The organism is Lysobacter rhizosphaerae (genome assembly GCF_054779795.1).
This window is the reverse complement of record NZ_BAAGXO010000001.1, coordinates 1-113,112: the sequence shown is the minus strand read 5'-3', so window position 1 is coordinate 113,112 and position 113,112 is coordinate 1. Positions and strand designations below refer to the sequence as shown.

At 66.7% G+C, this 113,112-nt stretch carries 101 protein-coding genes, 3 tRNA genes, 1 other RNA gene, 1 pseudogene and 1 riboswitch (1 of these 107 only partly in view); of the genes and pseudogenes, 34 read left to right on the top strand and 72 right to left on the bottom strand.

What is annotated here, in order from left to right:
• Positions 1–398: the 5' end (the start) of a cystathionine gamma-synthase gene (locus ACYVGE_RS00530; protein WP_460726089.1), read on the bottom strand. 781 nt of this gene lie to the left of the window's left edge; the window shows 398 of its 1,179 coding nt (coding positions 1–398); it begins with the start codon at positions 396–398; its stop codon lies off the left edge, out of view.
• Positions 399–455: 57 nt separating this feature from the next.
• Between ACYVGE_RS00530 and ACYVGE_RS00525 the strand changes: the two genes are divergently transcribed.
• The gene (locus ACYVGE_RS00525) at positions 456–1,469 is read left to right on the top strand and encodes a hypothetical protein (protein ID WP_460726087.1); all 1,014 of its coding nucleotides are present in this window, start codon (positions 456–458) and stop codon (positions 1,467–1,469) included.
• Positions 1,470–1,487: 18 nt separating this feature from the next.
• On the opposite strand, the gene ACYVGE_RS00520 is transcribed toward ACYVGE_RS00525, so the two are convergent.
• The 4 genes from ACYVGE_RS00520 to ACYVGE_RS00505 all read right to left on the bottom strand — a co-directional run bounded on the left by ACYVGE_RS00520 (position 1,488) and on the right by ACYVGE_RS00505 (position 5,824).
• On the bottom strand, positions 1,488–2,429 hold the full coding sequence (locus ACYVGE_RS00520; RefSeq protein ID WP_460726085.1) for a 2OG-Fe(II) oxygenase family protein: 942 nt from the start codon (positions 2,427–2,429) through the stop codon (positions 1,488–1,490).
• A complete protein-coding gene (locus ACYVGE_RS00515; RefSeq protein ID WP_460726083.1) occupies positions 2,429–3,805 on the bottom strand; it encodes a pyridoxal-phosphate dependent enzyme in 1,377 nt (458 codons plus the stop codon). The genes ACYVGE_RS00520 and ACYVGE_RS00515 overlap by 1 nt, the downstream gene beginning before the upstream one ends.
• Positions 3,806–4,044: 239 nt before the next feature.
• On the bottom strand, positions 4,045–4,263 hold the full coding sequence (locus ACYVGE_RS00510; RefSeq protein ID WP_460726081.1) for a YdcH family protein: 219 nt from the start codon (positions 4,261–4,263) through the stop codon (positions 4,045–4,047).
• A 343-nt stretch (positions 4,264–4,606) separates the two neighbouring features.
• Positions 4,607–5,824, bottom strand: a complete 1,218-nt coding sequence (locus ACYVGE_RS00505; RefSeq protein ID WP_460726079.1) for a DUF4398 domain-containing protein — start codon at positions 5,822–5,824, stop codon at positions 4,607–4,609.
• Positions 5,825–5,930: 106 nt separating this feature from the next.
• On the opposite strand from ACYVGE_RS00505, the gene ACYVGE_RS00500 reads away from it, so the two are divergent.
• Positions 5,931–7,037: a PilT/PilU family type 4a pilus ATPase gene (locus ACYVGE_RS00500; protein WP_460726077.1), complete on the top strand. Its 1,107-nt coding sequence runs from the start codon at positions 5,931–5,933 to the stop codon at positions 7,035–7,037.
• 91 nt (positions 7,038–7,128) lie between these two features.
• On the opposite strand, the gene maiA is transcribed toward ACYVGE_RS00500, so the two are convergent.
• The 5 genes from maiA to rplM all read right to left on the bottom strand — a co-directional run bounded on the left by maiA (position 7,129) and on the right by rplM (position 10,002).
• The gene (maiA, locus tag ACYVGE_RS00495; RefSeq protein WP_460727248.1) at positions 7,129–7,788 is read right to left on the bottom strand and encodes a maleylacetoacetate isomerase; all 660 of its coding nucleotides are present in this window, start codon (positions 7,786–7,788) and stop codon (positions 7,129–7,131) included.
• A gap of 119 nt (positions 7,789–7,907) precedes the next feature.
• The gene (locus tag ACYVGE_RS00490; protein WP_460726075.1) at positions 7,908–8,894 is read right to left on the bottom strand and encodes a fumarylacetoacetate hydrolase family protein; all 987 of its coding nucleotides are present in this window, start codon (positions 8,892–8,894) and stop codon (positions 7,908–7,910) included.
• Positions 8,895–9,053: 159 nt separating this feature from the next.
• Positions 9,054–9,128: transfer RNA gene (locus ACYVGE_RS00485), tRNA-Gln, on the bottom strand.
• Positions 9,129–9,169: 41 nt separating this feature from the next.
• Positions 9,170–9,562, bottom strand: coding sequence for a 30S ribosomal protein S9 (rpsI, locus tag ACYVGE_RS00480; protein WP_310056038.1), 393 nt, complete (start codon positions 9,560–9,562; stop codon positions 9,170–9,172).
• Between the two features lie 11 nt (positions 9,563–9,573).
• On the bottom strand, positions 9,574–10,002 hold the full coding sequence (gene rplM, locus ACYVGE_RS00475) for a 50S ribosomal protein L13 (protein WP_310056037.1): 429 nt from the start codon (positions 10,000–10,002) through the stop codon (positions 9,574–9,576).
• A 165-nt stretch (positions 10,003–10,167) separates the two neighbouring features.
• Here rplM and ACYVGE_RS00470 point away from each other — a divergent pair, with 165 nt between their 5' ends.
• Positions 10,168–11,322 (top strand): (Fe-S)-binding protein, encoded by a 1,155-nt coding sequence (locus ACYVGE_RS00470; RefSeq protein ID WP_460726072.1) that lies wholly within the window; start codon positions 10,168–10,170, stop codon positions 11,320–11,322.
• 22 nt (positions 11,323–11,344) lie between these two features.
• Positions 11,345–11,986 carry a 2-polyprenyl-3-methyl-6-methoxy-1,4-benzoquinone monooxygenase gene (gene coq7, locus ACYVGE_RS00465; RefSeq protein ID WP_310056034.1) on the top strand — a complete coding sequence of 214 codons (642 nt, stop codon included), beginning with the start codon at positions 11,345–11,347 and terminating at the stop codon, positions 11,984–11,986.
• Between the two features lie 950 nt (positions 11,987–12,936).
• Here coq7 and speD read toward each other — a convergent pair.
• A complete protein-coding gene (gene speD, locus ACYVGE_RS00460; protein ID WP_187712885.1) occupies positions 12,937–13,728 on the bottom strand; it encodes an adenosylmethionine decarboxylase in 792 nt (263 codons plus the stop codon).
• 282 nt (positions 13,729–14,010) lie between these two features.
• Between speD and crp the strand changes: the two genes are divergently transcribed.
• The 3 genes from crp to ACYVGE_RS00445 are packed head-to-tail and all read left to right on the top strand — an operon-like array spanning position 14,011 to position 15,506.
• Positions 14,011–14,646: a cAMP-activated global transcriptional regulator CRP gene (gene crp / locus ACYVGE_RS00455; RefSeq protein ID WP_310056308.1), complete on the top strand. Its 636-nt coding sequence runs from the start codon at positions 14,011–14,013 to the stop codon at positions 14,644–14,646.
• A gap of 2 nt (positions 14,647–14,648) precedes the next feature.
• The gene (locus ACYVGE_RS00450) at positions 14,649–15,110 is read left to right on the top strand and encodes a GNAT family N-acetyltransferase (RefSeq protein ID WP_310056029.1); all 462 of its coding nucleotides are present in this window, start codon (positions 14,649–14,651) and stop codon (positions 15,108–15,110) included.
• A 24-nt stretch (positions 15,111–15,134) separates the two neighbouring features.
• Positions 15,135–15,506 carry a TFIIB-type zinc ribbon-containing protein gene (locus ACYVGE_RS00445; RefSeq protein ID WP_460726069.1) on the top strand — a complete coding sequence of 124 codons (372 nt, stop codon included), beginning with the start codon at positions 15,135–15,137 and terminating at the stop codon, positions 15,504–15,506.
• 33 nt (positions 15,507–15,539) lie between these two features.
• Here the strand turns inward: ACYVGE_RS00445 and ACYVGE_RS00440 are convergent, their stop codons facing one another.
• The 15 genes and pseudogenes from ACYVGE_RS00440 to ACYVGE_RS00370 form a co-directional block, all read right to left on the bottom strand.
• Positions 15,540–16,274, bottom strand: coding sequence for a haloacid dehalogenase-like hydrolase (locus ACYVGE_RS00440; protein WP_460726067.1), 735 nt, complete (start codon positions 16,272–16,274; stop codon positions 15,540–15,542).
• Complete coding sequence (gene trpC / locus ACYVGE_RS00435; protein WP_460726065.1) at positions 16,271–17,062, bottom strand: indole-3-glycerol phosphate synthase TrpC; 792 nt, start codon at positions 17,060–17,062, stop codon at positions 16,271–16,273. The genes ACYVGE_RS00440 and trpC overlap by 4 nt, the downstream gene beginning before the upstream one ends.
• A 111-nt stretch (positions 17,063–17,173) precedes the next feature.
• A complete protein-coding gene (locus ACYVGE_RS00430; RefSeq protein ID WP_460726063.1) occupies positions 17,174–17,515 on the bottom strand; it encodes an antibiotic biosynthesis monooxygenase family protein in 342 nt (113 codons plus the stop codon).
• Positions 17,512–18,552, bottom strand: a complete 1,041-nt coding sequence (gene trpD / locus ACYVGE_RS00425) for an anthranilate phosphoribosyltransferase (protein ID WP_460726061.1) — start codon at positions 18,550–18,552, stop codon at positions 17,512–17,514. The genes ACYVGE_RS00430 and trpD overlap by 4 nt, the downstream gene beginning before the upstream one ends.
• Before the next feature lie 74 nt (positions 18,553–18,626).
• Entirely contained in the window at positions 18,627–19,205 is a 579-nt protein-coding gene (locus tag ACYVGE_RS00420) for an anthranilate synthase component II (protein WP_460726059.1), read from the bottom strand.
• A gap of 86 nt (positions 19,206–19,291) precedes the next feature.
• Positions 19,292–20,692, bottom strand: a complete 1,401-nt coding sequence (locus tag ACYVGE_RS00415; protein ID WP_460726057.1) for a sensor histidine kinase — start codon at positions 20,690–20,692, stop codon at positions 19,292–19,294.
• Positions 20,689–21,366: a winged helix-turn-helix domain-containing protein gene (locus ACYVGE_RS00410; protein ID WP_457095334.1), complete on the bottom strand. Its 678-nt coding sequence runs from the start codon at positions 21,364–21,366 to the stop codon at positions 20,689–20,691. The genes ACYVGE_RS00415 and ACYVGE_RS00410 overlap by 4 nt, the downstream gene beginning before the upstream one ends.
• A 100-nt stretch (positions 21,367–21,466) precedes the next feature.
• Positions 21,467–21,688: a hypothetical protein gene (locus ACYVGE_RS00405; RefSeq protein ID WP_460726053.1), complete on the bottom strand. Its 222-nt coding sequence runs from the start codon at positions 21,686–21,688 to the stop codon at positions 21,467–21,469.
• Positions 21,689–21,881: 193 nt separating this feature from the next.
• Positions 21,882–23,144: an MFS transporter gene (locus tag ACYVGE_RS00400; RefSeq protein ID WP_460726051.1), complete on the bottom strand. Its 1,263-nt coding sequence runs from the start codon at positions 23,142–23,144 to the stop codon at positions 21,882–21,884.
• 10 nt (positions 23,145–23,154) lie between these two features.
• The gene (locus tag ACYVGE_RS00395; RefSeq protein WP_460726049.1) at positions 23,155–24,435 is read right to left on the bottom strand and encodes an MFS transporter; all 1,281 of its coding nucleotides are present in this window, start codon (positions 24,433–24,435) and stop codon (positions 23,155–23,157) included.
• Between the two features lie 66 nt (positions 24,436–24,501).
• A pseudogene (gene guaD, locus ACYVGE_RS00390) lies at positions 24,502–25,422 on the bottom strand (guanine deaminase); the annotation flags it as partial.
• A 57-nt stretch (positions 25,423–25,479) separates the two neighbouring features.
• Positions 25,480–26,181, bottom strand: coding sequence for a hypothetical protein (locus ACYVGE_RS00385; protein ID WP_460726047.1), 702 nt, complete (start codon positions 26,179–26,181; stop codon positions 25,480–25,482).
• A 185-nt stretch (positions 26,182–26,366) separates the two neighbouring features.
• Positions 26,367–27,860: an anthranilate synthase component I gene (trpE, locus tag ACYVGE_RS00380; RefSeq protein WP_460726045.1), complete on the bottom strand. Its 1,494-nt coding sequence runs from the start codon at positions 27,858–27,860 to the stop codon at positions 26,367–26,369.
• Positions 27,861–28,091: 231 nt separating this feature from the next.
• On the bottom strand, positions 28,092–28,763 hold the full coding sequence (rpe, locus tag ACYVGE_RS00375) for a ribulose-phosphate 3-epimerase (RefSeq protein WP_460726043.1): 672 nt from the start codon (positions 28,761–28,763) through the stop codon (positions 28,092–28,094).
• Between the two features lie 7 nt (positions 28,764–28,770).
• A complete protein-coding gene (locus tag ACYVGE_RS00370) occupies positions 28,771–29,103 on the bottom strand; it encodes a J domain-containing protein (RefSeq protein ID WP_310055990.1) in 333 nt (110 codons plus the stop codon).
• A gap of 250 nt (positions 29,104–29,353) precedes the next feature.
• On the opposite strand from ACYVGE_RS00370, the gene ACYVGE_RS00365 reads away from it, so the two are divergent.
• The 3 genes from ACYVGE_RS00365 (at position 29,354) to ACYVGE_RS00355 (ending at position 31,832) form a co-directional block, all read left to right on the top strand.
• Positions 29,354–30,301: a phosphoribosylaminoimidazolesuccinocarboxamide synthase gene (locus ACYVGE_RS00365; RefSeq protein WP_457095329.1), complete on the top strand. Its 948-nt coding sequence runs from the start codon at positions 29,354–29,356 to the stop codon at positions 30,299–30,301.
• A gap of 131 nt (positions 30,302–30,432) precedes the next feature.
• Complete coding sequence (locus ACYVGE_RS00360; protein WP_460726040.1) at positions 30,433–30,912, top strand: Mpo1 family 2-hydroxy fatty acid dioxygenase; 480 nt, start codon at positions 30,433–30,435, stop codon at positions 30,910–30,912.
• Between the two features lie 32 nt (positions 30,913–30,944).
• Positions 30,945–31,832, top strand: a complete 888-nt coding sequence (locus ACYVGE_RS00355) for a DMT family transporter (RefSeq protein WP_460726038.1) — start codon at positions 30,945–30,947, stop codon at positions 31,830–31,832.
• Positions 31,833–31,838: 6 nt separating this feature from the next.
• Here the strand turns inward: ACYVGE_RS00355 and ACYVGE_RS00350 are convergent, their stop codons facing one another.
• From ACYVGE_RS00350 to hppD, 6 genes are all read right to left on the bottom strand, one after another.
• On the bottom strand, positions 31,839–32,717 hold the full coding sequence (locus tag ACYVGE_RS00350) for an NAD-dependent epimerase/dehydratase family protein (RefSeq protein WP_460726036.1): 879 nt from the start codon (positions 32,715–32,717) through the stop codon (positions 31,839–31,841).
• Entirely contained in the window at positions 32,714–33,946 is a 1,233-nt protein-coding gene (gene nhaA, locus ACYVGE_RS00345; RefSeq protein WP_460726034.1) for a Na+/H+ antiporter NhaA, read from the bottom strand. Before nhaA ends, ACYVGE_RS00350 begins: the two co-directional genes overlap by 4 nt.
• Before the next feature lie 3 nt (positions 33,947–33,949).
• Complete coding sequence (locus ACYVGE_RS00340) at positions 33,950–34,978, bottom strand: sodium:calcium antiporter (RefSeq protein ID WP_460726032.1); 1,029 nt, start codon at positions 34,976–34,978, stop codon at positions 33,950–33,952.
• A gap of 72 nt (positions 34,979–35,050) precedes the next feature.
• On the bottom strand, positions 35,051–35,692 hold the full coding sequence (locus tag ACYVGE_RS00335) for a hypothetical protein (RefSeq protein WP_460726030.1): 642 nt from the start codon (positions 35,690–35,692) through the stop codon (positions 35,051–35,053).
• 88 nt (positions 35,693–35,780) lie between these two features.
• Positions 35,781–37,079 carry a homogentisate 1,2-dioxygenase gene (gene hmgA, locus ACYVGE_RS00330; RefSeq protein ID WP_460726028.1) on the bottom strand — a complete coding sequence of 433 codons (1,299 nt, stop codon included), beginning with the start codon at positions 37,077–37,079 and terminating at the stop codon, positions 35,781–35,783.
• A gap of 31 nt (positions 37,080–37,110) precedes the next feature.
• Positions 37,111–38,217, bottom strand: coding sequence for a 4-hydroxyphenylpyruvate dioxygenase (gene hppD / locus ACYVGE_RS00325; protein WP_460726026.1), 1,107 nt, complete (start codon positions 38,215–38,217; stop codon positions 37,111–37,113).
• 71 nt (positions 38,218–38,288) lie between these two features.
• Here hppD and ACYVGE_RS00320 point away from each other — a divergent pair, with 71 nt between their 5' ends.
• Positions 38,289–38,819, top strand: a complete 531-nt coding sequence (locus ACYVGE_RS00320; RefSeq protein ID WP_460726024.1) for a MarR family winged helix-turn-helix transcriptional regulator — start codon at positions 38,289–38,291, stop codon at positions 38,817–38,819.
• Between the two features lie 12 nt (positions 38,820–38,831).
• Complete coding sequence (locus ACYVGE_RS00315; protein ID WP_460726022.1) at positions 38,832–40,124, top strand: aspartyl/asparaginyl beta-hydroxylase domain-containing protein; 1,293 nt, start codon at positions 38,832–38,834, stop codon at positions 40,122–40,124.
• A gap of 74 nt (positions 40,125–40,198) precedes the next feature.
• On the opposite strand, the gene ACYVGE_RS00310 is transcribed toward ACYVGE_RS00315, so the two are convergent.
• From ACYVGE_RS00310 to ACYVGE_RS00300, 3 genes are all read right to left on the bottom strand, one after another.
• A complete protein-coding gene (locus ACYVGE_RS00310; RefSeq protein WP_460726020.1) occupies positions 40,199–41,743 on the bottom strand; it encodes a peptide MFS transporter in 1,545 nt (514 codons plus the stop codon).
• A gap of 128 nt (positions 41,744–41,871) precedes the next feature.
• Positions 41,872–42,306, bottom strand: coding sequence for an NUDIX domain-containing protein (locus ACYVGE_RS00305; RefSeq protein WP_460726018.1), 435 nt, complete (start codon positions 42,304–42,306; stop codon positions 41,872–41,874).
• Positions 42,307–42,328: 22 nt separating this feature from the next.
• Complete coding sequence (locus tag ACYVGE_RS00300; RefSeq protein ID WP_460726016.1) at positions 42,329–43,222, bottom strand: tryptophan 2,3-dioxygenase; 894 nt, start codon at positions 43,220–43,222, stop codon at positions 42,329–42,331.
• A gap of 181 nt (positions 43,223–43,403) precedes the next feature.
• On the opposite strand from ACYVGE_RS00300, the gene ACYVGE_RS00295 reads away from it, so the two are divergent.
• The 5 genes from ACYVGE_RS00295 (at position 43,404) to ACYVGE_RS00275 (ending at position 51,184) form a co-directional block, all read left to right on the top strand.
• The gene (locus ACYVGE_RS00295; RefSeq protein WP_460726015.1) at positions 43,404–47,066 is read left to right on the top strand and encodes a Calx-beta domain-containing protein; all 3,663 of its coding nucleotides are present in this window, start codon (positions 43,404–43,406) and stop codon (positions 47,064–47,066) included.
• Positions 47,067–47,217: 151 nt separating this feature from the next.
• Entirely contained in the window at positions 47,218–48,309 is a 1,092-nt protein-coding gene (gene pdhA / locus ACYVGE_RS00290; RefSeq protein ID WP_460726013.1) for a pyruvate dehydrogenase (acetyl-transferring) E1 component subunit alpha, read from the top strand.
• 14 nt (positions 48,310–48,323) lie between these two features.
• Complete coding sequence (locus ACYVGE_RS00285) at positions 48,324–49,334, top strand: alpha-ketoacid dehydrogenase subunit beta (RefSeq protein WP_310056300.1); 1,011 nt, start codon at positions 48,324–48,326, stop codon at positions 49,332–49,334.
• A gap of 57 nt (positions 49,335–49,391) precedes the next feature.
• Positions 49,392–50,738 carry a dihydrolipoamide acetyltransferase family protein gene (locus ACYVGE_RS00280; RefSeq protein ID WP_460726011.1) on the top strand — a complete coding sequence of 449 codons (1,347 nt, stop codon included), beginning with the start codon at positions 49,392–49,394 and terminating at the stop codon, positions 50,736–50,738.
• Between the two features lie 59 nt (positions 50,739–50,797).
• Complete coding sequence (locus ACYVGE_RS00275) at positions 50,798–51,184, top strand: VOC family protein (protein WP_460726009.1); 387 nt, start codon at positions 50,798–50,800, stop codon at positions 51,182–51,184.
• Positions 51,185–51,229: 45 nt separating this feature from the next.
• Here the strand turns inward: ACYVGE_RS00275 and ACYVGE_RS00270 are convergent, their stop codons facing one another.
• Both ACYVGE_RS00270 and ACYVGE_RS00265 read right to left on the bottom strand, forming a co-directional pair.
• The gene (locus tag ACYVGE_RS00270; RefSeq protein WP_460726007.1) at positions 51,230–52,339 is read right to left on the bottom strand and encodes a GGDEF domain-containing protein; all 1,110 of its coding nucleotides are present in this window, start codon (positions 52,337–52,339) and stop codon (positions 51,230–51,232) included.
• An 84-nt stretch (positions 52,340–52,423) separates the two neighbouring features.
• Positions 52,424–53,746 (bottom strand): tryptophan--tRNA ligase, encoded by a 1,323-nt coding sequence (locus ACYVGE_RS00265; protein WP_460726005.1) that lies wholly within the window; start codon positions 53,744–53,746, stop codon positions 52,424–52,426.
• A 136-nt stretch (positions 53,747–53,882) separates the two neighbouring features.
• Between ACYVGE_RS00265 and ACYVGE_RS00260 the strand changes: the two genes are divergently transcribed.
• On the top strand, positions 53,883–54,695 hold the full coding sequence (locus ACYVGE_RS00260) for a hypothetical protein (RefSeq protein WP_460726003.1): 813 nt from the start codon (positions 53,883–53,885) through the stop codon (positions 54,693–54,695).
• Positions 54,696–54,873: 178 nt separating this feature from the next.
• Here the strand turns inward: ACYVGE_RS00260 and ACYVGE_RS00255 are convergent, their stop codons facing one another.
• The 4 genes from ACYVGE_RS00255 to ACYVGE_RS00240 all read right to left on the bottom strand — a co-directional run bounded on the left by ACYVGE_RS00255 (position 54,874) and on the right by ACYVGE_RS00240 (position 56,522).
• Entirely contained in the window at positions 54,874–55,020 is a 147-nt protein-coding gene (locus ACYVGE_RS00255) for an entericidin A/B family lipoprotein (RefSeq protein WP_460726001.1), read from the bottom strand.
• 226 nt (positions 55,021–55,246) lie between these two features.
• Complete coding sequence (locus tag ACYVGE_RS00250) at positions 55,247–55,381, bottom strand: entericidin A/B family lipoprotein (RefSeq protein ID WP_310055933.1); 135 nt, start codon at positions 55,379–55,381, stop codon at positions 55,247–55,249.
• Between the two features lie 118 nt (positions 55,382–55,499).
• Positions 55,500–56,423, bottom strand: coding sequence for an arginase (gene rocF / locus ACYVGE_RS00245; RefSeq protein WP_460725998.1), 924 nt, complete (start codon positions 56,421–56,423; stop codon positions 55,500–55,502).
• 14 nt (positions 56,424–56,437) lie between these two features.
• A tRNA-Arg gene (locus ACYVGE_RS00240) sits at positions 56,438–56,522 on the bottom strand.
• 425 nt (positions 56,523–56,947) lie between these two features.
• Here ACYVGE_RS00240 and ACYVGE_RS00235 point away from each other — a divergent pair.
• Both ACYVGE_RS00235 and ACYVGE_RS00230 read left to right on the top strand, forming a co-directional pair.
• The gene (locus tag ACYVGE_RS00235) at positions 56,948–57,154 is read left to right on the top strand and encodes a hypothetical protein (RefSeq protein WP_460725996.1); all 207 of its coding nucleotides are present in this window, start codon (positions 56,948–56,950) and stop codon (positions 57,152–57,154) included.
• Positions 57,155–57,205: 51 nt separating this feature from the next.
• On the top strand, positions 57,206–57,433 hold the full coding sequence (locus ACYVGE_RS00230; protein ID WP_460725994.1) for a hypothetical protein: 228 nt from the start codon (positions 57,206–57,208) through the stop codon (positions 57,431–57,433).
• A gap of 136 nt (positions 57,434–57,569) precedes the next feature.
• On the opposite strand, the gene ACYVGE_RS00225 is transcribed toward ACYVGE_RS00230, so the two are convergent.
• The 4 genes from ACYVGE_RS00225 to birA form a co-directional block, all read right to left on the bottom strand.
• A tRNA-Thr gene (locus tag ACYVGE_RS00225) sits at positions 57,570–57,645 on the bottom strand.
• Positions 57,646–57,705: 60 nt separating this feature from the next.
• Positions 57,706–58,422 carry an SPOR domain-containing protein gene (locus ACYVGE_RS00220; protein ID WP_460725992.1) on the bottom strand — a complete coding sequence of 239 codons (717 nt, stop codon included), beginning with the start codon at positions 58,420–58,422 and terminating at the stop codon, positions 57,706–57,708.
• A 23-nt stretch (positions 58,423–58,445) separates the two neighbouring features.
• Positions 58,446–59,186 carry a type III pantothenate kinase gene (locus ACYVGE_RS00215; protein ID WP_460725990.1) on the bottom strand — a complete coding sequence of 247 codons (741 nt, stop codon included), beginning with the start codon at positions 59,184–59,186 and terminating at the stop codon, positions 58,446–58,448.
• Complete coding sequence (birA, locus tag ACYVGE_RS00210; protein ID WP_460725988.1) at positions 59,183–60,178, bottom strand: bifunctional biotin--[acetyl-CoA-carboxylase] ligase/biotin operon repressor BirA; 996 nt, start codon at positions 60,176–60,178, stop codon at positions 59,183–59,185. Before birA ends, ACYVGE_RS00215 begins: the two co-directional genes overlap by 4 nt.
• Positions 60,179–60,314: 136 nt before the next feature.
• On the opposite strand from birA, the gene ACYVGE_RS00205 reads away from it, so the two are divergent.
• Both ACYVGE_RS00205 and ACYVGE_RS00200 read left to right on the top strand, forming a co-directional pair.
• A complete protein-coding gene (locus ACYVGE_RS00205; protein ID WP_460725986.1) occupies positions 60,315–60,584 on the top strand; it encodes a hypothetical protein in 270 nt (89 codons plus the stop codon).
• Between the two features lie 23 nt (positions 60,585–60,607).
• Positions 60,608–61,351 carry a M90 family metallopeptidase gene (locus ACYVGE_RS00200; protein WP_460725984.1) on the top strand — a complete coding sequence of 248 codons (744 nt, stop codon included), beginning with the start codon at positions 60,608–60,610 and terminating at the stop codon, positions 61,349–61,351.
• A gap of 40 nt (positions 61,352–61,391) precedes the next feature.
• Here ACYVGE_RS00200 and ACYVGE_RS00195 read toward each other — a convergent pair whose 3' ends face one another.
• The 16 genes from ACYVGE_RS00195 to ACYVGE_RS00120 all read right to left on the bottom strand — a co-directional run bounded on the left by ACYVGE_RS00195 (position 61,392) and on the right by ACYVGE_RS00120 (position 89,018).
• Positions 61,392–62,789 carry an ATP-binding protein gene (locus ACYVGE_RS00195; protein ID WP_460725982.1) on the bottom strand — a complete coding sequence of 466 codons (1,398 nt, stop codon included), beginning with the start codon at positions 62,787–62,789 and terminating at the stop codon, positions 61,392–61,394.
• Between the two features lie 159 nt (positions 62,790–62,948).
• On the bottom strand, positions 62,949–63,632 hold the full coding sequence (locus ACYVGE_RS00190) for a response regulator transcription factor (protein ID WP_460725980.1): 684 nt from the start codon (positions 63,630–63,632) through the stop codon (positions 62,949–62,951).
• Positions 63,633–63,809: 177 nt separating this feature from the next.
• Positions 63,810–64,211, bottom strand: coding sequence for a PepSY domain-containing protein (locus ACYVGE_RS00185; RefSeq protein WP_460725978.1), 402 nt, complete (start codon positions 64,209–64,211; stop codon positions 63,810–63,812).
• Between the two features lie 144 nt (positions 64,212–64,355).
• Positions 64,356–65,267: an arginine deiminase-related protein gene (locus ACYVGE_RS00180; protein WP_460725976.1), complete on the bottom strand. Its 912-nt coding sequence runs from the start codon at positions 65,265–65,267 to the stop codon at positions 64,356–64,358.
• On the bottom strand, positions 65,264–66,313 hold the full coding sequence (gene dusA, locus ACYVGE_RS00175) for a tRNA dihydrouridine(20/20a) synthase DusA (RefSeq protein ID WP_460725974.1): 1,050 nt from the start codon (positions 66,311–66,313) through the stop codon (positions 65,264–65,266). The genes ACYVGE_RS00180 and dusA overlap by 4 nt, the downstream gene beginning before the upstream one ends.
• Positions 66,314–66,444: 131 nt before the next feature.
• Positions 66,445–71,529, bottom strand: a complete 5,085-nt coding sequence (locus ACYVGE_RS00170) for an OmpA family protein (RefSeq protein ID WP_460725972.1) — start codon at positions 71,527–71,529, stop codon at positions 66,445–66,447.
• Positions 71,530–71,555: 26 nt separating this feature from the next.
• On the bottom strand, positions 71,556–79,028 hold the full coding sequence (locus tag ACYVGE_RS00165) for an isopeptide-forming domain-containing fimbrial protein (protein ID WP_460725970.1): 7,473 nt from the start codon (positions 79,026–79,028) through the stop codon (positions 71,556–71,558).
• Positions 79,029–79,101: 73 nt separating this feature from the next.
• Positions 79,102–79,193: riboswitch (cyclic di-GMP riboswitch) on the bottom strand.
• 41 nt (positions 79,194–79,234) lie between these two features.
• Positions 79,235–80,629: an AgmX/PglI C-terminal domain-containing protein gene (locus tag ACYVGE_RS00160; protein ID WP_460725968.1), complete on the bottom strand. Its 1,395-nt coding sequence runs from the start codon at positions 80,627–80,629 to the stop codon at positions 79,235–79,237.
• 10 nt (positions 80,630–80,639) lie between these two features.
• The gene (locus ACYVGE_RS00155; protein WP_460725966.1) at positions 80,640–81,149 is read right to left on the bottom strand and encodes an ExbD/TolR family protein; all 510 of its coding nucleotides are present in this window, start codon (positions 81,147–81,149) and stop codon (positions 80,640–80,642) included.
• On the bottom strand, positions 81,146–81,652 hold the full coding sequence (locus ACYVGE_RS00150) for an ExbD/TolR family protein (RefSeq protein ID WP_460725964.1): 507 nt from the start codon (positions 81,650–81,652) through the stop codon (positions 81,146–81,148). The genes ACYVGE_RS00155 and ACYVGE_RS00150 overlap by 4 nt, the downstream gene beginning before the upstream one ends.
• Before the next feature lie 25 nt (positions 81,653–81,677).
• Positions 81,678–82,361 carry a MotA/TolQ/ExbB proton channel family protein gene (locus ACYVGE_RS00145; RefSeq protein WP_460725962.1) on the bottom strand — a complete coding sequence of 228 codons (684 nt, stop codon included), beginning with the start codon at positions 82,359–82,361 and terminating at the stop codon, positions 81,678–81,680.
• 58 nt (positions 82,362–82,419) lie between these two features.
• Positions 82,420–82,773 carry a hypothetical protein gene (locus tag ACYVGE_RS00140; RefSeq protein WP_460725960.1) on the bottom strand — a complete coding sequence of 118 codons (354 nt, stop codon included), beginning with the start codon at positions 82,771–82,773 and terminating at the stop codon, positions 82,420–82,422.
• Positions 82,773–83,414 (bottom strand): tetratricopeptide repeat protein, encoded by a 642-nt coding sequence (locus ACYVGE_RS00135; protein WP_460725958.1) that lies wholly within the window; start codon positions 83,412–83,414, stop codon positions 82,773–82,775. The genes ACYVGE_RS00140 and ACYVGE_RS00135 overlap by 1 nt, the downstream gene beginning before the upstream one ends.
• A complete protein-coding gene (locus ACYVGE_RS00130; protein ID WP_460725956.1) occupies positions 83,404–86,556 on the bottom strand; it encodes a tetratricopeptide repeat protein in 3,153 nt (1,050 codons plus the stop codon). Before ACYVGE_RS00130 ends, ACYVGE_RS00135 begins: the two co-directional genes overlap by 11 nt.
• Positions 86,553–88,496, bottom strand: a complete 1,944-nt coding sequence (locus ACYVGE_RS00125) for a tetratricopeptide repeat protein (protein ID WP_460725954.1) — start codon at positions 88,494–88,496, stop codon at positions 86,553–86,555. The genes ACYVGE_RS00130 and ACYVGE_RS00125 overlap by 4 nt, the downstream gene beginning before the upstream one ends.
• Positions 88,497–88,502: 6 nt before the next feature.
• Positions 88,503–89,018 (bottom strand): hypothetical protein, encoded by a 516-nt coding sequence (locus ACYVGE_RS00120; RefSeq protein WP_460725952.1) that lies wholly within the window; start codon positions 89,016–89,018, stop codon positions 88,503–88,505.
• A 299-nt stretch (positions 89,019–89,317) separates the two neighbouring features.
• Here ACYVGE_RS00120 and ACYVGE_RS00115 point away from each other — a divergent pair, with 299 nt between their 5' ends.
• From ACYVGE_RS00115 to ACYVGE_RS00105, 3 genes are all read left to right on the top strand, one after another.
• Entirely contained in the window at positions 89,318–89,569 is a 252-nt protein-coding gene (locus tag ACYVGE_RS00115; RefSeq protein ID WP_460725950.1) for a hypothetical protein, read from the top strand.
• A 446-nt stretch (positions 89,570–90,015) separates the two neighbouring features.
• Positions 90,016–92,856: a galactose oxidase-like domain-containing protein gene (locus tag ACYVGE_RS00110; protein ID WP_460725948.1), complete on the top strand. Its 2,841-nt coding sequence runs from the start codon at positions 90,016–90,018 to the stop codon at positions 92,854–92,856.
• Positions 92,857–93,108: 252 nt separating this feature from the next.
• Entirely contained in the window at positions 93,109–96,489 is a 3,381-nt protein-coding gene (locus ACYVGE_RS00105) for a galactose oxidase-like domain-containing protein (protein WP_460725946.1), read from the top strand.
• A gap of 14 nt (positions 96,490–96,503) precedes the next feature.
• Here ACYVGE_RS00105 and ACYVGE_RS00100 read toward each other — a convergent pair whose 3' ends face one another.
• The 8 genes from ACYVGE_RS00100 to ACYVGE_RS00065 all read right to left on the bottom strand — a co-directional run bounded on the left by ACYVGE_RS00100 (position 96,504) and on the right by ACYVGE_RS00065 (position 101,133).
• On the bottom strand, positions 96,504–97,007 hold the full coding sequence (locus tag ACYVGE_RS00100; protein WP_460725944.1) for a GNAT family N-acetyltransferase: 504 nt from the start codon (positions 97,005–97,007) through the stop codon (positions 96,504–96,506).
• 50 nt (positions 97,008–97,057) lie between these two features.
• Positions 97,058–97,474: a GFA family protein gene (locus ACYVGE_RS00095; RefSeq protein WP_460725942.1), complete on the bottom strand. Its 417-nt coding sequence runs from the start codon at positions 97,472–97,474 to the stop codon at positions 97,058–97,060.
• A gap of 17 nt (positions 97,475–97,491) precedes the next feature.
• Positions 97,492–98,160: a hypothetical protein gene (locus ACYVGE_RS00090; RefSeq protein ID WP_460725940.1), complete on the bottom strand. Its 669-nt coding sequence runs from the start codon at positions 98,158–98,160 to the stop codon at positions 97,492–97,494.
• Between the two features lie 43 nt (positions 98,161–98,203).
• Positions 98,204–98,638: a hypothetical protein gene (locus ACYVGE_RS00085; protein ID WP_460725938.1), complete on the bottom strand. Its 435-nt coding sequence runs from the start codon at positions 98,636–98,638 to the stop codon at positions 98,204–98,206.
• A gap of 143 nt (positions 98,639–98,781) precedes the next feature.
• Entirely contained in the window at positions 98,782–99,267 is a 486-nt protein-coding gene (locus tag ACYVGE_RS00080) for a hypothetical protein (protein ID WP_460725936.1), read from the bottom strand.
• 101 nt (positions 99,268–99,368) lie between these two features.
• Positions 99,369–100,118: an HAD family hydrolase gene (locus ACYVGE_RS00075; protein WP_460725934.1), complete on the bottom strand. Its 750-nt coding sequence runs from the start codon at positions 100,116–100,118 to the stop codon at positions 99,369–99,371.
• Positions 100,119–100,295: 177 nt separating this feature from the next.
• Positions 100,296–100,667 carry an EF-hand domain-containing protein gene (locus ACYVGE_RS00070; RefSeq protein WP_460725932.1) on the bottom strand — a complete coding sequence of 124 codons (372 nt, stop codon included), beginning with the start codon at positions 100,665–100,667 and terminating at the stop codon, positions 100,296–100,298.
• 277 nt (positions 100,668–100,944) lie between these two features.
• On the bottom strand, positions 100,945–101,133 hold the full coding sequence (locus ACYVGE_RS00065; RefSeq protein ID WP_460725930.1) for a CPXCG motif-containing cysteine-rich protein: 189 nt from the start codon (positions 101,131–101,133) through the stop codon (positions 100,945–100,947).
• A 161-nt stretch (positions 101,134–101,294) separates the two neighbouring features.
• Here ACYVGE_RS00065 and ACYVGE_RS00060 point away from each other — a divergent pair, with 161 nt between their 5' ends.
• Entirely contained in the window at positions 101,295–101,795 is a 501-nt protein-coding gene (locus ACYVGE_RS00060) for a hypothetical protein (RefSeq protein WP_460725928.1), read from the top strand.
• A gap of 87 nt (positions 101,796–101,882) precedes the next feature.
• Here ACYVGE_RS00060 and ACYVGE_RS00055 read toward each other — a convergent pair whose 3' ends face one another.
• The 3 genes from ACYVGE_RS00055 to ACYVGE_RS00045 form a co-directional block, all read right to left on the bottom strand.
• Positions 101,883–102,677: a lytic transglycosylase domain-containing protein gene (locus tag ACYVGE_RS00055; RefSeq protein ID WP_460725926.1), complete on the bottom strand. Its 795-nt coding sequence runs from the start codon at positions 102,675–102,677 to the stop codon at positions 101,883–101,885.
• A 111-nt stretch (positions 102,678–102,788) separates the two neighbouring features.
• Positions 102,789–104,114: an aminopeptidase P N-terminal domain-containing protein gene (locus ACYVGE_RS00050; RefSeq protein ID WP_460725924.1), complete on the bottom strand. Its 1,326-nt coding sequence runs from the start codon at positions 104,112–104,114 to the stop codon at positions 102,789–102,791.
• A gap of 58 nt (positions 104,115–104,172) precedes the next feature.
• Positions 104,173–104,724 (bottom strand): UPF0149 family protein, encoded by a 552-nt coding sequence (locus ACYVGE_RS00045; protein WP_460727246.1) that lies wholly within the window; start codon positions 104,722–104,724, stop codon positions 104,173–104,175.
• Positions 104,725–104,858: 134 nt separating this feature from the next.
• On the opposite strand from ACYVGE_RS00045, the gene ACYVGE_RS00040 reads away from it, so the two are divergent.
• From ACYVGE_RS00040 to ACYVGE_RS00005, 8 genes are all read left to right on the top strand, one after another.
• Positions 104,859–109,382: an EAL domain-containing protein gene (locus ACYVGE_RS00040; RefSeq protein WP_460725922.1), complete on the top strand. Its 4,524-nt coding sequence runs from the start codon at positions 104,859–104,861 to the stop codon at positions 109,380–109,382.
• 47 nt (positions 109,383–109,429) lie between these two features.
• Complete coding sequence (locus ACYVGE_RS00035) at positions 109,430–109,651, top strand: TIGR02449 family protein (protein ID WP_310055866.1); 222 nt, start codon at positions 109,430–109,432, stop codon at positions 109,649–109,651.
• The gene (locus ACYVGE_RS00030) at positions 109,648–109,956 is read left to right on the top strand and encodes a cell division protein ZapA (protein WP_457095272.1); all 309 of its coding nucleotides are present in this window, start codon (positions 109,648–109,650) and stop codon (positions 109,954–109,956) included. Before ACYVGE_RS00035 ends, ACYVGE_RS00030 begins: the two co-directional genes overlap by 4 nt.
• A 100-nt stretch (positions 109,957–110,056) precedes the next feature.
• Positions 110,057–110,245, top strand: a non-coding RNA gene (gene ssrS, locus ACYVGE_RS00025) — 6S RNA.
• A gap of 90 nt (positions 110,246–110,335) precedes the next feature.
• Positions 110,336–110,953, top strand: coding sequence for a 5-formyltetrahydrofolate cyclo-ligase (locus ACYVGE_RS00020; RefSeq protein ID WP_460725919.1), 618 nt, complete (start codon positions 110,336–110,338; stop codon positions 110,951–110,953).
• Between the two features lie 19 nt (positions 110,954–110,972).
• Positions 110,973–111,440: an EVE domain-containing protein gene (locus ACYVGE_RS00015; protein WP_460725917.1), complete on the top strand. Its 468-nt coding sequence runs from the start codon at positions 110,973–110,975 to the stop codon at positions 111,438–111,440.
• Positions 111,441–111,444: 4 nt separating this feature from the next.
• A complete protein-coding gene (gene rpiA / locus ACYVGE_RS00010; protein ID WP_460725915.1) occupies positions 111,445–112,092 on the top strand; it encodes a ribose-5-phosphate isomerase RpiA in 648 nt (215 codons plus the stop codon).
• Positions 112,093–112,100: 8 nt separating this feature from the next.
• Positions 112,101–112,829: a 2OG-Fe dioxygenase family protein gene (locus tag ACYVGE_RS00005; RefSeq protein ID WP_460725913.1), complete on the top strand. Its 729-nt coding sequence runs from the start codon at positions 112,101–112,103 to the stop codon at positions 112,827–112,829.
• Positions 112,830–113,112 lie beyond the last annotated feature (283 nt).

Genomic DNA, 113,112 nt, shown 5'->3' with positions numbered 1-113,112 from the left:
AGGTCGACCCAGCTGAAATCCATGCCTGCGGAACGACGGCGCACGCGTTCGAACAGGCGGTAAGTGCCACCGTAAACATCGTCCATCGCGATGACGTGGCTGCCGCTGTCGAACATCTCCAGCACGGTGGACGTCGCGGCGAGTCCGGACGCGAACGCGTACCCGCGCGTGCCGCCCTCGAGGGCTGCGATGCAGCGCTCGTAGGCGAAGCGGGTCGGGTTGTGGCTGCGCGAATACTCGAACCCCTGGTGCTCACCCGGACTGCTCTGGGCATAGGTCGAGGTGGCATAGATCGGCGGCATGACGGCGCCGGTACTGGGGTCGGGCGACTGCCCGCCGTGGATGGCCAGGGTGCCCAGGCCGGGCTTGTGTCCACCTTCCGAATGTCGGTCACTCATGGATCTGCAGCCTTCCTGTTCCGCTAGCATGAACGGTCCTTGATTCTAGCATCGGACATGAATTCTTCCCGGCGACTGCCGCCCGATTTCAGCGAGAGTGCAGCCTATCCGCTGTATGCGATCGATCCGGCGCAGGACCGCGCGTGGGTACTGCATTTCGAGCGCGAGGACTATGCCCGCGCCAGCTTCCTCGACCAGCGGGCGCTGCGGCACCGGGAAATTTCCGGCTGGACGGTTTCCGGCGCGGAGCTTTCCGCCGCATTGCAACCCGCGGCTTCGCTGGCGCGCCTGCATTGGCTCTTCCACATCGGGCATTGCGGTTCGACGCTGGCCAGCAGGCTGCTTGACCTGGTCCCGGAGACACTGGGACTGCGCGAACCGTTGCCGCTGCTGACCCTTGCGCATGGACGCGGCCAGCCCATGGCAGGTCCATGGTTGTCGGCCACCCGACACCTGCTCGCGCGCGGCTTCACCGGGACGCGTGCGGTGGTCGTCAAGCCGACCAGCGTGGTCACGACCCTCGCCGACCAGCTGCTCCCCGACACCGGTCAGGCTTGCCTGCTATGGGTGGACCTGCAGACCTGGCTCGCCACCATGCTCAGGGACACGGATCTGGTGCAGGGCACGCTGGCGACCGAAGACCTGCGTCTTGCCGGGATCGACACCAGCGAACCGGCCTCCGGACCGGGGGCACGGCTGGCGCGTTTGTGGCTGGCGGAGCAGCTTCGCTGGTCCCGCTTCAAGCAGCGCAGCGAGTTCGCCCCACGCCTGCTCGACCTGGATTTCGCGGGACTCCTGAAGGACCCCGCTGCCGGCACCCGCACGCTCGCGGAACATTTCGGGCTCGTGGCTCCGGAAGACCTGGAGGCACGCATTGCGGCGTCCGGCGTTCTTGGTCGCTATGCAAAGGATGCTTCCCAGCCCTTCGACGAGCACGTGCGCCGGCAAGAGTTGCGGCAGGCGTCGGAGCGCCATGCGGCCGATATCGCCGAGGGCCTGGCGTGGGCCGGCCGGGAACTCAGGCGACAGGAAGCGACCGGACTGGAAGCGAGGCTGCGGCCCGCTGCCTAGCCGCTCAGGACTAGCCGCTCAGGAAAGGAATGTCGTCACCGCGTAGCGGACACCGCGGTCGACCGGGAGCACTTCGTGCAGCAGGCCGCATGAGAACACCAACGCGGTTCCCGTCGCCGGCGAGTAGCGGTGCGGCCCGAACTCGGGATAGCGGAATTCGCCCCCCGCGTAGTCGCCATGGTTGAGGTTGACCGATAGCGCGAACCGCCTGTGGGCGACATCGGGGGTGTCGTTGTCGCGATGGGCGCGAAAGTAACCCGCGCCTGCCTGGTACGAAAGCAGCTTGAAGGAATCGCGCCGGTTCACCTGGAAATTGAAGACCCTGGCGATTTCCGGCAATGCGCGACGCATCACCCGCTCATGCATGCGCGCCTCGAGTGCCGGATCGCGCGGCATGCTTTCGCGCCGTTGCTTGATCGACGGGTCCAGTTGCAGCGTTTGCGCGCCGCCTTCCATCACCAGGACCCGCGAGACTTCGCCACCCGCGCAATCCACTTCGAAATGACGGATCAGTTCCTGGCACAGGTCGCGCTCGAACACATCGGGGATCTGCAATACGGGGGCCGCGTGCAGCGTGCAGTCGGCACCCAGCGCCTCGACCACCTTCGCAGGCAACAGCGCATGGGACGATGGCAGGCGTTGCTCCTGCTGCAGGCGCAGGTTGGCATCGGCCAACCACAGCACGTCGTCTTCGAACAATTCCAGCCAGCGGGCGTCCGCGCCAAGCGAAAGCCATCCCGCGGCCGTGCCGGGAAACGCCTGCGCTCCAACGCACAATGCCGTAATGCCCTCGGGCACTTCCGGCAAGGACGCCGCCACCGTTGCGGACGAGGGCTTCAACAGCCATAGCGGGGCGCCCGCGAATTCGGCGTGCAATGTCCGACCGCCATCGCTGCCGTGCAACCGCACATCGGGTACGCGATCGCCCGGCAGCAGGCGCTCGAGTGGCGCGCCCGCCATCACTGCACCCGGCGGCGCAGGTAATTGAGCAGGTCGATGCGGGTGATCAGGCCGACGAACCGCTCGCCTTCCACCACGATGGCGACATGGCCGCGATCGAAGACCGGCAGCAGTGCTTCGATCGGGGAACGGACATCCAGCTTGTCGAGCTTGCTCACCATCGCCGTCGCCACCGGATCGCGGAAGCGCGACTCGTCGCCGTACACATGCAACAGGACGTCGCTCTCGTCGACGATGCCCACGATGTTGTCGCCCTCCATGACCGGCAACTGGCTCACGTCGTAGAGCTTCATGCGCTGCCAGGCCGTGACCAGCAGGTCGGTCGGGGCGACCACGATCGTGTCGCGCTTGGAGAACGGGCGCGTTATCAGGTCGCGCAGGTCGCCCGTGGGTTCGCGGTCGAGGAAGCCGTTGTCCAGCATCCAGTAGTCGTTGTACATCTTGGAGATGTACTTGTTGCCGGTATCCGGAACCAGCACCACCACTCTCTTCGGCGTCGTCTGCTCGCGGCAGTACTTCAGTGCGGCGGCGAGCAGGGTGCCGGTGGAGGAGCCGCCGAGGATGCCCTCCTTTTCCAGCAATTCGCGCGCCGTGAGGAAACTCTCCTTGTCGGTGATCGCGTAGGCCTTCTTCACCCGGGTGAAGTCGGAGATCTGCGGCAGGAAATCCTCGCCGATGCCTTCCACCATCCAGCTCGCGGACTTGTCGCTGAGCGTGCCGCGATTGATGTATTCCTCGAGGATCGACCCGACAGGATCGGCCAGGATCAGCTCGGTGTGCGGCGACTTCTCGGCGAAGCAGCGCGACAGGCCGGTCATGGTGCCCGAGCTGCCGCAGCCGAAGACGATGGCGTCGAGGCCGCCCACCTGGGCCATCTGCTCCAGGATTTCCGGGCCGGTGCCGAATTCGTGCGCCGCCGGGTTGTCGGGATTGCCGAACTGGTTGATGAAGTACGCACCCGGCGTTTCACGGGCGATGCGCTCCGCCATGTCCTGGTAGTAGTCGGGATGGCCCTTGGCCACGTCCGAACGCGTGAGCACGACCTGCGCGCCCATCGCCTTGAGATTGAAGATTTTCTCGCGGCTCATCTTGTCGGGCACCACGAGGATCAGCTTGTAGCCCTTCTGCTGCGCGACGAGTGCCAGCCCGATGCCGGTATTGCCGGCGGTGCCTTCGACCAGGGTGTCGCCGGGCTTGATCTTCCCCGCCTTCTCCGCAGCTTCGATCATCGACTTGCCGATGCGGTCCTTGATCGAACCGCCAGGGTTCTGCGATTCGAGTTTGAAATAGAGCTCGCACGGGCCGGTGTCGAGGCGGCGGGCTTTCACGATCGGCGTGTTGCCGATCAGTTCGAGTACGGAGGCGTGGATGGGCATGGGAATCCTGCAGCCGCCAACCTGGCGGCAGTCGCCGGATTCTACCGGGCGCCCGCGCCGGGGCGCAGGTGCGGCCGCGCTGTCGTGATGCCCAGCGCGGGCGACGGCGGTCCGACGAGGAAGGCGCCGCCGCCCGCGTTGAGTAGCCGGGGCGATGGTTGCGGCCGATCCTGTGCCGGCCGGCACCGCCGGCGATGTCCTCGTGGACTCGCCGGCCATATTTCAGGTATTCGGGGACGTCAGTGGTGTCCCGCGTCGTACATGCGGACCAGGCGGTCCTTGGCAGCAAGTTTCTCGCGTTTCATCTGACCGAGCGTTGCGTCGTCGACCGGCAACACGCCGAGCTCGGCATCCATCACCTTCTTGTCGAGATCGCGATGGCGCTGATACAGCTGCTTGAATTCGGGATTGGAACGCATCAGCGCGTCGATTTCCTGCTGCGGTTGTTCTTCGAACATGGTGCCTCCTTCAACGATTGCCTGTTGCACGTGGCGTCGAGACCCCGGACGCAAAAACGCCCCGGTCGCGGGACCGAGGCGTTGCGTCGGGTGATAACGGGAGCCGGGGACGACGGATCAGCGGACCGGCTTCACGCAGGCCCGCCGAGACCTCTTTTGTGGCGGCGGTGTCCTGCGAAAGAGGTGCTTGCGTCATGGACCGGGCTCTCGACCAAGCGGCTGTGGAACCGCTCGGATAATTGACGCTACTCCTCCCCACCGGCCTCGGCAAGCGGCCGCGGACGAATGGCGCGGCGCATCCCGCCCTGCCCCGGTCAATCGAATAAATATTTGATATACATCACTATTTTGTCGAAATGACCACTTCGACACGGGGCTTGGATTTGGACGTCGAGCCCACGGCCGCGCGTACCTGCTGGCGCGAAGCCCCCGCCTTGACCAGGGCCTCGCGCACGGCTTCGGCGCGTTGCTGGGCCAATGCGGCCTTCGGGTCCATGCCCTCGATACGCGCCGCGCTGCCACTGGTCGCCTGCAGGTAGGCGGCGAGCGTGCGCACGCTGGAGGCGCCTCGGTCGGTCAGGGTCGCCTTGCCGGCCGCGAACGTGTCGCCGCCCAAGGTAAAGACCTCGCCACGATCGTCCCAGCGCGAAGACGGCAGCTTGCCGCCTGCCACGAGCTCGGCTTCCTCGCGCGCCAGCTTGGCTTCGCGCTCGCGCGCCGCCCTTAGCTTGGCGGCCTGCACGTCGCTGACGCCGGCAATGGCGGCTTCCACGTCCTGCATCGCCAGGTCGCTCTGCGCGGCCTGCTGGCGCAGCCGTTCGGCCTCCTCGGCCTGGATCTGGGCCTGCACGCGCAGGCGCTCGGCCTCGGCCCGGGCGGCCTCGGCATCGCGGCGGCTGGCTTCGACCAGCAACTCGGAACGCTCGCGGTCGAGCTGGTCGATATCGCGACGGCTCGACTCGGTGCGCGCGGTGAGTTCGGCGATCTCCACCCGGCGCAGGGCGAGGTAGTCGGCGGCCTCATGCTTGCGGCGGGGGGCCTTCGCCAGCGCGTCCACCGCCTGCTGCGCCCGCAGGCGCTCGAAGGCCCCGAATGCGGTCAGTTGCGGATCGGCAGCCAGGGCCTGCAGGCGCATCGCGTAGTCGCCCGTCGCGGGCGGCTCGCTGTCGAGCGCGCTGGGGCGCATCCCGCCTTCGTCGATCTGGAGCCGGCTGCGCAGGTCGCCGATTTCGGAACGGCGCTGGACCAGTTCGGTGCGGGTCTGCGCTGCCCGGCTGCGCGCGTAGGCCAGGTCGCCATCCGCGGCCGCCGCCAGGGACAGGGCCAGGGCGTCCTTGTACTTCCGGGCCGTCATGGCCAGTTGCGCCTGTGTCAGCTCGTCGCGTGCCGTCGCCAGCTCCTGCGCCGCGTACTGGTCGCCATCCGCGCTGTCGGCACGGCTGACGGCCTGCTGCGCCGCCGTCAGCTCTGCGTCTGGTGGCTGCGCGGCCCTCGCGGGCAGGGCCGAAGCGAGAACCAGTGCCAGCGAAAGTTTCAGGATTTGTGCGAAGCTTGGGCTCATTGGGGATGCCGTGACTGCCGGGGATGGGTATGGCTTCGGCGCGGCCATTGTCGGAAGCTCGCGCTGTGCTTGCAACGGCGCTATTGATAGTTAAGGGGACGGATACATGGACATCGGCTACTTCCTCAAGCTGATGACGGAAAAGAACGCGTCGGACATGTTCCTGACCACCGGCGCGCCTGTGTATATCAAGGTCGAGGGTAAGTTGTATCCACTCGGCAATACCGGCCTGCCCCCAGGCATGGTCAAGAAGATTGCCTACTCGCTCATGGACGAGGGACAAGTTCCCAACTTCGAGCGTGACCTCGAGCTGAACATGGCGCTGGCACTGGCGGAAGCCGGCCGGTTCCGCGTGAATGTATTCAAGCAGCGCGGCGAAGTCGGCATGGTGATCCGCGCGATCCGCAGCGTGATCCCGTCGATCGAGGAACTCCAGCTGCCGCAGGTGCTGAAGGACATCATCATGGCCCCGCGTGGGCTGGTGCTGATCGTCGGCTCCACCGGTTCCGGCAAGTCGACCACGCTCGCGGCGATGATCGATCATCGCAACACGAGCACCTCGGGCCACATCCTCACCATCGAGGACCCGATCGAATACCTGCACAAGCACAAGAAGTCGATCGTCAACCAGCGTGAGGTCGGCCTCGACACGCATGCCTTCCACAACGCGCTGAAGAACGCGATGCGTGAAGCACCGGACGTCATCCTGATCGGCGAGATCCTGGACGCCACCACGATGGAAGCGGCGATCGCGTTCGCCGAAACCGGCCACTTGTGCCTGGCGACGCTGCACTCCAACAACGCCGACCAGACGCTGGAACGCATCCTCAACTTCTTCCACGAATCCGCGCACAAGAACGTGCTGATGAACCTTGCGTTGAACCTGCGCGCGGTGATCTCGCAGCGACTCGTGGTCGGCAAGGACGGCCGTCGCCTGCCGGCGACCGAAGTCCTGATCAACACGCCGATGATCCGCGACCTCATGCGCCGCGGCCAGGTGCACGAGATCAAGCCGGCGATGGAAGGCTCGTTGCAGGAAGGCATGGAGAGTTTCGACCAGTGCCTGTTCCGCCTCTACAAGGAAGGCCGCATCGAGCGCGAGGAAGCGCTGCGCGCGGCCGATTCGCGCGACGGCCTGGACCTCAAGTTCCGCCTGTCCGAAGGCGGCGACGTGCACGACCCCTACGCGGAAGTCTTCACTCCCGCCGGATAACTGGATATGCAGTGCGGAGCGTCGCTCCCGCTGCATGGGAACCGGCACCCCTCGATCGACAGCTTCGCAAGGCCGCAAATCCGGGTGTCGCCTACACGGGTTTGTCCGGCTGCATTTCCGGGCGCGCCAGGTCGAATGCGGGCAGCTGCAGGCAGGCCTTCTCGATCCGCGCGATGGTAGGGAACTGCGCCACGTCGACGCCGAAGCGACGCGCGTTGTAGACCTGCGGGATCAGGCAGCAGTCGGCAATGGTCGGCGTTTCGCCCTCGCAGTACTGGCCGGTCGAGAGGTGGTCGTTGAGCATCGCCTCGATCGCCCCGAAGCCCTCGCTTATCCAATGGCGCACCCAGACATCGCGTTCGGGCTGCGGCACGTTCCATTCGTGCTCGAAATACTGCAACACGCGCAGGTTGTTGAGCGGATGGATGTCGCAGGCGATCGCCAGTGCGAGCGCGCGAGCGCGCTGGCGCGAGCGCGCCGTAACCGGCAGCAGCGGACGCATGGGCCAGGTCTCATCGAGGTATTCCAGGATGGCCAGCGACTGCCGCAATTGACGGCTGCCATGCTGCAGCACCGGCACGAGCCCCTGGGGGTTGATCCGGCGGTATTCCTCGGTGCGCTGTTCGCCGCCGTCGCGCAGCAGGTGGATGGGCACGATCTCGTAAGGCAGGCCTTTGAGGTTCAAGCCGATCCGCACGCGGTAGGCGGCGCTGGAGCGCCAGTACGAATACAGCCGCAACTGATCGGTGATGCGCGCGTCTTCCACGTCCCCTTCCCCTGTACGTCGGCCCGATGGGTCGCCGGGATGACCAACCTTAGCGGGCGCGGCCGACGGCAGTCATCCTTCCGCCGGCCTGCCAGCGCCGCCGGTCAGGCCGACTGGCGCTCGATGCGTTGCTCGATGGCCCCGAACACGTCACTGCCGTCGCGCGCCTTCATTTCGATGCGCACGACATCGCCGAACTTCATGAAGGGCGTGATCGGCTTGCCCGTTTCCAGCGTTTCCACGGTCCGGCGCTCGGCGAAGCACGAGGCCCCGAGGCTGGTGTCTTCATTGGCCACCGTGCCGGAACCGACGATCGTGCCGGCCGACAGCGGACGCGTCTTGGCCGCATGCGCCACCAATTGGGCGAAATTGAACTGCATGTCGACCCCCGCCTCGGGCGCACCGAACCATTCGCCGTTGATGTGGGTGAGCAGCGGCAGATGCACCTTGCAGTCCTGCCACGCACCGCCAATCTCGTCCGGCGTGACGAAGACCGGCGACAGCGCCGAACGCGGCTTGGACTGCAGGAAGCCGAAGCCCTTGCCGAGCTCGGCAGGAATCAGGTTGCGCAGGCTCACATCATTGACCAGGCCCACCAGCTGGATGTGCGCGGCCGCGACTTCCGGCGTCACTGCCATCGGCACGTCGTCGGTGACGATCACGACTTCGGCTTCGAGATCGATGCCGTAGTCTTCGCTCACGACGCGCACCGGATCGCGCGGGCCATAGAAGCCCGCGCTGACGGCCTGGTACATCAGCGGATCGGTGTAGAAGCTTTCCGGCACCTCCGCGCCACGCGCGCGGCGCACGCGCTCGACGTGGGGCAGATAGGCGCTGCCATCGACGAATTCGTAAGCACGCGGCAGCGGTGCCGCGAGCGCGGCCATGTCGAGGTCGAAGGCGCCCTGGGCGCTGCCTTCGTTCAATGCATCGGACAGCGCATTGAGGCGAGGCGCTGCATTGGACCAGTCCTCCAGCGCGCGCTGCAGGGTGTCGGCGATGCCGGTAGCCTTGACCGCACGCTTGAGGTCGCGCGACACGACAATGAGGGTGCCGTCACGGCCGCCTTCCTTGAGGGAACCGAGCTTCATCTGTGACTCCGGATTTCTGCGCCGCAGCGCGATAGTTGCAATTGTAACTTAGGCGGAAACAGCGTCGCGCGTGAGCTTATGCCGTGCAACGCATGCCGCGAAACCCGCGACGAAATCGCAGCCAACAAAAAACCCGCCTTGCGGCGGGTTCCTTGTGTTTGGCAGCCCCGGATGGATTCGAACCACCGAATGCCTGAGTCAGAGTCAGGTGCCTTACCGCTTGGCGACGGGGCTATGAAGCTGGATCTATGTAACTGGATCTGCAGTTCCGAATATTAGCGCTTCGAGAACTGGGTGGCACGACGTGCCTTGTGCAGACCGACCTTCTTACGCTCGACTTCGCGGGCGTCGCGGGTCATGAAGCCGGCCTTGCGCAGCTCGGACTTCAGCGATTCATCGTACTCCACCAGCGCGCGGGCGATGCCCAGGCGGATCGCACCGGCCTGGCCGGTGATGCCGCCGCCGGCGACGGTGATCGTGACGTCGAACTTGTCGCCCGACTTGGTCAGCTCAAGCGGCTGGCGCACGATCATGCGCGCGGTTTCGCGGCCGAAGAACTCGTCGATCGGACGCTGGTTGATGGTGATCTTGCCGTCGCCCTTGCGCAGGAACACGCGGGCGGTGGAGGACTTGCGACGGCCGGTGCCGTAATTCTGCTGGAGTGCCATGTGTCGTTACCTTAGAAGTCCAGCGGCTGCGGCTGCTGTGCGGTGTGCGGGTGTTCGGCGCCCTTGTAGACCTTGAGCTTGCGGTACATCGCACGGCCCAGCGGATTCTTGGGGAGCATGCCCTTCACGGCGATCTCGATGACGCGCTCCGGATGGCGCTCGAGCGCCTGGCCGAGGGTCTCGGACTTCAGGTTGCCGATGTAGCCGGTGAACCGGTAGTACATCTTGTCCTGCAGCTTGTTGCCGGTCACGGCGATCTTCTCGGCGTTGATCACCACGAGGTAATCGCCGGTGTCGACGTGCGGGGTATAGACGGGCTTGTGCTTGCCACGCAGGCGGCGGGCGAGCTCGGAGGCGAGGCGGCCGAGGGTCTTGCCTTCGGCGTCGACGACGTACCAGTCACGCTGGACGGTCTCGTTCTTGGCGGTAAAAGTCTTCATGACTGCTCTACTTAAGGGGTACCTGGTCGGGCTGATTCAGCGCGGGATCCCGTGGATCGACCGGCGGAACTTCGCCTCGCGTTTGGGCGGAACGAAAAGAAGCGGGATGATAACGGCCCTGCCCGGCCACCGCAAGCCCGGGGAACCCGGTGCTAGCATCCGGCCATGCCTGAGGCCCTCCGTCCCGTCACTGCCGCCTCCCCTGCGGACCGGCTGCTGGCGCTGGCCGACCGCTGCGTCCAGTGCGGCCTGTGCCTGCCGACCTGCCCGACCTACGGCCTGGAGCGTGAAGAAGCCGAATCGCCCCGCGGCCGCATCGCCCTGGCGCGGGCCTGGACGTTGGGCACGATCCCGCCGACCGACACTTCCGACAGCCACCTGGACCACTGCCTGGGTTGCCGCAGCTGTGAAGCGGTATGCCCCGCCGGCGTGGAGTATGGGGAACTGCTGGTCGAGGCGCGCACCCGCCAGCGCGCCAGGCGCGGCGCGGGCTGGCGACAGGCGGCGATGGAATGGCTGGCGGCGCGCCCACGGCTGCTCGGAGCGCTCCTCAGCCTGTACGGCCGGCTATTCCCGGTGCTGCCGAAGTTCCTGCGGCCACTGCCGCGTCCCGGCCGCGTGGCCCGGAAGGCGGCAACGCCCGCGCCTTCGATGCCGCCCGCCGAGCCTGTCTCACTGTTTATCGGATGCATCGCGCGGCCTTATGAAAGCGCCGTGCGCGAAGCCGCCGTGCGCCTGTTCGACGCGGCGGGTGCGCGAACACACGTTCCGGCAGCGCAGACCTGTTGCGGAGCGCTGCATGCGCACGCGGGCTCGCCGAGCCAACACCTGGTTGCGATCAACCGCGCCGCGTTTTCCGGCAGCGGCACCGTGCTCACGCTGGCGAGTGGATGCCATGAAGCGATTGCGCAGGCGCTGTCCGGCGTGGCCGCAACCGTGGACGGCCTGGCGTTCCTGCACCAGCGCACGGGCGCCATCCAGTTCGCCGAATGCAGGGAACGCATCGCCTTGCACCTGCCCTGCACCCAGCGCCACGTCGTCAGGTCGGTGGCGGCGCTGCGTGGCCTGCTCGCCCGCATCCCCGAACTGGAGGTCATCGAATTGACCGCCGGTTACGGCTGCTGCGGCGCTGCCGGCACGCAGATGCTGTTGGACCCCGAGCGCGCTGCCGCCTATCGCTCCCCGCTGCTCGAACAATTCGAACGTAGCGGCGCCACCCGCCTGCTCAGTGCCAACATCGGCTGTCGCCTGCACCTGGCGAACGCGACGGCGAAACCGGTCCAGCACCCGCTGGAATTCCTCGCGGCATGCCTCGCCTGATCCGGGCGCTAAACTGCGACCCATGAATGCACGCGCCTTTACTCCGTTCGACCGCCTGCTGATCGATGCACAGAACGCGCTGGACACCATCTTCGGTGCCCCGCCCGCGCAGCGCGCGAATCCGGCGATCGGCGAGCCCGACGTCGTCCTCGACGATGCCGAACGCCGCCACGCCGCCGGACTGATGCGCATCAACCATGTCGGCGAAGTCTGCGCACAGGCGCTGTATGTCGGCCAGGCTGCAGTGGCGCGGGATGACGCCACCCGCGCGCACCTGCTAGAAGCGGCCCAGGAAGAAACCGACCACCTCGCCTGGTGCGCGCAACGGCTGGATGAACTGGACAGCCGCCCCAGCCTGCTCAACCCGGTGTGGTATGCCGGCAGCTATGCGATCGGAGCGCTGGCCGGCCTGCGCGGCGACGGCTGGAACCTGGGGTTCGTGGTCGAGACCGAGCGCCAAGTCGAGGCCCATCTCGACGAGCACCTGCAGACGTTGCCGCCGGCCGACGGGCGCAGCCGCGCGATCCTGGAAGTCATGAAGGCCGACGAAGCCCGCCATGCCGACAATGCCCAGGCACAGGGTGCGCGTGCCTTGCCGCAGCCGGTGCCCACCTTGATGGCGATGGCGTCGAACCTGATGAAGACGATCGCTTACCGGATCTGAATTCCCGTTTGCCGCTTTTGCTCGTCATCCCGGCGAAAGCCGGGATCCATTTTGTGCTCGTCATCGGCGAAAGCCGGGATCCATTTTGACTTTGACGTTGCCGTTGCTTCCCGCTCTCAAGCGACAGTGCACGCGGTCACCCTGGTCGCGAGAGCAAGCTACAAGAGCAACAGCAAATGGATCCCGGCTTTCGCCGGGATGACGAGCAAAGGCACAGGGGGCGCGCGCCTTGCCACAACCGGTGCCCACCCTGATGGCGATGGCATCGAACCTGATGAAGACGATCGCCTACCGGATCTGAAATTCCCGATTCCCGCTTTTGCTCGTCATCCCGGCGAAAGCCGGGATCCATTTTGACTTTGATGTTGCCGGTGCTTCCCGCTCTCAAGCGACAGTGCACGCGGGTCACCTCGGTCCCGGTCGCAAGCTACAAGAGCAACAGCAAATGGATCCCGGCTTTCGCCGGGATGACGAGCAAAGGCGCAGGGGGCGCGTGCCTTGCCACAGCCGGTGCCCACCCTGATGGCGATGGCATCGAACCTGATGAAGACGATCGCTTACCGGATCTGAATTCCCGTTTGCCGCTTTTGCTCGTCATCCCGGCGAAAGCGAGATCCATTTTGTGCTCGTCATCCCGGCGAAAGCCGGGATCCATTTTGACTTTGACGTTGCCGTTGCTTCCCGCTCTCAAGCGACAGTGCACGCGGTCACCCTGGTCGCGAGAGCAAGCTACAAGAGCAACAGCAAATGGATCCCGGCTTTCGCCGGGATGACGAGCAAGGAATGATCCCGGCTTTCGCCCGGATGACGAGTAAAGGAAGCGCAAAGAGAAGCCCGGCAATGGATCCCGGCTTTCGCCGGGATGACGAGCAGCGAAGGGCGGGTGGTCGGCTACGGCGCAAAGAAAAGGCCGGCAATGCCGGCCTTTTTCTACACATCTCCGCTTCCGGTCAATCGACCAGGTTGCGGCCGTGGTAGAGCTCCTCGATCTCCCGCTTCAGGCGCGCTTCGATCTTCATGCGCTCCTTGAACGACAGGTTCTTGGCCTTCTCCTCGAACAGATAGGTATCGAGGTCGAATTCCTTCAGGTGCATCTTCGTGTGGAAGATGTTTTCCTGGTAGACGTTCACGTCGAGCATCTCGTAGCGCGACTTGATGTTCTTGGCCAGGTAGTCCTGGATCGAGTTGATCTTGTGGTCGATGAAGTGCTTCTTGCCCTTGATGTCGCGGGTGAAGCCGCGCACGCGGTAGTCCATCACCACGATGTCGGACTCCAGGCTCTCGATCAGGTAGTTCAGGGCCTTCAGCGGCGAGATCACGCCGCAGGTGGCGACGTCGATGTCGGCGCGGAAAGTCGCGATGCCGTTGTCCGGGTGGGTCTCCGGATAGGTGTGCACGGTGATGTGCGACTTGTCCATGTGCGCGACCACGGCTTCCGAGATCACGCCCTTGGCGTCGGCCTTGTCGATGACCGGCTGCTCGGAGATCAGGATCGTCACCGAGGCGCCCTGCGGGTCGTAGTCCTGGCGGGCGATGTTGAGGATGTTGGCGCCGATGATGTCGGCCACATCGGTCAGGATCTGGGTCAGGCGGTCGGCGTTGTAGGCCTCGTCGATGTACTCGATGTAGCGCTTGCGCTCGTCCTCGGAGGCGGCGAAGCACACGTCGTAGATGTTGAACGAGAGCGCCTTGGTGAGGTTGTTGAAGCCTTGGAGCTTCAGGCGCGGCAGCGGCTTGACCAATGTCTTGTCCAGGTCGGGCGGCGGGGGGCCGCGCTTGCGAGGGCGCGATTATGCGGCAATCGGAACACGGGGGCCAAACCAGCCACGCGCGCGGCGCCGGAAGGCGGCCGTGGCCGTCCCGGGAACCGGAACTGAGACCCCGGTCGTCATTCCGGTGACCACCAGCGGCAATATCCGGCACTATTTGCCCATGCCCCGGCTTGGCCCTAAGCTCCGCCGGTTCCTAATCAATTCAACTGGTCGATATCCGTGATAGCCCTGCGCAAGACCAACAGCCCGTTGATGCCGGACAGCGCCACCATCGAGCGCTTCCTCGCACACTGCCACCGCCGCCGCTATCCCTCCCGCACCGACGTGTTCCGCCCGGGCGACCCGGCCAACACCATCTACTACCTGATCTCCGGCTCGGTCAGCATCATCACCGAGGAAGACGACGGCCGTGAGCTGGTCCTGGGCTACCTCGGCCCGGGCGAGTTCATTGGCGAACTCGGCCTGTTCGTCGAGAGCGAGCGCCGCGAAGTCGTGTTGCGTACCCGCACCCCGTGCGAGCTGGCCGAGATCGGCCACGAACGCTTCTACGACCTGCTGCTGACCCGCCTGGCCACGGACGCCCCGAAGCTGCTCTACCAGATCGGCGCGCAGATCTCGAAGCGCCTGCTCGACACCAGCCGCAAGGCCGGTCGCCTGGCCTTCCTCGACGTCACCGACCGCATCGTCCGGGCGCTGCACGACCTGTCCCGCGAACCGGAGGCGATGAGCCACCCGCAGGGCACGCAGATCCGGGTGTCGCGCCAGGAGCTTTCGCGCCTGGTCGGCTGCTCGCGCGAGATGGCCGGCCGCGTACTGAAGAAGCTGCAGGCGGACGGCAAGCTGCACGCCCGCGGCAAGACCGTCGTCCTCTACGGCACGCGCGACTAGCAATGGGAAGGCTGGCCGGCTCGTCCACCACGACGGTGCGCATCCGCCCAGCCCAGATCGGCGATGCCAACGACGTCGCCGGCCTGCTCGACGCACTCGGCTACCCCTGCACGCGCGAGGACGCCGCCGAGCGCATCTCGCGCGTCCTGCACGATCCACGGCTGTTCCTCGTGGTCGCCGAGATCGAGGGCGCGGTTTGCGGGTTGATGTCGCTCGACATCCGCTACTCGATCACCCGTGGCGCCGACCTCGGCCGCATCACGGCGCTGGTGGTGTCGGCCAATTGCAGCCGCCAGGGCATCGGCCGCCGGCTGTTGCGCGAAGCCGAGGCCATCGCGCGCCGCGCGCACGTGGCCCGCATCGAGGTCACCAGCAATGTCCGCCGTGAAGCCGCCCATGCGTTCTACCTAGGGTGCGGCTACAGCGAAGGTTCCAGGCATTTCATCAAGTTACTGGGCGACTGAGCACCGCCCGACAGGAAGCGATCCATGCAGTGTCCGAAATGCCACTCGGTGATGGCCCCCGTCATTCACTCGGGTTGCGTCGTGCACCGGTGCACGCAATGCGCCGGCCTGTGGTTCGAGCCGCTCGACCACGAGCGCCTCAAGGATGCCGCCGCGGAGATCGACACCGGCGATGCCGAGGTCGGCGCCCGGTACAACCACATCGACCGCATCGAGTGCCCCCGGTGCGCGCACTGGCAGCTGATCCGCATGGTCGATGCGCAACAGCCGCACATCTGGTTCGAGAGCTGCAAGCACTGCTACGGCCGTTTCTACGATGCGGGCGAGTTCCGCGATTTCGCCGACCACTCCCTGGCCAAGTTCTTCGATGACCTGATGGCCCCCGAACGCGAGTGAGCCGCGGACGGCCACTGCGCGGGCACGACGGCGCTAGCCCGGAATCGCTTCCCCGCCGCGCTTGCGGCAGCCCCAGTTGAGGATCGGCGTACCGGCGGGCAGCACGCGGCGAAACATCTCCACGCGCCCGGGCTTCGGGTTCACCACCACCGGCTTGCGCGCGGCGCGCAGCAGCGGCAGGTCGGCGCTGCTGTCGGAATAGGCGACGGCGACCTCGTCGCGGAAGCCCGCCTCGCGCAACATCGTCATCTTCATCTCGTTGTGGCAGTGGCGCCTCGCGCCGAGGCCGCCCAGGCGCGGGCCCACCTGCGTGCCAACCACGGGCACGTCCTCGTGGGCGACGAAAGCCAGGATTGCGCGCGCCAGTTCCGGCGGCGCTCCGGTCGCGACCACCACGCGGTCGCCCGCTTCGCGATGACGATGCAGGACATCGATACCGATGGGCAGCAGGCGCTCCCTGATCTTCACGGCGTGCGTGGCGACATAGCGGTCGATGAGCGCGTCGAGCTCGCGCGGGCGATGGAAGCCTACGGTTCCCGCCCACACGAATGCGCTGACTCCGAAGCGTCGCGTCGGCAGGAAGGCCACCAGCGGCAGGAACAGCGGCAACATCGGCAAAACCAGCAGTCGCCGCCACCAGCTGCGCCGGATCAGCCACGCGAACAGGTGACTACCGGAATCGCCGTCGTACAGGGTGTGGTCGAAGTCGAAGACGACCAGTGGGGCACCGGCCTGCGCTCTCGGATACTGCCTGCCCTTGATGCTCATGCGGCGAACAGGCGCTTGAGCGCCGCACCCGGATCGGCTTCACGCATGAACGTCTCGCCGATGAGGAAGGCATTCACGCCAGCGGCGCGCATCTTCTTCACGTCGTCACGCAAGGCGATGCCGCTTTCGGTGACGAGGATGCGATCGCGCGGCACCGCATCCTGCAACATCAAGGTTGTGTCGAGCGACACCTCGAATGTGCGCAGGTTGCGGTTGTTCACGCCGATCAATTCGCAATCGGTCTGCAGCGCGCGCTCGAGCTCGTCGACGTCGTGGACCTCGATCAGCACGTCCATGCCCAGCTCGCCGGCAAGATTGGCCAGTTCGACCAGCTGCGCGTCTTCCAGCGCGGCGACGATCAGCAGGATGCAGTCGGCGCCGATCATGCGCGCCTCGTAGACCTGGTAGGGATCGACGATGAAGTCCTTGCGGATCACCGGCAGCCGGCAGGCGCTGCGCGCCTCGCTGAGATACAGGTTGCTGCCCTGGAAGAAATCGACGTCGGTGAGCACCGACAGGCAGGCCGCGCCACCCGCTTCATAGCTGCGCGCGATCTCTGCCGGCCGGAAGTCGGCACGGATCACGCCCTTGGAGGGGCTGGCCTTCTTCACTTCCGCGATCACGGCGGCGTCGCCGGCATCCAGTTTGTTGCGGATCGCCCTGACGAAGCCGCGCGTGGCCGGCTGGTTCAGCGCGCGCGCGCGCAGTTCCGACAACGGACGTATGCGGCTGCGCTGTTCGATCTCCTCGGCTTTGCGGGCGAGGATGGTGGTGAGGATGTCGCTCATGGGGGAAATTGTAGTTTCTTTGCGGCGCCGGCCTGGGGGCTTTGGAACAAGGCGCTGTGGTTTGCCATCGTCAGCCGCCGGCGCGGCATTCATCGATTCGGTAGCCGGTTTCTATCGCGGGCCGGCCGGCTTCCCATACGCGCGCGCGACCTTGGCCACGCGCAGCTCGAAATGTTCGTACCAGTGCTTGCGGCCGTGCGCGCGGGTGGCGGCGTGCTCGGCCTGGTATTTCCAGGCAACGATCGCCGCTTCGCTTTCCCAGTAGGACACGGTGATGCCAAAGCCGTCGGCGCCGCGTACCGATTCCGCGCCGAGGAAGCCCGGCTGCTGCGCGGCCAGTTCCAGCATGCGTTCGGCGGCCGCCGCATAACCGGCCTCGTCGTCGCCGTTGCGCTGCGAGGAGAAGATCACCGCGAAGTACGGTGGCTCGGGGAGTTTGGCGAAACCGTTCATGCCTTGTCCTCGGCGAGTTCCCGCGTGGTGGCGATGAATTGTTCCAGTTTCGCGCGGGCGGCACCGGATGCGATGGCGTCGCGCGCCCTGGCGATGCCGTCGCCGATCGAATCGGCCACGCCCGCCGCATACAGCGCCGCGCCCGCGTTGAGCGCAACGATCTCCAGCGGCAGCCCCGGCTTGTTGCCGAGCGCATCCAGCAGCATCGCCTTCGATTCGACCGCATTGGCCACGCGCAGGTTGCGCGAGGCGGCCATGGCGATGCCGAAATCTTCCGGATGCACTTCGTATTCGCGCACGACGCCGTCGCGCAGCTCGCCCACGAGCGTGGCCGCGCCCAGCGACATCTCGTCCATGCCGTCGCGGCCCCACACCACCAGTGCGCGTTGCGCGCCCAGCTCCTGCAGGACGCGCACCTGGATGCCGACGAGGTCGGGATGGAATACGCCCATCAGGATGCTCGGCGCATTGGCCGGGTTGGTCAGCGGACCCAGGATGTTGAAGATGGTGCGCACGCCCATCTCGCCGCGCACCGGGGCGACGGCCTTCATCGCCGGATGATGCACCGGCGCGAACATGAAGCCGATGCCGCAACGCTCGATGCATTGCGCCACCTGCTCGGGCTGCAGCTCGATGCTTGCGCCGAGGGCTTCCAGCACGTCGGCCGCACCCGACTTCGACGAAACGCTGCGATTGCCGTGCTTGGCCACCCGGGCGCCCGCGGCCGCGGCCACGAACATCGACGCGGTGGAAATGTTGAATGTGTGCGCGCCGTCGCCGCCGGTGCCGACGATGTCGACGAGGTGGGTGCGATCGGCCACCTGGACGGGACGCGCGAATTCGCGCAGCACGGTGGCGGCGCCGGCGATCTCGCCTACGGTTTCCTTCTTTACCCGCAGGCCGGTGAGGATCGCCGCGGTCATCGTCGGCGACACCTCGCCGCGCATGATCTGCCGCATCAGATCGACCATCTCGTCATGGAAGATCTCGCGGTGCTCGATGGTGCGCTGCAGGGCTTCTTGCGGGGTGATGGGCATTGCGGCTTCTGTCTGCAACTGGATTGCGGTGCCGGGTTTGCGGGTGGAATACCCTTCGCCGCCGGAGTGCGGTTCTATCGTTCGAGGAAGTTCTTCAGCAGCGCATGCCCATGCTCGGTCAGGATCGACTCGGGATGGAATTGCACGCCCTCGACCGGATGCTCGCGATGGCGCAGGCCCATGATCTCGTCGAACGAACCGTCGTCATTGTCGGTCCACGCGGTGACCTCGAGGCTGTCGGGCAAGGTGTCGCGCGCGACCACCAGCGAGTGGTACCGCGTGGCTTCATAGGCATCCGGCAATCCGGCGAATACGCCCTGCCCGCCGTGGCGGATGCGCGAGGTCTTGCCGTGCATGATGGTCTTGGCGCGGACCACGTCGCCACCGTAGGCCTGGCCGATGCTCTGGTGGCCGAGGCAGACCCCGAGGATGGGCACGCGTGCGCCGAGTTGCCTGATGACATCCACGGAAACGCCCGCCTCGTTCGGCGTGCAGGGACCGGGGGAAATCACGATGCGCTCGGGCGCCAGTGCCTCGATCTGCGCCACCGACAGCTCGTCGTTGCGCACCACCTTCACCTCGGCGCCCAGCGTCTGCAGGTACTGCACGAGGTTGAAGGTGAAACTGTCGTAGTTGTCGATCATCAACAGCATGGAACGGCCTGCTTCCGGTGCCGCGGCGGGGGCGCGGACGGGCCGGCAGGATATCGCATGCACCTGCCCGGTGCCGGTGGACGGCCTTATGAAACTTCGCTTTGCGGGGCCGCCGATGCGGCCGACGGCAGGATCACGCGCACCCGCAATCCCGGCTCGTGATCCAGCAGCACCACGCGGCCGCCATGCCGTTGCACGATCGCGCGCACCAGGCTCAGGCCCAGCCCACTGCCGGGCGAACCCCGATGGCCTTCCAGGCGCTGGAAACGGTCGAAGACGCGCTCGCGATCGCCTTCCGGGATCCCGGGACCACGATCATCGACCTGCAGCACCACGCCTTCGGTCGTGGCATGCGACGACACCGCGACATCGCTCCCGGCCGGTGCATATTTCACGGCGTTGTCGAGCAGGTTGACCGATGCCTGGAAGAGCTGGTCGCGGTCGCCGTGTACCCATGCGGGACGCAGGTCGGAAAGCAGCCGGATTCCGCGTTCGCCGGCGCTGGGTGTGTACAGCTCCATCGCGTCGGCAACCAGCGCGGACAGGTCGAGCAACGGATCATCCTTCGCGGGGGCCTGTGCTTCGATGCGGGCCAGCCGCAGCAACGCACCGAACGACTGCAGCAACTGGTCGGTTTCGGCGATCGCGCCATCGAGCGCGGCTCCCTGGGCGGTGCCATCGGGCTGCTGGCGGAGACCTTCCAGGCGATTGCGCAGCCGGGTCAGGGGCGTGCGCAGGTCGTGGGCGATGTGGTCGGTGGCATGGCGCACCCCGCCGAGCAGTTCCTCGATGCGGTCGAGCATGCCGTTGAAGCGGCGCGCGAGCCGGTCGAAGGCGTCGCCGCTGTGATCTAGCGGGACCCGCAGCGCGAGCTCGCCGCCGCCCACGCGCTCGGCCGTGGCGTCGAGGCTGCGCAGGCGACGGGACACCCACCGCGACGTGAGCCAGCCGATCAATGCACCGAGCGTGGCGGCGAACACCAGCGCGACCAGCGCCGTGCGCTGCATCAAGGAGAGGAAGCGGTCCTGCGAGCGCAATCGCAACCCAGCCAACAACATATCGCCGCCGGCCAGCGGCTGCAGGTAGGCGACCACGTGCAGCGGGGCATCGTCGCCATCCTGAGAAAGCAGTCGTTCGTCGAACTCGACCCAGCGCGCGCCCCGCCGGTAATGCGGCAACGTGGTGAAGCTGCCCATGAGCAGCTTGCCGCGCGGCGACACCAGTGCGTACACGGCATCGGGGTCTTCCGGCTCCGCCAGGCGGCGCTGCAATTCGTCGAGCAGCGTCTTGCGCCCGTCTTCGCGATACACGTCGAGCAGGCCCGCCGCATCGTTGCGCACCAGTTCGCGCGCGTCCTGCAGCAGCAGGGTCGAAACGGCGTAGTAGACACCGGCCCCGAGCAATACGAACGCGAGCAGGAAGGCGGCCATCACCACCAGCGCAAGTCGCGTGCTGGTGGAAAGCGCATGGTTGTTGCCCGGGGTCATTCGCCCAGCCGGTAACCGGCGCCGCGCACGGTATGCAGCAATGGCCGCGCGAAGCCGTGGTCGATCTTCTGCCGCAGCCGGCTGATGTGCACGTCGATGACGTTGGTCTGCGGATCGAAGTGGTAGTCCCACACCGCCTCGAGCAGCATGGTGCGCGTGACCACGCGATCGGCCTGGCGCATGAGGTATTCGAGCAGGCGGAACTCGCGTGGCTGCAGTTCGATGCGCCGATCGCCGCGGCGCGCCTCGCGGCTGAGCAGGTCGAGTTCGAGGTCGCCCACGCGTAGGCGGGTCGGCTCGCGCTCGTCGCCCGCGCGGCTGCGGCGCACGATGCTGTCGAGGCGCGCGCTCAGCTCGGAATAGGCAAACGGTTTGGCCAGGTAGTCGTCGGCGCCGGCACGCAGGCCCTCGACGCGGTGGTCCACTTCCCCCAGCGCCGTCAGCAGCACCAGCGGCGTGCGATTGCCTGCGCCGCGCAGGGTCTGCAGCACGACCAGGCCATCGAGGCCCGGCAGCATGCGATCGAGCACGATCGCGTCGTAGGTTTCGGTGGTGGCCAGGAACAGGCCCTGCTTGCCGTCCTCGGCATGGTCGAGCACATGGCCGTCCTCGCGCAGGCCCTTGCCTATGAAGGCCGCGGTGTGGGGATCGTCTTCGACCAGCAGGACGCGCATGTCACCTCCCGGATGAAAAAGGATACCCCGCCGAAAACCTTCGACGGGGTATCCCGCCCGCATCCACTTACGGGCGTCGGGGACCGTATCAGCTCTTCGATCAGCTCTTCTTGGCGTCGCTGGCTGCGGGCGCCTTATCGGACTTCACGTCCTTCTTGGCCTTGGCCATGTGCTTGTGCTTGGTGACCGTGGTCTTGGCTGGCGCGGTGGAGTTGGCCGGCGTGGTCGAGGAAGCAGGCGTGGTGCCGGGCGGTGCGGCAAGGGCCGTGCCCGCGAGGGCGCTGAGAGCGGCGGCGAACAGGATCTTGCGGGAGTTGTTCATGGTGGCTCCTGGATGAAGGTCGGATTGCCGGTGGGGCGTATCCCCATCGCAGCGACAGGTTGCGCGCCGGGGCTTCACCGGCGCCTTTCCGCGTCATGAACGATCCGTAATGTTTCCGCCGCGCACTGCATGCGATGCCCGGAATGCGGTCGCGCCTCCCGGCCGCCGCCCCGCGGCGGTCACGGGAGTGGCGCTATCCGGCGGCGGTGCGGGGATAGGTTTCGCGCATCAGCAGCGCAACGACGAATGCGATGCACACGCCCAGGAGGAGTGGCCTGCCTGCAAACTGCACCATCGCCGCGGACGCGGGGGGAATGCCGGCTTCCAGGCCGATGCCGATGCGCATTCCCGGACGGCTGATCATCAGGCCGCCCACGATGAACATCAGGCCGTTGACGACGGCGGCGGATGTGCCGATGTACTTCGGCTCTACGACGTCGGACGCCGTGCTGAAGGCCAGCATGTGGGCCGAGTTTCCGAACCCGAACGCGAAGCAGAGGAAGAAATCGAAGGCGGCGCCCATCGCCGGCCCATACATCAGCAGGGCGAGCGCGCCGATCTGGATCGCGATGCCGACCAGGCTCGGAAGCTTGCGCCGCCGCAACCTGTCCGAGATCCAGGGGGCGACGAAGCAACCCGCGGCCAGTCCCAGCCACAGCATCGACGCGCCCAGGTTGGCGGTGCCGCTCTCCGCTCCGCGCACGATCAGGATCTTGGGTGCCCATACGACGCCCAGCGCCAACATGACGCCGAAGCACAGCGCCCCGAAAATCGCCGCGATCCAGATGTGCGGAATCCTGGCGACCGCTGACAACGAACGCAGCACGTTCACGAGGAACGGCTCCGACCCCGACGCCGGGGGTGGCGCCGGGTCGCGCAGCCACAGGAAGGCGACGAGCAGCAGGAGTACGCCAAACGCGCCCGCGCACCCGAAGAGCACTCGCCACTCGACAGACGAGAGCGCGAAGCTCAGCAGGTTCTGGTTGAAGGCGGAAAAGAGCGACGCGGCGAACTGCACCAGTCCGAACATGAAACTGAACTTCGCCCATCCGAACCAGGTTCCGCCGACATAACCGGCACCGACGAAGCCCGTGCAGGCACCCAGCGCAATGATCAGCTGCGACAGCATCAGCATCCCGAAGTTGCGCGCGGTCGCGAAGACGATGATGCCCACGGTGACGAACACGATCGCGGGTAGCAGGACCTTGCGCGCGCCGAGCCGGTCCAGCAGCGGTCCGCTGAGGAACTGGCATATCGCGAACATCCAGGTGTACGACGCGGCGATGATGCCGACCTGCGCGATGGACAGGCCGACATCGCGTTGTACGTTCGCGTTGACGATCGAATAGCCGGTCTGGAAGCTGAAGTAGTAGATGACGAACGTGACCGCGATCAGCCAGACGCGCCACGCCTGCGCGCCGCCCAGTACCGGTTCGCTGCGAGGCGTGGCGGCCATGGCGACGCCGCTATCGGCCAACGTTGGCGCGCGGATAGGTTTCCTTCATGACCAGCGCGATCACCAGCGCCAGCACGCAGGCGATGATCAACGGCAGGCCTGCGTACTGCGCGAGCGGCAGCGACTTCGGTTCCAGCCCGGCCTCGATGGCCATGCCGATGCGCACGCCCGGGCGGCTGATCAGGATGCCGCCCATGATGAACATCAGGCCGTTGACGACCGCGGCCGAGGTACCGATCTGCCGCGGCTCCACCACGTCGGCGGCGGTACTGAAGGCCAGCATGTGTGCGGAATTGGCGAAGCCGAATACGAAGCACAGGATCATCGCGAGCGCCGTGCCCAGGCTGGAAATGTAGAACAGCCCCAGTATTGCCGCGAGCTGGACCGCGGCGCCGAGGATGATCGGCACCTTGCGGCGGTGGATCATGTCGGACCACAGCGGCACCACCGCGCTGCCCGCGGCCAGGCCCAGCCACAGCAGCGACGCGCCCAGCCCGGCGGCGCGCTCGGGGAGGCCGTGCACCATCAGCAGCTTGGGCGCCCATACCACGCCCAACGACAGCATCACGCCGAAGGACAATGCGCCACCGATCGAGGCGACCCAGACATGGGGAATCCTGGCCACCTCGACCATGCTCTTGATCACCGCAGAGAAGAAGTTGCCCGAGCCCGGGTGGCTTTCCACGGGAGTGGGATTCCGGATGTACATCAGCCCCAGCACGAACAGGACGATGCCGAAGGCCGCGGTCCAGTTGAACAGCGCTCGCCATGTCATCCCGTCCAGGGCCAGGCCGATCAGGTTGACCGAGAAGGCTGAGGTCAGCGCGGCCCCCACCTGCACCAGGCCGAACATGAAGCTGAACTTCGCCATGCCGAACCACTGGCCGCCGATGTAGCCGGCGCCGACGAAGCCCGTGCACGAGCCCATGGCCACGATGACCTGCGACAGCAGCAGCATGCCGTAGCTGCTGGCGTTGGCGAACATGAAGATGCCGATGGTCACCAGGGCAATGGAGATCGGCAGCACCTTGCGCGATCCGAGGCGGTCGAGCAGCGCGCCGCCGAAGAACTGGCAGATGGCGAATGCCCAGGTGTAGACCGCCGCGATGGTGCCGACCTGGGCGATCGTGATCCCGGTGTCCTTCTGCACGTTCGGGTTGACGATCGAATAGCCGGTCTGGAAGCTGAAAAGAAACACCACGAAGGTCACGGCGAGGATCCACACCCACCACGCCATATGACCGCCGAGCACAACGCTGGTCGGGGTTGATGCAGGTTGTTTGGCAGACATGGCGAAACTCCTCGATGAACGGTGGGCCGCGACCCGGCCGCGCTTCAGTGGGTTTTCAGTGGGCTCTCAGTGGGTTCTCTCGTGGCGCAGCTGGCCGGCAACGTAGGTCGCCTGCACGGCACGGTCGTCGCCGAGCGTCATCTGGATGAACAGGGCCTCGTGGATGTCCTCGGCGAATTGCATCCGGTACTCGATGATCGGCGTGGATTTCATGTTCAACACGACGATGTCCGCCTCCATGCCGGGCGCGATGCTCCCGACCTTGTCCTCGATGTACATTGCATGCGCGGTGCCGCGCGTGGCCAGGTAGTAGGCATGGCCCGCGGTGAGCTTCTTGCCGTTGAGCTGCGCGGCCTTGTAGGCCTCGTTCAACGTGAGCAGGATCGAGAACGATGTGCCCGCGCCAAGGTCGGTGCCCAGGCCCACGCGCACCGGCCGCGCCTTGTCGGCCGCGCGGAACACGTCGAGGTAGCCGCTGCCGAGGAAGAAGTTGGACGTCGGGCAATGCGAGATCGCCGAGCCGGTGCGGTGCATCGTGTGCATCTCGTCGTCGGTCAAGTGGATGCCGTGGCCGAACACCGCACGCGGCCGGCACAGCTTGTGGTGGTCGTAGACGTCGAGATACCCCTTGCGGTCGGGGAACAGGCTCTTTACCCAGGCGACTTCGTCCACGTTCTCCGACACGTGGGTCTGCATGTGGCAATCCGGGAACTCGTCCCACAGGTCGCCCGCCGACTGCAGCTGGTCCGGGGTGCTGGTCGGCGCGAAGCGCGGCGTGATGCAGTACATCAGGCGTCCGCGGCCGTGCCATTTCCGGATCAGCGCCTTGCTGTCGTCGTAACCGGACTGGGTGGTATCGAGCAGATAGTCGGGCGCATTGCGGTTCATCAGCACCTTGCCGGCGGCGATGCGCATGCCCAGGCGCTCCGCCTCCTCGAACAGGGCGTCGACCGATTGCGGGAACACGGTGCAGTAGATGCAGCTGGTGGTCGTTCCGGGAGCGGATTGGACGTAGCCGCCGCGCCGGCGCGTAACGCGGTCGCCCTAGCCCACGCTGCCGCCTCGGCGCAGTGGCACCGGCGCCGTGGCGATGCGGCTCTTGAGCTCCGCCAGTTCGCCCGGCAGCACCACCAGGTAATGGATCAGTTGCTCGGCGAGTTCGAGCAGGTTTTCGGCGGTGACCTTGTCGATCGCGGCTTCGTCCTCGAACTGCCGGCCGAACGCGCCATCGGGCGCCATCAGATGCGAGATGTCCTGCAACGGCCGGGTCAGGTCGATATCGCGCGGCAGGGTCTCGAGCTGGCGTGGCAGCGGCAGGTCGCGCTTCTCCGCGGGCAGCAGGCGCGCGCACAGGCCTTCGAGCAGGTGTCGCACCGTCAGCGCGGTGGGGCCCCATTCGGCGTGGTTGTAGAGCTTCACGGCCGAGTCGTAGGTGCGTGCCAGCGGTCCGGACAAGGCGTGCAGATGCTGCGTGCCCGTCATGCAATCGCGTCCACCCGGCGCCGGATAGGTGAAGAGCGTTTCCGGTTTGCAGTTGTTGTAGTCGTCGATCAGCTGCACCAGCAGGACCGGGCGTCCGCAGCGGGTGCAGGTCATTTCCGTGGCCACGATCTGGCCGCCATGTTCCTGCCAGGGCCGCGCCTCGAACATCGCCTTTGTATTGCAGCCCGGGCAGATCAGTTCGATCGCGCGGGCAAAACCGTTGGCAAACCGGGCCTGGACGCTGGTGTCGGGAATCTGATGCATGGCGCACTCCCTCAAGTCACGCAATTTGGCATGGGCGTTATTTCGACCGGATGTTCCCCTGCTCGCGCAGTGAATCGTTCCTCTTGTGAACAAAACGTTGAGGCATGCGCGGACCGGCCGGACAGGACGACAAACGGACGAACGGCAGGGGGCGACATGACAGGCGCGCGGCCTGTCGGGGGCCGTCAGAGCCCGCGCGCGGCCTCGGCGACGGCGCGGAACAGGGCGCGGCCCTTGCTCATGGTCTCCTCCCACTCCTTCGCCGGGTCGGAGTCGTAGACGATCCCGGCGCCGGCCTGCACGTGCAGGCGGCCGTCCTGGATGACGGCCGTGCGGATCGCGATCGCGGTGTCGGCATCGCCGTGCCAGCCGATGTAGCCGACCGCTCCGGAATAGACGTTGCGGCGGATCGGTTCAAGCTCGCGGATCACTTCCAGCGCGCGGATCTTGGGTGCGCCACTGACGGTGCCGGCGGGGAATGTCGCGCGCAGCACGTCGGCGTAGCTCAGGCCCGCCTTCAGCGTGCCGGTGACTTCGCTGACGATATGCATGACGTGGCTGTAGCGCTCGATCACGAACTGCTCGCCCACTTCCACCGTGCCCGGCTCGCTGACGCGGCCGACATCGTTGCGGCCCAGGTCGATCAGCATCAGGTGCTCGGCGCGTTCCTTCGGATCGGCCAGCAGTTCGGCTTCCAGCGCCTGGTCCTGTTCGACCGTGGTGCCACGCGGGCGCGTGCCGGCGATCGGACGCACGGTGATCTCGTCGCCCACCAGGCGCACGAGGATTTCCGGCGAAGAACCGACGACCTGGGTGCCGCCCACATCGAGGAAGTACATGTACGGCGAAGGATTCAACGCCCGCAGCGCGCGATAGACATCGACCGGACGCGCCTTGAACGGCACGCTCAGGCGCTGGCTCAGCACGACCTGGAAGATGTCGCCGGCGCGGATCAGCTCCTTCGATTTCTCCACCGCATCGATGAAGCCTTCGCGGGTGAAGCCGGAGACGAAATCCTCTTCCTCCAGGCCGTTGGGATCGCGTGTTTCCGGATAACCCTGGCCGCCCTGGCGCAGGCGGTGGGTCAATTCATCGAGCCGGCGCTGCGCACGCGCGAAGGCACGTTCCTCGCGCGGGTCGGCGTGGACGATCAGGTAGAGACGGCCCTTGAGATTGTCGAATACCGCCAGTTCCTCGCTGAGCATCAGCAGGATGTCGGGCGTACCCAGTTCGTCGAGCTTGTGCGATCCGTCCCGCTGCGGCGCGGCCAGGCGCGGCTCGATGTACTGCACGCACTCGAAACCGAACCAGCCGACCAGGCCGCCGGTGAAGCCCGGCAGGCCTTCGATCTTCGGCACCGAATGCGCGGTGCGCAGGCGCTCGACTTCGGTGAACGGATCCTCGACGACACGGCTTTCGACCAGCTCACCGTCTTCGGTCACGAACAGAGTGTGGCCGGCGAAGGCATATACGCGGCGCGCCGGCAGGCCGATTATCGAGTAGCGGCCGAAGCGCTCGCCGCCTTCGACGGATTCGAACAGATAGGTATGCGGACCGTCGGCGAGCTTCAGGTACACCGACAGCGGTGTGTCGAGATCGGAGAAGACCTCGCGCACGACGGGAATGCGGGTATGGCCGGCATCGGCGAGCTGGCGGAACTGGTCGGCGTCAAGCTGCATGCGGGGCAAACGCGGATCGCGCGGAAGGCGGCGGGGCAGTATGCCACCTGCGGTGCAGGCCCCCGACCGGCGCGAGTGCCCCAGGCATAGAAGAATTCATCACATGGATGTCATCTTCCGCCGGGAAAATAGGAGGCCATTCCCAGGGACGACGGGCGGAGGCGGGATTGCCTCCAATCTTCAACGGCAGGCCGGCAACGGCCTGCCGTTTTCATTCACGGAGTTGCGCGCTCAGCGCACGCCGGCGACCGCTGCCTTCATCCGGCCGATCACGTCGGCGTAGTCGGGTGCGTTGAAGATCGCCGATCCGGCGACGAAGGTGTCCGCGCCTGCGGCCGCGATCTCGGCGATGTTGTCCGCCTTCACGCCGCCATCGATCTCGAGCCGGATTGGCTTGCCGCTGCGGTCGATCATCGCGCGCACGCGGCGCAGCTTGTCCAACGCCGAGGGAATGAAGGACTGGCCGCCGAAACCCGGGTTCACCGACATCAGCAGGACCAGGTCGAGCTCCTCGAGCACGTAATCGAGCACTTCCACCGGCGTTGCCGGGTTCAGCACCAGGCCCGCCTGGCAACCCGACGCCTTGATCAGCTGCACCGTGCGATGCACGTGCGCGCTGGCTTCGGGATGGAAGCTGATCAGCGAGGCGCCGGCCTTGGCGAAGTCGGGAACGATGCGGTCGACCGGCTGCACCATCAGGTGCACGTCGATCGGCGCGGTCACGCCGTGTTTGCGCAGCGCCTCGCACACCATCGGGCCGATGGTGAGGTTGGGCACGTAGTGGTTGTCCATCACGTCGAAGTGCACCCAGTCGGCGCCGGCCTTGAGCACGTGGTCGACCTCTTCGCCGAGTCTGGCGAAGTTGGCGGAGAGGATGGACGGGGCGATCACGGTCGATTGCATGGCGTGCTTACTTCCTGCGCAGGGTCTGGATGCGGTCGTAGGCGGCGTTGATCTCGCGGGCCTTGGCCTCGGCCTGGCGGCGCAGCTCTTCCGCGGCGCCGGCCATGCGGTCGGGGTGGTACTGCGAGATCAGGCGGCGGTAGGCCAGGTCGATTTCGGCATCGCTGGCCTCGTCGGTCAGGCCGAGCACGGCGTAGGGGTTGTCGCGGCGCAGCCTGAACCAGTCGGTGTCGAAGGCATGCCCGATCAACAGGCCGATCAGGGCCCCCAGCAGCGGGTTGAACCGCAGCAGCTCGGCACCGGCGATGAAACCCAGCAATTTGCCGTACCAGCGTTTCATCGGGGCGCGTGCGGCGACGGGAGCGCCGTTTGAAAGGGGCTGGCAGTTTACGGCACACCCAACTTGTCCGGCGGTCGCAGCCCGGCCCGGCGCAGCGCGCCGGGCGTTCGTCAGGCCGCGCGGCATGCCGTGCAAGCGGCCTGGGCTCACCCTGCAAGCCCCGCCCGACCGGCGTACACTTCCCGGCCCTGTCGCGCCCGCCCGCGCGATGCGCAGGCAGGCATGAGCCATTGCGGCTGCTTTGCTGAGGATGTCTGCCTTGCCCACGACTGTGTCCCGTCCCTTCCTGCTGGAATCGGATCTGCCCGGCCTGACGCTGCGCCACCGCGGCAAGGTCCGCGACGTGTTCGACCTGCCCGGTGACCGCCTGCCGGCCGGCCACCCCGGCGATCACCTGCTGATGGTCGCGACCGACCGCCTCAGTGCGTTCGACGTGGTGCTGCCCGACCCGATTCCGGGCAAGGGCGAGATGCTCTGCCAGATCAGCAATTTCTGGTTCGGCCAGACCGAACACATCCTGCCCAACCATCTCACCGGCATCGCGGTGGAATCCGTGTTGCCGCCAGGCGTGGACGCTTCGCTGTACGCGAAGCGCTCGGTGGTGACCAAGCGACTGAAGCCGGTGCCGGTGGAATGCATCGCGCGCGGCTTCGTGATCGGCAGCGGCTGGAAGGACTACCAGCGCACCGGCCGCATCAGCGGCATCGCCCTGCCCGACGGCCTGCGCCAGGCCGAGCAATTGGCCGAACCGATCTTCACCCCGTCGACCAAGGCTGCGGTCGGCGACCACGACGAGAACATCGATTTCGACACGGTCGTGCACACGATCGGCGCCGCGCTCGCCGAACAGGTGCGCGACGCGACGCTGCGCCTGTACACCTTCGCGCGCAACTACGCCGCGCAGCGCGGCATCCTGCTGGCCGATACCAAGTTCGAGTTCGGCACCGATGCCGACGGCCGCCTGTACGTGATGGACGAGATGCTGACGCCGGATTCCTCGCGCTACTGGCCGGCCGACGAATACCAGGTCGGCACCAGCCCGCCGAGCTACGACAAGCAGATCGTGCGCGACTACCTGGAGACACTGGACTGGGACAAGCGCCCGCCAGGTCCGAAGCTGCCGCAGGAAGTGATCGACCGCACGCGCGCGCGCTATGCCGAGGCGCTGCAGAAGCTGGCGGGAATTTCGGTCGATTGAAGCCGCCGTCGACTGATCGATGCGAGCCGGACCAAACGGTCCGGCCTCGCCGCGCGCGGCCGCGTGATGCGGCCGGCTGACAGCGCACATCCCCCGGCGTACAGTCGTTCGCATCCACAGGGGACTTTTCAATGAACGCGACCACCGACCGCCCGATCGACCGCTGGTTCGCCAGCTACTCCGGCGACCACCGCAACGAAACCAACCAGCTCATCCACGTGGTGTGCGTCCCCGCGATCCTGTGGAGCGTGGTCGCGCTGCTGTGGTGCCTGCCCGTGCCGACCGGTCTGTTCGTGCCGGGCGCGTGGGCAGTACTCGCGATGTTCGCGGCCTGGATGTTCTATTACCGCGCATCGCGCCCGCTGGGCTTCGGCATGCTGGCCACGTTCGTGCTGATGGGTTTTTTCACCCGCTGGCTGTACGACAACCTCGGCCAGATCGGTCTGCTGCGCGTGGCGATTGTGGTCTTCATCGTCGCCTGGATCGGCCAGTTCATCGGACACAAGATCGAGGGCAAGAAGCCCAGCTTCCTCACCGACCTCACCTACCTGCTGATCGGGCCCGCGTGGGTGCTGGCGAAGCTGTACCGCAAGCTCGGCTGGCGTTATTGAGGTTGTCGTACGCGCCTTCGCCCTCGCCGGCCATGCCCGCCCGCGACATCGCCCTCATCCTGCTGGTCTGCGTCGCCTGGGCCCTCAATTTCCTGATCTCCGCGCTGGCGCTGCGCGAGATCCCGCCGTTCCTGTTCACCGCGGTGCGCTTCGCCCTGCTGGCATTGCCGCTGGCGTTTTTCCTCAAGCGCCCGGCACCAGGTCAATGGCCGCGGCTGGTCGCGGTCGCGCTGTGCGTGGGCGTTGTGCATTTCGGCCTGAGCTTCAGCGCGCTCAAGCTCGCCGGTGACCTGTCGTCGCCGGCGATCGTGATGCAGAGCTACGTGCCGATGACCGCGCTGCTGGCGTGGTGGGTGCTCGGCGAGCGCTTCGCCTGGCGCACCGGCGTGGCGATCGCGGTGAGCTTCGCCGGCGTGCTGGTGCTCGGCTTCGACCCGCTGGTGCTGGACCAGCCGATGTCCCTGCTGTTGATGCTGGTCTCGGCCGCGTTCCTCGCCATCGGCACGGTGCTGATGAAGGGCCTGCGCGGACTGGATGTCTTCAGCCAGCAAGGCTGGATGGCCCTTTTCAGCGTGCTGCCCCTGCTGGCGATCAGCGTGGCGGTCGAACCCGGCGCGCTGGCGCAATTGCCGCAAGTGAGTTGGGTCGCGTGGACAGGTGCGCTCTACGCCGCGTTTGTTTCCTCACTGCTCGGCCACGGCCTCTATTACGTGCTGGTGCAGCGGCATCCGGTGGCGCAGGTGACGCCGTGGCTGTTGCTGGTACCGGTGCTCGCGGTGGCGCTGGGCATCGCGTTCTGGGGCGACCGCCCGGGACCGCGGCTGTGGCTGGGCGGCGCGATGGTGCTGGGCGGCGTGCTGATCATCGCGCTGCGGGCGATCGCGAAATCACGCGTGATTCCGGCCAGCGAGACCCCGTAACCGCGCTCAGACGATTTCCTCGATCTCCTCGCGCGCCTCGAACATCCGCGCCGTAGGCCGGAACGCGCGCGGTGCGTAGCCGAAGTCGCGACGTGCCGGCGTGTCGTCGAATACCAGGTCCGTGCGCATGCGCCGCACCGCGGCTTCGCCCAATCCGGTGCCGCCGGCGAGTTTCGCGGCCGCCAGGGCGAGATTGAACAGCGGCGACGGCAGTTCCACCAGCGACGGCGGCGGTTCGAGCACGGCGAGCACGCGTTGCACCATCTCGCGATACGGCAAGGTCTCGCCCCCGGGCAACGCATAGGTCTGCCCGTGCGCCGCGGCGGTGCCGAGCACCGCGAATGCCGCGGCGGCCAGGTCATCGACGTGCACCGGCTGGCGGCGTCCGGTGGCATTGCGGGGCAACGGAAAGCGTCCCCAGCGCTGCGCCAGGCGCGCGATGCGCGACAGCGTGGCATCGCGCCCGGCGCCGTAGATCAGGGTCGGCCGCAACAGCGTCGCCTGCGCCGAACGCAATGCGGCCGCGGCCAGCACGCCTTCTTCGCCCGCGCGCAGGCGCTGGGCGACATCGCGCTCGCGCGGATCGGCCGAGCCGCGCTTCACGTCCACGCTGGTGGAGCCGAAGGCGACGATGCGATCGCATTCGATGCTGGCGGCGCCATACCACTGGGCAAAGGCATCAAGCGGTCCGCAGCTGACGATCGCGTCCACCCGCGCCGGCAATGCCGGCAGCGCGCTGAGATCCCCGCGCAACCACGCCAGCCCCGCGCGCTCGTGCTGCGGCTGCCGCGACAGCGCGGTGATGCGCCAACCCTCGCGCAGCAACCTGCGCAACAACGGCCGCCCGATCTGGCCGCTGCCTCCGAACACCAGCGCGTGCTTCATTGATCTCCCACTCGTTCTGGCAGCACCGCGCGCAACCACGCGAACCCCAGCACCGCCGCCAATACCGACGCCCCCAGGATGCCCAGCACCGACTCGTCGTAACGCAGGCGGTCGTTGTAGGCCAGCGAGGCGATGAACAGGCTCATGGTGAAACCGATGCCGCACAGCGCACCCAGGCCGAGCATCGCGCGCAGGTCCATGCCCTTGGGAAACCGTGCCCAACCCATCGTGCGCATCAACAGCGCGGCGCCGACGATGCCGATCGGCTTGCCCAGCACCAGGCCCAGTGCGATGCCCAGCGGCAACGCCGCCAGCGCGTCCTTCACCTGCAATCCGCCCAGCACGAGGCCGGCGTTGGCAAAGGCGAAGACCGGCAGGATCGCGTAGGCCACCCACGGATGCAGCGCGTATTCCAGCGTCTCCAGCGGCGAATGCTCGACCTCATCCGGAATCGCGTTGCGCTTGTCGACATGCGGAATCATCAACCCGGTCGCCACGCCCGCGAGCGTCGCGTGCACGCCCGACTTCAGCACGCACACCCACAGCACCGCGCCCAGCAGCAGGTAAGGCCACAGCGCGGTGACCTTGAAGCGGTTGAGCAGCGTCATCGCCACCAGCACCAGGGCCGCGAGCCCGAGGGCGGCAAACGACATTCCGTGCGAATAGAACACGGCGATGATCAGGATCGCGATCAGGTCGTCGACGACTGCAATCGTCGAAAGCAGCAGCTTCATGCCGACCGGCACGCGCGAACCCAGCAGCGCCAGCACGCCCAATGCGAAGGCGATGTCCGTCGCCGCCGGCACCGCCCAACCGCGCATGGCCGGCGCGTCGCCGTGGTTGAGCGCGGTGAACAACAGCGAGGGCACGAGCACGCCGGCAGTGGCGCAGACCAGCGGCAGGATCAGCTGCTCCCGCCCCGCCAGCTGGCCAGTGAGACTTTCGCGTTTGATTTCCAGCGCCACCAGCAGGAAGAACACGGCCATCAGGCCATCGTTGATCCACAGCAGTAACGGCTTGGCGATGGCCGCATCGCCGAAACCCACCTTGAGATTGAAGCTGCGGAACGCTTCATAGCTGTCTTGCAGCGGCGAATTCGCCGCGACCAGCGCGAGCGCCGCCGCGGCGATCAGGGTGATGCCGCCCGCCGCTTCCAGGCGGAAGAATTCGACCAGCGCAAGCAGGGCGCGCGGCAGACGACGCGCGGTGGCGGAATCCGGGCGACTCATTGCCTAGCCCGACTTGCCTGCCAGCAACAACTCGAACGCGATCCATACCCCATACGCGACCAGCAGCATCGCGCCCTCGCCCCTGGATACGCGCATTTCGCCGCTGAGCACCGGGTACAGCATCAGTGCGAACGCCAGCGCGGCCAGCAGCTCGTAGCCCAGCGGCAGGGCGAAATGGCCCGGCGCCATTACCGTCATCGGCAACGCCAGCGCCCCGAAGGCGGCCATGCCGCCGACCACCACGAGGATGTTGAAGACACTGGCGCCGATCACATGGCCCATGACCATGTTGCCGTGGCCGCGCCGTGCCGCGGCGATCGCCGCCGCCACTTCCGGCAGTGCGGTACCGATCGCCACCGGCAGCAGGCCGGTCAACACCGGCGACAGGCCAAGGCCCTGGCCGATCACGGCGGCGCCGGAGTCGGACAGGTCCAAACCGAACAGCTTCATGCCGGCGCCGCCGACGATCAGTTTCGACCCGATCCACACCAGGGCGGTGCCCAGGACGAAGCGCACCAGGTTCTGGCCGAGCATGGTGCTGGTCTGCCCGAACTCGCTGATCTCTTCGCGCACGTTCGCCGCTTCCTGGCGGGTGCGCGCCAGGGCGAAGAAAAACACCGCGACGAAGGCCAACAGCAGCAGGCAGCCTTCGACCCGCGACAAGGTGCCATCCGCGCCCAGTGCGAGTACCGCGATCGTGCCCAGCACCAGCACCAGCTGCAGCGGGCGCAGCGCGCGCCAGCGCACCAGCAGCGGGGCCGCGAGCGCGGCGGCACCGAGGGTGAGACCGATGTTGGCGACATTGCTGCCGACGGCATTGCCCAGCGCGAGTTCGCCCTGGCCGTGGTGGATCGCCACGAGGTTCACCGCCAGCTCCGGCAGCGAGGTGGCGAAGGCAACCAGCACCAGGCCGGTGGTGAACGGCGTGAGTCCCAACCGCTGCGCCAGTCCCGCGGCGCCCTTGACGATCGAATCGCCGCCCAGCGCCAACAGCACCAGACCTAATAAGAACAAGCCGATGGCTGTCAGCATTGCCTTGCCTCCCGAAAGGTTGCGGCGATCTTACGGGCTTTGGCGTGAGCAGGTCATCGCGCCGGTGCGCGCTCAGCCACAGCCTTCCACGTAGTCGACCTGCGGTGGCGTGCCCAGCCTCCACGCGATGACCTTGCCCGACGCGTCGGTTTCGAACACCAGCACCGCGCCGCTCGCGGCGTCGGTGTGGCGCAGGTACTTCGCGCCTTCGACGTACTTGTGCGGTTGCTCGACCAGGTCGGTGTAGTGCTGGCCGATCTCGGCGGCGCTCATGCCCACCCGTCCGCCGCCCGGCGCGACGATGTCGGCGACAGCCACGTCTAGGCGCGAGAAGCGCTGGTTCTCGATCATGAAGCCGATGCGGTGGCTGCCCTTCTGCTGCGGCTCGGGATACAGGTAGTAGCAACCCTGGGGATCACCGGGGCCTCCGGCCATGTCCTTGCCCCAGGCCATGCGCACTTCCTCGGCCGTCGCACCGAACTTGGCCGGACCGAATCCGCTGTAGCCGATCGCGCCACTGGCGGGCATCGGCCCCGATGTCGCGGCGGGTGCTGGCATTGGTTGCGGTTGCGGCGGCGGAGCGGAGTCCGTGGCCGGCGGCACCGCCGGTTTCGCGGCGGCGGCGTCATGCGGGCGCTCCGTCCTATCGGAGGAGCAGGCGGCAAGCGCCAGCGCGATCACCAGCAACATGGGCCACATGGGGGTTTGCGTCATCGTCGTCCTCGTTCGCACAGCGCAGATGCGCGGCAGTGTCGCCAGCGTCCGTTAACCGGATGCGAAGCCCGCCCCGCGGGCGTGACGGTTACGTGGATGCGAAGTGCTTCTGCAACCCTGCCCAGCAGGCCTGGTAGTCGCGCTGCCGATGCGCTGCTTCGATGGCCTGCTGCGTCGGACGGATCACCGCGCGCGTCTCGAACATGAAGGCCATCGTGTCGCGGATGACGTCGGGCCCGGACAGGTCGGCCGCACTCGCCTTCTCGAACGTCGCCGCGTCGGGTCCGTGGCCGGTCATCGAGTTGTGCAGCGAACAGCCGCCGGGAGCGAAGCCCTCGGCCTTGGCGTCGTACACGCCGTGGATGAGGCCCATGAACTCGCTGGCGATGTTGCGGTGGAACCACGGCGGCCGGAACGTGTCCTGCGCCACCAGCCAGCGCGGCGGGAAGATCACGAAGTCCATGTTGCTGGTGCCCGGCGTGTCGCTGGGCGAATGCAGCACCAGGAAGATCGACGGATCGGGATGGTCGAAGCTGATCGAGCCGATCGTGTTGAAGTGGCGCAGGTCGTACTTGTACGGCGCGTAGTTGCCGTGCCACCCGACCACGTCGAGCGGCGAATGGTTGATCGGCGCACGCCACAGGTGGCCCTGGAACTTGGCGATCAGTTCGAACTCGCCTTCCGCTTCCTCGTACGCCGCGTTCGGCGTGAGGAAGTCGCGCGGGTTGGCCAGGCCATTGGAGCCGATCGGGCCCAGGTCGGGCAGGCGCAGGATCGCGCCGAAGTTCTCGCACACGTAGCCGCGTGCCTCTCCATCGGGCAGTTCGACGCGGAAGCGGATGCCGCGCGGGATCACCGCGATTTCGTTCGGCTCGACATCGAGCACGCCGAGTTCGGTGGCGATATGCAGGCGGCCCTGCTGCGGCACGATCAGCAGTTCGCCGTCGGCGTCGTAGAAGAAGCGGTCCTGCATCGACTTGTTCGCCGCGTACAGGTGGATGCCGACGCCGCTCTGCGCACCGGGCGAGCCGTTGCCGGCCATGGTGAACAGCCCATCGACGAAATCGACCGGCGCCCGCGGCAGCGGCAACGGGCTCCAGCGCAGCTGGTCGGGCGTGACCGGACCGTGGCCGAAGTCGTTGTGGAAGTGCGAATGCAGGTACGGCGCGAACGCGCCATGCATCGCCGCCGGGCGGATGCGGTACAGCCAGCTGCGATGGTTGGCATGGCGCGGCGCGGTGAACGCGGTGCCGCTCACCTGCTCCGCGTACAGCCCATGCGCGACGCGCTGCGGCGAATTGCGTCCGACCGGCAGCGTGCCGGCGACCGCCTCGGTCGCGAATTCGTTGCCAAAACCGGATTGGTAGCCGTTGCCTGCGATCGTCATCGCCGCTGGTCCTTGTCGCCGAGGATTGGGGTTACAGCACGCCGCGCTTCATCTGGTCGCGTTCGATGCTCTCGAACAGCGCCTGGAAGTTGCCTTCGCCGAAGCCTTCATTGCCCTTGCGCTGGATGATCTCGAAGAAGATCGGCCCGATCGCGTTCTGGGTGAAGATCTGCAGCAGCTTGCGCTGCTTGGTCTCGGCGTCCGCGTCGATCAGGATCTTGTTCTTCGCCAGGCGCGCGACGTCCTCGCCATGGTTGGGCACGCGCTGGTCGATCACCTCGAAGTAGGTATCCGGCGTATCGAGGAACTCGACGCCCTGCGCGCGCATCGCTTCCACCGTCGCGTAGATGTCGTCGGTGAAGCAGGCGATGTGCTGGATGCCCTCGCCCTTGTAGGCATCGAGATATTCGTTGATCTGCGACTTCGGATCGCTGGATTCGTTGAGCGGGATGCGCACGACGCCGTCCGGTGCGGTCATCGCCTTCGATACCAGGCCGGTCTTGGCACCCTTGATGTCGAAGTAGCGGATCTCGCGGAAGTTGAAGAGACGCTCGTAGTAATCCGACCACTTCTGCATGTTGCCGAAGTAGAGGTTGTGGGTCAGGTGGTCGATGAAGGTCAGGCCGAAGCCCTTCGGATCCTGCTCGGCGCCCTGCACCGGCAGGTAGTCCTCTTCATACATATTGCCCTTGTCGCCGTAGCGATCGATCAGGTACAGCATGCAGTCGCCAATGCCCTTCACCACCGGGGCGTCGACGGCCTTGCTGGCGGCCTTGTCGGTGATGGCTTCGCCACCGTTGTTGACGACGGTGTCGAACACGACGCCGGCCGGCTTCTGGAAACGGATCGCGAAGCCGCAGGCGCTGGGCCCGTGCTTGGCGGCGAAGTCGGCAGCGAAGCTGTCGGGATCCTCGTTGACGAGGAAGTTGACGCCGCCCTGGCGGTACACCGTGATCGGCCGCGACTTGTGGTGCATCACCGCGGTGAAGCCCATCTTGCGCAGGTAGTCGTGCAGCAGTTCGCCCTGGCCGGCGGGCGCGGCGAATTCGACGAATTCGAAGCCGTTGATGCCGAGCGGATTCTCGAAAGTGGTGACCTGCATGCCCAGGTTCGGGCCGGACGTGGTCTGGGCGTTCATGCGGAGACTCCTGTTAACGTGGGGCGCACCATTGCCCGCAACCGCGGGCAGGGGTAAAACTATAGTTTCATATGAAACCAACAACAAGCCACGATAGCACCGCTGCGCCGGGGCCGGGCGACCCTTCGTCTGCCCAGACCAGTGCGGAACACGCCCAATGGGAACTCGACCGGTTCCTGCCCTACCGCCTCAGCGTCCTGTCCAATCGTGTCAGCCAGACCATTGCCAGCGCGTATGCGCGGCGTTTCGGCCTGGGCGTGACCGAATGGCGGGTGATCGCGGTACTCGGTCGTTACCCCGGGCTGTCGGCGAACGGCGTCGCGGCGCGCACGGCGATGGACAAGGTGGCGGTGAGCCGCACCGTCGCACGGCTGCTCGAACGCGGCCTGCTCCAGCGCGACACCCACGACGACGATCGTCGCCGTTCGGTGCTGGAATTGAGCCCGGACGGTTACGGGATCTACGACGAAGTCGTGCCGGTGGCGCTGGATTACGAGCGGCGCCTGCTGGAGCCACTGGATGCGGATGAGCGCGCGCAACTGGACCGGCTACTGGTGAAGCTTTCCACCGGACTGGCTGGCCTGGCGGAATCCAAGGACTGACCGGTGCACCCGATGTCCACTCCCAATACGCTGCGCGATCCGCTGCCCGATCTGTTGCGTGCACGCCGTTTCGATGAAGCCGAAGCCTTGTGCCGCGCGCGCCTGGAGGCAGATCCGGCCGACCTTGCCGCGGCCCATTTCCTGCTCCCGCACCTGGCCCGGAAGGGAGATGCGGAACAGGCCCGCGCCCTCGCTCTGCGCGGGGTGCAGGCCAGCGGTGGCAACCGCGATCTGCAGTTGATGCTGGGGCAGGCCTGCGAACAACTCGGCGACCTCGAGGCCGCCCGCACCGCCTACACCGCGGCCGCAGCCGCGGACGCGGACGACTGGGTGGCGCCGCTGCTGCTGGCCGACAACCTCGAGCGCCTGGGCGAAGCGACCCCGGCGCTCACGGCACGCGTGCAGGCCCTGTCCCGCGCAGAGCGCGATGGCGCCCTGCTGCCACAGACGCCGATGCCACAGGTGATGCAGGCCCGCCTGCAACGGGCCTTCGTCGCCGTGCAGCGCGCGCGTGGCGCGGAACTGGATGCGGCGTTGGCCCCGTTCTCTGCGGCAGCGCGCGTGCGCGCCGCCACGGACGCGCTCCTGGGCCGTCGCGCGCGCGCGACCTCGCATCCGCTGCAGCAACCGACCTTGCTGTGCCTGCCCGATCTGCCGCCACAACCCTGGTTCGAGCGCGCGCAGTTTCCCTTCCTTGCCGCGATTGAACGCGAAACGGAAGCGATCCGCGCGGAACTGCTGGCCCTGCTTGACGATGAGACCGGCATGGAGCCATACGTCGACATGCCGCAACGTGCACCCGCCGCGCGGCTGTGGCAGGAACTCAATCATTCGCCGCGCTGGCGCGCCTTCCACTTCCACCGGCACGGCATGCCCGTCGCGGCACACCTGGCGCGTTGCCCGCGCACTGCGGCAGCGCTGGCGGCGCTGCCGCTGATGCGCATCCCCGGGCACGCGCCCGAAGCGATGTTCTCCCTGCTCGCGCCGCGGACACGGATTCCGCCCCACACCGGCGTGATCAACGGACGCCTGACCGTGCACCTGCCGCTGGTGGTGCCTCCACGGTGCGGCGCGCTGCGCGCGGGAGAAGAAGCGCGTCCCTGGGAAGAAGGCCAGTGCCTGGTCTTCGACGACAGCTTCATCCACGAAGCCTGGAACGACAGCCCCCACCTGCGCGCGGTGCTGATCTTCGACATCTGGCATCCGGCACTCAGTGCGACCGAGCGCGAGGCGTTGTCGGGGGTGATTACCGCGCTGAGCGAATTCAACCAGCGCCATGGCGCGGACGACCCATTGCAGGAATAACGCACACAAAAAAACGGCGGCCAATGGCCGCCGTTTTTGTCTTGCCAGTTGCCTCGCAGCAACCGCGGATGCGCTTACTTCACGCCGTGCATCAGGCGCTGGATCAGCGGCGCGATCAGGAACAGCAATACGCCGCCACCGACCAGGATCCAGAAGCCCATGGTGTAGCCCGACAACGCCGACGCGGTGTTCATGCCGCCTTCGCCGCTGACGCTGCCGGCGAAGATGCCCGACAGGTTGTTGCCGATGCCGGTGGACAGGAACCAGCCACCCATGCCGAAGCCGACCAGGCGCAGCGGCGCCAGCTTGGTCACCATCGACAGGCCGATCGGCGACAGGCACAGCTCGCCGATGGACTGGATCCAGTACACCGCGAACAGCGTCCAGAACGGGATCAGGCCAGCAGCCGAGACCAGCTTGGACAGCGCGAACATCAACAACAGGAAGGCCAGGCCGTTGAAGATCAGGCCGAGGCCGAACTTGCGCGGGATGGACGGGTTGAACTTGCCCAGCTTCACCCAGATCCAGGCGATGAGGGGTGCCAGCACGATGATCGCGACCGAGTTGACCGACTGGAACCAGGCGTTCGGGAACACGGTCTCGCCGCTCAGGGCCAGGATCGTGCCCTTCAGGCCTTCGCTGAAGATGTCGCGGTCGACGATCTTGTCGGCGAGGAAGGTGAAGGAGCTGCCCGCCTGTTCGAAGAACATCCAGAACAGGATGTTGAAGGTGAAGATGATCAGCATGGCGATGCAGCGGTCGCGCTGCACGGCGCCCTCGCGGAAGGCCTCGACCATCAGGAACGCGCACAGCACCAGGAACATCGGCGTCAGCACGAACCACTGCAGAGCATTGGCGCCCATCTCGAGCAGGAAGTAAGCCACCGGGATCGAGGCCAGTGCGCCCGCGAACACGTACAGCACCTTGCGCTTGCCGCCATCGCCTTCCGGCGGACGACCGATACCCCCGAGCTGGCGGCGACCAAACCAGAACCACACCAGGCTCAGGATCATGCCCACGCCGGCAGCCATGAAGACCACCTTGTAGGCCGGCATGGACTCGATGCCGAACACCTTCTTGGCCAGGTACTGGGTCACGAACGGCGCAATCATCGCGCCGAGGTTGATGCCCATGTAGAAGATGGTGAAGCCCGAGTCACGGCGCTGGTCCGTCACCGAGTACAGCTTGCCGACCATGGTCGAGATGTTGGGCTTGAACAGGCCGTTGCCGCAGATCACCGTGGCCAGGCCGAGCTTGAAAATCTGTTCGTTCGGGACTGCGATCATGAACAAGCCCGCGCCCATGATCACCGCGCCGAGCAGGATCGAGCGCTGGTACCCCAGCACGCGGTCGGCCACGTAGCCACCGAAGATGGCCGCTGCATACACCAGCGCCAGGTAGGCGCCGTAGATCTTGCTTGCCGGCTCCTCGCCCGACGGGTCGCCGCCATGGAACTGCGCCACGATGTAGAGCACCAGCGCCCAGCGAATGCCGTAGAAGGCGAACCGTTCCCAGAATTCGGTCATGAACAGCATCCACAACGGACGCGGATGGCCCATCACCTGCTTGAATTCCGGGATCGGTGCACCCGGTGTTGTCGTGCTTGCGGCACCGCTCATGCGGTTTTTCCCCTGTCAATTGATTCAATACAAAAAAGCCCGGCGCGGCGCGCGGGACGGGCGAGGATTACCGACGGTAGCGGGGGGCGTCAAACCGTCGTTGCTGCTGCAATGCAGCAACCGCCTGTTCAGCCAAAGCCCGTGCTGGGGCGTGTGGTGGCCAGGGCCCGCTCGATCAGGGATGGCAGGTCCGCGTGCGCGGGTCCAAGCCGCTGCTTTGCCTCATCTGGCGAACACCAGTGGATTTCCGCGTGCTCGTGCAGCTGCAGATTCTGCGGATCGCCCCGCCACGATGTCACTACATGCACATGCAGCCGCCATGGCTCGGGGTGATCGCCGCCAATGGTTCCCAGGCGCCGCAGCTCGAGCGGGTCGATGCCCAGCTCTTCGCCGAGTTCGCGCCGCAGCGCGGCTTCCTCGCTTTCGCCGGCCTCGATATGGCCGCCGAACATGTCCCACGCTCCGGCCAGCCACGCACAATCGGCGGCGCGCCGCCCGAGCAGGACTTCACCGTCCCGCACCAGGAGCGCCCCGACGCAATCATGGAAGGCCGCGACGGACATACGCCCTCGCCCACCCGGAAACTCAGACCGCCGGCACGTCCGGCGGCGGTCCGTAGCTCGCGCCGGGACCGATCGACGTACGCACTTCGAACAGTTCGGGGAAGAAGGTCAGCTCGAGCGCCTGCTTGAGGAAGCCCACGCCCGACGATCCACCGGTGCCGCGCTTGAAGCCGATGATGCGCAGCACCGTGCGCATGTGGCGGAAGCGCCACAACTGGAACTGCGTCTCCACATCGACCAGGTCCTCGCACAGCGCGTATTCGCGCCAATGCGTGGCGGTGTCCTCGTAGATGCGTTCGAACACCGGTACCAGCGCGCTGTCGGACACATGCGGCTTCGACCAGTCGCGCTCGCGCTGCGAGGCGGGAACGGCGTGGCCCCAGCGCGCGAGATAGATGAGGAACTCGTCGTACAGGCTCGGCGACTCCAGCACGTCCTTCAGCGCGGCGTGGCCGGCTTCGTCGTGGGCGAACACCTTGAGCATCTGCTCGTTCTTGTTGCCGAGCAGGAATTCGATCGTGCGGTACTGCAGCGACTGGAAACCGGAGGACGGGCCGAGCACGTCGCGGAACTCCATGTATTCCGACGGCGTCAGCGTCTCCAGCACCGACCACATCTCGGTCAGCTGGCGCATCACCTGCTTGCAGCGCGCCAGCACCTTGCGGCATTGCCAGACGTGGTCGCCGCGCAGGTAGACCGTGGCGGCGCGCAGCTCGTGGATCATCAGCTTCATCCACAGCTCGGACACCTGGTGCTGGACGATGAAGAGCAGCTCGTCGTGGTGCGCCGGGCTCGACAGTGGATGCTGCGCCGACAGCAGGCGGTCCAGCTGCAGGTAGCCGCCGTAGGTCATCCGGCCGGACAGGTCGGTGAGGATGCCGGTTTCCAGGTCGCGTTGGTTCTTGTCGACGGTCATGAGCGGGGCCTGCGTGGGGCGCAAAGAGTACCGCATCGCCCCGCCCACTCCTGTACATGCGGCGGTGCGTCACGCCAGTGAAACGCGGGCATGGATAATGGCGGCACATTGCGCCTCCAGCGGGCAATCAACGCGCCAGTCCTGGGCCGACCGGGCGCTTCATCTGGTTAGGGGAAACGAAATGAAACGACCTGCTCGCGGCATTGCCGCGTTGCTGGCGCTGGCCTTTGCGGGCATGGCGCACGCGGATTGCATCAGCATCACCAGTGCCGGCCCGGCCTCAGGAGAGGACTTCAATACGTTGGCGTCGACCGGCACCTCCACGGCGCTGCCCGCCGGCTGGGCGATCCGGGAAACCGGCACCAACGCCAATGGCATCTACGCCGCCGGCACCGGCAGTAGCACCGCTGGCGACACCTACAGCTTCGGCGCCGCCGCCAGCACCGACCGCGCACTGGGCGCGCTGCGCAGCGGCAGCCTGGTGCCGAGCTGGGGCGCCTGCTTCACCAACAACACCGGCGCGGCGATCGCGGCGTTGGACATCGCCTACACCGGCGAGCAGTGGCGCCTCGGCGCGACCGGCCGCACCGTGCCGGACCGCCTCGACTTCCAGTACAGCCTCAACGCCAGCAGCCTGGCCGACGGCACGTGGATCGACGTGGACGCGCTCGATTTCAGCGCGCTCTACCTGAGCGGGACTGTCGGCCTGCGCGACGGCAACGCTGCGGCCAACCGCACGGCGCTCAGCGCCACGCTGGAGTCGCTGTCGATTCCCGCCGGCGGCACGATCTGGATCCGCTGGACCGACTTCGACGTCGCCAGCTCCGATGACGGCCTCGCCATCGACGACTTCACCCTCACCCTCCCCGGCCCGAGCACCACCGCTCCGGTACTGGCGGTGAGCGACACGAGCGCGGATGAAGGCGACGCGGGCAACACGCCGCTGTTCTTCAGCTTCAGCCTCGACAAGCCTGCCGGCGCCGATGGCGTGGTCATCGAATACGCGACCCATGACGGCAGCGCCGCAGCGGGCAGCGACTACACCGCGTCGACCGCGACCGTCACCATCCCGGCCGGCGAGACCTCGGTCATCGTCTCGGTCGACGCGCTGGGCGACACGGCGCAGGAAGCCGACGAAACCTTCAGCCTCGACATCGTCGGCGCCACCGGCGCCGACATCGGCGACGGCCAGGGCATCGCCACCATCCGCAACGACGATTTCGTGGTCACCGCGATCCACGACATCCAGGGAGCCGGCGCGACCTCGCCGCTGGTGGGCCAGTTCGTCACGCTCACCGGCATCGTCACCGGCCGCAAGGGCAACGGCTTCTTCGTGCAGGCCAGCGATGCGGACGCCGACACGGACGCGCTGACCTCCGAGGGCGTCTACGTATTCACCGGCAGCGCACCGCCGGCCGCCGTCGCGATCGGCAACCGTGTGCGCGTGCGAGGCACCGTGTTCGAGTTCGTACCGCCGTCCGATCCGGGCCAGCGGCCGCTGACCGAAATCGGTGGCAGCCCGACGGTCGCGCTGCTCTCGACCGGCAATGCCCTGCCCGCACCAGTGGCGATCACCGCCGGGATGACCCGGCCGGATGGCGGCTTCGACCAGCTCGAAGGGCTGGAGGGCATGCGCGTTTCCGCCGCCAGCCTGACCACCATCGCCGCGACCGAGGGCAGCGCCACGCCCTACAACGCCACCGGCAGCGTCAACGGCATCCTCCAGGCGGTGCTGACCGGCGTGCCGCGTCCGTTCCGCGAAGCGGGCTTCGATGCGCGCGACCCGGTACCGGGCGGCGCCGGCGCGCAGCCGATCCCGCGCTGGGACGGCAATCCGGAAATCCTCACCATCGACAGCGACACGCTGGGCGGGCCGGCCTACCTGCTCAACCTGCCGGCGGGCAGCGTGATCGAGGGCCTCACCGGTCCGCTCGATTACGGCTTCCGCCGCTACACGCTGCACCGCGATCCGGCGGTGGCCATCAACGTCATCCCGGGCCCCGGCCCGCGCGCGGCGCGCGCCCCGGCTGCGAACGAGTTCACCGTCGCCGCAGCCAACCTCGAACGCTTCTTCGACAACGTCAACGATCCGGGCGTCGACGACAGCGTCGCCACCGCGGCGGCCTACCAGAAGCGCCTGCAGAAGGCGTCGCTGGCGATCCGCGATTACCTGCATGCGCCGGATGTGCTCGCCGCGGTCGAGATCGAGAACCTGGCGGTGCTACAGGCCCTCGCCGCGCGCATCAATGCCGATGCCGTGGCTGCCGACCAGCTGGATCCGCAGTACGTCGCCTACCTCGAGGAAGGCAACGACATCGGTGGCATCGACACCGGCTTCCTGGTGAAGAGCGCCACCGTCGGCAACGATGTGCCGCGCGTGGAAGTGGTTGCGGTGACGCAGGTCGGCAAGGACACGACGTGGATCCAGCCGGACGGCACGCCGGGCATCCTCAACGACCGTCCGCCGCTGGTGCTCGACGCCGTCGTGCATTACGCCGATGCCCGCAGCTTCCCGATCACCGTGATCGGCGTGCACCAGCGTTCGCTGATCAGCGCGGAAGAGGACACCGCCGGTGGCGATCGCGTGCGCAGGAAGCGCCAGGCGCAGGCCGAATTCCTCGCCGCCTACATCCAGCAGCGCCAGGCCGACGCACCCGCGACGCGCATCGTCACGTTGGGCGATTTCAACGCGTTCGCCTTCAACGATGGCCTCGGCGACACGATGAACGTCGTCGGCGGCACGCCGACGCCGGATGAGCAGACCGTGGTGCCGGGCGACGGTATCGACCTGGTCGATCCGGACCTGGTCAACCTCGGCGAACTCGCGCCGCCCTCCGAGCGCTATTCGTTCGTGTTCGACGGCAATGCGCAGACGCTGGACCACGTGCTGGTGAACGAGGAACTCGTCGTCACCACGCGCGCGGCCGCGATCGACCATGCGCGCATCAACGCCGACTTCAGCGAAACCAACCGCGCCGACGCCACCACGCCGACGCGCACGGCCGACCACGATCCGGTGATCGCGTACTTCGACCCGCGTCCGGTCGCCGACCTCGCCGTCACCGCATCCGCGGACACCGCCTCGGTGCCGGTGGACGGCACGATCGCCTTCACTGCCACGGTGCACAACAACGGCCCGGAAGCGGCCGAGTCGGTCGGTGTCGGTTTCGCCCTCGATGCGGTCCTCCCGACCATGGCCGTCACCGCACCGGCCGGCTGGAACTGCGATACCGCGCAGGTCGATGGCGGTCGCACCTCGGTGGCGTGCCATGCGGCAACGCTGGCCAGGGATGCCGACGCCCGCTTCGCCATCACCGCGGCCGCCACGCCGGAAACCGCGCATGCCACGGTGTCGCTGGCCGCGGCGGTCGATGCACTGTCGCTCGACCGGGAGCCCGGCAACGACCAGGCCACCGCTTCGCTTGACGTCGTCGCGCGCGTCGATCTGTCGGCACGCATCGCCGGCCCGGTGAAGAAGCTGCACTACGGCGACCTCGCGCCGTTCGCGATCGACCTGCGCAATGCCGGTCCGTACACCGCGAAGCAGGCGACGATGACGCTGCGCGGCGACGCCCCCGCGGCCAACGTGTCGATCGGTGCGCCGGCGGGCTGGGACTGCACCGTCTCGCCGGACGGCAGCGGCAGCTTCGTGGCCACGTGCAAGGCCGCGGCGCTGCTGGCGGTCAACGTGAACCAGCACTTCTCCGTGGTGGTGGACGTACCGGCGCGCCCGGATAGCACACAGTTCCTGACCCTGACCGCAACGGCGGGTTCGGCCTCGATCGAGACCGCGCCAGCCAACGACGCCGGCCGCTACAGCAACCGCATCGTCGGCGTGCCGTAACCCGCACGCCCGGCCAAGGCAAGTGCAGAAAGCGCGGCTCCGGCCGCGCTTTCTGTTTGCGTGCGCCCCCGTCTTGCCGCAATGCGCAACGGGCTGTTTACGCCCGGCGGGTATCATCTGCCGGTTGACGAAAGCCAGTGAAGGACTAGCGATGACCGACGTGCCTGCCAGGAAAGTCGTGGCGACCTACGAGATCGAATACCTGCAATACCTGGGTCCCGACGGCAAGCTCGTCGCCGAACTGCCGCCCGCCTTCCGCGACGCCAGGGCCCTGCTGCCGCTGTTCAAGCAGATGCTGTTCGTGCGCGTGTTCGACACCAAGGCGATCGCGCTGCAGCGGACCGGCAAGCTCGGCACCTATGCCTCCTGCCTCGGCCACGAGGCCACCCACATCGGCATCGGCGCCTCGATGAGGCCCGAGGACGTGTTCGCCCCCAGTTACCGCGAGTACGGCGCGCAGTTCATGCGCGGCGTGCAGCCGCGCGACGTGCTGATGTACTGGGGCGGCGACGAGCGCGGCAACGATTTCGCCGGTCCGAAACACGACTACCCATGGTGCGTGCCGATCTCCACGCAATGCCTGATGGCGGCCGGCGCGGCGCTGTCGTTCAAGTTGCGCAAGCAGGACCGCATCGCCGTGGCCTGCTGCGGCGATGGCGGATCGTCCAAGACCGACTTCTACGCCGCGCTGAATTCCGCCGGCGCCTACACCGCGCCACTGGTGCTGTGCGTGATCAACAACGGCTGGGCGATCTCGGTGCCGCGTTCGGCCCAGACCGGCGCCACCACGCTGGCGCAGAAGGGTCTCGCCGGCGGCCTGGACTGCCTGCAGGTCGACGGCAACGACCTGTTCGCGGTCATGGAAGGCATGCGCCGCGCCACCGAGCGCGCGCGCAACGGCGGTGGCGGCAGCGTGATCGAGTTCCTCACCTACCGCCTGCACGACCACACCACCGCCGACGACGCGCGCCGCTACCGCGCCGACGAGGAAGTGAAGGCCGCCTGGGCGCGCGATCCGATCCCGCGCCTGCGCACCTACCTCATGGCGCAGGGCCTGTGGACCGAGGCCGAGGAGAAGGCCTGGGCCGACGAGTGCGGCAAGCGCGTAGACGAGGAGATCAACGCCTACCTCAACACGCCGGTGCAGCCGGTCGAGGCCATGTTCGACTACCTGTACGCCGATCCACCGCCGGACCTGCTCGAACAACGCGCCGCCGCGCTCGCGCTGGAGGGCCGCTCGTGAACAAGGCCGAGACCATGTCCAAGACTGAAGCCGCCACTGCCACGCCCACCGCCATCACGCTGATCGAAGCGATCACGCAGGCGCTGGCCTATGAGATGCGCCATGACGACGCGGTCGTCGTGCTCGGCGAGGACGTCGGCGTCAACGGCGGCGTGTTCCGCGCCACCGCCGGCCTGCAGCAGACCTTCGGCGCCGAGCGCGTGCTCGACACGCCGCTGGACGAGACCACCATCGCCGGCCTGACCGTCGGCATGGCCTCGCAGGGCATGAAGCCGGTCGCCGAAGCCCAGTTCGACGGCTTCATGTACCCGATGGTCGACTTCATCGTCTGCCATGCCGCGCGCATGCGCTACCGCACTCGCGGCCGCCTGCATTGCCCGATGGTGCTGCGCGTGCCGTGGGGCGGCGGCATTCGCGCGCCGGAACACCATTCCGAGGCGAACGAAGCCATCTTCACCAACGTGCCGGGCCTGCGCGTGGTGCTGCCTTCCTCGCCGGCGCGCGCCTATGGCCTGCTGCTCGCCGCGATCCGCGATCCGGATCCGGTGATCTTCATGGAGCCCAAGCGCATCTATCGCCAGTACAAGGAACTCGTTCCCGACGACGGCGAAGCATTGCCGCTGGATGTCTGCTACGTGCTGCGCGACGGCACCGACGTCACCCTCGTGACCTGGGGCGCGCAGGTGAAGGAAACGCTGGAAGCCGCCGAGAAGCTGGCCGCCGACGGCATCAGTGCCGAGGTCATCGACGTCGCCACGCTGCGTCCGCTCGACTTCGCCACCATCGCCGAATCGGTCAGCCGCACCGGTCGCTGCGTGATCGTGCACGAGGCGCCCAAGACCGCCGGGTTTGGCGCCGAGATCGCCGCGCGCCTGGCCGAGGAGTCGATGTTCGACCTGCTCGCGCCGGTCGAGCGCGTCACCGGTTACGACACGCACATCCCGCTGTTCCGCCTGGAGATGAAGTACCTGCCGAGCGTGGACCGCATCATTACCGCGGCCAAGCGCGCGCTCGCCGCGGGCTGACGCCTGCGCTCCACACACGACAACGTCCCGGCAACATTACCGATCGAGAAACCACCCATGGCCGAACACAAGACCTTCCTGCTCCCCGACCTCGGCGAAGGCCTGCCGGATGCCACCATCGTCGAATGGATGGTCAAGCCCGGCGACACGATCCTGCTCGACGCGCCGCTGGTGTCGATGGAAACCGCGAAGGCCGTGGTCGAGGTGCCGTCGCCGGTCTCGGGCAAGGTGCTCAAGCTGGCCGGCGGCCCGGGTGACGTGATCGTCACCGGCAAGATGCTGGCGGAGTTCGAACTCGATGCCTCGTTGCCGCAGCGCGCCGAGGGCCAGGACACCGGCCACCACCACGGTGGCGGCGACCACGCCCCGGCGGCTCCCGCGAAGCCGGCGGCGCCCGAGGCGAAGACCGAGGCGGCACGCGAGGACAGCGGCACCGTGGTCGGCGCGATGCAGAGTTCGGACGCGGTGCGCAGCGAAAGCGCGGTCGCGGTCGGCGGCGTCAAGGCAATGCCGGCGGTGCGTGCGCAGGCGCGCAAGCTCGGCGTGGACATCGCCCGCGTGCGCGCCACCGGCGCCGACGGCGTGGTGACCATGGACGACGTCAAGCGCGCCGCCGCCGAAGGCAGCGCCAAGGTCGGTGCGGCTGCTCCGGCGGCCCGCATGGCCCCTTCCGCTCCCGCCGCGCCAGCCGCGGCACCGGCCTCGCGCAGCACGCTCTCGCAGTCCGGCAAGCCGATGCGCACGCAGCCGCCGGGCGTCACCGCCAGCGGCCAGCCCGAGCAGCTCAAGGGCGTGCGCCGCAACATGGCGCGGGTGATGGCCGACGCGCACAGCAAGGTCGTGCCCACCACGCTGGTCGACGATGCCGACCTGCATGCCTGGATCGGCAAGCAGGACATCACCGCGCGCCTGGTGCGCGCGATGGTGACCGCCTGCAAGACGGTGCCCGCGCTCAACGCATGGTTCGACGGCGACAACCTGACCCGCACCCTGCATCCGCACGTCGACGTCGGCATCGCGGTCGACACCGACGATGGCCTGTTCGTGCCCGCGCTGCGCAACGCCGACATGCTCGATGGCGGCAGCATCCGCACCGCGATCCAGCGCCTGCGCGCACAGGTCGAGGACCGCACGATTCCGTCAAGTGAACTCAGCGGCTACACGATCTCGCTGTCGAACTTCGGCATGTTCGCCGGCCGCTACGCCACTCCGGTGGTGGTGCCGCCGTGCGTGGCGATCATCGGCGCCGGCAAGCTCTCGCACGACGTGGTGGCGGTGATGGGTGGCATCGAAGTGCACCGTCGCATGCCGATCTCGCTGACCTTCGACCATCGCGCCTGCACCGGCGGCGAGGCGGCGCGTTTCCTGAAGGCTCTCCTGGACGACATGTCTCTGCCGAATTGATGCCGTAGCGCGCCGGAACCAATGTGCGGGGTCCGCGGCCCCGCCTTCGGAGAATGACGATGGCCCATCGCAGCCGCCTTGCCGGTTTCATCATCGACTGCAACACGGACAATCTCGACGCGGCGGCGGATTTCTGGAGCCAGGCGTTGGGCCTGACCATCGCCGACCGCGATGCGGGCGACGACACCGCGGAGTACCAGCTGTTCGGCGGTACGCCGGCCGACCTGTGCATCGAGGTGCAGAAGGTCGAGCACCCGTCGCGCGTGCACCTGGACATCGAAGCGGACGACGTCGACGCCGAAGCCGCGCGCCTGGAAGCGCTGGGCGCCAGGAAGATCGGATTCATCAAACGCTGGTGGGTGATGGAAGCACCGACCGGCCAGCGCTTCTGCGTGGTGAAAATGCACCACCCCGAGCGTGGCGCGCCCCCTGCCGAATGGCCGTGAGCGGCCACGCGCCGCTGCAGGCGTGACCCACCGGTCCGGGTTTCGCTAATCCGGGTTGATGCTGGTGAACAGCGGCGTGTCGTCCACCACCACGCGATCGCGTCCTCCCGCCTTGGCGCGATAGAGCGCCTGGTCGGCACGGTCGAAGGTCTGTTCGGGCCGGTCGCGCGTGGGATCGCCAGCGGCGATGCCCACCGACACCGTGATCGGGAATGGCAGCGGCGCGCGGGCGACCTGCTCGCGTATCCGTTGTGCGACCTCGGTGGCGCCGTCGAGCGCGGTGCCCGGCAGGTAGACCACGATTTCCTCGCCGCCGAAGCGCACCGCGATGTCGCTCTTGCGTATCGAGGTCAGCACCGCCTGCGCCACCGCGCGCAGGGCCTGGTCGCCGGCAAGATGGCCGTGCGCGTCGTTGACCATCTTGAAGTGGTCGATATCGAGCAGCAGCAGGGTATAGGGCGGTCGCTCGGACGGATCGCGCTTGAGCGTGTCCGCGAGCACTTCCTCCATCGCCGCGCGATTGAGCAGGCCGGTGAGCGGATCGCGCGTCGCCGACTGTTGCAGTTCCTCGTGCCGGCGCTGCAACTCGGCACGCGCCTGCTCGGCGCGCTGCGCCGCCGCTTCGCGTGCATTGAGCAGGTGTCCCTGCTCCAGCATCAGGCGGCGCAGTTCCAGCAGATGCTGTGTCTGCCTCGCCAACAGTTCCAACCCTTCGACCTGCGCTGCCACCAGGTGGCGTGGCACCGTGTCGGCGACGCTCAGGGTGCCCAGCGGATAGCCGTCGGGACTGAGCAGCGGCACGCCCGCGTAGAAGCGCGGTGGCAGGCCACCGAGTCGGCGGCGCTTGGCCGCGGGAATCGGGTCGATGTCCAGGTCGTCGATCACCAGCGTGCGCCCGGGCTGGTCGATGGCGTGGTTGCACAGCGACAGTTCGCGCGACACCTGCGGCTGGTCGACGCCGATCTGCGCCTTGAACCAGACGCGGTCGCGATCGATGAGGGAAATCGAGGCGGCATACACGCCGCAGAGCATCACCGCCAGGCGGACGATGTCGTCGAACGCCTGCTCGGGGCCGCTGTCGACGATCGCATAGGTGTCCAGGGCCGCCTGCCGGGCGGCTTCACTGTCGATCGTCTGCGCGGGCACGCGGGACATGGCACGTCACGATTGCGCCGCGACCGGGCGGAGTCAAGTAATCCGGGAGTGGCCTCTCATCCGGCCTCCCCGGATAAACCGCGCTCACTCCCCTTCCGCGAGCTGCGCCAGGGCTTCCGCAACGTCGGCCAGCTCGGCCGCGTCATGCAGGTGGCCGATCAGTTCTTCACCCAGGTGCAGCGCGTCGGCGTCCGCATGGCGCAGCGCGGAGGCGCCTTCGCGCTTCAGGCGGGCGATCAGCTGGCCCGCGTCCTTGGGCGAGGCAAAACCGATGCTCTGCACGAGCACGCGTTCACCGTCGACGAACTTGAAGTAGAAACGGCCATCGGCCTCGCGGTATTGCTTGAACATCGGCAGCGCGGACTTTTCCTTCTTCGCCGTGGCCGACGACGCCACGTTCGACAGGTCGCGCAGGCCCACCGCCTCGCGCAGGCGCGCCAGCAGTGGCGTCGCATGCCGCGCGCGCAGGCGCGCGGCGCCGTCGCGCAGGATCGCTTCGATCTCCGCGGGCCTTGCCATCAGCGCTTCGTATTTCTCGCGCAGCGGCGCCACTTCCGCGTCGATGCGTTCGAACAGCGTCTGCTTGGCATCGCCCCAGCCGATGCCATCGGCGTAGGCCTGGCGCATCGCCGCGGTTTCTTCCGTCGAGGCGAACGCCTGGTACAGCTGGAACACGTTGGAATTGTCCGCATCCTTGGGTTCGCCGGGCGCGCGCGAATCGGTGACGATGCCGGCGATCAGTTTCTTCAGCTGCTCCCGCGGCGCGAACAGCGGAATGGTGTTGTCGTAGCTCTTGCTCATCTTGCGGCCGTCGAGGCCGGGCAACGTCGCCACGTGCTCCTCGATCGCCGCCTCCGGCAATGTGAAGTGTTCGCCATAGAGATGGTTGAAGCGCTGGCCGAAGTCGCGCGCCATCTCGATGTGCTGCACCTGGTCGCGGCCGACCGGCACCTTGTGCGCGTTGAACAGCAGGATGTCCGCGGCCATCAGCACCGGGTACATGAAGAGGCCCGCGGTAATCGCGGCATCGTCGTCGAGTGCTTCGGCGCGGTTCTTGTCGACGGATGCCTTGTAGGCATGCGCGCGGTTGAGGATGCCCTTGCCGGCGACGCAGCTGAGGAACCAGGTGAGCTCCGGGATCTCGGGGATGTCGCTCTGGCGGTAGAACCACACCGACGCCGGGTCGAGGCCGCAGGCGAGCCAGGTCGCGGCGATTTCCAGGGTCGAGCGCTGCACGCGTGCCGGATCGCTGACCTTGATCAGGGCATGGTAGTCGGCGAGGAAGTAGTAGCTCTCCACGTTCGGATCGCGGCTGGCGGCGATGGCCGGACGCACGGCGCCGACGTAGTTGCCGAGGTGCGGCGTGCCCGAAGTGGTGATGCCGGTGAGGACGCGGGTGCGGGACATGCGAAGCGGACTCGAGGTTCAGGACGCGGTCGGGCAGTTTAACCGCTGGTTCGTCCCCGCCCCGCCCGCGGCCCTCGCGAAACCCCATTCCCGGTGCAGGCGCGTTTGCCCGGATAACCCACCGGGAGTCCGCGCCATGTTCCGCCGCTTCGCCACCCTCGCGCTCTGCGCTGCCCTTGCCGCCTGCACTTCCGTGCAGGCACGTCCCCTGGTCGATGTGGGCGTGGTCGATCGTGACCGTGGCTACGCACCCGACGGAGGCTGGCTCGGCCAGATCCATCATCGCGGCCAGGACTGGATCGAAGGCGAACCCGGCCATCGCTATTCGGTGCGCCTGACCAACACCAGCGGCGGCCGCGTGCTCGTGGTGCTGTCGGTCGACGGCATCAATGCGGTCACCGGGCAGACCGCGCATCCGTCGCAGGCCGGCTATGTGCTCGAACCGTGGGAAAGCACCGAGATCAACGGTTGGCGGAAGTCGCTCGATGACGTCGCCCAGTTCGTGTTCACCGACTTGCCCGACAGCTACGCCGCGCGCACGGGCCGGCCCGACAACGTGGGTGTGATCGGCATCGCCGTGTTCGAGGAGGCGCGGCCGCTCTATTACCCGCCGGCGCCGATCTGGCGCCGCGAAGCACCCGTTGCCCGCGACAGTGCCGACGCCGCGAAGGCGGCAGCGCCGGCGGCCGAGGCGCGCGGCGACAGGCAGCGTGACGAAGCCGCGGCCCAGGGCCTGGGCACCGGTCATGGCGAACGCGAATGGGCACCGGTGTCCCGCACCGGCTTCGTGCGCGCCACGCGATCACCCGCGCAGGTGAGTCAGTTGCGCTATGACGACTACCGCGCGCTGGTCGCACGCGGCGTATTGCCACGGCAGCCCGGATACCGCTGGCAGCACGCGGAACCCGAGGCGTTCCCGGCCGGCTTCGTCGCCGATCCGCCGCGCTGACTCTCGCGATCGATCCTGGTCATGAAGAACGGGCCGGAACGGCCCGTTCGTTGCTTCCGCGTCGACAGTTGCAGTCGCGCCGCCTCGGTTCAGGTGATGCAACCATTGAACAACGACATCCGCAACAAAAAGGCCGGGAATCCCGGCCTCTTTGCAGACGGTGCGTTACCTGCGTGGATCAGCAATGCTCGCCCTTGCAGGCTTCCTTTTCGACTTTTTCGCCGGCCTTCTGCACGTCCTTGCCCGCGCCCGCCATGGTGTTGCAGGCAGTGATGAAACTGGACGAGAACGCAACCAGCAGCAGCAGGAAAATCAGACGCTTCATACCTTTCTCCTTACGGGTGTGTCGGGTGGTACGCCGGTCCGGACTGGGCGTTGGCTTCGTCCTCGCGCATCTAACTCGGACCCGCATGAACTTTCTGTGGAGACGGGTGCGCATAACCTGACCTCCCATTCAGTTTTGAGCGGGAGGCCGCGCCGTGGTTTTCCAGGCGGCAGAAAGCACAAAGGCCGGATTGCTCCGGCCTCTGTGGCGGTCCATGCAGCCAGGGTCAGCTGCTGGCTTTGTCTTCGACCTTCTCGCCGAGCTTCTTCACGTCCTTGCCGAGGCCTTCCATGGTGTTGCAGGCCGACAGGGTCGCGATCGAGAACAGGGCCAGCATAGCCACGGCCATCAGACGCTTCATTGGATTCTCCGGTACGGGTTTCGAAAGGGGCGGTGTGCCGCGCGGGCGCATGGTGTGGTGCCCGGCTGAGCGGTGCAAGGGAACGACGTCACAGCCCGGAATTCGATTCAGGTACCCGCTAGTCGCGCATCAGGGTCGACTTGCCGAACAGGCTCTCGACCAGGTCGACCGCGACTTCGGCGGTCAGGTTGCGGGTATCGATCACCGGGTTGAGCTCCATGATGTCGAGCGACGCCATGCGGCCACTGTCGGCGATCATCTCCATCACCAGCTGCGCCTCGCGGTAGCCCGGGCCACCGGGCACGGTGGTCCCCACGCCGGGCGCGATCGCCGGATCGAGGAAGTCGACGTCGAAGCTGACGTGCAGGTGCGTGTTCTCGTCGACGCCGTCCAGCGCCTCTTCCATCGCCCGCTTCATGCCGACTTCGTCGATGTAGCGCATGTCGTAGACATCCAGACCGTGTTCCTTGACCAGGCGCTTCTCGCCCTCGTCGACGGAACGGATACCGATTTGGCGGATCTCATCGGCGCGCAGCGCGGGGGCGGCACCGCCCAGGTGCGTGAGTTCACGCGGCCCCAGTCCGCACAGGCACGCGACCGGCATGCCATGGATGTTGCCGGACGGAGTCACGTCGCTGGTATTGAAGTCGGCATGCGCGTCGAGCCAGAGCACGCGGAGCTTCTTGCCGGTTTCGCGGCAATGCTGGGCGACGGCGGTGATCGAGCCCAGGCCGAGGCAGTGGTCGCCACCGAGCAGGATCGGCATGCGGCCACCCCGCAGCTCGGCGAGCACGGCGTCCATCACCGCGCGGTTCCAGGCAACGACTTCCGGCAGGTGCCGGTAACCCCCGGTCGGCGGTTGCCAGGGATTGCGCGGACCATCGAGGTTGCCGCGATCGGCGACGTCGATGCCGCGCGAGACCAGCGCCTGCGGCAATCCCGCGATGCGCAGCGCCTCCGGCCCAAGGCGTGCACCCAGGTGTCCGGCGCCGATGTCGGTGGGCGCGCCGATCAGGGAAACAGGAGGAAAGCTGCGGCTCATGCACCGGATCCGTTTGGTGCGGCTCCCGGAATCGAACCGGGGACCCTACCGCTTAGAAGGCGGCGGGCTTGTAGCCGACACGGTTAAGTGGAAACCCGCAGTTTAACGGGCTGGACGTTGGCTCGGCACCGCCGGGAGCAGCCGAGGTCGACCGACTCCTGAGGCTGCCATCCGGCCGGCCTGCCGGGCTCTGTGGCTCGTTCCGGCCTGCCAACCCACCCGAACCCAGACCCTACCGATCGGTGCTGACCAGCCTCAGAAGTCATCCCAGCCGCTGCCTCGGCCTGCCAGGAGCGCGCGGGGAACGTGGGTTTCAGCGGGCTGGGACGGCCGCTGTTCTAGCGGGTCTGAATTAGGGTGAGTAGCTCAGAACGGCCAACGAATTTTCCCGTTCGTAATCGGAGAACATCGTGTTCGCCAATTGTTGAAGTGCGAGGCGGCGAAGCGCTGGTAGAACGACAGCCATGGCGGAGGAATGACCTCACCGTGTGTTTCTACCTCATATCGACCATAAGGAGATGATGATGCGCGAGCTGACTTTTGACGAAGTTGCCATGGTAGACGGCGGTAGCGTTAGTAGTGATGCCACCTATGGCGCCGCGATTGCCGTAGCAGTTGCATGCGTGGGCGCTCTGATCGCAGTGCCGACAATGGGCGCTAGCACGGCATTGGTTGTCTGGGGTGCCTCGATGGCTTCATCCGCCATCGCGATCAAGGTGGCAAGCGATTGAGCCGCACCAAGCATCAGATGCTGCTTGGAACTATTTCTGGAGGAAAGCGCAATGGGTCACGCGCGATACTTTGTGCGAGTCCACGCAGCCGTATTTTGCATTGCAGCGTTGTTCGGACTCATGCTGTTTTCATTTGGCTATATCGAAAGAGGGCAGCTGTTTTTTGCCACAGTCTTCCTCATGATTTTTGGTGAAGCGGTTCTTGCCGTTACCACTTTCTGTGGACGAGTTCTGGAGCATCAGATCAGGACCGAAGGCATGAAGGCCCGCTACAAATAGGGATTAATCTTGCCGTGATCGGGCATTCGCCCTTAAACGCGTTATACAGTCGAGGCCGCCGAGTGCGGCCTCGCCTGTTTTGCGATGATCGCATCCGGCAACGACATGCACATCGAGTTGCCGATTCGCGGGGAGATGGTGCCGGCTGTCAGAATCGAACTGACGACCTACCGCTTACAAGGCGGTTGCTCTACCAACTGAGCTAAGCCGGCGTGGGAAATGCGGCCCGGGGGCCGCGCTGCGCATTCTAGCCTGCGGTGGCTGCACGCCGGTCAGCGCAGCGCGCAATCGGCCTTGCGGTATTGCGCCGCGGCGATCGTGGCCTGCGCGTGGCGCGGGTCGAACCCGGTGTCCGCGGTCACATCCAGCCACACCGTGCTTGCGGCATCCGGCGCGCCCAGGGCTTCGACCTGCGCGGCGATACCGGCGGCGTTGAGCGCTTCGGCGCGCTTCCTCGCAGCCGCCTCGCCGCCGTAGCGGCCCAAGGCAATCGAATTGGCTTCTGCCCCTTCGCGCACGATGAAGAAATCGTTGAACCCGGCCGCAGCGATGCGCTGCGCGACGCCCTGCGCCTGCTCCGCCGACGGCAACGGCGGCAGGTATACGCGCCAGCCGTGCCCCGAGGCCGGCGCAGCTTGTTCGCGCGTGGCGACATGCTGCACCAGCGGCGCCAGCTTCGCGGCGGCGGCGCTGCCGGCGCCCTTCGATGCGAAGGGACCGAAGCTGAAGCATTGCGGCGCCGGCGGCGCAGGCGGGGCAACGTCGCTGGCAACGGCCGTGGTGGACGGCGACGGCGCTGCAGCGATCCCGGCGGACGGCGCGGGCGGAGGCGCCGGTGCCCGGGCCCCTTCATCCACCAGCTGCAGGCGTGCGACGCCCGGTGGCAGTTGCACGGGCGCGGGCGGCGGCAGCGGATCGCGGGCGATCCACCAGGCGGCGGCCCCGAGGTTGAGCATGGCAAGCAGGACGATGAGTGCGCGAACGAGCATGCGTCGATTCTAGGGGGAAGCTTCTAGGCGATGGAATCGACCGCGGCCCAGATCGCCAGGCCTTCAAGCACCAGCGAGGCGGATTGCACAGCTTCCGGTAGCCGCGCTGCCAGCAGCTCCGCGCCGCCGCCGTGGATCAGCACGCGCGGACGCTGGCCCAGCGTCCGTCGCGCGGCCTCGGCGCTGGACTCGACCAGCGCTAGCGCCGCGCCGTCGCAGCCGGAGGCCAGGGCGTCTTCGGTATCGCTGGCGAAGTCGGCGTAATCCCCGCCCTGCACCGGTAGTTGCGGGGCGCGTTCGTGCAGGACCTCGCGCATCAGGGTGGGCGACGGGGCGATGCGACCGCCGACATGTCGTCCCCCTGCGTCCACCAGATCGATCGTCAGCGCGGTGCCGACGCCGCACACCAGCACGGCTTCGCCTTGATGGCGGCGGTGCGCCGCGAGCATGGCCAGGAAACGGTCGACGCCAAGCTTGTTCGGCTGCGCATAGGCGATCCGGAAGTCGCCGAACACGGCCTGCGTGCGTGCCAGCGAAATGCGGCATGTTCGCGCCGCCAGCGCCTGCAGGAGCGCGACCCGCAGCGCATCGTTGGCGACGCTGGCGACATAGGCGACGTCGATGCGCGGTGGCAGGGCGGCCGCGAGGGCAGCAGCGAGATCGGCTTCGCGATGCGGCAGTGCGATCACGTCGCCCACGCCGTCGGCACGCAACGGCGCACACTTGAGCCGCGTGTTGCCGAGATCGAATACCCACGCGCTCACGCGGCCACGGTCCTGCGCACGCTGACTTCGCCGGCATGGACGTTCTGCTCGCGGCCATCATCGAGGCGCAGTCGCAGGGCGCCGTCTTCGGCAATGCCCAGGGCGATGCCGGATTGCGTGGCGGTGGCCGAATGCAGGGTGACCGCCTGGCCGGCCAGCGCGTCGAATGCGGCGTAGCGCCGCAGGAACGGCGCGAGGCCTTCGGCATCGAACACGTCCAGCGCGGGCAGCAGGTGCGCCAGCACCATGGCCACCACGAGGTTGCGATCGGGCAAGCCATGCGACGCCAGGCCGGCGAGATCGCACCAGGGCTGGTCGATCGCGCGCGCAACCGCGTCGGGCATGCGCACGTTGAGGCCCAACCCGATGACCGCGCGCGCGGGTCCGGCGTGTTCGCCACTGCCCTCGATCAGCAGGCCCCCGAGTTTGCGCAGCCCCTCGGGGCCCGCGACCACCACGTCGTTGGGCCATTTCAGGCGGACCTCGCCGAAGCCCAGCTGGTGCAAGGCCTCGGCCACGGCCACGCCAGCCACCAGGCTCAAACCGCCCAGCCGGGCCAGCCCGCCACCGAAACCGCGTGCAAGCGAGAGATAGAGGTGGGCCGCCAACGGCGAGGCCCAGACGCGCCCGCGGCGTCCGCGGCCGCCGGTCTGGCGCTCGGCCAGCAGGACATCGACTCCAGCCCCGTCGGGGGCGCGGCGACGCAGCAGTTCGCTGTTGGTGGAATCGATGGACCAGGCCACCTCGAGGTTGACGAGTCTCCTGGAGGCCTGTTCAGGCAACACCGCGCGGATGGCCGCGGGGTCCAGCAGCTTCACCGGCTGGGCCAGGGCGTAGCCGCGGCCGGACTGGGCCGTGATGGCGACGCCAGCCTCGCGGAGGTGCTCGATCCGCTTCCATACGGCGGCCCGGGTCTGGCCCGCCGCCTTGGCGAGGGCGTCGCCGCTGGCAGGGCCACGGATCAGGTGTTCGAGCAGTGCGCGATCGTCCATCCGGCAATTATGCGGGGCAGGACCGGCGACAGGCCGGCCTGTTGCGGTGCACCACAATCCGCCCGTCGAATGCAACTCCGGCGGCCACCGGGTGCGATATAGTTCGCGTGATCCCAACTCCGGGAGTGGACTACCCATGCGCCGCATCGCCGTATGCCTGCTGATCATTCTCTCGAGCGCGAGCGTTGCCGCGCGCGAAAGCAAGCTCAGCGACGCCGACGGTGGCAGCTGCCCGACCCGGACGCAGACTGCCGTCACGCGTTCGCCGGATCGTGATCCCTCCTCGATGGCTCTGCCGGTGAAGAAAGCCAAGCCGAGCCTGCCCAGCAGCAGCGGGGGTGGAGGCGATGACGTCCGCCTGCAGTCGCCGCGTTGGCACCGCTTCCTGCCAGGCATGTTCCGCTAAGCATGTTCCGCTAAGCACCCCGCTTGTTCCGCTGGCTGCTCGGGCGAACCCCGCAACCGATAGCTCCCGATCTGTGGCGTGACATCCGCGCCGCATTGCCGTGGGTGGCCGCGCTCGACCCGGAACGGGACGCACGCCTGGCGCAACTCACAGCGCGCTTCCTGCACGAAAAAGTCATCACGCCTGTCGGCGAACTCGTCCTCGACGACCGCGACCGCGGTCGGCTCGCCGCGGCGTGCTGCCTGCCCCTGCTTGAGTTCGGCGCAGCCGGCCTGCGTGGCTGGTCGCAGTTGATCGTCTATCCCGAAGCCTTCCGCGTGAACCGCACCCACGTCGATGCCGCCGGCGTGCTGCACCAATGGGAGGACGAACTGATCGGTGAGTCCTGGGACACCGGCCCGCTGATCCTGTCGTGGGCCGATGTGCTCGCCGACTGCGACGATCCGCACGCGGGTTTCTGCGTGGCGGTGCATGAGATGGCGCACAAGATCGACGTGCTCGATGGCGAACTCGACGGCACCCCGCCCCTGCCAGGACCCTGGCAGCGTGGGTGGGCGCGCGATTTCCAGGCCGCGTACGACGCCTTCGTCGAGGAAGTCGAAGCCGGACGCCAAACGGCCATCGACCCCTATGCCGCCGAAGCGCCCGAGGAGTTCTTCGCCGTCGCCAGCGAATATCACTTCAGCGACCCGCGCCTGCTGCGCGCGGCGATGCCCAGGGTGGCAGCGCACCTGGAACGCTTTTACGGGCCTTCGCCGTTCGCTTGAAGCCGCCGTTCGCTAGCCGCCGTTCGCCTGAAGCCTTGAGTCACAGTCCCGGCGGCAACCTCGCCTCGAAACGCGCACCGCCCAGTTCCTGCGAAGCGAGTACGTCCAGCGTCCCGCGATAGCTGCGCACCATGTCCTGCACGATCGCCAAGCCGATGCCGTGTCCCTGCACGCGCTCGTCGCCGCGCACGCCGCGCTGCAGGATCAGCGCGACCTTTTCCGGCGGAATGCCGGGACCGTCGTCGTCGACCGCCACCAGCAGGCCCGGGCGGCGATTGGGCGCCGTCTCGCCGTGCTGCACGGTCAGCAGCACGCGCGAACGCGCCCACTTGAAGGCGTTTTCCAGCAGGTTGCCCAACAACTCCTGCAGGTCGCCGGGCTCGCCATGGAACTGCACGCCCGGCGCGATTTCGAACTCGCACAGCACGCCCTTGCGCGAGTAGACCTTTTCGAGCCCTTTCACGATTTCCTCGGCATGGGGCTCGATCGCGATCGGGGCAGCGAACAGCTGGTGACCGGACCGCGCCGCGCGCGCGAGCTGGTACGACACCAGGTCGTTCATGCGCCGCAACTGCACGTCGACGTCCCCGCGCAGTTCCGCCTCGGGGCCGGGATGGTCCAGGCGCGCGCGCAGCACGGCGAGCGGCGTCTTCAGGCTATGGGCGAGGTCGGCAAGCGTGTTGCGCTGGCGATCGAGGTTCTCCCGCTCGCTCTCGATGAAGGCGTTGATGCTCTCGGTGAGCGGCTCCAGTTCGCGCGGATGCAGTTCGCTCATGCGCGAGGCGGTGCCGCGCTGCACGCGCTTGAGTTCGTTGATGACATTGCGCAGCGGCCGCAGGCTCCAACGCAGGATCACCGTCTGCAACAACATCAGGATCAGCCCGGCACCGCCCAGGTAGCGCCACAAGGCCGCGCGGAACACCGCGACCTGCTGGCTCAGCGCGGTCGTGTCCTCGAGGATGTAGATGGTGTACGGGAATTCCGCCTTGGCATCGTCTTCCGCGCTCCAGATGAAGCCGCGCCCATAGCGGTATACCTCGCCCGGCGTGCCCTTGATCTGGGTCAGCGGCAGCGGACCTTCGAAGCGTTCCTCGTTCGGCCGCAGCATCTGCGATCCAGGCAGCGTCGGTCCCTGCGCGGAATGCGAATCCCAGTGCGCGTTGGGCAACACGACTTCCGCGTACAAGCCGCTGCCCGGACGCTCGAAGCGCGGGTCGATCGGATCATAGGGCTGGATGAATTCGCCGTTGCGCGCGAACTCGCTCTTGTCGGCGTAGGCCAGCGCATAGTTCTCGAGGCGCTGGTGCAGGTTGTCCTTCGCCGTCTGCAGGAAGGCGCGATCGAGCGCATAGCCGGCGAGCGCGAGGAATGCGATCAGGCCCAGGCTGGCCGCCAGCAACTGGCGGACCTGCAGCGACCGCGGCTGGCGCCAGCTCACGGCGTCGCCTCGTTGCCTGGGGAGGACGCGCTGGGGGGAAACGCTCTATGGGAGCGCGCGCTGGCGGACATGCGATTCATGTGCCGCCAGCGTACAAAGCCCGAACGCCGCGCGCGATCAGCAGCCGTGCGAAATCCGACGCGGTCGCCAATCCAGGCCTCAGTCGCCGCTGCGCGGAATCGCGAAGCGATAACCACGGCCACGCACGGTCTCGATCGGCTTGAGCGAACCATCCGGGTCGAGCTTCTTGCGCAGGCGGCCGATGAACACCTCCAGCACGTTGGAGTCGCGGTCGAAGTCCTGCTGGTAGATGTGCTCGGTGAGGTCGGCCTTCGACACCAGTTCGCCGGCATGCATCATCAGGTACTCCAGCACCTTGTACTCGTAGCTGGTCAGGTCGACGTTGCTGCCGGCGACGCTGACCGTCTGGGCCGCCAGGTCGAGCACGACCGGGCCGCATTCCAGCGACGGCTTGCTCCAGCCGGCCGCGCGGCGGACCAGCGCGTTGATGCGCGCCAGCAGTTCCTCCACGTGGAAGGGCTTGACCAGGTAGTCGTCGGCGCCCTGCTTGAGGCCTTCGACCTTGTCCTGCCAGCTTGAGCGCGCAGTCAGGATCAGCACCGGGAATTTCTTGCCTTCCTCGCGCAGGGCCTTGATCAGGTCCATGCCGGACATCTTGGGCAGGCCCAGGTCGATGATGCCGAGGTCGAAAGGCACCTCGCGGCCCATGTACAGGCCTTCTTCGCCGTCCTGCGCGGCGTCGACCGCAAAGCCTTCGCGTTTGAGGCGGGCGGCCAGGGTTTCGCGGAGGGGAGCTTCGTCCTCGACCAGAAGTATGCGCATGGGGGACTCCTTCAGCAGGCGGCCGTCTTGGCCGGGTGCATTCAGGTTAGTCGTTCAGGTTGTCGCCGGCGCGTGTACAGCAAGCAGCGACCCCTGTTTTGTTCAGCTTAGTGAATGAGGCTGCAACCAGATCGCGCCCCGTCCGGATTCACAGGGAACCAGGACCGGCGGTGCGGCTCAATCGTCGTCGCGAGGTTCCGGCTGGCGGCGATCCTGGCCCTGGGGCTGCGGATCGTCCATGTACACCCGGACGCGGCCGCTGGAATCGATGACCTTCACGCGATTGACGTTGCGCCCATCGAAGGGCACGCGTTCGGCGCTGAGCACCTGGCCGCCGGTGCGGCGCTCGACCCGACGCACGGCATCGGAGAGGGCCCGATGGTCTTCGCCGCGATCGTGGCGCTCGTCCATGCCCTGCGAGCGATCCTCCCGCTGCCCCCGGTCTGCATGGTCAGTAGCGCCGCGGCCCTGACCAGGATCCAGCAACGCCCCAAGACTCTGGGCCGTTGCGTGGCCCATCGGCACCACGAGCACGGCGACCAGGGCCAGGGAAGCGAGTCGGGAAACGGGAAGGGGCATGGGCTCGGGAGTGCTGGGACGCAGGCAGAACGACGAGTGTGCATTCTTGGAACGGCGCAGTGAATCCGGTCTGAACTTTTCCTTCACGGCACGGTCGCGTTCAGCGCACGGCACGGCGCGCGCAAGCAGCACCAGGACGCTGCATCAGTAGATCTCGCCCACACAGCAGCGCAACGAGCCGCCGCCCGCCTCGATGGCATCCATTTCGACCGTGGCCACCGTGAAGCCGGCGACGCGCAAGCGCTCGCGGTTGGCCTCGGTCAGCGTGCGGCCCGCGCGCGCGCTCATCCATACCGTGTCCGCGGACAGCGAGATTGCGTTGCCGACGAAGGCCGCGTGCTCGGCAGGCGAACACGACACGACATGGGGCGCATACAGGGAAGCGATGGCCTCGACCACGGCCGCATCGGCGAATCCCCGCGGGCAGACGATCGCCGCCCGCCCAGCCAGTACGGCCAGCACCACGTTGGTGTGGTACTCGCCCGGCGCGAGATCGAACAGCAGCGTCGCACGCAGGCCGAATGCCTCATGCATCAGGTGCGCGCCCTCTTCGTCGCAGCGTTCGGACAGGCCACAGAAGCCCAGCCCGCGCGCGCGATCGATCACCAGCGCGCCGGTGAGTTCGCAGGGATGTGCCTGCGTCGACAGATCGACCTCGGCGTAATCGAGCACGCCGGCGAAGAAGCCGCGGATGTCGTCGCGCGCGGCTTCGCGCTGGCGCACCGGGTGGCGCATGCGCCCGACCACGTAGCGCCCCGCCGCCGTTCCGAACACGTTGTTGGGGAACAGTGCGTCCGGCGTGTCCGGGCTTCCGGCGAAACAGACGGTGGGGAGGACCCCGGAAAACGCGCGGTGCAGTTCGCGATGCTGCAAGGACGCGCTCGCCGGGTCGAACGCCGCGGCCTGCGCCATGTAGCGGTTGTCCTGCGCCGACTGCTCGGCCAGGGCGAAGCCATCGGGCGCGACCAGGAAGGCCGCGCGCGCGGTGGCCGGGCCGAAATCGGTTGCACAACCACGGGCGAAATCGAGGAAGGCGTTTGTGTCGCGAGTGATCATGCAGAGGCTTCCGCGGTGGCGAAGGACTCGGTCAACGCAAGCGCCTGCTCGACCAGCGACCAGTCCGCACCCGGCTTGTGCGCGCCCTCGCTGAGCACCTGCCGGAAGGCGCGTCCACCGCGTTCGCCGGCAAACAGGCCGAGTATGTGGCGCGTGATGTGCTTGAGGAACGCGCCACGCGCAAGCTCCGCCTCGACATACGGCCGGTAAGCGCGCAGCAGGTCGCCGCGCGTGCGCAGCGTGCCACCGAACCACGCCACATCGAGGCGGTGCAGCAGATAGGGGTCGTGATAGGCCGCGCGGCCGAGCATCGCGCCATCGGCGTGGTCGAGGTGCTGGGTGGCTTCGTCCATCGTCGCGATGCCACCGTTGACGATGATCTGCAGGTGCGGCCGTTCCCGCTTCAACCGATAGGCCCAGTCGTAGCGCAGCGGCGGAACCTCGCGGTTTTCCTTTGGAGACAGGCCCTGCAGCCAGGCGTTGCGCGCGTGGATGACGAACATCTTGCACCCCGCGGCCGCGACGCTGTCGACGAAGTGGGCGAAACGGTCCCATTCATGGTCGTCATCGACGCCGAGACGGCATTTCACCGTCACCGGGATATCGCACGCGGCGATCATCGCGGCGACGCTGTCTCCGACCAGCGCGGGCTCGCGCATCAGGCACGCGCCGAAGCGGCCCGCCTGGACACGATCCGACGGACAGCCGCAGTTGAGGTTGACTTCATCGAAGCCGGCCTCGGCGCCGATGCGCGCAGCCTGTGCCAGGAGCGCCGGCTCGCTGCCGCCCAGCTGCAGCGCGACCGGATGTTCGCTGGCATGCAAGGCGAGCAATTTATGGCGATCGCCGTGGATCACCGCATTCGCGTGCACCATTTCCGTGTAAAGCCGCGCATTCGGTGCAAGCACGCGGTGGAAGGCGCGGCAATGCGTGTCGGTCCAGTCCATCATCGGGGCGACGGACAGGCGCAATGAGGCCGAATAGCGCGACAGATCCCCACCACTCGGGGATTTGTCCTGAGCTCCATTGCGCGCGATTTCGGTCATCGGGAACTATCGTCAGCCGTGGGAGGGACGGCTTGATAGGTTACACCGCGCGTATCGACCTCCATCGGAATGGCTCCATTCCGAGTCTCGAAGGGAGCCGCACCGACCCGCGGCTCCCCGCGTTTACCGCGCTACAACGCGCCGACGACGTTCAGGAACACGCCACGGTGGCGGTAGCTCAGGTCGGTGAGGTTCTCCGAGAAGTCGGTGAAGTTGTATCCCACGCCGGCCTTCACGTGCTCGCCGAAGTAGCGATACACGCCCACCAGCATGCCGCTGCGGGATTCATCGAGGTCCGGCAGTTCCAGCCTGCGGGCCTCCAGCAGCCCCTCCCACTGGTCGAACAACCGCACGTCGGTGCGCATGATGACGAGTTGCGCGCGGTTGTCGAAGAACTGCGGATTCTCGCGATCCAGGCTCACCGACCCCAGGCGGTAGGCGTACTTGCCGCCCACCGACCACGACGGGGTCAGCTCGTAGTTGGCGTCCACCGAGGCGATGTGGCTCTTCTGGATGAATTGCGCCGCCGTGCCGTTGAGCGCCACCTGGTCCGTGGTCGGCACGTTGTAGAAGTACGTGTACTTGGCGAGCGCGTTCAAACGGTTGCTGAGCACCGGGCGGTAGCCGAAGCCGACCACGCCCTCGGTGAACTTGCCGTCGTAGAACTGGCCCTGCGAGCTCTCGCTCATCGAGTGGTCGAGCTTGCCGACCAGGCGCCAGTCGTCGGACATCTGGTACTTGAAGTTGTTGCGGAACAACCAGGTGGTGCGTTCCACGTGCGTGGCGTCGGCCTGCTCGGCGTCGTCGTTGCGATACTCGACACCGCTGGAGACCTGGGTCGGGCCATTGCTGTAGGCCACACGCACGCCGCTCGCACGGCGGTCGGTCTCGGCCGCCGTCTCGCTGTTCTGCAGGGTGCCCAGCTCGGCGTTCGCGCCCACGGTCCAGTGGTCGTCGAGGTTCAGCGACAAGCCGGCGGCATGCGTCAGGCCGCGGGCCTCGTTGGCGTCCTGGTAGCGCTCTTCGGCATAGACGCTGCTGCTGTCCGCCAGTCGGTGCTTCATGCCGCCGACCAGGCTGCCGCGCTGGCCGCCCAGGTTGGTGCCGTCGACAACGTCGCCATGCTCGTTTTCCAGCGCGTAGTTGAGGTACAGGGTGGTCTTGTCGGACACCATGTAGCTGGTGCCCACACGCCCGCCCGGACCCAGGTCGCCGGCCGAGACTTCGGCCTCGAGACGGAACTTGTTGCCACGCAGCGCGGCGCCGGCACCCAGTCGGCCGTTGTCCTGGCGGTCGCCATCCTTCGAAACGGTGCCCTGGACGAAACCCCACGCATTCCAGATGCTGGCGGAGTCGTAACCCACGTGCACCACCGCATCGGTGCGCTGGCCCTGCTCCTGGGTCAGCGGCACCACCGCGCGCTGGTCTTCGCGCTTGTCGTTGCGCACGCCGGTGGCCACGTTCCAGCGATCGTTCAACTGGTACTTGACGTTCACCTCGGCGGCTTCGAGCGTGAGGCCCGCGCCCTGCTCGCGGTGATCCGCCTTGCCGACGACGCTGAGCTTTTCGCCGATCGGCAGGTCGAGCGTGCCGCCGTAGTACGTGCGGTCGGACAGCGTCCCCAGGCCGGGCGCCGAGTAACCGGCATCCTGCGCCTGCGTGTACAGGGTCACCCTGCCCTTGCCGTTCTTGAACACGTCGCCGATGCCGAGGCTGGCGTCGGCGCGATAGCCACTCGCCTCCGCGCCGTCGAACGCCGCCGGATCGGTACCGGTGAAGCCGAAGCCGCCGTCATACGAGAACAGCGAATGCGACGCCAGGCCCGTGGTGCGGCCGCTCTGCAATTTCAGCCAGGTATCGGTGGTCCTGCGCAGCGTGAGGTCCACGCCGAGCACGCTGCTGTCTTCTGCATCGTCACTGCTGCGGCTGCCGGTGAGGCCGATGCCGACATGGTCGTTGACCCACACATGCGCCTGTCCACCGGTGGTGAGCGTGTCGATCTCGTCGAAGCCGGGCGTGTACTCGTAGCGCGCCACCAGCCAGGCCTCGTCTCCCGAGAGACCTCCGTTGTGCACGAGCATGTTGTCGCCGCCCGTGGACGACAGCGGCTCGGAGAGCAGGACGCGACCCTGCAGGTAGTCGATGTCGTAGTCCAGGCCGGGGCGCAACTCGACCGTACCCGTGACCAGCTGCGAGTCCTTGTCGCGCATCTCGATGCGCAGGCGCTCCGAGCCGGTAAGGATGTCCTGGTTGCGCAGGTAGAACAGCGAACCGCCGGTGCCGCGGAATTCCTCGCGACCGGCAATCGTGCCCGGCTCGGCGGCGAAGCCGCTCACGACCGCGCGGCGTTCGCCGAACGCCGTGGTCGCATCCGCCTTCCACTCCGCATTGCCGCCGTAGAGCCCGCGGTCGACCTGGGCCAGTTCGTTGCTCGCGTAGTCGGTCTTGAAGTTGCCCCACATCGCGTAGTCGTCGCCATGCTCGGCGCGCAGGTAGAACTTGCCCAGGGTGGGCGCCATCTCCTCGACGGTGCCGTCATCGCCGAAGGTCGGATAGTGGTAGTCCGGGTCGATGCGGCGGAACAGCGCGTCGGGGGCCTTGTCGAGGAAGTTGCCGAAGATGTCCCCCACCGGCCCCTCGCGCGTGTCGGCACTGCCGGTCACGCGCCAGCCGTTGCCGAACTTCTCGGTGCCGAAGAACGCCAGTCGCCCGTCGAACGAAGAGCTGCGCTCGAAGGCCGTGTTCTCGCCCTGCAGCAGGTCGGCAGGCCCGCTGGTGCTGTTCGTCGACGCGGTCAGGTCGGCGACGCCGACGAAGAAGCGGTCACGCTCGCGCATCTCCAGGTCGCGCAGGTAGAGATTGCCGTTGCCTTCCGCATCGAGCACCGCCACCTCCACGGTGTGCAGGCCTTCGGGCAGGATCTCCTCGGCGATGAAATCGCCCTTGGCGTCCACCGGCACCGGCCGGCCGGCCACCCATACCGTGTGTCCCTCCGGGATGCCGCCGCCACGCACCGCGATGGTGTTGCCACCGATGCGGATGTTGCGCTTCGCAATGTTGCTCTCGCCGTAGCCAGCCAACGGCGGCGCCGCGCCTTCAGCCGTTGCCGGCGCCGGAATATCCGCAACGTTGCCATCGCCCTGGGCATTGACCAGCCACAACGGACGCGGACTGGTCTCGTCGAACCTGCCCTGCTCGTCGTACACGCGCAGCACGTACTGCAATTCACGCCCGGCAGACGGAACTTCCACAACAGCCGGCTGCCACTCGGCTTCGCCGTTCGCGTCCAGCGTCACCGCGGCCAGCGGCGTGCCCTGCACGGACTGTCCCTTCTCCTGGATGCGCACCTCGGCGCGCTGGATGAAGCTGCCGTAGTTCGAGTACATCCGGAAGCGCACCGGCTCGTCGACCAACGCCACCTGCGGCGAAGCGGACACCGACAGGCGCGGCGCGGCCTTGAGGTCGTCGAACTGGAAACGGATGCCCGCATCGTCCAGCGCGACGTCGGTGCAGCGCTGCACGTCGGCGGAGCTGCGGCCCGGATCGTCGATGGGCTGGCCGTTCACCGAGATGTGCATCGGGTTGAGGCCGAAGGCATTGCGCGGCGTCAGTTCGCGGGTCAGGCGGGTGATGTCCACGCCTTCGTAGTCGTCGCGCAGCACAGGCTCGTCGTACACCACCTGCACTTCGATGTAGGAATCCGCGCCCTGGACGAAACCCTCGTTCGGCACGTCCTTGGCCTGCACGAAGCCGTGGCCCTCGTGCTCGACCTGTTCCGGACTGAGCTCCATCAGGCTGCGGATGGTGTCCATCGCGCGGCGCGCGCGCGCCGCAGACAGGCCGATGTCATCCTCGTACACGGAGGCAGTGCGGCGATCCAGGCGCTCGTTGCCGGTGTAGCCGATGAAGCGTAGGCGCACGTTGTCGCGATCCTTGACCTCGGCCATGGCATCGCGCAGGCGGTCGGTGAGGCCGGGCGGAGTGACGATGTCGCTACCGTCCATCGTCAGCACCGGGAGCGGACCACCCGAGGGCTGGTGGACGCGGGTGACGATCTCCTTGTCCGCTTCCGCCGGGCACATCTGCGGCTCTTCGGGCAGTTCCCGCAGCGGATCGTCGTACCAGAACTGCACTTCGATGCGGCGGTTGAGCTCGCGGCCCTGCGGCGTGTCGTTGGCACCAACGAACGCCGTGGCGCCGCGGCCATCACTGAGCACGGCTGCGGCCGGCAAGTTCAATGCCTGCTGCACCGCGAGCGCGGCACGCTGCGCGCGCGCCTTGGACAGCGCGGTCGCATCGCCGTAGATGCGCGCGTTTCGGTCCGACAGGGCCATGTCATCGGTATAGCCGACGAACTTGGCTACCACGTTCTGCTTGCCTTCCAGGTTGGCGAAGCCCTTGCGCACCTGCTCGATGAACGCCGGCGTGACGTCCACGCCTTCTTCGCCGTAATGCAGCGCGGAGACCAGGTTGTTCACCCGCGTGCGGCGCGCCTGCCCTTCCTGGAAACGCATCACGCAGAGTTCCTGCACGCGGCAGACCTTGATCTGGCGGAGCTCTTCCTTGACGACGACCTCTTGTTCCTTCGTCGCGGCCTTGGGTTCGTCGTACCAGACTTCCACTTCCACGCGGCGGTTGCGGGCGCGGCCCGCGTCCGTTGCGTTGCTCGCCACCGGTTTGGTATCGCCCATGCCTTCGAACGCGATCGCTTCCGGTGGCAGCGTGAGTGCGCGTTGCAGCAACTCGGCCACTTCGCCGGCGCGTTCACGCGACAGGCCCTGGTTGTCGCCATAGCGCGCGGTCAGTTCCGGCGACAGACGCTGGTTGTCGGCATGGCCGATCAGGTGCAGGCGCACGTTGGCCTTGCCCTGCACCGATTCCATCGCGCGCCGGATCTTCTCGACGTCCTTGGCGCGGAGGGTGATCGCACCCGAATCGAACTGCAGCGGCGCGATGATGCCGCCCAGCTTCACCGTTTCCATCACCTGGCCATCGACCTGCTGCTTCTCGACGTGATCGCCGCGTTCGGTCTGCAGCACGCTCGGGTCGCGAACCTCCGGGCGAAACGCCTGATCACCGGGCAGATGGCGTTCGACGGATTCGCGGATCGGCGTGTCCTGGATCTGGTCGCTGGCGGTCTGGTCCCCGGTCGCCTGTGCCAACGCCGTGGCGGTCACCAGGCTCAAGGCGAGCAGCGGCAATCGCATGCTTTTCATCAACATGTTCTTCTTCGGCATGGTGTTCACTTGCGCGCCCCCTGGTTGCCCGTCGGGCGTTGCACTGGCGCGCCGAGGCGCCAGAACGTCTGTTGTTCCACCGTGAGCTCGTAGTCGGCGCCGGCGGTCGGCCAGGCCTCGGTGACCTTCGCCTTGACCGCGGCCAGGCGCGCTTCGACCAGATCCGGATTCTCGAGATCGGCCAGGTAGGACAGGCGCAGTACCGCGCGCTCCTTCACCAGTTCATCGATCAGCGTCTGCATGCGCGGCTGCCACTGACGGCGCAGCTGCGTGCCGTCGTGTTCGAACACTTCGTCGCTGAGGTCCAGGCTCACCACGCGGAAGACCGATGCACCGTAGTCGATGCTCAGCGCCTTGCCGCGCGTGGCGCGCGCGATCACGGTCTGGCGGGTGGAGAGGCGGTAGCCGCTGGGCAGGGTGCGGTCGTCCAGCTTCAGCACGAAGTTGCTGCCGCGGTCTTCGTTCGGCACTACCGCGCAGGTCAGGTGATAACGGCCGTGCGCGTCAGTCGTAGCCGCCAAGCCGCGCGCGCTCACCACGCGCACGCCACCCAAGCCGCCTTCGCCCTGGTCCTGGTGGCCATTGCGGTTGGCGTCGTCGAACACCTTGCCGATGACGTCGGTGCAGTCGAAGGTCGGATCCGGCACCACGCGCACGGTGGCGGTGGCGTCACCGGAAAGCGGACGGTTGGTGAGCCCGTTCCAGACGCGCGCGTGGTTCACGAACTCGCCCTCGCCCACGCCGGCGCCGACGGCCAACAGCAGGGTGATCGTGTGTTCGTCGCTGGTACCAAACGCGACACCACTCCACGTCAGCTCGCGCCCGTTCTGCACCGGCTCGGTCGGCACGTTGTCGATGCGCGCCGAACCCGGCACGTAGCGGAAGCCCGCCGGGTAGGAGTCGACCGCGCGCACATCGCGCAACTGCAAGCCCGAGAGGTTGCGCAGCGTGATGGTGTACGGCACCAGCTGGCCGCGCACGACATTCTTCATCGGCGTGGTCTTGCTGATCGACAGCGCACCGCTCAGGTCGAGATCGAGCGGGATGTGGTTGTTGAATATCTGGCTGCTGCCCGGCACGAACGTGTTGTCCAGGCGCAGGTGCAGGTAGTAGGCGGTGCCTGCCGAACGCGCCGGCACCGAAGTGGCCGGAGCGAATTCGGACGGCTGCGCTTCGCAGCGCTGCGTGGTACCGGGGATGGCATCGCTCACGCCGGCCGGGCAGCTCGGCACGGAGAACGCCGCGGTGCTCGCATCCGAGGTCGGCGGAATCAGCGCCGAGGCACCGGCGATGAAGTTCGACGACGGCGGCGCGACTTCGAACACGTAGCTGGCACCGGACGGACACGCCGGATCGGCGAAGTTCATGTCGAAGCGGTAGAAGCCGCCCTGCTGCGTGACCTGACCCTGCTGCGCCGGATCGGCGAAGCAGCTGGCCGGCAGCGCGGCACCCGAGGCATCGAGCATGCGCAGACGCGCACCCGGGATCGCGCCACGGTTCATGGACTCGTAGACCACGCCGTTGGGTTCGATCGGCAGGTTGAGGTTCAACAGGTTGCTGCCGGGCTGCACGGTCATCGCATGGATGCGCTGCAGGTCGTTGCTGAACACCGAATCCGCGTAGCCGAGCTTGGCCGTGGTCGCAGTGGCACCCGGCGCGGTGAAGCGCACTTCCATCGCCTCAGACGACGTGTCGTTCGGCGCCACGCCGGCGATCTGCCAGGCGCCATTGGCATCGGTGGAGGTGCTGCGTTCGAGGCGGTTGTTGCGATACAGCTGCACGTTCCAGCCTGCGAGGACGCGTTCGCCCGCATCCGCCGTCTTGTTGAAGTTGGCGTCGTGCCAGGCCTTGCCGCTAAGCACGCCGACGCCGATCCGGCCGCCGACATCGAACGAGACGCTCGCGCTCGCGGTCTGGGTCGGGTTGTTCCAGCTCACCACGCCCGTGTTGGTCACGCGCGTTCCGGCTGCGAGGCCGGACGCGATGGTGGCGCGGAAGCGCAGCGTGGCCGATGCGCCCGGTGCGAGATCACCGTGGCTGCCGGCGTAATCGGCCGTGATCGCCGAGCCCACCACCGTGATGCCAGCGGTGCTGCCATCGAGGGCGGCCGAGCCGTTGACGTAGATGAGCTGGCCCGGCGCGGAGGCGTTGAGGTCGTCCACGACCTGCACCAGCGTGGCCGGCATCGGCGCGATGTTGCGCACGGTGACGACGTATTCGACTTCGGCACCCGGCAGGGCCATGCCGCCGCCCACCACCGCGACCTGCTTGCTGATGGTCAGCATCTGCGTGCCGCCGACGACCACGACGGTCGGTTCGGGGCCGGTCGCCGGATTGCCGTCGCCATCGGTCAGCAGGCGCGGTACTTCGACGCTGGCTACCGTGGCCTGGTTCGAGATCACCGTGCCATTGGCGGTGCCAGCGTTGACCTGCAGGTCGAACTGCACGACCGCAACCTGGCCCGGATTGAGCGTGCCGACGTTGATGCCGGCAATCAGCGGCGACACACCGCCATCGGGCACGCCGACGGGCTGGCCGTTCAGGGTGAGCGAGTTGGCGACCCAGCTCGTGTACTGCGGCACGTTGTCGCGCAGCATCACCTGCGTGGCGGGCGCCTTGCCGTTGTTGTAGATGCGGATGGTGTAGCGCAGCGTGTCGAGCGGTTCCACCACGCCCGGCGCGCCGTTGTCGATGCGCAGCGCCACCAGCTTCTCGGCATACATCAGCGGCGAGTTGCCGACCACGTCGCGGGTCGGGTCGTTGACGACCGGCGTGCGCGGATCGTCCGAGGGCACTTCACCGATGACGTCGGTGCCCGTGGCGAAGGCCTGGTTGGCAATGATGGTGCCGTCCACCGCGCCCGCGTCGACGGTGACGTTGAAGGTGATGGTGACGACGTTGTCGGCGGCATTGGCCGGGTTGTCGGCACGGACCACACCCACGGTCGTCTCGACCGGCGAGTTGATACCGATGCCGTTGATCAGCGGCGAGCCGTTGGGGCCATCGGCCAGGGTCAGACCGTTGAGCGTCGCGGTGCCCGCCACGTACGTGGTGTTGGCCGGCACGAGGTCGCGCAGGACCACGCCATGCGCATGATCGGTACCGGTATTGCGCACGGTGATGGTGTAGCGCAGCGAATCGCCTGCCATCAGCACGTTCGGATTCGCGCCCAGGTAGGTCGGTACCTTCTCGATCACCAGCTGCGGCGCGGATTCGATCGGCAGGCGGGTCGGATCCTCGTCGCCGGAGACGTCCGGGTTGGCCGGACCGTTGACGCTCGGGTCGTCGCTGAGCTGCAGCAGCAGGGTGCCGAACTGCGCGCGGGCCTGGTTGAGCACGACGCTGCCGTTGGCGATCACCGGCACGAGTTGCACGGTGTATTCGACGGTCACGGTTTCCGAACCCGACCCCACTGCGCCCAGCGTGAGATTGCCGATGTCGATCAAGCCGGTGCCCTTCGCACCGCCATTGGCATTGGTGTTGTTCACCGCGCCCGCCGGCAGCGCGCCGACCAGCGCCAGCGTGCCCGGCACGAACTTCGCCGGATTGTTGAGCGCATCGAGTTCGTCGACCAGCGAGATGCCGGCGGCGCTGACGTCGCTGAGGTTGCTCAGTTGCACGCGGTACCGCACCACGTCGCCCGGATGCGCGGGCATGGGGCTGACCACGGTCTTGGTGAAGTCGAGTCGCGGCGGATCGGTGAGCACCGCGTACGATGCCGGCCCGATGCAATAGTCGTTGGGCGCCGTCCAGTTCGGGCAACCGGCGCCGTGGCGCTCGAAGGTGCTGTTGCCATCGAGGCCGGTCCAGTCCACGACCACGCTGTTGGCCAGGGACGTCAGGGCGGCAATATTGTTCGCCACGCGCACGTCGTAGCTGACCTGCACGGACGTGCCCTTCGCCACGTTGATGTCGGCGTTGCCGGCGGCCGTGCTCCAGCTGAGCACGTACGGATTGCCCGCCGTGCCGTTGCCCGTGATCACCGGCGCGCCCAGGGTGTTGCCGGTACCGGTAACGATCGGATTGCCGGCGTACTGGAGGCCTACCGCAAGGGTATCGACCAGATGCAGGTCGAAGGCGTCCGACGCATTCGCATCGCCGGCCGCCGCCAGGGTCACGGTGTAGCGCACGACATCACCACCGCCGGCGGTGGTCTTGTCGCCGGTCTCGGTCACGCTCAGGGTCGGTTCGACGATCGTGAACGTCGCGGGGGCGCTGAGCAGCGGTGCCTTCGCGGTGCCGCCCGGGCTGGTCGCGTAGGTATAGGAAACGGTGTTGTTGACCTGCACGCCCTGCTGGGCGGACAGGAGGTTGCGCACGCGGGTGCGCAACTCGATGGTCGCCTGCTGGCCCGCGGGGATCTGCGGAATGACGACGCTCATCTGCGTCGGCGTACTGCCGCCGGTGTTGGCGCCCGCTACGCCGGTCACGGTCGCCCCGACAAATTCGAGGTTCGCGTCCAGCGTATCGGCGACGGCGACATCGAACAGCGCGCTGCTGCTCGGCGCACTGGGCACCGTGATGGTGTAGACGACGTCTTCGCCAATCGTCGCCAGGCCCGATGCCGGGGACGTGACGACCTTGGACGGACGCGCACCAGGCGTGGTCACCGTGCTCGAGGCCGGGGACGTCACGTAGTCATTGAGTTGTCCGGGGCCATCGGCGCCCGTACGTTCCACGACCGTTGCACCGTCGATACCGGTCCAACGCGCCACGGCGGTATTGATCAGGTCCTGGTCGGCGAGCACGGAGTTCAGCACGCGCACGTCGTAGGAAACCTGGATCGACGCGCCCTCGGCGATGTCGATGTCGGCATTGCCGTCGGCCAGACTCCACACCAGCGTCTGCGGTGCGGCGGCACTGCCAGTGCCGGTGACGACGGGAGCACCGATCGTGTTGCCGGTGCCGGTGACCGTCGGATTGCCGGCGTACTGCAGGCCCGCGCCGAGCGTATCGGTGAGCGACACATCGAATGCGCCAGAGGCATCAACGCCACTCGCCGCCGTCAGCGTGACGGTGTAACGGATGACGTCGTTGACGGCCGCGATGGCGCGATCGGCGACCTTGGCGATCCTCACCGTCGGTTCGACGATGTTGAAGACCACGGCATTGGTCGTGAGCGCGGGTTCGCGCGGACCACTGTCGCTTTCCGCGTAGGTGACCGAAGCCGTATTGCTGACGTCGACGCCTTCCTGCGCGCCGAGCACGTTGCGCACCCGCACGCGCACGTCGACGAAGGCCTGCTGGCCCGTCGGAATCTGGTCGATCGCGATGTCCAGCTGCGAGGCGGTGCTCGAATTCACCACGCCCGCGCCATTGACGACACCGCCCACGGATACGGTCGCGCTGACGTACTCGAGATCGGCGCTGAGCACGTCCGTGACCTGCACGTCGTACATCGGCGAATTACGCGCCTGGCCGGGCACGGCGATGCGATAGACCAGCTCCTCGCCAATGGTGGCTTCGCCGTTGGCCGGCGACAGCAGCGCCTTGGTGGGCGGGACCGGCGGCGCGCCGATGCGCACCACGGTGGGATCTTCGTCGTCCACCGCAGGATCGGGATCCGCCTGGCCGTTGACGGTCGGGTCGTCGCTGTCCGCCAGGAACGTCCCTGTGCTGCTGAGCAACTGCGCCTGGTTCACGACCAAGTGGCGGTTGGCCAGCGTCGGGAGCAGCGTCACGTTGAATTCGACGCGCGCTTCATTGCCCGCCGCCACGTCGATGCCGCGGATATCGATCAGGCCCGTGGCCGGATTGCTGTTGTTGACCGTACCGGCCGGCACCGAGGTGAACACCAGCGAGCCGGGCACGAAGTCCGGCGGCAGCTGGTCGCGGAAGAGGGCGTCGGTAAACCCGGACTTCGTCGCCTGCAGGCGCAGGGTGTAATGCAGCACGTCACCGGGCGTGGCGGTCCTCGCCGGATCGTCGCCGCTGGTGAGGTCGCGCACCGTCTTCTCGTAGAAGTAGCCCGACAGCAGGACCGCGAGCGAGTGCGCGTCCTCGTGGTCGTCGATGCCGACCGTGCCGTTGGTGAGCGTGCGGGTCACCTCGACGCGCGCGGGATTGCTGCTGCGGTCGTTGAACCAGCTCGTCGCACCGGCGACGTTGGTGAGGGTGACGCCGTTCTGGCTGTTGGCGTCCAGCTTGGTGCGGTACTGCACCACCAGGTGCTGCCCGGGGGCGATCGGGCCCGCGGCGTCGAGGAACTTCAGGCTCAGCTCGCAGGTGGGCGCCGCGGTATAGGAGCGCGTGTAATGCACGCCTTCGGTCAACGCCGTGCCGCCGAGCTGGACACTCGTGATCTGCGGCGTCATGTCGCACATGCCGCCGTTCGGGCCGTCGGGCAGGCGGTCGAGCAGCGTGACATTCCATGCGTCGAACTGGCCCGTGTTCACCGCGTCGACGGTGAAGTCGCCCCATTGGCCGAGGTTCAGTCCGCCACTACCGAGCGCCGCGCTACCGGTCTTGTTGACGACCAGGTTCGGCCCGGCGATCTGCGTCGGATTGGAGATGCCGTTCTCGCCGGGCAGCGGGGTATAGAACGTGCTGTCGATGAGGCGACCGAACTGCCAGATGGCCGTGTTTACGAAGGACTTCCCGAGGACATTGACACTCGGGTTGTCGTTGAGCACGGTGGTGATGTCGATCGCCAGCCGCCCGCCCTTGGGCAGGATGAAGCCCGGCGGGAAGTGGAATTCGATCAGGCCATTCGCATTGGCGACGATGTTCGGATTGATGGGCGCGCCCAGCGTCGTGCAGGACAGGTCCGTGCACCAGCGCACGCTGGGCGTGCCGACCAGGCTCATGTCGACGCCCGTGCCGGGAATCACGGTGGGCAGCTGCGCCGGCGGCGTGCTTGGGTCGCCGTCATCCAGCCCGTTGAGGTACACGGTGACCGGATCAAAGCCGATGTTGTCGTACAAGGTGATGCCGTGCAGATCGTTCTGTGAGGCACCGTTGAGCACCACCGTGCCGCTGGACGGATCGATCAGGACGGGAATCAGTAGCCGGTAGGTGAACGGCACGCCCACGGCCGCGTACGACGGCGCGGATTTGTTGATCGACTCCACCGGGACCAGGAAGTTCTGGCAGTTCGGCCGCACACGCTGCAGCGAGCCGTTGACGAACCAGATGTGGTGCTGGTGCACGGCGTCGCACGCGATGTTGCCCATGGTGAAGTCGACGTTGTCGAACACCACCAGCCACCGGTCGTCGTTCTGACCTGGCGACGTATAGAAACTGATGTTGGTATTGAGCGGGTTCGGCTGCTGGAAGTTCCGGATGACGCAGTTGCCGTCGATGGTCAACTGGCTGGGGGCGGGGTTGACCACGTTGCCGTCGATCACGCCGCCGTAATCGGCAACGCAGTCCGCCGCATATGCGCCAAACGTCGTGCCGAGCAGCACCAACAAGGCGCACAGCTGGATGCGAATCCAGCTCTTGCCTGTTCCTGCTTTGCGTGCGAGCCCCAGATCCATACACCCTCACTCCGTTCGCGTGCGACGCAAGCCACCGACGGACCAAGGGAATGCCTGCGCTTCGGGCGCAGGTTCCGGCGGTCCCGCTGCCATGGGGCGCTTTGCGCGCCCGACAGGCCGGTGACTTTGCGTCGCCACCTTTCGGTGGTTTTGCCTTTGTCGTATTGCGTTTTTTTGCTTTGAAACGCGCGTTTCGACGCGTCGTCTCAACCAGACGGCAGGAAATTCATCGGGTACACGATCGTTACCGCAGGCACGTCCTTCGCGCCGAAGTTGAAGCCCTTGACGCGCTCCACGATGCCGGAGGTCAGGTCCGGCGCATCCATTTCCGACGACTGCACCTGGACCATCGAAACACTGCCGTCCGGCTGGATGGTCAGGCGCAGGATGACCTTGCCCTGCAACGTGGAATCACGACGAAGCTCGCGCTGGTACAGCCGGTACAGCGCAGCCTTGTAGCGGTCGAAGACGATCTGGATCTCCTCGCCGGAACGTCCTCCCTTGCCGCTGGCACCAACCGACTTGTTGTTGTCCGCGGACGCGATCGCGTTGATTCCACTCGAGGCCCTGGTCAGCGCCGCGCCCTTGATGGCTCCGCGCTCGCCACCGCCACTGCCGAAGCTGCGGCTCTGCGAGGACAGGTTGATGCCACCACTGCTTCCCGGCGCATTGCTGGCCAGCATGGCGCGTTCCGGACGCGCCGCGCCGGTGTCGGCACTGAGCTTCGCGGACTTGCCGAGCTCGGCCACGGCAGGCAGGTCGTCCACCGCTGCCAGGCTGTCCTTGAACGCCAGGATGCCCTGCGGCTTCGACGCCTGCGGCTGCTTCGGAACGGGCTGCGGTTCGACCTTCGCGGTCGGCCTCATCGGCTTGGGCTCGACCTTTTTCACCACCGGCTTGGTGAGTTCCGGCGGCGGCGGCGGGGCCTCCTCCAGCTTCTTGGTCTCGGGGATCACGGTGACCACGCGTTCCGGCAATTTCTCGGCCGCGGGGACGATCTTCTGCGGAACGTGGATGAAGGGGAACACGATCACCATCACCAGCCAGACGCACAGCGCGATAGCCAGGCCCTTGCGCGAACGCCGGTCCTCTTCGCCACGCGTCCACAGCATGAGGTGCGGGCGCGCACGCTCCGTCTGCAGCTCGCGCTCGACGATCCATTCGTTGCGCAGGCGATCGAGCTCTTCCTGGTACTCGAAGGCTTCGTCCTCGAGCAGGTAGAGCTGCTCGTTCTCCTCGCCGATCCGCTCCACCAGGCCGCAGCGACGCGCATCGATATCGGCGATGCGAGCGCGCACGGACTCGGTACGGCGACGCGCACGCGCGATGTGCCCGGGCCATTCGTCCTGCGCGGAGAGCCCTTCCCAGAACAGGGCCGCAGCGCCAGCCTGGTCCAGCTCCTCCAGCGCACGGCACGCCTGCTCCAGCACCTGATGCTGGGAGCGCACCCCGGCGAAGGATTCGAGCTCGTCATCGACCGCGGCGAGGTCGCACGCAAGTTCGGCGAGTCGCGCACGTGCGTGCGCGATCCGTTCGTCGAGCGGGCTCTGGGCCGCGGCATCCTGGATGGTTTCGAGTTCCATGGTCTTGGTATCGGTCACTTGTTCTGACTCAACCGCCGGCCGGGGCGCTGCTGCCGCCCTTCTCGAGCACGGCGAGCGACAACTTGTCGTAGGCGGCCGCCGTGCAGGTCGTCATCACCTTGCGGATCACCTCGTAAGGCAGGCTCTTGTCGGCCAGCACGGTGATTTCGCGGTGGGCGAGCGCGGCCTGTTGCGCGGCGCCGCTCCTGGTGGTCAATGGGCGCGACAGGTACTCGCGCAGCGGCTCGATCAGCGCGGTCTTCGGATCGCGGACCTGGTCCATCGTGGCGATCACTTCGCCCTGCACGAGCAGCATGTCCTGGGTGATCGTCACCACCACGGTCTCGGCGGGCTTGGCCTCGGCGGTGGAGATAGGAACCTCCACGCCCTTGGCGTTCTGGACCACCTCTACTTCGGTCGAGTAGATCAGCAGGAACGCCACCATCACCGACATGATGTCGATCATGGGGATCAGGTTGAGCTCGACATCCTCGTGCTTCCTGCGTGCGCCACGAAACGGGTTCAGCGACATCCTCATGGTGCGTCTCCCACGGCGACCTTCGGGAACATTGAAATGCGGCCGCGCTCATCGGGCGTGCCGGTGAAGCCATGGCTGTTGGCGGTTGCGAGGTCCGTGCTGCGGACCGCGTCCATCACCTGCACCAGATGGTCGTAGGCCACGTCCGGGGCCATCAGCACCGAAGCCGTGTCGACTTCCACGTGCTGGCCCTTGAGGTCGGCGGCGAGGAGCGACAACTTCTCGAGCGGATAAACCCCGTTCTCCACGGGCAACACGGCGATCGTGTCGCGACCGTTGGTCAGCTCCAGCCCTTCCTTGCGCACCATCACTTCGAGACGGAAGGCCGGTTCGGTGGGCGCGGCGGAGGACGCACTCGGCAGGTCGAGCTGGATGATCGAAATGCGCGAGAACACCGCCGTCATCAGCAGGAACGTGACCATCACGGTGAAGATGTCGATCATCGGCACGAGCATCAGCTCGACCGGTTTGGCCGGTGGCTTGCGGCGGGGCATCAGGGCCATGGCGTCGTCTCTCCTGTTCCTGCCTTCAGGCGGCCCGGATGTTCTGGACGGGGCCCTGCTGCGCGATGCGATTGGTGCGCAGCGTCAGGACGTTCAGGTACTTGATCGCGGCCATTTCCAGGCTCTCGACCAGGTGCTGGGTCCGTGACGTCAGGAACGCGTGCAGGAACAGCAGCGGAACCGCGGTGCCGAGGCCGAACGCCGTGCAGTTCATCGCTTCGGAGATGCTGGCCGACAGCATGTTGGCCTTCTCCGCCGGGTTGGCCATCGCCACCGCGCTGAACGCGCTGATGAGGCCGGAGACGGTGCCGAGCAGGCCGACCAGGGTCGCGAGGTTCGCGAAGGTGCCGAGGTAATGCGTGCGCTTTTCAAGGCGCGGCACGATTTCCATGATGCCTTCCTGCATCGCCTTCTCGACATCGTCGCGGCGGCGCACCGCGCCCTGCATGGCCAGGCCGGCGCCGAGCAGGCGCCCAAGCGGCGTGTTGTCCTTGTCTTCATCGACGATCTTGCGGGCCTTGTCGAAGTCGCCTTCGCCGAGCGATGGCTCAACCTGCGCCCACATGCGCTTGGTCTGCGCCTGCGCGCGGGCGATGGTGACAAAGCGTTCGATCGCGATCGCCAGGCCCACCAGGCCGACGAGCAGGATCGGCAACATCATCTTGCCGCCGGCCTCGAAGAAATGCGCTACTGATTGAATCAAACCCATGGCACTGCCCTCACTGGAGTCGTTGAAGATCGGTAGAAAAGGTTGTTGAAGCGCTAGCTCACTTGTCGCCCGGTTCGGCGGACTTGAGCCCGTAGTACGCGAGCTCGCGCATGAACACGTCTTTGTCGACAGGCTGCGTGGCATCGTCGAGAAGGCGCGAGATTCCGGGCGCATCGCCCAGCTGCGAGCTCTTCCACGGCACGATGACGAGTTCCTTCGGCGCCTCGTCGTTGCCGACGATGGACATGCCGGACAGCACCATGCTGTCGCTCGCCTTGCCCGACTGTTTCGTTGCGCCGGGCTTGGCGGGTTTGGCGGGTTTGGCTTCGGCCTTCGCATCCTGCGGCGCCGGTTCGGCGGCGAACGCCGCCATTGGCAGCAACAGGCACATGCACAGAGTCGCGCGCAGCATCACTTCGCTCCCTTTTCGACCCGCGAACGGGCGTTGGCGATCCAGCCCGCCACCTGCTTGTCGCCAGGCACGACCTGCTGGTAGATGAGGTAGTTCTCCAGTGCGCAGGACGGGTCCGCGAGGTACATGTCGCAGAGCACGGCGAGGTTGAGCCTCGCGAAATGGAAACCCGGCGCGGCGGCGAGCGATTTCTCGTAGGAAGTGCGCGCGTCACTCAACTTGCCGAGGCGGCGCTGCACCAGACCCAGCTCGTTCCAGGCGACCGGATGCTGCGGTTGCAGTTCGACCGCCTGTTTCAGGCTCGCTTCGGCCTTGTCCAGCTCGTCGGTTTTCGCGTAGGCGATGCCAAGGTCAATGTGCGCGGCGGTGAGTTTGGGCTGCTTCGCCACGACCGCCTGCATCAAGGCGATGCCCTCTGCGTAGCGCTCCTGCGCAAGCAGGCCGGCCGCGCGCGCGTAGTCCGCCCGCGTCGCGCCATCGACCTTGGCCGACTCCACGATGGTGAAGCCGGTGGCGGTGGCGTGCACGCCGGGGCCTTCCTTGCGTGCCGCCATGGCCGTGGCAGCAAAATAGACCAGCGATATCGCGGCCAGGCGCGCGGCATGGCGGGCTGCGCGCCGGTACGTCGGATCAATGCGCATCGGCATCTCCATTGCCGGCTGGAGCGGCGGGCGCGGCAGCGCTTCCGACGTCGCTGGCTTCAACTGACTGGGTGGGCTTGGTTTCGGTGGGGGGCGGCGGGGCCGGCTGGATGTATTCGTATTTTTCCGGCGAAGCGACGAAACCGCTGCTCACTTCGGTGCGCGCATAGCGGGCCGGAGACAATTGCGCCAGGCGCGTCAGGCTCTTCTCGATCCACGGAGCGTGGACGCCGGCCTGCATCAGCTCGAGGTTCTTCTTGTGCAGGTCGATGGCCTTCTCCTCGAAGGGGAATGCCATCTCGTCCAGCTGGTCGTTGTAGTCCTGCAGTTCCGCGCCCTTGAGGCCGGCCGGTCGTTCGGACTGGTTGAGCGACTGGCTGAAACCGGCGTACACCTCGGCCATGTAGAACGTGGCGGCGGCGGTGACATCGGGAGTCTCGTAAGGCACCAGGGCGTTGAAGCCCTTGATGGCCGCCGACATGGCCTTCTGTTTGGCGGCCATGCTCTTCTCGAACGGCTGCTTGAGCTCGATCGCCGCGAAGCCGGCGTACAGCGGTTCGGTCAGCACCAATGCGGCGCGACCGGCGAGCGTGCGCGTGCGATTGCTGCGCCCGGTGCCCGCGCTGGCATCCGCCTGCACGATCTTCTGCAGTTCGGCGCGGTAGCGGGCGTCGTCGCCGCGCGTCTTGTGGATCTCCGCCATGCGGTTGCGTGTTTCCACCGCATCCTCGACCGGATTCGGGAACTCGCCGACGTAGCGGGTGTAAACCGCGAGCGCACGATCGAAGTCCTTCGCGTCTTCGTGCAACTGGCCGGCCGTCAGCAGGGCCTCGGCGCGCAGCTTCGGATCGGTGGCGCCGTCGGCGACGCGCTCGTATTCGCCCGCCGCGCTCGCCAGATCGCCGGCCTGGCGCAAGGCATTGGCGATCTGCTGCGTCGCTTCCTTCACCAGCGCGTGCGTGGGGTTGTCGCGACGGAACTCGTCCAGCACCGTGGCGGCACCCTTCCAGTCCTGCAAGCGCACCAGCGCCGCGCCCGCGTCGTATTGGGCGCCGGCACGGATCTTCGAGGTCGGCGCCGCATCCTTGATGCGCAGGAAGTGGTTGGCAGCGGCGCGGTAATCGCCGGCGGTGTTGGCCGCCTCGCCCTGCTTGTAGATCGAGGCCGCGAGGTTCTCGACCAGGTCGGCCCGCGACGCGTCGCTTGCAGGCGTCATTGCCAGGACCTGCACGTAGGCCTGCTCCGCCACCGGGTAGTCCGCCAGCTCGAACGACGAATGCGCCACCACCGTCCAGGCTGTGCGCTTCAACTCCTGCGTCGCGGCCGGGAATTTCTCCAGCAGCTTGCGCCCGGCATTGCGCGCGGCGGCATGGTCCTTCAGATCGAACAGGTCCTGCGCGGCGGCAACCAGCACGGTGGGTGCCTGCTCATGCTGCGGGAAGGTGTCGGCAAAACGCAGCGAGCTGGCCACGGTCGCGCGCCTGCTCTCCTCCTGCTCGGACGCGGCCACCACCTTGAGGTTCTCGCGGTGCGCGAAGATCGCAGCGTAACCCGCGGCTGCGGCCTTCTCGTGAGCCGGATAGTCGTAGGCAGTACGCTCGTACTGCGCCGCCGCCAAACGGAAGTTGCCGTTCTCGCGCAGCAGGTCCGCAAACTGGTAGTTCGCACCCGGCGCCGCCGGGTCGTCGTGGAACGAATCGAGGAATTCGCCGTACCAGCGCGAGGCTTCGGTGAAGCTCTGCGCCTTTTCCGCAGCCTGTTTCGGATCCTGGTAACGCGCGTGGTAGTAGTTCGCCAGGTCCATCAGATTGGACTTGAGCGCAGCCACTACATCCGGCCGCTTGCCGATGGACTGGTGCTTCCAGTACTCGGACTTCAGCCCGTAGCTGGCCGCGAAGCCGCGCTTGGCCTCGACCACGAGCAGCGGGAAGCCGCCCGTCTCGTAAATGCCGATGGTGCGCAGGCTGAAATCCGGCGACGACGCGTGGAACGGGTAGAGCCCGACGAAGTCCGTCAGGACCTTGGCGGCATCCTGGTAGCGCTGCTTGGAGAGGTAGAACTCGGCCAGGTAGCGATACGCGCGGTCCTCATAGGGGCGGTGGCCGAACTCGCCGAAATACTCGCCGATGACCTCAGGCCCGCCGAGATTGGAGAAGGACAGCGCGGTGACCTGGAAGGTGTCCTCGACGCGGCTGTCTTCGGCTGGCGTGTGCTTCGCATCGAAATCGAAGCCCTTGGACACCTTGTTGTCGAGCAACGCGAAGTAGCGGTGCAGCGCTTCCTCGAACGCATCCTGCTTGTAGAACGACCAGCCCAGCTTGAACAGCGAAAGCTCGAAGTACTCCGAGACCGGACCCTTCGCCACGACGCTCTGGTAGGCGTTCTCGGCATCGCGGTACTTGCGCAGAACGAAGAACCGCTCGCCGCGACGGAATTGCACTTCATCGGCGAGCGCGGAGTTGGGGTCGCCCTTGACCAGCTGCTCCATGACCGCCATCGCCTCGTCGACACGACCGAGTTCGTCGTAGGCGCGGGCCTTCTGGTAGAGCACCTGGTCGCGGTAGGCGTAGTTGGGGAATTCGGCGAGGAGCTTGTCGTACAGCTGGATCGCTTCGAGCGGGCCCGCCTCCGTTGCTGCAACACCGGAAGTGGCCGTGGTAGCGATGTCCTGCCCCGTCGCCGCGCGCTGCTCGGCCTGCCGCTCGATGTCGGCAGGCGCAGCGGCGCCGGCGGTGGCCTTGCCGGTGGCATGGGAAGCCGCCGCGATCTTCGTGACCGCTTCGGGCGCGGCCAACTGCACGGGCTTCGCATCCGCGGTGCGCGCGGTCGCTGCGACACCTGCAGCCGGCTGAGCGCGGTCAACCACGATTTCGGTGGTGCCGCGTACTCCGTACTCCTTTTCCAGCTGCAAGTCGGCAAGGCGACGCATCGCCTCCGGCGTACGCTCGCCGGCCGGTGTTTCCTGCAGGAATTGGCGATAGCCCACCATGGCCTTCTCGAGACCCTGGTCGACACGCACATCGGTGGTGTCAGGCTCCATCCGGCGCAAGGAGGCCAGCGTGCCGGCGCGCTCGGTATGCGCGCAGGCAGCCAGCAGCACGAGCTGCACCGCGATCACGCTGTGGCGAAGGCGAAACCTCATTTGCCCCCCTCGGCAGGTGCCGCCGGTGCTGCCGGTGCGCTCGGTGGCGCTGTCGCGCCCTGCGCCTGGTTGGCGCGGTCATAGCTGTCCGCAACGGCATAGCGCGCCTGGACCTGATAGCCCTTCAGGCGCTCGGTGCGTGCCGTCAGCTCGGTGATGGCCACGGCCTCGATCAGCGAGCCCTGCTGCTTCTGCAATTGATTCACGCGCTCCAACGCATCGCGCACGCGGTTGCGCAGGTCCAGGATGCCGTCGTCGTAACCGGTATAGGCGTGGACACTCGCCTGCCGCGCACGCACGAAGGACTGGTAGCGGACCTGCAAGGCTTCAAGGTCCGTGTCCAGCAGCGCCAGGTGCTCGTACGCCTCGGTCAGGCGATCTGGGTACTCGGTGCGGAGCTTCCAGCTGATCACACCACGCAGGCGTTCGGTGCGCTCCGCGAGTTCGCCGCGCTGTTCTTGCGGAAGACGCGCGAGCGCTGTCTCCGTGGCGCGGATGCGTTCCAGCAGGATGCGTTCGTCGGCCTTGGCGAGCAGTTCCGGCCTCGGCTTCGTGAGCTGATCGTTGAGGCGCCGTGCTAGGTTGTCGCGCTGCTCCAGCCGCAACTTGTATTGCGAATCCAGTTCGCGGAACTGCTTGTCGATGCCGGGCAACAGCGGCTCGTAATAATCGCGGCGCTGGGCGATCAGGTCATCGAAGGCGTCGAAGCTCGACTGCCAGGATTCCAGTTTGCGGTGCAGGTCATCGAGGTCGAGGTAATTCTGCAGCGCCGTCTGGAAGTCGTGCGACGCCATCAGCGCGGTCAGGTAGAAGGTATCGGGCGTGTCCGGCAACTCGCGGAGTTTCACCACCCACAGCGCGTCCTGGTGGATTTCCTCCCGCACCAGCGCCTTGAGGAAAGCGCCCTCGCGCACGCTCCGAGTGGATGCGTCCAGCTTCTGCAGCTCCGCACCGAAGGAGGTCAATGCCTCGTCGTACAGCACCGCGGCGCGGCCATGCAGGTTCAATTTGCCGTAGGCATAAGGCAGGGCCAACTTCGCTTCCTGCACGGCGCTGTCGGTCGAGTCGCGCGCGGCAAGAATCTTCCACGGCACCAGCGCACGTTGGAAGTTTCCAGCCTGGGCATCGGCCCAGCCGGCACTGAGCAGCGCCTGGTTGGAATACGGCCCCTCGAGGCTGACGCGATCGAAGTAGCGCTGGGCGTTGGCGAAGTCGTTGGACTCGAGCATCAGACGCCCGATCACCATGTTGGCCTTGTCGCGGATCGCGACGACCTCCTTCGGATCGTCGTGTCGTGGTTCGCCGGCCTTCGCCAACTGCTGGAGGCCGTCGTTCGTCTTGCCGTCCTGCAGCAGCGCGATGCCGTAGTTGTACTCGGAGAAGCCCGCGAGGCCCTTCGCGTCCTGCAACGGCTTCAACACGGCCGCCGCTTCGGCGGGCTGGCCCATGGCAAGGTAGGTATTGGCGCGCAGGAACTCGATCTCGTCGCGGATTTCCTCGGGCACGTCTCCGTGAATTCGTTCCAGCGCCTGCATCGCGTCCTGCGGCTGGCCCTTCTGGAAGTGGATGCGCGCCAGGCGGAAAGCCGCCTCATTGCGTACTTCGTCAGGCACATCCGCTTCCAGCACCGCCTTGATCGCGCGCCCGGCGCGGCTATGCATGCGGTAGTTCAGTTCGAAGTCGCCGACCGAGAACTCTGCCTGTCCGATCAACGGATACAGGGAGTCCAGGGTCTTTTCGTCCACGCGTTTGTGCTGCGCCAACTCGGTATCGAGACGCTGCAAGGCTTCGAACCAGCGACCTTGATAGGCGTTGTACAAGGCCTCGCCGAAGTACAGGTCCTGTACCGCAGCCGGATTCGCATCGGCGGCCGCACAGGGACGAATCCCAGGCAGCACGGCCAGTGCAAGTCCCAACGAGAGGGTGGACGCGCGCCGCATCAGGTCTTACCAGTTCGCGACGCTGACGGAATCGCCGGACACGGTCACGCCGAGAAGCGTGGGCTTGATCGCCTTGGTGAACGCGGCCGTCTCGCTACGGGTGTACTCCTGGCCGTTGGCGAGCTTGCCGTTCACCGTTACCTGGATCTGGTGCGCCCCGCTGGCGATGTTGCCGGTATACAGGCGCTGCACACCCCCCTTCTGCAGGGCTTCGAGCTCCTTGAAGCTGTAGATGTAGTGCGTTGCAGGTTGCTCATCGACCTGCACGTCCACGGAATCCAGGCGCAGCGTATCGCCCTTGGCGAGTTGCACGAACACCGCCAGGTGAGTGTCGGACGGATACAGCAGCTTCTCTTCAAGCTGGTTGAGCTCGGCGGCGATGGACAGGACGTCGGACTTGACCCCCTGCACCTGCTCGTCCAGGCCCTTCATCTGCTCGCGATAGCCGTCCTGCGCCCACGCCTGCGCGCAGATCCCCATCAGCAGGAGCGGTACGACTGCCCACGAAAAAACCTTCTTCATGCGATCCGCCTCACAGTTCCCTGGCCACGGCTGCGCATCACCTTGCAACCTGCAAGGCGCAGGCTGCGGCGATCCCGCTTTTTGTGGAGCTTTTTGTTCCCCTCAACCCCGGCGACTTCGTGAGCGCGCAACCTTTTCGATTGCCCTGCTCTTGTCCCTATTCAGCCGGTGGAAAGTGGGCGCATTAGATCAGCGGCCAAATCCGGCGCAGTGAGATCGTCATTGCAGAACGTGTACACAACACGGCAATAACTGACGAAATTTTGTCAGATGCCAACGCATCTCTCAGGAGAAGTGTGATGCAGATCTTCGATGCGCGAATCCAGCAGCAAGAGAACGGCACACGGCACAGGTTGTGCCATGTCCAACGTGGCGGCATCGGGTTGAGGACGCTCGGCTACGAAACGATCGGCGTCCGGTGTCCGGCACCGTGCGGGGCGACGTCGCCTTTGGTCGCAACGCCCAGCGTGTCATCCAACACAGGGGTGATCGACCGGAAGCCCTGCCATCGAATCGGGCAGTACTGCCTGCCGGACGAGTTGCACGGATGAGGGGCCCAGGTACCAGATGCCAACAGATGCTTTGGGCAACCCGGGTCACCCACAGTGCTGAAAACAGGCTTCGCCGTTTCCCCAAGTTCGACAAGCGAAACACCGATGTACTGCCTTCCTTTGCGAGACATTCCCTTGACTTTGCTTAATGCGCCTGCCGGCCAACATGCGTGCCAACACGTGCGCCAATTCGCATGCCAACCGCTCTGCTCGCTGCCGCCGCAACACCGCAATACAAAGGAAGAAATGCGCACGACGTGAATTCTCAATGTCGTCGTTTATGCGATGTACAGGCATAAATTATGCATTCGAATTCTTCTTTCGCACGACAAAAAGTGCATGTCCGCAAGCACGCATTAGTGACGTTACGTACCTAAGCAGGGGGTCGAATAACGTGGAATGACACGACATCATTTCCACGTAAAGCAGGCAAGGCGGAAGAGAACGTGCTTCGTGATCGGCTGGTGCGTCGCAGTTACATCATTGGAGCAATGCTGGTCCTGGCCATGCTGGCCACGTGGGCAGCCATCCATCCGAACACGCGCGTCGAGCGCGCTCCTGAACGGGATTTTTCAGCGGCCATCACCGCGGCGAGCAACGACCCCCTCATTCTCGCGGCGTTGAAAACCCGGGCCAACCAGGACCGTGTCGTGGGCGGCGACGAAGCTGCGGTCAGCGAGTTCGCAACCACGCAACCGATCGGCGCCCTGAGCGCGTTGCCCTCATCCGGTGATTCGGTAAAGGGTACGTTTTCCCCAGTCTTCAACTGGCCACTGGTCGGAATCCACGCGGTACTGACCCCCGATGGTCGCGTGCTCAGCTACGGCACCTCGGCGACCGGCGCCCGCACCGGATACTTCATCTACGACGTGTGGGACCCGCAGCTCGGCCTGGGCAGCAACTCACATGCGGTGCTGCCCAACCAGACCGCGGTCGACCTGTTCTGCAATGCCCAGCTCCTCCTGCCCGATGGCAACATCGAGATGTGGGGCGGCGACGTGTTCAACGCGACCACGGGCAAGGCACTGCTCCAGCCCAATGATGATTCCAATCTCTTCACGCCGCTGAACAACAGCCTGGTGCGCACGGGCAAGATGTTCCGCAAGCGCTGGTACGCAACCGCCACCACCCTGCCCAATGGCGAGGTCTATATCCAGGGCGGTACCGGTGGCGAGGACTTCCCCGAAGTCCGCATGAGCACCGGCAACTTCCGCTTGCTGACGGGCGCATCGACGACGTTTCTTGGCGCCCTGTATCCGCGTAATTTCGTCGCGCCGGACGGCAAGGTCTTCGGCACGCGCTACGAATACATGTACCGGGTGGATCCGGCCGGAGTTGGCGCGATCACGCGACTGGCGAACTTTCCCGGCACCAACCTGGGCGCGAGTTCGACCGCGGTGATGTTCCGGCCGGGCAAGATCCTGCAGACGGGGGGCGGATACGACACGAACGCTGCCAGCCCGTTGGCCCATGTGATCAACATCAACGGCGCCACTCCGGTCGTCCAGCAGGTGGCATCACCGCTCTATGCTCGCCACTGGGCCACGAGCACGATCCTCCCTGACGGCCGCGTGTTCCTGTCCGGTGGCAGCGTCGCCGACAACGATCCGATCAATGGCGTGGACTACATCAGCGAACTCTACGACCCGGTCGCGAACACCTGGAAGGCGGGCGCCACGGCGCAGCGGATGCGCCTGTACCACTCGACCGCATTGTTGCTGCCCGATGCCACGGTATTGACCCTGGGAGGCGGCGCGATCGGGCCCGAACTCAACCTCAATGGCGAAATCTATTACCCGCCGTATCTGTTCAACAGCAGCGGCGCGCCTGCCACACGGCCGATCATTTCGTCGGCGCCGATGACCATCGACCCGGGCCAGGCGATCACGATCGGGACGCCCAGCCCATCCAGCATCACCCGCGTGACGCTGGTCAAGGCCGGCTCGGTCACGCACTCCTTCAACATGGACCAGCGTTTCCTCGAACTGCCGTTCACGGTGGTCGGGAATCAACTGCGGGCCACGCTTCCCAGCAATCCGTTCGAAACACCGCCCGGCTTCTACATGGTCTTCATCTTCAACGGCAAGGTCCCGTCCGAAGCCGCCATGCTGCGCATCAACATCCGGTCACCGGCGCGCCTCACGGTCCGCAAGGTGGTGGTGAACGACAACGGCGGCAACAAGGTCGCCTCGGACTTCAGCTTCTCGGTCAACGGCGCCGCGGCGGTGGCCTTCGAGGCCGACGGCAGCAACACGCTCAACCTGCCCGCCGGGACCTACACCGTCACCGAGCCTGCCACCTCCGGCTATGCCGCCAGCCTGTCCAACTGCAGCGGCATCGTGCTGTCCGACAACAGCAATGCGACCTGCACGATCACCAACAACGACATCGCCGGCGCCCTCATTGCGAGCACCGGCACCAGCAAGCCGATCTATGTGCGCGGCGAAACCGTGACCATGACGGCCCATGTGGTGCGCAATGGCCAGCCGGTCGCTGGCGCAAGCGTCAGCTTCGATGCGCTCAAGCCGAATCTCGTGAACCACTCGCGGGGCACTGCAATCACGGACGTCAATGGCAATGCCAGCGCGTCGTTCGTCTCAGGCACCGGTTCGAGTTCTATCGGCACGTATCTGCTGACCACCACCGTGACCAGTGGCGGCCTCACGGGCACCGCCAATGCCAGCTTCGTGGTCCAGTCCGCCGCGACCGCGACGCTGACCGTCAACAAGATCATGGTGAACGAGAACGGCGGCACCAGGCAGGCGTCCGATTTCAGCTTCTCGGTCAATGGCGGCGCCCCGGTGGCGTTCCAGAACGACGGCAGCAACGTGCTCTCGGTAGCGGCGGGGACCTACAACGTCATCGAACCGTCCCCCCTCGGCTATACGCCTACTTATTCCAACTGCAGCAACATCGTGCTGGGAGTGGGCGACAGCGCGACCTGCACGATCACCAACAGCGACCACTCCTTGCCCGGGTCGACAGGACTGGCGGCGACGGCCGGCAGCAGCAAGCCCACGTACGTGCGTGGTGAAACGGTGACGATGACGGCGCGCGTGCTCCGCGACGGCGTGCCGGTGGCGGGCGCGCTCGTCTCCTTCGATGCACTCAAGCCGAACCTGCTGAACCATGTACGCGGCAGCGCAACCACGGATGGCAACGGCAATGCCGCCGTGTCGTTCGTGTCCGGCACCGGTTCCAGCTCGATCGGCACCTACCAGTTGACGGCGACTGCATCCAGCAACGGGCAGACCACACAGGCGTTCGCGACCTTCGTGGTCCAGTAGCAGGGCCTGCGTGCGTTAGTGCGGTGTGATCGTGCGGAGCCACGGACATCGGCCCGGCCGCGATGCGATGCCGACCGCAGTGACGGGGAATGACGCGAGCGCAGCGCAGAGGCCGGCATCGGCTGTTGGTCCAATGGGTCCGACAGGCAGGCGCGTGTCCTTCCGCGGAGTCCCGTCACGTTACTACCCGAGAAGAGGGTCGTAACACGCGGAATTGAACCGTCATCAATCCGCGCATCGAGGCAGGGCGAAATGAGCGACGTTTTACCGGGGCCTGCGCGCCGTGGATTCATGATCGGAGCAGTGCTGGTCCTGGTCGCGGTCGCGACCTGGGCGGCCATCCGGGTTTCGAGCGAGCGCACGACGGGCGGCGTCCGGGAGCGCGACCTGTCCGCCGCGGTGGCCGCCGCCCGCAACGATCCCCTCATCCTGGCAGCGCTGCAGACACGGGCGAACCAGAACCGCGTGAGGCAGGGTGACGCCAAGGCGGTGGCGGCGTTCGCAACCACCGTCCCGGTCGGTGCACTGACCGCGCTGCCCGCGTCGGGAGATCCGGTCAAGGGCGTCTTTTCCCCAGTCATAAACTGGCCGCTGGTGGGCATCCACGCGGTACTGACGCCCGATGGTCGCGTGCTCAGCTATGGCACCACTGCGACCGGCGTCCGCACCGGGTACTTCACCTACGACGTGTGGGACCCGCAGCTGGGCCTGGAGGGCGCGTCGCATACCGTGCTACCCAACCAGACCGCGGTCGACCTGTTCTGCAACGCCCAGCTCCTCCTGCCCGATGGCAACATCGAGATGTGGGGCGGCGACGTGCTCAACGCGAACACGGGCAAGGCCTCGCTCCAGCCCAATGATGACTCCAATCTCTTCACGCCGCTGAACAACAGCCTGGTGCGCACGGGCAAGATGTTCCGCAAGCGCTGGTACGCGACCGCCACGACCATGCCCAGCGGCGAGGTCTACATCCAGGGCGGCACCGGTGGCGACGACTTCCCCGAAGTCCGCACGAGCACCGGCAACTTCCGCCTGCTGACGGGCGCATCGACGACCTATCTCGGCGCCCTGTATCCGCGCAACTTCGTTGCCCCGGACGGCAACATCTTCGGCACGCGCTATGGCTACATGTACCGGGTGGATCCCGCCGGCGTTGGCGCCCTCACGCGACTGGCGAACTTTCCCGGCAGCAACCTGGGCGCGAGTTCGACCGCGGTGATGTTCCGCCCGGGCAGGATCCTGCAGCTCGGTGGCGGCTACGACGCGAACTTCGCCAGTCCGCTGGCCCATGTGATCAACATCAACGGTCCCGCCCCGGTCGTCCAGCAGGTGGCATCACCGCTCTATCGTCGCCACTGGGCCAACAGCACGATGCTGGCGGACGGCCGCGTGTTCGTATCCGGCGGCAGCGTGGCCGACAACGATCCCGTCAATGGCGTGGATTACACCAGCGAACTCTACGACCCGGTTGCGAACACCTGGACGGCGGGCGCCACGGCGCAGCGGATGCGTCTGTACCACTCGACGGCGCTGCTGTTGCCCGACGCCACGGTGCTGACCCTGGGAGGCGGCGCGATCGGCCCGGAACTCAACCTCAATGCCGAGATCTATTACCCGCCGTATCTGTTCAACACCGATGGCACGCCCGCTGCGCGGCCGATCATCTCGTCGGCACCGATGACGATCGATCCCGGCCAGACGATCACGCTCGGAACGCCCGATGCATCCAGCATTTCCCGCGTGACGCTGGTCAAGGCCGGCTCGGTCACGCACTCCTTCAACATGGACCAGCGTTTCCTCGAGCTGCCATTCACCGTGGCCGGGAACGAACTGCAGGCCACGCTTCCCACGAATCCGTTCGAAACGCCGCCGGGCTTCTACCTGCTGTTCATCCACAACAACCAGGGCGTGCCGTCGGAAGCCGCGATGGTGCGCATCAACGTGCGCCCACCGGCACGCCTGACCATCAACAAGGTCGTGGTGAACGACAACGGCGGCAACAAGGCCGCCTCGGACTTCAGCTTCTCGGTCAATGGCGCGGCGCCGGTGGATTTCGACGCCGACGGCAGCAATACGCTCAACGTGCCCGCCGGCACCTACACCGTCACCGAACCGGCGACGACCGGCTATGCCGCCAGTCTGTCCAACTGCAGCGGCCTCGTCCTGGGCGACGGCGATAGCGCCACCTGCACGATCACCAACAACGACATCGCCGGCGCGCTCGTGGCGAGCACCGGCACGAGCAAGCCCGTCTACGTGCGTGGCGAGACCGTGACGATGACGGCCCACGTGCTCCGCAACGGCGTGCCCGTTTCGGGCGCAAAGGTCACGTTCGATGCGCTCAAGCCGAATCTCATCAACCACGTCAATCTGACTGCGAATACGGACGTCAACGGCAATGCCAGCGTGTCGTTCGTCTCGGGCACCGGCTCGAGCTCGATCGGCACCTACCAGCTGACCACCACCGCGACCAGCAGCGGCCTGACGGCGACGACCGAGGCCACTTTCGTGGTCCAGTTCGCCGCGACCGCGACGCTGACCGTGAACAAGGTGATGGTGAACGAGAACGGCGGCACCAAGGATGCTTCCGACTTCAGCTTCTCGGTCAATGGCGCGGCGCCGCTGGCATTCGAGGCCGATGGCAGCAACGTGCTCACGGTGGCCGCGGGGACCTACACCGTCACCGAACCGCCATCACCCGGCTACACCGCCACTTTCTCCAACTGCACCAGCATCGTGCTGGGAGTCGGCGACAGCGCTACCTGCACGATCACCAATAGCGACCACACCCCGCCGCCGCCCAATGCAACGCTGACGGTGATCAAGGTCGTTGTGAACGACGATGGCGGCATCAAGACCGCGTCGGACTTCAGCTTCTCGATCAACGGAACCGCGCCGGTGGCGTTCGAGGCCGATGGCGACAACAACGTCAGCGTGGCCGCGGGAATCTACACGATCACCGAGCCGCCCTCGCCCGGCTATGCCGCCTCGTTCTCGAATTGCAGCAACATCGAGCTCGCCGCTGGCGACAATGCGACCTGCACCATCACCAACAACGACCTGCCGCTGGCAACGCTTACGGTCAACAAGGTGGTGGTGAACAACGACGGCGGCACCAAGGTCGCATCGGACTTCGGGTTCTCGGTCAATGGCGCGGCGCCGGTGGCCTTCGAAGCGGACGGCAGCAACACGATAAACGTCCCTGCCGGCACCTACACCATCACCGAACCCGCCGTGGCCAACTATGTCGCGAGCTTCTCCAATTGCAGCGGCCTGGTCCTGTCCGCGGGCGGCAGCGCGACCTGCACGATCACCAACAACGACGTGCCCGTGTTTTCGGCGACGGCCGGCACCAGCAAGCCCACCTACATACGCGGCGAAACCGTGACGATGACGGCCCACGTAGTGCGCAACGGCGCGCCGGTTGCGGGCGCCAAGGTCAGTTTCGACGCGCTCAAACCGAATCTCATCAACCACGTCACGATGAGCGCGAATACGGACAGCAACGGCAATGCCAGCGTGTCGTTCGTGTCCGGCACCGGCTCGAGCTCGATCGGCGTTTACCAGCTGACGGCGACCGCCACCAGCAGCGGGCAGTCGACACAGGCGTTCGCGACCTTCGTGGTCCAGTAGCGGGCGCGCGGCATTCAGGCCGTGCGATCGGGTTCCCAGCGCATGTAGACGTCGGCGCGGTCGTAATGCGAGCCGGGCCGCGGCGCCGGGTAATGGCGGAAGCCGACGCTCTCGTACAGCGCCAGCGCCGGGCCCAGCTTGTGGCTGGATTCAAGGAACAACTCGTGACCGCCCGAGGCGCGGTACGCCTCCAGCGCGCCCTCCATCAGGCGGCGGCCGATGCCTGCGCCGCGATGTCCTTCTTCCACCGCCATCTTGGTCAGTTCGAAGACGCCCTCGCCCTCGTGCTTGAGCGCCACCGTACCGACGGCGCGCTCGCTGCCGTCGCCGGCGCGCAACAGGGCAAACAGCACGCGGCCGCCCCCGGCAAGGATGTGGGCTTCGGGGTTGCCGAGCACTTCGCGATCGATCGGTTCGACCATGAACCAGCGCTCAAGCCAGGCGATGTTGAGGCGGGCGAAATCCTCGCGCCAGCGCGGATCGAAATCGACGATGCGGAGGTCGGTCGTATTGGCCATGCCCGGATCATAGCCACGCGCCCGGCAGGTCTCCAGCGCCACCTGCAACGCTACGTTGCGGGTGGCGCCTCGGAAAGATGGGCGATGGCCGCGGTGGCGGCTTCGCGGTTGTTGTCGTCGAAGGCCGCGATCGTCATGCCCGTCACCGTACCGTCGTCGAGGCAGCGCGCGTTGATGTCGAAGCCGTCGGGGTGGCTGCGCGGAACATAGAAACTCTTGATGCCGCAGTGCCGGCAGAACAGATGCCGTGCGGCGCCGGTGTTGAAGGTGTATTCGCTCAGCTCATCCGCGCCTGCGACCAGGCGAAAGCGCGCGGCGGGAACGATCAGGTGCAGGAAGCCGCTCATGCGGCAGATCGAGCAGTTGCAGTCGAGCACCTCAAGTCGTGCGGGAGCATCGACTTCAAAACGCACGCGCCGGCAATGGCAGCCACCGCGATGCGTCACCAGCGAATCGGACGTGTTCATGCACGCCAGTTTACGACTCACTCCTTGCCGTTGCCCTTGCCTTTCCTGCTGCCCTGGCCCGGGGTCTTGCCACCCGGCTTGCCCGCGTCCGTTTTGCCTGCCTTGCCCTTGCCTCGCGCGGCCGGCTCATGGCCGGATTTCGCCGGCTTGCCATGGCCGTGGGTCGCGGGAGCGCCACCCGCCGGCTTGCCGGAGTGGTTCCTGCTGCGCTCGGGATATTCACGCCGCAGATCGTCGTCGATATCGATCGGTCGCGCCCAGCGGTCGTAGGTCGGCACGAATCCCTTCTTCAATGCGTGGAATTCCGGGGACCCCGGCTTGATGCCCAGGCGCTGCGCCAGCGCGCCCCAGCCCTGGCCCCGATCGGCTTCGTACTGGTCGGCGACGTAGCGGCATGGACGCCCCAGCACCGATGCCATGGCGCAGGCGTAGTACACGTCACCCGGCGCCCAATGGCGCGTCTGCAGCAACTCGACCACCAGCGGACGCGGCGCGTTGTGGTAACGCACCATCTCGTCGATGAAAGGCTCGGGATAGCGCGCGCCGTAGTGATTCATGTCGCCAAGCCAGGTATCGACCCAGGCATCGCCGCTGCGTGGATCCCAGTCGCCGTTGGCATCCTGCGCGGCAGCGTTGGCGCCGATGAGCACCAGGACCAGCGCGAGCACGCCGTGCTTCCACTTCATGTGCATCCGGGAGAGCCCGTGCATGGAGATTCCTCGTATCGACTCAGGGCTCGATCACGAACTTTCCGAAGGCCACACCCAGGTCCCAGCCTTTGCCCTTTCCAGCCAACGTCATCGAGACGCTGCCCTTGGTCATGGCCATGGCCTTGGCGGACCTGGAGGCGCCCGCATGCACTTCGCTGCTGGCGTAGGTGCCCAGCACGTCCTTGATGGTGTACACGCCGGAGAACTCGCCGTGGCCACCTTCGATCCGCGACTTGCCGACCGTCAGCCCGCCGCCCTTCGCCCGGATATGCACTGGAAGCGTCTGGCCATCGTCGCAGCTCACCAGGCCTGAGCCGGTCGCAGTCTCGTAGAAGACCGACCATCCCGCGAGGTCGAAGGACAAGGTGCAAGTGATCGGTCCACTGGCGAAGGCGGGCGTCGAGGCTACGGCCAACAGGACGGTGCAGGTCAGTGCAGACAGACGGGGTTTCATTCCAAGGCTCAGGGATCGCGATAGGCAAAGGCTACCATTGCACCGCGATGCCGATCACGGCGCGGTCGTGCCCAACGCAAAAAAGGCGGCACCTTGCGGTGCCGCCTCTGCGCAATCATCCAACACGCAATCCCGCACAAATCTCAATCGCGATCGTCGTCATCGCGCCAGTGGCGACCGTCCCAATAGCGGCCATCGCGGTCCTGGTAGCCGTAGTAGTAGCGGTTGTCGTAGTGCGCGTCGTCGTAGTGCGAGTCGTAGCGACGGTCGTAGCGCGGATCGTAATAGCGGGTCACGCAGCGGCCCTTGCGATCGCAGGTCATGCGGTCCTGCGGATGCTTCTTCCAATAGCCATAGGCGTTGCCGTACGGCGGTCCGCTGCGCACGTTGCGGTAGTAGATGGGCCGGCCATAGCGATCGTGCTCGACGAGCAGGCGATCGTCGTAGCCATAGTTGCCGTAACGGTAATACGGGTAGCCGCCGCGGATCATGACGTCGGCAACGTCGACGATCACCCGGGCGAAGTCGTCGCCATTCTGCGCATGCGCCGGCGCCGGGGCAGCCAGCGCCGCCATGCCGATACCGGCGGCCAAAGCGGTCGAAGCCAACCAGCGGGTCACGATGGCCATAGCGTCCTCCTCTCTCGCCCGCCACCACGGCGGGCATGGGCAGACGATGCGAGGGGGACGGTGAACCGATTTGTAATTTTTGCGTGAACCGCAGGTATCGCTCAGGCGCCAGTTAGCAACTCACCGCCGGGCATCGCCAATTGCCGCACCGCGGCCGGCAGTTCCGACGGCGTGGTCACGCGGCGCAGGCGCGGCGCATCGTCGGCCACCTGGGCCTCGGTCTCGTGCGCCCACGTCACGTGATAAGGCATGTACACGCCCCACCCGCCCAATTCGAGCACGGGCGCGATATCGGATCGCAGCGAATTGCCGATCATGGCGAACCGGGATGGGGGCAGGTCGAATTCCGAGAGCACGCGCGCATAGGTGGAGGCGTCCTTCTCGCTGACGATCTCGATGCGATGGAAGAGATCGGCCAGGCCCGATTGCTTCACCTTGTTTTCCTGGTGGAACAGATCGCCCTTGGTGATCAGCACGATCTCGTGCTCGGCGGCGATGGCTTCCACCGCCTCGCGTATTCCGGGCAGCAGCTCCACCGGGTGCTGCAGCAATTCCTTGCCCAGGGCGACGATACGGTGCACGTCAGCGGCACTGATGCGCGCCTCGGTGATCTCGACCGCGGCCTCCACCATCGACAGGGTCATGCTTTTCACGCCATAGCCGAACAGCGCGAGATTGCGCATCTCCACCGCGTACAGGCGCTCGAGCGTGCGGGCGTCGAGCAGGTCCACATAGGGCTGCAGGATGCGTTCGAAGTCGCCCTGCGCGGCGTGGAAGTAGTCCTCGCTGCGCCACAGAGTGTCGTCACCGTCGAAGCCGACGAGGCGGATTGCGTTGTCGTGGGATGTCATGCGCGCAAGTATGCCAGTGCCGCGCGGCGTGCCTTCGTGCACAAACGAAAGGCGGCCCGCAGGCCGCCTTTGTTTGGCAAGGAATGGATCCGGCGTAAACCGGCGGGGCGCGAATCCCGCGCCCCGCCGCGCCGGCACACGTACCGGCAAACCGGACAAACCGGTTGCGGGCGCGCCTTACTTCTTGCCCTTCACCTTGGTGTAGGCCTTGTACTCCTCAGGAGTCAGCGAGCCATCGGCATTGCTGTCGGCCTTGTCGAACGCCTGGCCCAGCGCCGGTACGGCGGAGGCTTCGGCCTTGGTGAGGTTACCGTCCTTGTTCAGATCGACGTCGGCCCAGCTCTTCTTGACCGGACTGGTGGCCGCGGCCGCGTCGTTGTAGGTGGCGGGTGGAGTCGGGGACTGCATTGCAGGGTCGGTCGGAGTGCTTGACTGCATCGAAGCGTCAGTCGCCGAGGTGTCGGTCTGCGCCTGGGCGAAGGCCAGCGGGGTGGCAAGGGTGGCGGCGAGGGCGATGGTACCGAGCATGGACTTGCGGGACAGGTTCATCAGTTTCTCTCCAGGTAAGGGTGTGCGTGGCGGGTATGCGACTCGGGGGATATGCCCCGCACGAGTCGTACCTTGCCCACCTCTGGATGAACGCGAACATCGCGGCGCGCCGCGCCGTGCACACGGCGTTAACCACAAGAACGCCAAACGCGTTTATGGCAGCCGGCCTGAATCCGTTTGAATCGTGATCGACGTCGTAAAGCACGGCCTCCACGTCGCTGAACGCAACACAACCTTTACGAAATTTCCGACCGTCATTCCAGAACGCGATGCAGGTTCAGGCATCGCTGTCGCGCGTGGCGTTCGCCAACACCTCTCCGCCGGCGCCGAAGGCAACGGAGATCTCCATCGGCCTGCAGCACACCGGGCAATCCTCGACGTAGCGTTGCAGGTCCGCGGATTCGTCGATCATCAACTCGACGCGCTCACCGCAATAGGGGCAAGGCACCGTGATCGTGGGCAACATGGGCGACCTCCTCGATGGCAACCGTGCCAGCGTAGCGCCGACGGATGCCGGCATGCCGTCACGCCTCGCTAACCATTGCGGAGCAAAGCTGGCGACACGCGCTGGGGAGCCGTGCGGCGCGCTGCCACCGTCCGTTCGCGGTCGATCCCTAGGAGCGCGCGATGAAAACCCGACGTGTTTTCAGTACCCCCGACCTGATCACGGCCAAAGCCGCCATCCAGGCCGCGCGCGACGTCGGCATCCATGACGAAGACATTTCGCTGGTCGCACGGTCGGACATCGAAGGCCATATCCCCAACCGGCGCCAGGAGGCCGACAGCGACTTCGTTCCCGCCGCCATGCGCGGCGCGCTCTTCGGCGGCCTCGCCGGCCTGCTTGCCGGCGCGATCGCAGTGATCGCGTTTCCGTCGGTGGGCATGAGCTGGGCCGGCGCGGGCCTGGTGGCCTTGGCCGGTGTGCTGGTTGGCGCGTTCGCGTCCGCTCTGGTCGGCTCTTCGCTACCCGACCCGGTCCGCCAGAAATTCGAAGGCGAGATCAAGGCGGGGCGCATCCTCGTCCTGGTCGATGGTGCGGCGGAAATCCTGCCGGCGGTGGAAACCGCGGTGACACGCGCCGGCGCGTTATCGCTGCCTTTCGAGACTCCGACCGCGCTCATCCGCTGAGGGGTCACGGACAGGTATTGGGGGCGCCTGCTCGGCGCCCTTGTTGTGTCACGAATGCCGCTGATGCCGCCTGCTTCGCGCGGCGCCTCACGGCATGGCACGGCCTGCAGCCAGTGGCGCGCCGGGGCCGAGGGCGCGGCGATAACTCGCGTGCAGGGCCTGGACCTTGGCGATGTAGTCCCGGGTCTCGCGGTACGGCGGCACGCCACCGAAGCGCGTTACCGCGCCAATGCCGGCGTTGTACGCCGCCGTGGCGAGAGTGAAGTCGCCCTGGTAGCGACGCAGCAAGGCATGCAGGTGCCGCGCGCCGGCATCGATCGACTGCACCGGCGAATACACATCGGTCACGCCGTATTCGCGCGCGGTGTCCGGCATCAGCTGCATCACGCCCTGCGCGCCCTTGGGCGACACGGCCCTGGCATCGAAGCCGCTCTCGGCATGCGCGATCGCGCGCAACCAGGCATCGTCGATGCCGTGCTCCTTCGCGGCCGCGCGGAACTGGTTCGGGTAGCGATCGAGCTGCGGCTTGCCGATGGCGCCCAGACCCGCATGCGCGGGCTCGCCCGGGGGCGTGGCGACGGTGAACGCCAGCACCGGCGTCGAACCCGGCAGCCGGCGCGTGCTGTAGACGGTGCGGCCATCCTGCTCGCGCTCGTACAGCGTGCCGCTGACGACGCCCAGCGAGCCCCACAGGTTCGGCAACTTCACGGCGTCATCGGCGAATTGCCTGGCGGCGCAACGCGAACCCGGCTCCGGCGCCGTCGCAAGGCTGACGGTGCCGTCGCGAACACAGCGATACACAGTCCGTGCCTGCACCGGCGCAGCACTCAATGCCAGTGTCAGCAATATCCCCAGGCAGGCCGTGGTGCGGCGCGTGGTCATTCACACAGTCTAGGGCCGTCCCGCGTTAGCGCCATGTGCGGATGGTTTACCCGGCGCTCGCTTGAGGCGCGCAAGAGCGCCTCGCGACAAAAAAAACGCGGCCTGGGGACTTCAGGCGCTGGCCATGAACGCCTCGATCTCGTCGGCACTGCGCGCAAGGCCGCGAGTCAGCACCTCGTGCCCTGCGGCGGTCACCAGCACGTCGTCCTCGGTGCGGATGCCGATGCCACGCCATTTCGCGGCGACGGTGGTGTCGTCGGGGGCGATGTACAGGCCGGGCTCGATGGTGAAGACCATGCCCGGTTCGAGCAGGCGCGATTCGCCATCGATGCGGTATTCACCGACATCGTGGACATCGAGGCCAAGCCAGTGCCCCGTCTTGTGCCGATAGAAGCGGCGATAGAGGCCGTCGGCGATGTTCTTTTCCAGCTTGCCCTTGAGCAGGCCCAGTTGGAGCAGGCCCTCGGTCAAGGTGGCGACCGCGGCGACGTGACCGGCTTCATAAGGCACGCCGGGCCGCGCCTGCGCCAGCGCGGCGGCCTGCGCGGCGTCGACGAGGTCGTGCAATGCGCGCTGCTCCCTGGTGAAGCGGCCGCTCACCGGAAACGTGCGGGTGATGTCGGCGGCGTAGCCGCGGTATTCGGCGCCGGCATCGATCAGCACCAGATCGCCCTCGCTCATCGGCGCATTGTTGGCCCGGTAATGCAGCACGCACGCGTTGCTGCCCGCGCCGACGATGCTGCCGTACGCGGACTCGGCATCGTGCTGGCGGAAGACGCGTTCGATCTCGGCCTGCAGTTCGTATTCGCGCATGCCACCGCGCACCGCGCGCATCGCCGCCTGGTGCGCAAGCACGCTGATGTCCGCGGCACGCTGCATGAGCTTGAGTTCGTCGCGATCCTTGAACAGCCGCATTTCGTCGAGCAGGTGGCCCAGCTCCAGGAATTCGTGCGGCGGCTGCGCGCCGTGCCGCACTTCCGCACGCACGCGGTTGAGCCAGCCGATCAGCTTCAGGTCGAACTCCTGGTCGCGACCGAAGTGGTAGTACACCCGCGTGCGCCCTTCGAGCAGCCCCGGAAGGATGTCGTCGAGGTCGCCGATCGGATAGGCGTCGTCCATGCCGAAGGTTTCCACCGCACCTTCCGGGCCAACACGCGGGCCGTCCCAGGCTTCGCGTTCCGCGTCGCGCTCGCGGCAGAACAGCAGCGTTTCACCGTGCTTGCGGCCCGGCACCAGCACCAGTACCGCGTCGGGTTCGGCGAACCCGGTCAGGTACCAGAAGTCCGAATCCTGGCGATACGGGTAATGGGTATCGCGGCTGCGCACCATTTCCTTCGCCGCGGGCAGGATCAGGATCGCCTGGTCGCCCGCCATGCGCATGAGTTGCTTGCGGCGACGGGTATGGCTACGTGCGGGGGTGCTGAGCGGTCTGGTCATTCGCAGGCAACTGATGCTGGACGGCCGCCCCTATGGAGCGGTGCGCGCGGACGGGACGTCAATTGAACCGTTGGCGGTGCTGGGCGGCCAGCACGCAATCGCCGTGCAGCAGCAGTGCGGCGACGCGGACGAATTCCTCCAGCTCCACCAGCGCTTCCTCGTCCTCTTCGTCGCCATCGTCCTGCGGCTGCGCCGCGGCGAGTTTGGCGATATCGGCCAGCGCTTCGCGGCTGTCCTCGGACAACGATGGCGCCGCGCCCGCGGCGAGGCCGAAGCCGCCGAGGAAGCCGCGGCACCAGTCGAACAAGGCTCCACTGCGCTCGGACAACGAAGCGTCGGCGTCCGGCAGCAGCAGCTCGAATTCGAAGCTGCGATCGGCCAGTTGTGCCGCGCTGGCCAGGCGCATGTCGTCCAGCGCGCTGCCTTCTGCGACCGCCGGCAATTGGGGATCGGCCATGACCTTCGCCAGCCACTCCCGATTGGACGCCCCCCCGCCAGCGAGCCAGCCACAAAGGCCGCCATGCAGCTCCCATGAGGTGACGGACAGGGCCAGGGCGCGGATTTCGGCGTCGAGGGCGGCGGCGGCGGGCAGGTCGGGTGCGGACACGATGTCGAGGCGTTGGGGGGATACCGGAGTTTAGCGGCAGACGCGTGGCTGGCGGCAGGCGCGGGGTGGCTTACACTGCCGCATACGCTCAACGGTCGGGGTCCGTGCGTAACTTTCCGTCCTACACCGCTTGCCTGATGGCATTGATTGCAGGCCTGCTCGGCGCGGGCATTGCGCGCGATGCCGGGGCGCTCACGCGCGAGTATTACTTCGAGCGCATTGGCAGCGCCCGCGGCCTGGGTCAGAACACCGTCAACGCCCTGGCGCAGGACGCGCAGGGCTTCGTCTGGGTCGCCACCCAGGGCGGCCTGCACCGCTACGACGGCCAGCGCTACGTCCAGTACCGGCATGACCCGCGCGATCCTGCGAGCCTCCCAGACAGCTATGTCACCGCGCTGGCGATCGATGCCGGCAAATCGTTGTGGGTGGGCTCGTACTCCCAGTACGTCTCCCGGCTCGACCTGACTTCCGGCAAGATCCAGCGGTTCGAGGTGTCGGGGGATGAACAGGCCCAGCGGCACGTGGCCGCGCTGCTGCCGCACGCCGGCAAAGTGTGGGTCGGCACCTTCGCCGGCCTGGAAAGACTGGATCCCGCGACGGGCACTCGCGACCGCGTGATCACGCTGGACCCCAGGGCGCTGCGCAGGTCGCCGCGACAGGCCCTGGTGGCCGGACGCGAAGGCGAGGTCTGGTACGGCACGCAGACCGGCCTGTACCGGATTGGCGCACGTGGCGGCGTAGAACGGATGCGGCCGGCGCTGTCGGTGCGCGCCCTCGCCTACGACCATCGCGGCCAGTTGTGGATCGGCGCGACCCAGGGGCTGTACCGGCTGGCATCGGACGGCCGCTCGTTGCTGCGCGTATGGCCTGCCGAAGGCGCGCCGGAAATCGAGGTGGCCGCGATAGTGGAGGCGCCCGACCATCGGCTGTGGCTGTCGCTGTCTGCACAGGGCGTGCTGCGCTTCGATCCCGCCACGGGTCGCAGCCTGCAATTGCGCGAGCAGTCCGGTGTCACCTCGGGCCTGGCGGAAGACAGCTTCAATGCGCTGATGATCGACCGCGGCGGCATGCTTTGGCTGGGCGGGCAGTTCCGCGGCGTCACCGTGGCCGATCCACGCGGGACGCGATTCAACTACGTACTCGACCTCGAGACCGGCCCCGGCCACAACGCGGCGACCGACGACAGCGTCCGCACCGTTGCCCAGGACACGAGCGGTGCCCTGTGGATCGGAACCGACAACGCGCGGCTGCTCCGCTACGACATTGTCGGCGACCGCTTCGAGGACTACACGCCGCGCCTCCCGCTACCCACCCTGCCGGTGGCGCCACGCGTCATGGCCATGGTCCGCGACCGCGACGGGAGCCTCTGGGCGGCGACGGAACACGGCCTGATGCGGATCGATCCGCGGAGCGGCTCGATCGAGCAGGTACCGCTGGGAAGCTATACGAATGTCGCGATCCGCAGCCTGATGCTCGCGCGCAACGGCGCATTGTGGATGGGCACGGCGGATAGCGGCGCCCTGCGCTATTCGCCGGATGATGGCGAGGTGCTGCACTACGGCTATCGCGATGGCGACCGCCACCAGCTGTCGCATCCCGCCGTGCACGCCATGCTGGAAGACCGTCGCGGCCGCATCTGGCTGGGCACGGGCGACGGACTGGACCTGCTGGATCCCGCCACCGGCCAACTGCGCCACTACCGCCACGGCATCAACGCGCCGGGCAGCCTGCCGGGCAACCTGGTGCGCGCGCTGTTGCAGGCGACGGATGGGAGGATCTGGGTCGGCACGCATGCCGGGTTGAGCCGCGTGATCGAGGCCCCGGACGGCGGCATCGCCTTTGCGCACCCCCTTGCCGATGCCCTGCGCGATCGCCCCGTGCCGGTGGTGTTTTCGATCGCGGAAGCGCCGGCGGGGACGTTGTGGCTCGGCACCGACAACGGCATCACCCGCTTCGATACGGCGAACGACCATTACCGCACCTACGGCCTTGCCGACGGGCTGCAGGACCTGGAGTTCAACGGTGCCGCGGTGACGAGGCTGGGAGACGGGCGCCTGGCCTTCGGTGGCGTGCGCGGCCTGAACCTGTTCGATCCGCGCCGCGTGCCCGGCTCCGGTTACGTGCCTCCGCTGCGCCTGCTCTCCGCGCGCATCGGGGCGGAGGCGCCCCTCAACGACGGCGTCCTGTGGCAACCACGATCGCTATCGATACCGGACGGCGCCGAGCTCCTGCGACTGCGCGTGGGCGCGCTTGATTACGCGCCGTCCGCCGACATCCAGTACCGCTACCGCCTCGATGGCTTCGATCCTGGCTGGATAGACAACGGCCATCAGCAGGACATCACCTACACAAAACTGCCGGCGGGCGAGTACGTCCTGCGCGTACAGGCCACCAATCGCGACGGGGCGTGGAATTCGCAGGAGCTGAGCGTCCCGATCCGAGTCATGCCGCCGTGGTGGCGGCACCCGCGGGTGGTCGCGACCGGCGCGCTTGCGTTGCTGGCACTGGCGCTGGCGATGGCGTGGCGCCACCACCAGCAGGTGCGGCGCGAACGCGGCCTGTTCGAAGCCATCCGCGAACGCGAGCAGCGTCTCAAGCTCGCGTTGTGGGGCTCGGGCGAGATCTTCTGGGATTACGACCTGCGCCGCGGCGAGATGCACGCCATGCGCATCGACGAGCATGTCATCGTGGATGCCGACAAGGCCGTCCAGATGGAAATCGTCGACCAGCACGAGGTCCACCCAGACGACCTGCCGCGCCTGCGCGACCTCCTGCGCCAGCACGTGCGCGGTGAAAGCCCGCTATTGCTGTCCGAGCACCGCGTGCGAATGCCGGACGGCTACTGGGCGTGGATGCTTGCCCGCGGCCGCGTGGTCGACCGCGATGCCAGCGGCCGCGCATTGCGCATCGCCGGCACCGCCCGGGATGTCACCACGACCCGCAATGCCGAGCGCGAGCGTCGCATCGCGAGCGAGGTACTGCGCAGCATGGGCGAGGCCGTATGCGTGTTCGATCGCGACTTCGCCTTCGTTTCGGTCAACCCCGCCTTTACGCGCATGACCGGTTATAGCGATGTCGAAGTTCTCGGTCGCGATACCAGCCTGCTCAACAGTACACAGCATGATCCGGAGTTCTATCGGCAGATGCGCTTCCGCCTGGAGCGCGACGGCCGCTGGTCCGGCGAGCTGTGGCAACAGCGCAAGGACGGCCAGGAATTCCTTTGCTCGGTGCAGGCCAGCGTGGTCCTGGACGCCACCGGCCAGCGCAGCCATTACGTGGGCGTACTCGGCGACATCACGGACCAGAAGCGCGCAGAGCAGGAGCTTCGCTACCTCGCCAACTACGACACCCTGACCAGCCTGCCCAACCGCACGCTGCTGTCGGAACGGCTGTCGCGCGCCATCGTGCGTGCGCGGAGGCAGGGCAAGCGCATCGCCGTCCTGTTCCTCGACCTCGACCGCTTCAAGGACATCAACGACTCGCTCGGCCATGCCGCCGGCGATCGCATCCTGCGCGCGGCCGCCGCGCGCCTGCAGAACACGGTGGGCCCGCAGCACACCGTGGCGCGCCTGGGCGGCGATGAATTCACTGTCGTCCTGGAGGACGTCGATATCGTCGAGCAGGCGGAACAGGTCGCGCGCATGATCATCGATGCCTTCGGCCAACCGCTGGACATCGACGACCGCCACGACGTATCGATCTCGCCCTCGATCGGCATCAGCCTGTACCCCGACCACGCCCAGATTCCCACCGACCTGCTCAAGCACGCCGACACCGCGATGTACCAGGCGAAGGCTGCCGGCCGTCGTACGTTCATGCGCTACACCGACGCGATGGACGTGGAGATCCGCCAGCGCGCCACCATTTCGGCGGCGTTGCGCAAGGTGCTGGATCGCAACGAACTGCGCCTGGTGTTCCAACCCAAGCTGTCGTTGACACACATGCGCATCACCGGCGTGGAGGCCCTGCTGCGCTGGCACAGCCCCGAATACGGAGACATTCCGCCCGACCGCTTCATCCCGCTGGCGGAGGAAAGCGGGCTCATCCTGGAAATCGGCGAATGGGCCATGCAGGAGGCCTGTTCCACCCTGCAGCGGTGGCGCGAACAGGGACTGCAAGACGTCTCGATGGCCGTGAACGTTTCCGCGCTCCAGCTCGCGCGCGGTCACCTGGCGGACGTCGTGGCGCGCGCACTCTCGGGGCGCGGCATCCCACCGGATCGCCTGCAAGTCGAATTGACCGAGACCGTGATCATGGCGAATGCGGGACAGAACGCCACGATGCTGCAGGCGATTCGCGATCTCGGGGTCGGGCTGGCGATCGACGATTTCGGCACCGGCTACTCGTCGCTCTCCTACCTCAAGCGCCTGCCCCTCACCACCCTCAAGATCGACAAGGAGTTCATCGGCGATCTGACCCACGATGCCGACGACGAAGCCATCACCGGTGCGGTGATCGCAATGGCGCATTCGCTCGGGCTGACCGTGGTTGCCGAGGGCGTGGAGACCGAAGCCCAGGTCAAGTTCCTGCACGACCACGGCTGTGACGAAATCCAGGGCTACTGGCTGGCACGCCCGCTGCACGCGGACGAATGCCTGGCCTTCCTGCACAGCTGGGCGACCGCCACCGTCGAAACCGACTGCCAGGCGGTGCCGGGCTAACCGGCAACGTCCTTGACCCGCCCCCGGCCGCTCCCCATCATCCGCCCATGGACCGCGCCCAACTGATCGCCGAACTGCAGAACCTGTCTGCCCGCCTCGATGAGCTGGGTGCGCAGGCGCGCCGTCTCAGCGACGAAAACCGCAGCCTGCGCATGCAGCAGGAGCAACTGGCCAACGAGCGATCCACGCTGTTGGCCAAGAACGAGCAGGCGCGTACCCGGGTCGAGGCGATGATCGCGCGGCTCAAATCGCTGGAGCAGCACACGTGAGCTCGAAGGCCAGCGAACCGGTCAGCATCCGCCTGCTCGATCGCGAATACACCATCGGCTGCGAGCCCGACGAACGCGACAGCCTGATGGCCGCCGCGAAGCTGCTCGACAACAAGATGCGCGAGATCCGCGGCAACAACCGCATGGCCGCGCTCGATCGCGTTGCCGTGCTGGCTGCATTGAATCTCGCGCACGAGCTGCAACAACTGCGCAGCGAAGGCGATGGCCGCGATCGCGAGCTCGTTCGCACGCTCGACGACCTGCACCGCAAGCTGGACGGTTTGTTCGACGTCACGCCACGCTGACATGCGAGTCAGGCGTCATTCCGACTTTGTCCGAATCGCAACAACCACCGCGCCGACGAGCGGACTAGCCACCCGAGGTTGCCGCGCTATAATTCGCGCACGTCCTCTGCTGTGCGCGACAGCCTGCGCAAACATTCGCCTTGTCCCTTAATGACGACCACGGGGGCGCAGCGGAAGCCTGGAGTGCATGTCCGCCTTGCAGCGGAAAGCCCGAAGGCATCCAAGCGTTCCCACTTGAACCCCGGGTTCAAGGTCGTTTCCGCAGGCATCGCACACCGGTGGAGGACTTTTCCCTTTCTGCGCGGCGCTTCGGCGCCGCGTTGTCGTATTCGACATCCGTCCTTGCGCGCACGCACTTCCCGGATGAGCGCGTCACCCGATGGTTCATCGCATGAATGATGACACTCGCGTAGCCCAGCGCCGCCAGCTTCGAACGGATCTGCGGGCGCGTCGTCGCGCATTGCCCGCGGCACATCGCATCACCGCCGCCGAAGCTCTCGCCGGGCACCTGCTCGCATTGCCGTTCGCACCGCGTTCGGGCTACGTGGCCGGTTACTGGGCCGTGGACAGCGAGATCGCGCTGCACAGCTGGCAGCTGCGCCTGCCGCCGGAATGCGTTTACTGCCTGCCCGTGCTATGCGATGACCAGCGCCTGCGCTTTGCGCCATGGCGGCCCGGCGACGCGCTGGTCAGCAACCGGCATGGCATTCCCGAGCCGGACGTGTCGGCGTCGTCACTGCTGGACTCGGAATCCCTGTCGCTGGTGGTCCTGCCGCTCGTGGGTTTCGACGAACATGGCAACCGGCTTGGCATGGGCGGCGGCTGGTACGATCGCAGCTTCGCGTTCCGTCACGAACACAGCGCCCCACCCCATCTCGTCGGCGCCGCGTTTGCATTGCAGCAGGTCCCGCCGTTGGCCGCAGAGCCTTGGGACGTGCGCCTGGATGCGGTATGTACCGAAGCCGGGCATTTCGATTTCACGTCCTCCGTCGCCTGACGTCCGCACGAGCAACCGCATGACCGCACGCCGCCGCTATTGGCTGATGAAGTCCGAACCCGATGCGTTCTCGATCGATGACCTTCAGCGCATCGGTACGGAGCCGTGGACGGGCGTCCGCAACTACCAGGCACGCAACAACATGCGCGCGATGCAGGTGGGGGACGGCGTGCTCTTCTACCATTCCAGCTGCGACCTGCCCGGCATTGTCGGTGTTGCGACGGTGGCGACGCCTCCCTACCCCGACCCGACCCAGTTCGACAGCAAGTCCGACTATTACGATGCCAAGGCAACGCGGGAGCAGCCGCGCTGGGAGCTCGTCGACGTCACCTTCGAGCGGAAGCTCACGCGCACCATCGCGCTGGAAGAAATCCGCCAGCACGCAGACGAGCTTGGCGAAGGCTTCGCGCTCACGCAGCGCGGCTCGCGCCTGTCGGTCCTGCCCGTTACCGCCTCGCAATGGAAACTTCTTCTTTCCCTGGAATGATCACGTGACTGAAGCCAAGCGCCTGGCCGGCGAACGGGCCATCGACTACGTCGAAGACGGAATGATTGTCGGCGTCGGCACCGGTTCGACCGTTGCCTTCTTCATCGATGCACTGGCCCGTATCAAGGACCGCATCCGCGGCACGGTGTCCAGTTCGGAACAGAGCACCCGGCGCCTGCAGATGCATGGCATCGAGGTGCTTGACCTCAACAGCACCGGGCCATTGTCCCTGTATGTCGATGGCGCCGACGAATGCGACCCGCACAAGCGCCTCATCAAGGGCGGCGGCGCCGCCCTCACGCGCGAGAAGATCATTGCCGAAGCGAGCGACAAGTTTGTCTGCATCATCGATCCGGCCAAACGCGTGGATGTCCTGGGCCGCTTCCCGCTCCCGATCGAGGTGGTTCCCATGGCGCGCAGCCTGGTCGCGCGCCAGATCGTGGCCAGGACCGGTGGCCAGCCGGTATGGCGTGATGGCGTGGTGACCGACAACGGCAACGTGATCCTGGATGTGCACAATCTTTCCATCACTGATCCGGTCGCCTTGGAAATGGCGCTCAACCAGATTCCAGGCGTGGTGTCGGTCGGCCTGTTTGCACGGCGCCCCGCGGATGTGGTGATCGTCGGTGGTGAGCCGCCCCTGGTCTTCTGACCGGTCCCATGTCCGCATCTTCGTCACCCGATCCGATATCTGGCCGCCTGCGTGACGCCGGCTTCGAGTTCGCAGAAGCCTCATGGATGCGGGAGCGACTGCAGCAGGCCGGCGGCTTGCCGGACTGGGAAATGTTCGCCGCGAGCTGGGATGCATTGGAACCCGATGCCTACCTGGCACGGGTCGGCCGCCATCGCCGTAGGCGCTACGCTGTCTATTCGGCTGATCAGGCGGGCCCGATTGTCAGGGAATCGCACCAGCCCCATTACCAGTCGAGCAACTACAACAGCCTTCAGGGCGATATCGAACGCTGGTTCGCTCCGATCGCGGACGAGGTCGGCGATTGCTTCTCCCTGCAGACCGTCCTCAAGTTCAGCCGCGACCTGTTCACGAAGCTTGCGCCGGACACACGCCACTGGCACATCGAAGTCCACCAGTTCCGCATCGAAGCGAAACCTGGCGAGCCCGGTGAACCCACGCCCGAGGGTGTGCATCGCGATGGCGTCGATTACGTCCTGGTCCTGCTGGTCGATCGCCAGAACATAGCCAGCGGCACAACCACGATTCACGCCGCCGACGGCACGCTGCTCGGCAGCTTCACCCTGACCCATGCATTGGATGCTGCACTTGTCGACGATGCGCGCGTCTTCCATGGCGTCACGCCGGTCACACCACTCGACCCCGCCTTGCCCTCGCATCGCGACGTGCTGGTAGTCACCCTGCGCCGCAACGGCTGAGCGAGCTCCGCGACCCTGATACGCAAAGCCGGCGAAGCCCGGCCATCGCCTTGCCGCGAGCGATGTCCGGCTCGTGGCGGGCTTGAGCGCTTTCGGTTATTTCAAGCGCAGGGTTGCCTGCGGCGATCGCCGCGTCGGGGTGTCTGCCCGGGGTACTTACTGCGGTTAGTAAGTCAGACTTTCCATCCGGCGACGGCCAGGGGTGGCCTCTCGGTTTTCCCACGCACAAAGAAGAAGCCCCGGTCTTTTGGACCGGGGCTTCGGATAAATGCTCAGCAATGAC

What these genes read in the sequence shown, in the direction of transcription:
- ACYVGE_RS00230 (WP_460725994.1), top strand. Translation starts at nt 57,206, where the DNA reads ATGGGTCACGCGCGATACTTTGTGCGAGTCCACGCAGCCGTATTTTGC.
- ACYVGE_RS00505 (WP_460726079.1), bottom strand. Translation starts at nt 5,824, where the DNA reads ATGAGCCCAAGCTTCGCACAAATCCTGAAACTTTCGCTGGCACTGGTT.
- ACYVGE_RS00450 (WP_310056029.1), top strand. Translation starts at nt 14,649, where the DNA reads ATGGGAAGGCTGGCCGGCTCGTCCACCACGACGGTGCGCATCCGCCCA.
- ACYVGE_RS00205 (WP_460725986.1), top strand. Translation starts at nt 60,315, where the DNA reads ATGCGCCGCATCGCCGTATGCCTGCTGATCATTCTCTCGAGCGCGAGC.
- ACYVGE_RS00295 (WP_460726015.1), top strand. Translation starts at nt 43,404, where the DNA reads ATGAAACGACCTGCTCGCGGCATTGCCGCGTTGCTGGCGCTGGCCTTT.
- ACYVGE_RS00015 (WP_460725917.1), top strand. Translation starts at nt 110,973, where the DNA reads ATGACCGCACGCCGCCGCTATTGGCTGATGAAGTCCGAACCCGATGCG.
- ACYVGE_RS00150 (WP_460725964.1), bottom strand. Translation starts at nt 81,652, where the DNA reads ATGGCCCTGATGCCCCGCCGCAAGCCACCGGCCAAACCGGTCGAGCTG.
- ACYVGE_RS00315 (WP_460726022.1), top strand. Translation starts at nt 38,832, where the DNA reads ATGTCCACTCCCAATACGCTGCGCGATCCGCTGCCCGATCTGTTGCGT.
- ACYVGE_RS00350 (WP_460726036.1), bottom strand. Translation starts at nt 32,717, where the DNA reads ATGAAGCACGCGCTGGTGTTCGGAGGCAGCGGCCAGATCGGGCGGCCG.
- trpC (WP_460726065.1), bottom strand. Translation starts at nt 17,062, where the DNA reads ATGAGCGACATCCTCACCACCATCCTCGCCCGCAAAGCCGAGGAGATC.
- ACYVGE_RS00300 (WP_460726016.1), bottom strand. Translation starts at nt 43,222, where the DNA reads ATGACCGTCGACAAGAACCAACGCGACCTGGAAACCGGCATCCTCACC.
- ACYVGE_RS00265 (WP_460726005.1), bottom strand. Translation starts at nt 53,746, where the DNA reads ATGTCCCGCACCCGCGTCCTCACCGGCATCACCACTTCGGGCACGCCG.
- ACYVGE_RS00070 (WP_460725932.1), bottom strand. Translation starts at nt 100,667, where the DNA reads ATGAACCTGTCCCGCAAGTCCATGCTCGGTACCATCGCCCTCGCCGCC.
- ACYVGE_RS00370 (WP_310055990.1), bottom strand. Translation starts at nt 29,103, where the DNA reads ATGAAACGCTGGTACGGCAAATTGCTGGGTTTCATCGCCGGTGCCGAG.
- ACYVGE_RS00360 (WP_460726040.1), top strand. Translation starts at nt 30,433, where the DNA reads ATGAACGCGACCACCGACCGCCCGATCGACCGCTGGTTCGCCAGCTAC.
- ACYVGE_RS00180 (WP_460725976.1), bottom strand. Translation starts at nt 65,267, where the DNA reads ATGATCACTCGCGACACAAACGCCTTCCTCGATTTCGCCCGTGGTTGT.
- ACYVGE_RS00165 (WP_460725970.1), bottom strand. Translation starts at nt 79,028, where the DNA reads ATGGATCTGGGGCTCGCACGCAAAGCAGGAACAGGCAAGAGCTGGATT.
- ACYVGE_RS00310 (WP_460726020.1), bottom strand. Translation starts at nt 41,743, where the DNA reads ATGAGCGGTGCCGCAAGCACGACAACACCGGGTGCACCGATCCCGGAA.
- ACYVGE_RS00085 (WP_460725938.1), bottom strand. Translation starts at nt 98,638, where the DNA reads ATGAAACCCCGTCTGTCTGCACTGACCTGCACCGTCCTGTTGGCCGTA.
- ACYVGE_RS00280 (WP_460726011.1), top strand. Translation starts at nt 49,392, where the DNA reads ATGGCCGAACACAAGACCTTCCTGCTCCCCGACCTCGGCGAAGGCCTG.
- ACYVGE_RS00340 (WP_460726032.1), bottom strand. Translation starts at nt 34,978, where the DNA reads ATGCTGACAGCCATCGGCTTGTTCTTATTAGGTCTGGTGCTGTTGGCG.
- ACYVGE_RS00385 (WP_460726047.1), bottom strand. Translation starts at nt 26,181, where the DNA reads ATGCATCAGATTCCCGACACCAGCGTCCAGGCCCGGTTTGCCAACGGT.
- ACYVGE_RS00490 (WP_460726075.1), bottom strand. Translation starts at nt 8,894, where the DNA reads ATGAAGCTCGGTTCCCTCAAGGAAGGCGGCCGTGACGGCACCCTCATT.
- dusA (WP_460725974.1), bottom strand. Translation starts at nt 66,313, where the DNA reads ATGACCGAAATCGCGCGCAATGGAGCTCAGGACAAATCCCCGAGTGGT.
- rplM (WP_310056037.1), bottom strand. Translation starts at nt 10,002, where the DNA reads ATGAAGACTTTTACCGCCAAGAACGAGACCGTCCAGCGTGACTGGTAC.
- ACYVGE_RS00335 (WP_460726030.1), bottom strand. Translation starts at nt 35,692, where the DNA reads ATGACGCAAACCCCCATGTGGCCCATGTTGCTGGTGATCGCGCTGGCG.
- rocF (WP_460725998.1), bottom strand. Translation starts at nt 56,423, where the DNA reads ATGAGCCGCAGCTTTCCTCCTGTTTCCCTGATCGGCGCGCCCACCGAC.
- ACYVGE_RS00500 (WP_460726077.1), top strand. Translation starts at nt 5,931, where the DNA reads ATGGACATCGGCTACTTCCTCAAGCTGATGACGGAAAAGAACGCGTCG.
- ACYVGE_RS00065 (WP_460725930.1), bottom strand. Translation starts at nt 101,133, where the DNA reads ATGTTGCCCACGATCACGGTGCCTTGCCCCTATTGCGGTGAGCGCGTC.
- ACYVGE_RS00075 (WP_460725934.1), bottom strand. Translation starts at nt 100,118, where the DNA reads ATGACATCCCACGACAACGCAATCCGCCTCGTCGGCTTCGACGGTGAC.
- ACYVGE_RS00130 (WP_460725956.1), bottom strand. Translation starts at nt 86,556, where the DNA reads ATGAGGTTTCGCCTTCGCCACAGCGTGATCGCGGTGCAGCTCGTGCTG.
- ACYVGE_RS00515 (WP_460726083.1), bottom strand. Translation starts at nt 3,805, where the DNA reads ATGCCCATCCACGCCTCCGTACTCGAACTGATCGGCAACACGCCGATC.
- ACYVGE_RS00410 (WP_457095334.1), bottom strand. Translation starts at nt 21,366, where the DNA reads ATGCGCGTCCTGCTGGTCGAAGACGATCCCCACACCGCGGCCTTCATA.
- ACYVGE_RS00395 (WP_460726049.1), bottom strand. Translation starts at nt 24,435, where the DNA reads ATGTCTGCCAAACAACCTGCATCAACCCCGACCAGCGTTGTGCTCGGC.
- rpsI (WP_310056038.1), bottom strand. Translation starts at nt 9,562, where the DNA reads ATGGCACTCCAGCAGAATTACGGCACCGGCCGTCGCAAGTCCTCCACC.
- ACYVGE_RS00275 (WP_460726009.1), top strand. Translation starts at nt 50,798, where the DNA reads ATGGCCCATCGCAGCCGCCTTGCCGGTTTCATCATCGACTGCAACACG.
- ACYVGE_RS00510 (WP_460726081.1), bottom strand. Translation starts at nt 4,263, where the DNA reads ATGTTCGAAGAACAACCGCAGCAGGAAATCGACGCGCTGATGCGTTCC.
- rpe (WP_460726043.1), bottom strand. Translation starts at nt 28,763, where the DNA reads ATGCAATCGACCGTGATCGCCCCGTCCATCCTCTCCGCCAACTTCGCC.
- ACYVGE_RS00080 (WP_460725936.1), bottom strand. Translation starts at nt 99,267, where the DNA reads ATGGCCATCGTGACCCGCTGGTTGGCTTCGACCGCTTTGGCCGCCGGT.
- hmgA (WP_460726028.1), bottom strand. Translation starts at nt 37,079, where the DNA reads ATGACGATCGCAGGCAACGGCTACCAATCCGGTTTTGGCAACGAATTC.
- ACYVGE_RS00140 (WP_460725960.1), bottom strand. Translation starts at nt 82,773, where the DNA reads ATGCTGCGCGCGACTCTGTGCATGTGCCTGTTGCTGCCAATGGCGGCG.
- ACYVGE_RS00035 (WP_310055866.1), top strand. Translation starts at nt 109,430, where the DNA reads ATGGACCGCGCCCAACTGATCGCCGAACTGCAGAACCTGTCTGCCCGC.
- ACYVGE_RS00170 (WP_460725972.1), bottom strand. Translation starts at nt 71,529, where the DNA reads ATGAAAAGCATGCGATTGCCGCTGCTCGCCTTGAGCCTGGTGACCGCC.
- pdhA (WP_460726013.1), top strand. Translation starts at nt 47,218, where the DNA reads ATGACCGACGTGCCTGCCAGGAAAGTCGTGGCGACCTACGAGATCGAA.
- ACYVGE_RS00525 (WP_460726087.1), top strand. Translation starts at nt 456, where the DNA reads ATGAATTCTTCCCGGCGACTGCCGCCCGATTTCAGCGAGAGTGCAGCC.
- hppD (WP_460726026.1), bottom strand. Translation starts at nt 38,217, where the DNA reads ATGAACGCCCAGACCACGTCCGGCCCGAACCTGGGCATGCAGGTCACC.
- ACYVGE_RS00055 (WP_460725926.1), bottom strand. Translation starts at nt 102,677, where the DNA reads ATGACCACGCGCCGCACCACGGCCTGCCTGGGGATATTGCTGACACTG.
- ACYVGE_RS00260 (WP_460726003.1), top strand. Translation starts at nt 53,883, where the DNA reads ATGTTCCGCCGCTTCGCCACCCTCGCGCTCTGCGCTGCCCTTGCCGCC.
- ACYVGE_RS00090 (WP_460725940.1), bottom strand. Translation starts at nt 98,160, where the DNA reads ATGAAGTGGAAGCACGGCGTGCTCGCGCTGGTCCTGGTGCTCATCGGC.
- ACYVGE_RS00020 (WP_460725919.1), top strand. Translation starts at nt 110,336, where the DNA reads ATGGTTCATCGCATGAATGATGACACTCGCGTAGCCCAGCGCCGCCAG.
- ACYVGE_RS00005 (WP_460725913.1), top strand. Translation starts at nt 112,101, where the DNA reads ATGTCCGCATCTTCGTCACCCGATCCGATATCTGGCCGCCTGCGTGAC.
- ACYVGE_RS00420 (WP_460726059.1), bottom strand. Translation starts at nt 19,205, where the DNA reads ATGCTGTTGATGATCGACAACTACGACAGTTTCACCTTCAACCTCGTG.
- ACYVGE_RS00155 (WP_460725966.1), bottom strand. Translation starts at nt 81,149, where the DNA reads ATGAGGATGTCGCTGAACCCGTTTCGTGGCGCACGCAGGAAGCACGAG.
- ACYVGE_RS00305 (WP_460726018.1), bottom strand. Translation starts at nt 42,306, where the DNA reads ATGTCCGTCGCGGCCTTCCATGATTGCGTCGGGGCGCTCCTGGTGCGG.
- ACYVGE_RS00115 (WP_460725950.1), top strand. Translation starts at nt 89,318, where the DNA reads ATGCAGATCTTCGATGCGCGAATCCAGCAGCAAGAGAACGGCACACGG.
- ACYVGE_RS00220 (WP_460725992.1), bottom strand. Translation starts at nt 58,422, where the DNA reads ATGCTCGTTCGCGCACTCATCGTCCTGCTTGCCATGCTCAACCTCGGG.
- ACYVGE_RS00520 (WP_460726085.1), bottom strand. Translation starts at nt 2,429, where the DNA reads ATGGCGGGCGCGCCACTCGAGCGCCTGCTGCCGGGCGATCGCGTACCC.
- ACYVGE_RS00105 (WP_460725946.1), top strand. Translation starts at nt 93,109, where the DNA reads ATGAGCGACGTTTTACCGGGGCCTGCGCGCCGTGGATTCATGATCGGA.
- ACYVGE_RS00100 (WP_460725944.1), bottom strand. Translation starts at nt 97,007, where the DNA reads ATGGCCAATACGACCGACCTCCGCATCGTCGATTTCGATCCGCGCTGG.
- ACYVGE_RS00405 (WP_460726053.1), bottom strand. Translation starts at nt 21,688, where the DNA reads ATGAACAACTCCCGCAAGATCCTGTTCGCCGCCGCTCTCAGCGCCCTC.
- ACYVGE_RS00185 (WP_460725978.1), bottom strand. Translation starts at nt 64,211, where the DNA reads ATGCCCCTTCCCGTTTCCCGACTCGCTTCCCTGGCCCTGGTCGCCGTG.
- ACYVGE_RS00235 (WP_460725996.1), top strand. Translation starts at nt 56,948, where the DNA reads ATGCGCGAGCTGACTTTTGACGAAGTTGCCATGGTAGACGGCGGTAGC.
- coq7 (WP_310056034.1), top strand. Translation starts at nt 11,345, where the DNA reads ATGAATGCACGCGCCTTTACTCCGTTCGACCGCCTGCTGATCGATGCA.
- ACYVGE_RS00470 (WP_460726072.1), top strand. Translation starts at nt 10,168, where the DNA reads ATGCCTGAGGCCCTCCGTCCCGTCACTGCCGCCTCCCCTGCGGACCGG.
- ACYVGE_RS00440 (WP_460726067.1), bottom strand. Translation starts at nt 16,274, where the DNA reads ATGAGCATCAAGGGCAGGCAGTATCCGAGAGCGCAGGCCGGTGCCCCA.
- ACYVGE_RS00135 (WP_460725958.1), bottom strand. Translation starts at nt 83,414, where the DNA reads ATGCGCATTGATCCGACGTACCGGCGCGCAGCCCGCCATGCCGCGCGC.
- ACYVGE_RS00365 (WP_457095329.1), top strand. Translation starts at nt 29,354, where the DNA reads ATGTCTGCCTTGCCCACGACTGTGTCCCGTCCCTTCCTGCTGGAATCG.
- ACYVGE_RS00415 (WP_460726057.1), bottom strand. Translation starts at nt 20,692, where the DNA reads ATGACCCCGGGCAACAACCATGCGCTTTCCACCAGCACGCGACTTGCG.
- ACYVGE_RS00320 (WP_460726024.1), top strand. Translation starts at nt 38,289, where the DNA reads ATGAAACCAACAACAAGCCACGATAGCACCGCTGCGCCGGGGCCGGGC.
- ACYVGE_RS00355 (WP_460726038.1), top strand. Translation starts at nt 30,945, where the DNA reads ATGCCCGCCCGCGACATCGCCCTCATCCTGCTGGTCTGCGTCGCCTGG.
- trpD (WP_460726061.1), bottom strand. Translation starts at nt 18,552, where the DNA reads ATGCCCATCACCCCGCAAGAAGCCCTGCAGCGCACCATCGAGCACCGC.
- crp (WP_310056308.1), top strand. Translation starts at nt 14,011, where the DNA reads ATGCCGGACAGCGCCACCATCGAGCGCTTCCTCGCACACTGCCACCGC.
- ACYVGE_RS00255 (WP_460726001.1), bottom strand. Translation starts at nt 55,020, where the DNA reads ATGAAGCGTCTGATTTTCCTGCTGCTGCTGGTTGCGTTCTCGTCCAGT.
- ACYVGE_RS00040 (WP_460725922.1), top strand. Translation starts at nt 104,859, where the DNA reads ATGGCATTGATTGCAGGCCTGCTCGGCGCGGGCATTGCGCGCGATGCC.
- ACYVGE_RS00145 (WP_460725962.1), bottom strand. Translation starts at nt 82,361, where the DNA reads ATGGGTTTGATTCAATCAGTAGCGCATTTCTTCGAGGCCGGCGGCAAG.
- ACYVGE_RS00445 (WP_460726069.1), top strand. Translation starts at nt 15,135, where the DNA reads ATGCAGTGTCCGAAATGCCACTCGGTGATGGCCCCCGTCATTCACTCG.
- ACYVGE_RS00050 (WP_460725924.1), bottom strand. Translation starts at nt 104,114, where the DNA reads ATGACCAGACCGCTCAGCACCCCCGCACGTAGCCATACCCGTCGCCGC.
- ACYVGE_RS00270 (WP_460726007.1), bottom strand. Translation starts at nt 52,339, where the DNA reads ATGTCCCGCGTGCCCGCGCAGACGATCGACAGTGAAGCCGCCCGGCAG.
- trpE (WP_460726045.1), bottom strand. Translation starts at nt 27,860, where the DNA reads ATGCAGCTTGACGCCGACCAGTTCCGCCAGCTCGCCGATGCCGGCCAT.
- ACYVGE_RS00400 (WP_460726051.1), bottom strand. Translation starts at nt 23,144, where the DNA reads ATGGCCGCCACGCCTCGCAGCGAACCGGTACTGGGCGGCGCGCAGGCG.
- birA (WP_460725988.1), bottom strand. Translation starts at nt 60,178, where the DNA reads ATGGACGATCGCGCACTGCTCGAACACCTGATCCGTGGCCCTGCCAGC.
- ACYVGE_RS00190 (WP_460725980.1), bottom strand. Translation starts at nt 63,632, where the DNA reads ATGCGCATACTTCTGGTCGAGGACGAAGCTCCCCTCCGCGAAACCCTG.
- nhaA (WP_460726034.1), bottom strand. Translation starts at nt 33,946, where the DNA reads ATGAGTCGCCCGGATTCCGCCACCGCGCGTCGTCTGCCGCGCGCCCTG.
- ACYVGE_RS00430 (WP_460726063.1), bottom strand. Translation starts at nt 17,515, where the DNA reads ATGAACGGTTTCGCCAAACTCCCCGAGCCACCGTACTTCGCGGTGATC.
- ACYVGE_RS00285 (WP_310056300.1), top strand. Translation starts at nt 48,324, where the DNA reads ATGTCCAAGACTGAAGCCGCCACTGCCACGCCCACCGCCATCACGCTG.
- ACYVGE_RS00125 (WP_460725954.1), bottom strand. Translation starts at nt 88,496, where the DNA reads ATGCGGCGCGCGTCCACCCTCTCGTTGGGACTTGCACTGGCCGTGCTG.
- ACYVGE_RS00095 (WP_460725942.1), bottom strand. Translation starts at nt 97,474, where the DNA reads ATGAACACGTCCGATTCGCTGGTGACGCATCGCGGTGGCTGCCATTGC.
- ACYVGE_RS00060 (WP_460725928.1), top strand. Translation starts at nt 101,295, where the DNA reads ATGAAAACCCGACGTGTTTTCAGTACCCCCGACCTGATCACGGCCAAA.
- ACYVGE_RS00250 (WP_310055933.1), bottom strand. Translation starts at nt 55,381, where the DNA reads ATGAAGCGTCTGATGGCCGTGGCTATGCTGGCCCTGTTCTCGATCGCG.
- ACYVGE_RS00120 (WP_460725952.1), bottom strand. Translation starts at nt 89,018, where the DNA reads ATGAAGAAGGTTTTTTCGTGGGCAGTCGTACCGCTCCTGCTGATGGGG.